We start from the raw sequence: 111,528 nt of genomic DNA, 5'->3' as shown, positions 1-111,528 counted from the left end.
TTGTATTCTCTTCGCCATGCTGGTGGGCTGCAAGAGCACCGGCCAGCATGGCGAAGTACAATACAACATGTTCTACGGCCCGGACGACCACATCGCCGAACTGCTTGCCGAGGGCAAGGTCGACGAGGCATCCACGATTTACAACTCCCACTCCGCCGTCCTCGACCCGGCCAAGGCCAAGGACAAGGCCCTCATCGACGAATTGGCCCGCGCGCTGCGGCAGGATATCGAGCCCAAGATCGCCAGTTTGCTCGATGGCTTTGGGAAGACGTCCTGGCCCGCCCCGCACGAGGACTGGCTGGCCATCCGCGCACTGCTGAACGACGCCGGGCAGACCATTGAGCACGTCCAGGCGCAATCCGTGCTCGCCCTGCCGGACCAAAAACCCGCCGGTTTCGACGCACTCGTTGTAGCGCACAAAACGCTGATCGCGCGGGTCGAGGCGGGCGCAGACGAGGCATTCGCCTCCTACCCCATCTTCGAGGACAGCCACTTTTTCAGCGACTACCCGGTGCCCCTGGACGCGGAAAGCTTTCTGGCCAGGAACCGGGAGTGCATCCAGGAGCGGCTGGCTGCGGCCACCCCGCGCGACATCGCGGCCATGTACGCCACCTACAGGGGCGACCTGGGCGCGGCCTGCCAGGAGAACGTGGCGGAAAACTACTTCTGCAGCCTCGTGGGCGGAGATCCCAAGGCCGCGAGCATCCCCGCGCTGCTCAAGGCGGCGGCCGACGTGCGCAAGGCGGACATGCCCCTTGCCCGCATCGAGCAGATCAAGATCGCGGTCGTCAACGTCACCAGCCCCACCCTGATCCAAGAAAAACAGATCGAATTCCCCTTGCACATCGACGTGGACATGCCCTTCGATGTCGAGGCCGCTCCCCTGGAAAGCGCCTTCGACGGCGCCGGGGCCAAAGCCGCCGACGTGCTCGTGGTCATGAGCGTGGCCATGGCCCGCACCGACCGCGACATGGCCGAGGGCGGAATGATTCCCTCGCGCCTTCTGGCCGGGTACAAGGAGATTCCCAACCCCGAATACGAAAAAACGAGGCTGGAGCTTGAGCAGACTTCGGCCCGCAAGACCGCCGCGGACATCCGGGCCTCGATCCCTCGCTACGGGCTGGCCGCCTTCGCGCAGATAGCCGACGCGATCGCTGCCGCCGCCCTGGGCCAGGAGGTCGAAGACCTGACAGAGAAGCTGGTGAACACGCCCAGAACGCTGAAGGATCCGGTCTATCAGGACTACTCGGTGCGCCGCATCGAAGTCGATTCCGTCAAGCATGCCACGGTCAACTATTACGTCATCGATAAGCGCGCCATGACCATGTTCAGCGACACCTTCGACGCCCGCATCCAGAATTCGTTCTCCGTGGTCTACGACGTCCAGGAAACGGACGTGAACAAGGAGAACCTCTACGCGCAGCACGCATCGGAAAATGCCGTCCTCGACTATGAGAAGGAACCGCTTGTGGTCCCGCTCTCGGCCATTCTGGCCGAGTTCGGCAAGGGTGCGGACCAGGCCGAGCGCATCGCCTCGCTGGGACAGGTCATGGAAACGCTCGTGGCGGACCGCAACCTGGCCCTGGCCTCCGCCGCCGCCCGCACCTTCACCGACGCCCGCAACGACCAGCGCTTCGACCACGTGGTCAAGATCCACAACCTCAAGGGAGGGTCAGGCTCCGGGTTCTACGTGGCCGAGGACATGGTCATGACCAACTATCACGTCGTCGAGGGCACCAAGGTGCCGGTGCTCAAGAACTACGACGGCATCGAGATGACCGGAACGGTCGTGGCTCACGACGTACGTCTCGACTTGGCCCTGATCAAGGTCAGCAAGCGCGGCATTCCCGTGACCTTCTACAGCGCGAACGAACTCGACCTGGGCTCGCAGGTCGATCTTATCGGCCACCCCGAAGGCTTCGACTTTACCATCACCCGGGGGGTCGTCAGCGCCGTGCGCCGCGCCCGTAGCGCTTACGGAGATCTGGGCAGGCCCGTGCTCTACGTGCAGTCCGACGTGGCCGCCAACCCCGGCAATTCCGGCGGACCGGTCTTTCTCAACGACAAAGTCGTGGCCGTCTGCGATTGGACCAAGCGGGGTTCGCAGAATCTCAACTTCTTCATCCATTACTCCGAGGTCCTGGAATTCCTGCATAAACGGGGCGTGCGTCCGCGCACATAGGACACTCTCAAACCAAACGGAGCATGGCATATGATCCGATTCGCACGTTGCCTCACCTTTTCGGCCCTGGCCCTCGTCCTGGCTGCCGGGCTTTTCGCCTGCGCTCCCTCGGGACAGCGCATGGGTATGGTCAAGGACCCGGATACCGGCATCCTCTACGGCTCGGCCATCGCCCGCAACATCGTCATCGACTCCTCGCAGTTCGAGAACAGGAAGATCAAGGTCGTCATTCGCAACACCTCGGGCGACCCGAGCTTCGACCTTTACGATCTCAAGGGACGCCTGGAACAGGCGTATGCGGCCAAGGGCTACGAACCCACGCAGGGCGACGACTTCGGGCTCCGGCTGGACGTGAACGTGACCTATTCCGGACAGATCCGCCAGGACATGGCCGCCGAAGGTGCGCTCATCGGCGGCGCGGCCGGGGGATTGGGCGGCTACAGCTACAGGAACCAGGCTGGGCACACGGTGGCCGGGACCGTGGCCGGAGCCACGGTGGGCGCGATCCTCGGCAGCTACGCCACGGACAACACCTACATCGTCATCGCGGACACGCGGCTTGGTGTCATGCGCCACAAAAGCGCCCACAAGTCCACCACCATCGTTTTCGAGGGCAGCCAGTTCAAGGAACGCAAGACCAATTACCAAAGCTTCGACTCGGTGGTGGACAACAGGATCGCGGCCTATGCGGGCGGCCGCCTGGTCTCGCAAGGCGAAGTGGCTGAGGGCGTGCGCGGCCGCTTTCTGCGCATCCTCTCCGACGTGATCTGACCGCGCCACTTGCCCTGGACGCCGAAACATGTATGCTTACGGCATGGCTCGCATTCCTTTCGCACTCAAGCCATGTCAGGAGGCGTCATGACCAAGCAGATGTCCTACACCAAGATTGAGAACCAGCTTCGTCCCATCTTCCGTGAACGCCTGGATCAGGCCGAATCCGTGGAGGACGTGAAGAAGTTCTTCGTCTATACGATCCAGGAACTGCTCGAGAACGCCATGGGTGAAAACGGCACGGTGCGCTTCGAGGACGTCTGCCTCGATCCAGACAACGAACCCGGATTCGCCCTGGGGCCGGGAATAACCGAACGCCCGGCCTTCCAGGAGGTCTGGACCGATTCGGATATGTCGCGCATCGTGGGCATGTTCGCCGAGACGGCCAGGAACCGCTACCGCCGCCTGGAAAAGAACCCGGCCAAGACGGAAGCCAAGATGTACCACGGCCACGACTAGTCGTGGCCGTTACGCGCTCGAGAGCGACAATCAATCCGGCCGTCTCGCGGCGAGACGCCGCAAAGGAGACCGTATGCGCATCTGGCGCGACCCCACGGCCATGGCGGTGAGTCTGGGCATTTTGCCCGTGGTGGAGACGGCCGCATCCCTCGCCGCCCTCCCCGATCCCGCCAACACACTGGCCACGGCCGCGGAAGTTCTGGGCATGAGCCTGCCCATGCTGCTGGCCCTGTCCCTGCTTTCGCGAGTCGCAGGTTGGATCATGGCCTTGGTCCTGCCACTCGGGCTGCGTTTCATGGTCATCAAGAGGGCGCTGGGCATCCCGGTGGCCCTCGGCCTTGCGGCCGCGAACGCCCTGGCCTACATCGGCGTCACCTCCGCCTTCGGGATGGGGGCCCAGACATTGCACCTGCTGGCCGCGATCGTGCTCGGCTTCCTCGTTCTCAGACATGAGTTCGACAAATCCGCCGATGCGCCTGCCCAGGGCGGGCAAGGATATTGACCGGACGGCTTCGGGAGACGTAGAAAATCCTGGGAGCAGCATTTCAGGGAGGAACGAGATGGCCATTTTGACAACCGGTCCCGGAGCCACCATGGCCGGTCCTCCGGGCATGACCACGGCGGGCCCTCCAGGGCACGTCACGGCCTCGCCGGCCGGACACGTCACGCCCGGCCCTGCCGGCCACGTCATCACGACGCCCGCAACGCAAGGATACGTGCCCGAGCATGCAGCGGGCCACGTCATCATCCGCGTGGCCTGATACGGGCCGCCTTAGGCCGAGCAACCCCCTAGGCCCGGCCGTGCGGCACGTCATTCGAGAATGCGGGCCGCGTGACGACGCAAAAGCGCCCTGAACTGGTCATAGGTCAGCCCGAGCATCACGGCCGCGGCTCGGCGATTGTGCCGTGCGCGGACCAGGGCCTCGCGCGCAAGCGAAATCTTCAGATTCTCCACCTGCTCGGCCAACGGCCTGCTCAAATCCACAGCGGCCAACCGTCCCGTGTCGGCGTCTTGGGCAGAGGGCTCTTCTGCCGCCGAGCCCACTTCGCGCGCTGCAATTGACGGTGCGGGCCGCCAGGGCGATGCAAAGGGATCGAATACCACCTCCTCGACGAGGTCGCCCCTGGCCGAGAAAACCGCACGCTCCACCACGTTCTTCAACTCGCGCACGTTGCCCGGCCAGTCGTGGGCCAGGAGGCGCGCAAGCGCGGACGGCGCGAAATCCGGCTCGTCCCTGCCCATCTCCAGGGCGAAACGGCGGGCGAAGTGCCTCGCCAAAAGCTCGATGTCCTCCCCGCGTGCACGAAGCGGCGGCAATGTCAGAACCACGAAGGCCAGCCGATCCAAGAGATCGCGCTTGAAGCGTCCCTCGTCGGCCAAGCGCGGCAGGTCCACGTTGGCCGCGCCCACCACGCGCACGTCCACCCGCCTCTCGTTGCTCGATCCCAGGCGCTGCAAAAGCCCGTACTCCACCACGCGCAACATCTTTTCCTGCGCCGAAAGGGCCAGCGCGCCGATCTCGTCCAGAAAGAGCGTGCCGCCGTGCGCGGCCTCGAACCTCCCCTGGCGGCGTTTGAGTGCGCCGGTGAAGGCTCCGGGCTCGTGGCCGAACAATTCGTCCTCGATGAGGCTTGGGGCCAGGGCGGCGCAATTGAGCGCCATGAACGGATTTTGCCAGCGCGGCGAGAGATAATGCAGCCGCGCGGCTGCCAACTCCTTGCCCGTGCCACGCTCTCCCACGAACAGCACCGGCCGCTCCACGACCGCAGCCCGCGCCAGGTCGTCCAGAAATGTCTGCACCGGCTCGCTCTCGCCGAGGAATTCGAATCCTGGGGATGACAGCGTCGCTTCCATTGGTCATTTATACCACTTATCAGCTAAAATAGCCATATTTTGGCTAAAATAAACACATCTCGCGTCATGCCTGAAACATTATTTCGAATGGCGCCAGATGGTTGCGACAAACCGATGGACTGGCACAGTCCGTGCTCATCTTGACGGCAAGAACACCGGAGGATCGTCATGGGCATCTTCTCCCGTTTCAAGGATATCATCAGCGCAAACCTGAACTCCATGCTCGACAAGGCCGAGGATCCGGAGAAGATGATCCGGCTCATGGTTCGCGAGATGGAAGAGACGCTCGTCGAACTCAAGGCTTCGTGCGCCTCGGCCATGGCAGCCCGAGCTTCGGTGGCCCGGGATCTGGACGCTCTTTCCGCCAAGGTTGGAACCTGGGAGGAACGCGCTCGGCTCGCCGTGAGCAAGGGCCGGGACGATCTGGCGCGCGAGGCGCTGGCCGAGAAGAAGCGCCTGGCGCGGCGCATCGAAAGTCTGGACGAGGAACTGGGCCAGGCCGACGCCCTGGTGGGCCAGGCCCAGGAAGACATCGCCGCGCTCGAAGCCAAGCTCGCCTCGGCGCGCGAAAAGCAGCGCATGCTCGTGCAGCGGCACGGCAGGGCCGAGCATCGAACCCGTTGCCGTCGCCGAATCCAGGCCGCCGAATCGTCCGACGCCTTCTTGCGCTTCGATCGTTTCGAGCGCGAGATCGAGCGCATGGAAGCCGAAGCCGAGGTGGAGGGGCTGTCTCGGGGAAAACGCTCCGATCTGGAGGACGAATTCCGGCAGCTTGAGCGCGACGAGGACGTGGAGCGTGAACTTTCGAGCATCAAGCGAGATTTGGAGCGGGAGCCGCGCGCGTAGCGCGCGGCGCGAGCCGCCCGGAAGAGTTGGGCTCGCCCTTTACGCCCGGATTCGGGTTTGCCCGTTTCCGCGTTCGTGCGCTATGCTGCGAAGGCCCCAGAACCTCGACCATCACCGCATCCCGGAGTCGCCATGCACGCGGACGCCTTTGTCACCGAACTGTTCACCACCCTGCGCCTGATACTGGTCTTCGCCTTCATCTTCGGCGTCATCTGGCTCTTTCGCGGCCGGACGGGCAAATCCTCACGCGACGAGGAAGCCCGCCTCGCCCAGGAACTGCACCAGGGCATGGAACGCCTGGAAAAACGCGTGGACTCCCTGGAAACCTTGCTCATGGAACGGGAGAAACCTCATGAACGCTGATCGGCCAGGACCTTACCGCGCCCGGAACGGATTTTTGCTTGGCGTGCTCAAGGGTCTTTCCGCCTATTCGGGCCTTTCACTCTTCTGGATACGCGTGGTCTACGTTATGGTGACACTCTTCACGGGCGTGTGGCCGGGCGTGGGTGTATATCTTCTGGCCGCGCTGCTGCTCAAGCCCGAGCCGCCCATGGAGATCGCCGATTCCGAGGCGCGCGACCTTTACGACACCTATGCCGCCTCGCCACGCGCCGCCCTCAAAGGCTTAAAGCGCCGTTTCGAGACGCTGGAGCGGCGCATCCGGCGCATGGAAGACGTGGTCACGAGCCGTGAGTTCGACTGGGAGCGCCGCCTGCGACGCTGAGCGGCTTGCTAGGGTGGAGGGGCGTGTCGGTCCGCATGCAAGGGAAACTCGATTCGCGCGAAGGCCCCGCCCAGATCGCTCTTTCCGAAGACAAAACCGCCCTGTAGCTGGCCGCTCAACCGCTGCACCAGGAGCATGCCCAGGGATTCGGAAAGCTCCGGATCAAATCCCTCCGGAAAACCTGGCCCGTCGTCGTCCAGCCGCATGACGACCATCCCGCCCTCCTCGCACAACCGAAGACGAAGCCGTCCGCCCGTCCGCCCTGCAAAGGCGTGCTTGCAGGCGTTGGTCACGAGTTCGTGCAGGATCAGGGCGCAAGGCACGGCATCGTCGAGCGAGACCCGGACTGGAAGCGTTTCGCGCACGAACTCCACGGAATTTCCGCAAAACGACATGAGAACCTTGCCCATGAGATTGGCCGCGTACACGGAAAGGTCCACGCTGGAGAGATCGTGGGCGTTGTACAACTCCTCGTGCACCTGGGCCATGGCCGCAACCCGCCCCTGGCTCTCCTTGAATATCTCGCTCATCCGCTCGTCCTCGATGCTCGCGGATTGGAGATAGAGCAGGCTTGAGACCACCTGTAGGTTGTTCTTGACCCGGTGATGGACCTCCTTGAGCAGCACTTCCTTTTCGGCCAAAGAAGCCTGAAGGCCTCTCTCGGCCGCGCGCCGCTCGGTGACGTCGGCGAAGATACCCTCAATCTCCACGAGGTTGCCTGCATCGTCCATTATGCCGTGCAGGTGGACCTCGATCCACAGTTCCTCGCCCTGGATGTTGCGAAACGGAGCCATGACCGAGGCCGAGCCCGCGGCGCGCAAAGTCTCGAGCAAATTCTTTCGCAAATTTTCGTCGAGATAGAATCCCGAAATCAGGAGTCCGTCGCGGGACAAAAGGTCTTGTACCGAGTCGCAGCCCATTATGCGCGCGGCAGCCAGGTTCGCGTTCAGTATGCGGCCATCCGCCGTGGTCCTGATGATGCCGTGCGCGGCGTTCTCGAAAATGGAGCGGTACTTGGCCTCGGCCGCGCGCAACTCGCTCATCTGGCGGCGGATGGTTTCGCCCATGCGGGTCAGCATCTCGACCACGGGCCCGAACTCGGCATACGGGATTCGTGGCGCGGGCTCGTCATAGTTTCCCGCCGCGTAGGCTTGCACAAGCCCGTTCACGGCGTCGAAGGACCGATTGAGAAACACGCGGAGCAGCATGCCCGTGGCCAGCCCGATGGCCAACAGCACGGCGATCCCCGCCAAAGCGAACAGGCGCACGAGCCCACGCATCTCCTCCTGGTGCGAGGCCAGGGAAAGATGCAAACGGACGCTCCCGATCACCTGTCCGTCATAGGTCACATCGCCCGCGCGGGTGACCGTGTCGGCCGAGGGCTCGCCCTTGGTCGCGAACAGCGGCCGACCCCAGGCGTCGAATATCTCCAGCCGTTCAACCAGCACGTTCTGGTTGAAGGTCAGGCCGATCTCCATCACCGCGACGTCGTTCATCTCCCACAACGGTATGCGCAGCGTCTCCTGCAGAAAGCGCAGATAGCTGTCGCCCATCTCGGCTAGGTCCCGATCGGCCCGGCGCTCCGCGCCCTGGTAGAGCAAAAAGATGGCGGCCACCGCCGTCACCGCCGCGATGACGATTATGCCGATGGAGAGATCGCGCGCCAGCGAGCGCTTGAGCAAGTGCAACGGTCTGTCGTTCATGGCGCAGGCTCCGCATTCGGGTACAATTCACGAATGGCTCGGTCTATGCGTTTCATGACGCCGACGGAGACGCCCCGGCCGCAGATCAAGTGCCGCGTCGGTCCCGGAGGCACATCGTCCAACGCGACCGTGCCGAACTCGTCGGTCGCGAGACCCGAGCTTTCCAGCAGGGCGACGATCTCCAGGGGCGCGATGAGCATATAGTCCACCCTGCCTTCGGCGAGCATGCGGGCAAGCTGGCGCTGCGAACCGGTCATGCGGTACACGTCGCGCGCCTCGGCCGTGATGCGAGCGTCAATGGGGTCGCCGTAGGAAAACCCGTCTAGCACGCCCAGGCGCAGCCCCGCATCGCCAAAGAGAGCGGACAGGGAAGAATGCTCCCCAAACCGCGCGGCCGTTTCCGCGCGCATGAGGGCCACGTAGGGCGGGTCGCGCCACAGCGGCAGGCTGAAGCGGGCCGCGGCCTCGCGCTCGGGCGTCTTGAACCAGCCCACCGAACAAGCGGCCATGCCCGCAACCATGATCTCGTCGAGGATACGCTTGGCGGGCAGCGCCTTGAAGGACGCCTCGATCCCGGCCCGCGCGAGAACCTCGGCCGTGATGTCGTTCAGGAATCCAGCCGGTCGGCCGTTCTGGGTGTGATAATAGGGCGGACGTTCGAGGTAGGTCACCCGCAACGGCTCTTCGGCCACGCACGGCGACGCCCCCGCAAGGAGAACGAAAAGGCTTGCCGACACGCAAATGAGGCGCCACGTGAAGCATCGCTGCATGATTACCCGCTTGGATTGCACGCTCAAGCCTGAACCAGAACCCAACGCGACTTTACGCCAGGTGGCAGCTTACAGCAAGAATATGAATCTTCAGCGACGGTTGGCCCCTGTTGTGCGGTTGGCCGCGCGGCGGTCAGGATTGGCGCATGCGCGCCTTGCAGGCGCGCGCGGCGGCCACGAATCCAGGAGCCCAATGAGGGGCGCCGAGGGCGTGGATGTGGCTGTATGCGGCGAAAGTGTTACGCGCGAGCAGCCCGTCGCGGCCACCGCCCATGCCCTTCCCGCGCGATAGTTCGAGGCAGAGATCGCCCAGCCCCTCGGCCGGAACCGGGCAGTGGGAATAGTGGAATTCGTGAGCCTTGAGGTTCATACCCTCCGGGTGGAAGGGATTTTGCCGCACGACCTGGGCCGTGACATAGCCAAGCCCCTGGGGTTTCGCGCAAAGCCTGGTCTCCACGGGCAGTGCTCCGGCCATGGGAAATCTGCGTCCACCGGTCTCAAGGGCGCGCGCCAGATACATGAAACCGCCGCACTCGGCGTAGATCGGCATACCATCCTCAGACATGGCCCGCACCCGTGCCCGGACGTCGGCCCGGGCCGCAATGGCTTCCGCCTGGGTCTCGGGGAAACCGCCGCCAAGGTAGAGCCCGTGTATTTCGGGCCAGAAATCAGGGGTCAGGATGCTGACGTACTCGATTCGTGCTCCCGCGCGCTCAAGGGCTTCGATGTTCTCCGGGTAGTAGAACCACAGCGCGGCGTCGCGCACCACGCCGATGGTCACGGGCTCGCCGGGCTCCTCGGAAGCAAAGAGCGGTTCGGGAAAATGACCCAACGCCGGAGCCGAGCGCGCCAGTCGGAAGATGGCGTCCAGATCGCAGTTGTCGGCCACGAAATCGGCCAGAGGGTCGAGCACGGCCGCGCCGTCCATCTCGCGATCCGACCACAGCCCCATGTGTCGCTCGGGGATGGGGTTTTGGCCGATCTTGGGCAGCATGCCCAGAACGGGAACGTCGGTGTAGCGCTCGATGGACTCGCGCAGGATGTCGCGGTGACGTGGTCCGGCTGTCTGATTGAGGATCACGCCGGAGGGCCGAAGACCAGGGTCGAAGATGCAGCAGCCCTGGATCACCGCCGCGGCCGTGCGGGTCATCTTGGTGGCGTCCACGACCAGGATGACCGGGGCTCGCAAGAGCTTGGCGAGCTCGGCCGTGGAATACGTGCCTTGTGCGTCGCCACCGTCGAACAGCCCACGGTTGCCTTCGATGATGGCGATGCCATCGCGGGAGGCGCGACGTGCGAAAAGCCCTCGCACGGCCTCTTCGGGCATGAGAAAGGTGTCGAGATTGGCGCAAGCGCGCCCAGCGGCCAAACCGAGCCAGGCCGCGTCTATGTAGTCCGGGCCCTTCTTGAAAGGAGCCACGACCGTGCCGGCGCGGGCAAAAGCCCTGGCCAGACCGAGCGAAACGATGGTCTTGCCCGAGCCGCCGGAAAGGCCGGAAATGATGAGGCGGGGAAGTTGCTGCACGAAGATGTGTCCGAAAAAAGCGCCGGGCCAGGGGCCTGCGGACGGCCCGGCCCGGCGTCAGATACCGTGCCGCCGGCGGTCCGGTGCATCCTGGCCGGGCCGGAGGCGGAGCGATGCGAACGTGGGGCTATTCCTCGCCTTCGGCGTGCTTGCCCAGGCCCGCAAGGCCGTACATCGTGGTGGAGCCGCTGGACCAGTAGACGACCTTCTCGCCCTTGACCAGCTCGGTCAGCACCTTTTTCACGTCGCGCGACTTCTCGCCGGGGAAGAGGTCGCAAAAATCGTTGAAGTAGAACTTGGTCTTGCTCTTCGACTTGCTCTCAAGGAAATCGAGGATCGTCTTTTTCGCGGATTCCATCTCGATGGCCATTGCGCAACCCCTTTTAGGTTTGAAGGGGCGCGGCATGACGCCGCGCCCCATGAGTGCTCGTCAGGCGTTTACCACTTGAAGTTGGTGGTCTGACGCCAGGTGTAGTAGGCCGGATCGCGGAAGTCGTCGATCAGGTGCTTGGAGAACTCCAGGCCGGTGACATCGAAGAAACGCTCCCAACCAATACGCTCGGCCCAGTCGCCGACGCGCTCGTACTTGTTCGCGCCCTTCTTGTAGGCGTCCACGATCTGGCGGATGGTCTTCACCAGGCTCGGCCAGCGCGGGGGCTCGTTGGGCACGTAGGCCACGACGACCTTGGAGAACTTGGGATTGCTGATGCGGTTGGAGACCTTGCCGCCGACCATGATGGCGCAGCCGTCGCCCTCGGCGTCGGCCAGGGGCAGAGCGGCGCACATGGTGTAGCAGTTGCCGCAGAACATGCAACGCTCTTCCTTGATGGCCACGGTCTTGACTTCCTTGCCCTCGAACTCGGTCTTGGAGGGACGGATGGCGGCCGTGGGGCAGGCAGCGACGGCCAGCGGGATCTCACAGATGTTCTCGAGAACCTCGTGGTCGATGAGGGGCGGCTTGCGGTGGATGCCGACGACCGCGATGTCGGAGCAGTGGCAGGCGCCGCACATGTTCAGGCAGCAGGCCACGGCCAGACGCATGGGAGCGGGCAGTTCCATGGACTGGAACTCCTTGAACAGCTCGTCCATGATGACCTTCACCGGGCCGGAAGCGTCGGTGGCGGGCGTGTGGCAGTGCACCCAGCCCTGGGTGTGGACGATGTTGGGCACGGAGGCGCCGGTTCCGCCGATGGGGAACTTGTAGGAGCCGCCAGCGAACTTGCGGGACATCAGGTCGTCCTTCAGGGGGCCGACCTTGTCCTTGCTGTCCACCATGAACTCGACGTTGTTGCGGGTCGTCCAGCGGACGTGCCCGCCGCAGTGCTTGTCGGCGATGTCGCAGATCTCGCGGATCAGACCCACGGAGACCAAGCGGGCGGAACCGACGCGAACGGTGTACACCTCGTCGCCGGACTCGGCCTTGTGCATCAGCACGCCGGGCTCGATGATCTCATGGTACAGCCACTTGCCGTAGTTCTTTTGGATGACCGGCGGCAGGAAGTCGGTGTAGTGGCGGGGTCCGATGTCGGAAATGCGGCCTTCCATCGGTTTGTCCGGATTGTAACCCGAGGAAACGAAAGCCATGGGGTGTCCTCCCTTGATTTCTGTCGTTGTCGATCAGTTTCAGCCGTTTCGCGATACCGCCTAGCGGGCGTGACGCTTGCGGTATTCCTTGATGTCGCGATCCCAGCCGCCAACTTCATCGGCGGTCCAGAAGATGTAGGGGTTCTCGCGCGGATGCTGCACGTGGCGGGCGTCCGGGGTGATGTTGGTGACTTCGAGGATCTTGCCGAAGCCCAGGCGCTTCAGGGTCTCGCCCAGACGCTCGCGGTTCTTGCCCTCTTCCATCCACCATTCCCAAACGTTCTCGACCACTTCCTTGACCTCGTCGAACGGCTCCTCGACGGGCACGAACGGAGCGAGCAAGGAGGACATCTGGGCGCCGTCAAGGATGGGAGCCTTGGCGCCGGCCAGGATGCACAGGCCCTTCTCGTCGCCCACGCGCAGGGCGGCGGGCATGGTGTTGATGCAGTGCATGCAGCGGTAGCATTCCTTGTCGTCGATCTTCAGGGTCTTGCCATCGTAGCTCATGCACTTCGTGGGACACAGGTCCACGACTTCCTTCATGATGTCGAACTTGCCCCAGTCGCGGCTGGCGTGGGCGCCGGCGTTGGGCTTCAGCTCACCGCCGACATACGCGGCGACGGCCTTCTGGTCGATCTTGATGGCGCCCTTCCAGGTGCCCACGAAGGACAGGTCGGAGCGGGCCAGGGCGGCCACGCAGCCGTTGGGGCAGCCGTCGAACTTGAACTTGAACTTGTAAGGGAAGGCGGGACGGTGCAGTTCGTCCTGGTATTCCTGGGTCATGGCGTAGCACAGGGCCATCGTGTCGTAGCAGGCGTACTCGCAACGGGACATGCCCAGACATTCGGCGGGCGTGCGCAGGTTGGAGCCCGAGCCGCCAAGGTCGGTGTTCATCTTGTGGGTGAGCTCGTAGAATATCTCTTCGAGCTGCTCGGTGAAGGTGCCCAGCCACACCATGTCGCCGGTGGAACCGTGCATGTTGGTCAGGCCGGAGCCGCGCATGTCCCAGATGTCGATCAGGCCGCGCAGGTACTCGGTGGTGTAGTACTTGCCGCCGGGCTGGTTGACGCGGACGGTGTGGAAGTGGGCCACGCCCGGGAACTGCTTGGGAACGTCACAGTAACGGCCGATGACGCCGCCGCCGTACCCGAAGACGCCCACGATGCCGCCGTGCTTCCAGTGGGTCTCCTTGTCCTTGTAGCACAGCTCCAGGATGCCCAGCAGGTCTTCGCAGACGTCCACCGGGATCTGGTACTCGACGCCGTCCTTGTTGGCGGCGCGCCGGGCCGCTTCGGCCTTGACGTCGTCAACAAAGCTCGGCCAGGGCCCCTTGGTCAGCTCGTCGAGCAGTGGGGTCTGATGTTTCGCCATTGTCCTATACCTCCGTCGTTCAAGAGTTAAGGGCGTTAGCCCCTGACGTAAGCCACTCTCGCCGTATGTAGAAAACCGGCACGCGGGCGAACGCCCCCGCGCCGACTAGTCCGCGCACACGTAGCGAAACATCCATGGGAGAAATCCCCCAAGCTCGTCCGGCATCCCGGCCCGGGGAAGTCCCGGGTCGGTCCCTTGGTGGTTAGCTAGATGACAAAAAACCGTTTTGTCAACCGAAGCACGCCTGGCAAGGGTTGCGCAGCGCCATTTGGCGCCGCTGGGCGGCTTTCGCGGGACGGGCCTGCAGCCCGTTCGCGCCCGGGGCCTTGCTCTGCGCCCCGGCAACCTGAACCAACGCCGTCATCCGGTTCGGCAGCCGCTCGTTCCCTTTATCCCAAAAGCAGCCCGAAATTCAATCAAAATCTCATAGGCCAACGCGCCCGCCCGCCAACCCGCCTCACTCTTTTCCCGGAATGCCGTATACAGGCCGTCTTCGCGTCATGCCTCGTCCGTTCGGGGCGCACGCTCCAAGGCGTTCAGCGCCTCCCTGGCCAGCGCAGCGACCGTGGCCTGCTCCAGGCAGTCGTCCCTGTAGACGAGCACCTGGCCCGATTCGTTCCCAATCCCCGCCACCGCGTCCACCGCCCTCTTTGGCAGCCGCACCCCGGCAACCCCGAGGCGAGAGAGCGCCAGGCAGACAAGCCCGCGTGCGGCGGCGTCGTGACAGACAGGGGCTTCGGGCGTCCCCTCCCGGCCCTCCAGGGCGCGCGCGGGGTCGAGCACGGTCAAGAGGTCAGGCACAGCCTTCGCGACCAAATCCGGCCTGGTCTCGGCCAGCCGGGCGATGCCCCAGAGGACGCCGTGGCGCAACAGCGGATTGTCCACGAAAATGCCGTGGCAAATGCCCTCATGCTCATGAATGTAGGACAAAAGAATGGCGTGGTACTCGCGCGCCAGCCCCTCATGCGCGGCCATGCAGCAGGCCATGGCCTCGGGCGCGCCCCAGCCGATGCCGCCCGACTCCTCGTTCATGCGCCACAAGAGGCCGCGCATGACCACGCGGGCGGCTTCCATCTTCTCCTGGGCGAGCGCCGCCGTGACCAGCCCGAAGGTTTCGGCGGCCCGGAAGCGGAGCAGCGCGTCGCCGCCGACAAGAAACGAATGGAGCGCGCCCGTGGCGGTCTTGGCGGGCCAGGCGAAAACCTCGTCCAGATTCCTCCGCCAGCCGTCGTTCACGAGAATCTCGCGCAGGCGTTCCCTGGCTCGGCGCAAACGCGGTGCGGCCATGCTCGCCTCCGGCTAACCGCCCTCGGAATCGGCCGTAGGCGCCGCCGAACTCTGAGCGGGCGAGGCTTCGGCCGGTTTTGGCCTGGGCGTCGCAGGGTCGCGCTGCTCGCGCGGGGAGTGGCCTTCGCCCCAGTAGATGGTGCGGTGGGGGAAGGGAATCTCGATGCCTTCGGTGTCAAAGCGCTTCTTCAGCCGCTTGTTGAACTCGCGGCCCACGGCCCACTGCCGGATGGGCACGGTCTTGGTGCGGGCGCGGATGACCACGGCCGAATCCTCGAAGCGGTCCACGCCGAGTATCTCAATGGGGTCGAGGATGTCGCGGCCGAATTCTGGATCGGCGCGCATGTCCTCGTCCACTTTCTTCACGACCTCGATGACGCGATCCACGTCCTCCTTGTAGGCCACGCCGATGTCGAAGACGTAGCGCGAGTAGTCCTTGGTCATGTTGGTGACCACGCCCACGGTGCCGTTGCGGATGTAGTGGACGTTGCCCGCCATGTCGCGCAGCACGATGAGGCGCAGGGTGATCTTCTCGACCAGCCCGCCCTTGTCACCGATCTGGACCACGTCGCCCACGCGCACCTGGTCTTCCACGAGCAAAAAGAAGCCCGAAATCACGTCCTGCACGAGCGTTTGCGCACCGAAGCCCACGGCCAAGCCGAGGATACCGGCCGCGGCCAGGATCGGGGCTATGTCGATGCCGAGTTGCCCCAGCACCACGAACACGCCGATCGTGGTCAGGCCCGCCTTGAGCGTGAAAGCCACGATGGAATGCAGGGTGTCGATGCGCTTGCAGTACTCCACGTCGCGACCGCGGGAGATGCGGGCGAAAAGCAGCCCCATGAGCCGCGCGCCGACTTTCACGGCGAGGACGATGAGGCAGAGCACGAGCAGGATGCGTAGGCCGTTGCCGATGGCCCACTTGCCCGCGAGATCGATCCATAGGGTGGCGTCGCGCGCCAGGCCGTCGAGGAGGTTTGCTTCGAGGATGTCCATGACGCACGGTAGCCCGAATCAACCGTCGCGGGCAAGTCTTTCCCGCCTGCTGGGCGAACGATCCAAAAGCCTTCTGCGCCACGCCGCGCCCGCGTCTTCTCGGGGCGGGAAGAGATGCGTGCAAGTCCGTCAGCCCACCTCGAAAATACCCGGTATTCGTATTGCGCAATTCCGGGCCACGATTCCATGGCGAACCAAAATGTCACCAAACCGCCTGATTCTCCTGTTTTATTGCAAATTCAAATGACATCGATCCGAAATATCCACGCAATAAAATCCCGCCCCCCCAGTTGACACTATTACCCAGTATGGGTATCAAGGGATCAAGGCTGGATCGCTTCGCGGCCGTGGCACGAGTCAAAGGGGCTTGCCGCACTCGCGGGGCGCACGGAAAACCTTCGACCAAGGAGCATCGCCATGAAGCGCACCACGACCATCGGCGGCTTCGCCGTCCTCGTCCTGGCCGCCACCGTCGGACTGGCCGTCGCGGCCGACACCCTGGGCGGCAACGCCCGCAAGGGCAAGTACCTTTACACCAAGAACTGCCGCACCTGCCACGGCCAGACCGCCTCGGACCTCTCGCCGAGTTCGCTGGTGCAGGCCGAGTGGAAGGCTCACTTCGAGAACGCGGCAGCCCTGCCTTGCCGCGACAAATGGCCCGCCGAGATGACCGAGGCGGACGTCAAGGACACCTTCTCCTACCTCTACGACTTCGCCAAGGACTCGCCCTCCCCGGCGAAGTGCAACTAGACGCTAGCGCCCGGCGGCCTCGGCCGCCGGGCGGCGCGCGACCACGAGGAGGTTGCTCCATGACCACGACCAAGAACCCACGCTCCGCCGGATTCGATCCCGGACGCCGGGCTTTCCTCAAGGCCGCGGGTCTGACCATGGGCGCGGGCGCGGCCGTCGTCTCGGCGGGCCGCATTCCAGGCCCCCTTTCGGCTGCCGATGCCCACGCCGCCGCGGCCAGCGGGCCCTTTGAGTCCCATTATTCCGTCTGCGACATGTGTTTCAACCGTTGCGGCCTCATTGCCCGCGTGAAGAACGGCCGGGTGGTCAAGCTCGACCCCAACCCCCACTTCACCAAGTCGCGCGGCATGCTCTGCGCGCGCGGCCAGGCGGGCATCGCCCAACTCTACGACCCCGACCGCCTGAAGCACCCCCTGCTGCGCCAGGGCGCGCGCGGCGAGGGCAAGTGGAAACGCATCTCCTGGACCGAAGCCATGGATATCCTGGTCGAGCGACTCGGCGAGATCGGCGAGAAATACACCCGCTGCGGCATGCTCTTCTCCGTGGGCGCGGACATGCAGTCGCAGTTCGTGCACCGCTTCGCCGAGGCCTACGGCTCCTTCAACATCACCTCGCACGAATCGCTGTGCCTGATTTCGCTCAACCGCGCCTATCTGGACACCTTCGGCGAGGTGCCCTTCGCCGACGTGCTCAACTCGCGCTACGTGATCATGGCCGGGGCCAACCGCTTCGAGGCCCTGGTCACGCCCGACTCCATGGACATGGTCGAGGCCATGGCCTCGGGCGCCAAGCTCGTGGTGCTGGACCCGCGCTACACCAAGACCGCGGCCATGGCGCACGAGTGGTGGCCCATCCGCCCCGGCACGGACATGGCCTTCATGCTGGCGATGTGCCACGTGATCATCAACGAACGCCTCTACGACGACGCCTGGGTGGCGGAAAAGACCTTCGGCCTCGACGAGTTGCGCGAGCACGTGCGCGACTGCACGCCCCAGTGGGCCGCCGCCGAGACCGGCATCCCGGGACCGGACATCGCCCGCATCGCGCGCGAGTTGGCCGCCGCCGCGCCCGCATCGCTCATCTACCCCGGGCGGCGCACCTCGGACTACGAGAACTCCACCCAGATCCGCCGCTCCACGGCCATCGTCAACGCCCTGCTGGCCAACTGGGACCGGCCGGGCGGGCTCTTGGCCGCGCGCCAGGTGGGGCTCAAGGGCGTGCCCATCCATGCCCCGTGGTACGACGACAACCCCGACGACCGCGTGGACGCCCACATGGCGCCCCTGATGTTCGAGGAGGAAGGCTCCTTCGTGCACACGCGCGACGCGGTCATCGCGGGCGAGCCCTACCCGGTCAAGGGCTGGTTCGTGTTCAAGACCAACCCCATGCAAACCGCTCCGGACCGGGCCAGGACCATGAAGATGATCGAGGCCATGGAGTTCATGGCCGTGGCCGACATCCAGATGAGCGACACCGCCTGGATGGCCGACCTGGTGCTGCCCATGCCCTCCTACCTGGAGCGCAAGGACCCTTGCCAAGCGTTGCAGGGCTCGAGCGCCTGCGCCTGCGTGGTGCAGCGCGACCCGGTGGTGCCCGCCATGTACGAATCCAGGCCCATCTTCGAGGTCATGAAGGAGCTGGCCGGACGCATGGACCTGGGCGAGTACTTCGACTTCACCATCGAGGAGTACCGCGCCAAGCAGCTCGCCGACCTGCCCGGCGCGGCCGAGGTCCTTGAGCGCGACGGGGTCTACTACAACCCATCCAAGGTCTACGGCATCTATGACAACATCGGCTACCGCACGCGTTCGGGCAAGATCGAGCTCATGAACCAGCGCTATCCGCAGGCCGGGCTCGATCCCCTGCCCGTCTACACGCCACCCGCCTCGCCGCCGCAAGGAACCTTCCGCATGGTCGTGGGCAGAAACGCCCTGGTGACCCAAGGCAGCACCACCAACAACGCGCTGCTGCACGAGCTCATGCCCAGCAACTCCTTGTGGATGCACCCGGACGCGGCCGCGCGCCTGGGACTTTCGGACGGCATGGAGGTGCGCGTTAAAAGCGCCGTGGGCGAGGGTACGCTGGCCCTGAAGGTGACCGAGGCCATCCGCGAGGACACGGTCTACACCGACACCGGCTTCGGCTCGATCTCGAAAGGCCTTTCCAACGTCTACGGCAACGGCCTGGCCATCGCGGCGGTCCTTGAAAGCCGCGTGGACGCCGTGACCGGCAACGCGGCCATGCACGAGACCTTCGTCACGGTAACGAAGGCGGGAGGCGTCTCATGAACCCCGCGAAGCACCAACTGGCCATGGTCATAGACTCCTCCAAGTGCATGGACTGCAAGGGTTGCGTGGCCTCGTGCAAGGTCGCAAACAACGCGCCCAGAGGGTACTCGCGCAACTGGATCAAGGCCAAGGCCGTGATCCCGCGTCCGGGCTCGGGCAGTCGGGGTCATTTCCAGCCCGGCGCCTGCATGCACTGCGACAAGCCGCTGTGTGTGGACGCCTGCCCCACGGGCGCGACCTACAAGGACAAGGAAACCGGCGTGGTGGTCATCGACAGGCGGCTGTGCATTGGCTGCGGCAACTGTCTGCCCGCCTGTCCCTACGGCGCGCGCTTCCGCAATCCCGATCTCAAGGTCGCTGACAAGTGCGACTACTGCGCCGAGCGCAGGGCCGCCGGGCTACAGCCCGCCTGCGTGGACACCTGCCCCACCAAGGCCCGCGTCTTTGGCGATCTCGCCGACCCCGATTCCGAGGCCTCGCGCCTGCTCCAGGCCAACCGCGAACGGGTCGTCCGGGTGGTGCGCGCGGATTCGGACACCGAACCCAACATGTTCTATCTGGCGGACACCGCGCCCCTGGACTGGCCCGTGCGGGCCGAGATCCGGTCGCCCATGCGAGCCCTGACGGGCTGGGCTCTGCCCGGCCTCTCCGGCCTTGTGGGGCTTGCGGGCCTGGGCGTGGCGGCCATGGCCGCGCGACGCTTCCTGGTGGAGCGCGATGCCCACGGCGGGCACGGCACGAAGAAGGAGTAGGCCATGAAGAAGTATCAACGCCACTCGCGGCTGGACATCGCCATCCACTGGTTCAACGCCGTCTTGTGGATCCTGCTCATGTTCACGGGTCTGGCCCTGTTCAAGCCCGAGCTGAGCCCCCTCGGCGGCTGGTATCCCCAAGCCGTGCGTTCCCTGACCGGCGGAGGCGGCAACCTGCTCCTGATCCACGAGATCCTCGGCGGTCTTTGGATCATGGGCCTGCTCTTCTACCTGATCCGCAACTTCAGGGGGGCGCGTTTCTTTCTCAGGCGCGTCTTCACGGTCGATCTGCCCCGCGACGTCTCCTGGATGTTCAAGAAGATGGTCCTCATGACCCTGGGCGAGAAGCCCCTGCGCGCGCTGGGCATGAATCCTGAGCTTCCCCCGCAGGGCTTCTACAACATGGGCCAGAAGGCCTTCGCCCAGGCGGCCGTGTTCGGAGGGCTCGGTCTGGCCGTGACCGGCCTGATCATGGTCTGGTCGCAGTTCGGCTTCTCGGCCGAGACCACGATCGTCGTCTCCTGGGCCATTCTGTTGCACTGGATATTCGCCGCTCTGACCTTCGCGGGCCTGCTCGTGCACGTCTACATGGCGGCCATCAGCCCGGAGGAGCGGCCGGGTTTCCGCTCCATGTTCACGGGCTGGGTTCCCGAGGACTACGCCGCGCATCACCACGCCCTGTGGCACGAGGAGATCAGGCATCTCCCGGCCGGAGAGGATGGCGTGGTGCCGCAGCGGCTTGACGACTGAACGAAGCTAAAGGCGCGGCCGGGCATGGGGCCAGGAGCGCCTTGTCAACCGGAGGATGTATGAACACGACCCTGCACAGAAGGCTTTCGCCTCTTCTCGTCGCGCTTTTCCTGGCTGTGGCCCTCATGGCCCAGGGAGCGGCAACGGCCCGGGCGGCGGAAAAAGTCCCGGACTATTTCTTCCACAAAATCGTCGATTTCGATTTCGTCAAAAACTACGTGAAGATGCCCAAGCTCGACGGGGTGATGATCATCGACTCGCGGCCCTACATGACCAAGCATGCCAAGGGCTACATCCCGACATCGGTAAGCATCCCGGACAGCGAATTCGACGCGCGCGTGGCCGAACTGCCCAAGGAGAAGGACGCGCTCCTGATCTTCTACTGCGAGGGCGCGGCCTGCAAGCTCTCGCACAACTCCGCGCGCAAGGCGGAAAAGCTCGGCTACACCAACGTCGTGGTCTATCCCGGCGGCTACCCCGACTGGATCACCCACGCGGGCGTGTACGAATCCGTGGGCATCGAATACGTGCGTGAGAAGATCGAGAAGGGCGAGCCCATGTTCCTGGCCGATTCGCGGCCCATCACCAAGTTCCTCGACGGCTCCATTCCCGGCGCGATGTTCATGCCCGCAAGCCAGTTCGACGCGCGCAAAGGCTACCTGCCCGCAGACAAGGCCTCCGAGGTCGTCTTCTTCTGCGAAGGATTCACCTGCAAGCTCTCGCACGACGCGGCCATCGCGGCCAAGCGCATGGGCTACGAGACGGTCAAGGTCTTCGAGGCCGGCTACCCAGCCTGGAAGGAGAAGTTCGGCGCGGCCCAGTCCGTGGAAATCGCGGGAGGCGAGGACGGCATCATGGACGTGGCCGTCTTCCAGAAGGCCCTGGCCGAGAACCCAGGCAGCATCATGGTCGTGGACGTGCGCGACCCGGACGAATACGCCAAGGGCCACATTCCCCAGGCCGTGAACATCCCCGGCAGCCAGCTCGCGGGACGCCTGGGCGAGCTGCCCCGCGACAAGCCCGTGGTCTTCGTGTGCAACACAGGCGCGCGCTCGGGCGAGGCCTTCTACCTGATCATGGACAAGGCTGCGGACATGAAGAACGCCTACTACATCGAGGGCACCATCGACTACGGTCCGGACAACAGCTACACCATCAAGCCCAACAAGTAGCTGGACGCGGGGGCCGGGATCACCTTCCCGGCCCCCCGGCCGACGCCCCAAGGAGGCCCCGCATGACCCGGCTCTCACCCGCCTCCCCCCTCGTCCTGGCCGCCCTGGTGCTGGCCGCCCTGGTGCTGGCCGCCACACTCGCGCCCGCCGCCTTGCGGGCGCAAGACAACACGCCTTCCCCGAAATCCCCGGAGACACTCTTCCCGCGCGCCGCCTGGCAGGCCGAAAGGGACGGCTACCGTCTCATCGGGGCCGAGGAATTGCGCGCGCTGCTGCTCTCGGACGAGCCGCCACTCCTGGTTGACACCCGACCAGACTACGAGTTCACCCAAGGCCACCCGAAGGGCGCGCTGCACATGCCCTTCGAGCCAGGCGAGGCGCATGGGATCGCACCGGACAAGCAGGCGGCCGTTCTCGCGCTGCTCGGTCCGGACAAGGAACGCACGGTGGTCGTCTACTGCCGCTCGCCGCAATGAGTGCGCAGCGTGATCGGGGCGCGCTGGATTGCGCGCCTGGGATATACGGACGTGCGCCGCTATGTGGAGGGAACCATGGATTGGCCTCTTGGCACAGAATGAACGTTCCTCCCGGCGTACGGCGTACGAGGGTTGCGGGGCGTTTTCCCGGCCGTTCCTTGTGCATCGGGGCTCCCCGCACCCCGGCGGGGTATGTATTTCAGTTGCCCGTGGTCTGAAATTGAGGTAAGGAGCGCAGCGGTGTCGTTGTCAGGGGTTCTCGCCCACAAGGCACGCGCCATACGGCCGATGAAACGGCGGAGCGCGGCGTCCGCCAGGACGAAGAGTGGAAACGGCCACACTTTGCCCCGGACAGTCGATGAGCCGACGTCGGCCCTGCCCCCAAGCCCCAATGACCCGCGTGCATCATCCAATGACGCGGCTTGCAGGAAATGTTCGCCCATGAACGCCAAGCCAGAACTCGACGAAATCCAGAGAAACGTCCTCTCGCGCCTGCGCAAGATCGAAGGCCAGATCCGCGGCATCCAGAACATGGTCAGCGACGGCAAGGAGTGCGAGGACATCCTGATCCAGGTCCGGGCGGTACGCTCGGCCCTGAAGTCCACGACCTCGCTCATCCTCAAACGCTACGTCTCCACCTGCTACGACAAGACCATGGAAGGCGGCGACCCGGCCGAGGCCAAGCGCAAGATGGACAAGACGCTGCAGGTGCTGACGAACTTCATCGACGGCTGATCCCGTCTCTTTCCACGTTTCCCTGCGCTCTGGCCGCCCTGCTCGCCGGGCGGCGACCCCTCGCCCCTGGCCGAGATCACCGACAGGCGGCGACACAAATCGCGCCCCCCTTGTTCCGGACGCGGAAACCCGGTATGGGCAGGATCGGGCCTTATAGCCTGAACGCGGTTCACCGAGGTGCTCCCATGCGACTTGCGGCCATCCTGGCCCTTCCCCTTCTGCTCGCCTTGCTTTTCCCCTTTTCGCTTCTCGCCCAGGACGCCTCGCGCGGACCGGACCTGAAACTTTCCGGCAGCCACATCGGCCGGGCGGAGTTTTCCGACGACCGGGGAAAGGTCGCGGTGACGAGCGGCCGGGCCGACATCTCCTGGCGTTTTCTCCAGCTCTCCTACGAGAACGTCTCCTTTTCCTGGTCAGACAAACACCGCCTGCCCTTCGGGGACCGCCGCACGGATCCATGGGACTCCTTTCACCATCTACGGCTGGCCGCAAACCACCAGGAACGCATCGACGAGCGCTGGGGTTGGTTCGCAGGGGCCGCGCTGACCAGCTCCTTCGAACGCGAGATGTCCGGATCGTTCGGCGCGGCGCTACGCGGCGGCGCGAGCTACGCCCTTGACGAGCAATGGACCATGTCCTTCGGCGCGGCGTTCTTCGCCAACCCCGTGAACCTGAGGTTCTGGCCGTTTCTCGCCTTCGGTTTCGACGGCCGCGATGGCGAGGGGCGAGGCTTCTTCGCCTCGCTCGGCATGCCGCAGGCGTCGCTCGGCTATGGCTTCGACAAGACCCTGAGCCTCACGCTCTCGGGCGGCTGGAACTCGGATTTCGCGCGCCTTCGCGACGGCAGCCCCGTGCGCCCGAAGGGTTACGTGACCGCGCGTGGCATCCACACGGCACTGCTCCTCGAATGGCGGCCGGTGCGCGCTTTCAGTCTGGCGCTGGGTCCTACCTACGACTTCGCGCGCAAGTACACCTTCTACCGCAAGAACGGCGACCGGCAGGATTCGCACTCGCTCGACCCGGCCCTTGGAGGCCGACTGGAGCTTCGCTACCGTTTCTAGGGATCTTTCCCCGGCACCAGGGGTGCGCGGCCTGGCCGCCTTCCCGATGCAGCCGCTACAGGCTGGATCCCTCGGCAATGGGCCGAGCGAAGCCTTTCCCAAAGAGGATGTCGTACTGCAACAGTTCGAGGCCGCGCAGGAATTCGCTATCGCGCCGCGCCTCGAAGCGGTCGATCTCGCCGTCGCCCGTGACCACGAAATTACGATGGATGACTGGGTGCGACCACAATCCCTGGCGCAGGTAGAACATGTGCGGCGGCAGCGGGATGCCCATCTGGTGCAAGAGAATGGCCGGGAGATGGACCGGGCTCAGCTCGCGGGGTATGTCGGCCGCGTCCACCAGCCCAGGCAAGTTGCTCCAGATGAGGCCGGGCACGCTGTACATGGGCAGGCTCTCCTGAGCGGGCAGGCGGGCGGGGTGCGCGGCTCCGGCGGGATTTCTGGCCTTGTGCAGGTCGAGCATGAACCATGGCTGGTGGTCGCCGAAGAACAGGCAGACGACCGGGCCGGGCAGTTCCTCCAGCCGTTCCAACAGTCGTGCCAGGGCGCGATCCGCGTCACGTACGCCGGTCAGAAACGTCGAAATCACCGGCAACAGCGCGTCGGGGGCGTCGGCTTGCACCAGGAGCGCGTCCTCGCCGTAGCGGTTTTCCAGGTAAGGGCCGTGGTTCTGCATGGACACGGCGTGGATGAAGAACGGCGTCTCCGGGTCGGCCTCGACGATCTCAAGAATCCTGTCCACCATGGCCTCGTCCGTGACCAACCCGCCGCGCATCTCTACGCCCTTGAAAGAATCGAGGGAGTGGAACGCCTCGAAACCCAGGTTCGGATAGACGTTCCTCCGGTTCCAAAACCAGTCGTGGTAGGGGTGCACTGCTGCGGTGCGGTAGCCAAGGCTCCTCAGCGCCCAGGCGACGGAGGGCACGGGCCCTCGCAGATAGTTGTCGTACGGGATGGAGCCGTCGGGCAAAAAGGCGTTGCTCAGGCCCGTGAGCGCCTCGAACTCCACGTTGCAGGTGTTGCCACCGAAAGAGGGAGAGACGAGCCTGAAACTCGGGTGCGTGGCGGCCAGACGGCTGAAGTTCTCCAAGGGGTTTTGCGAAGCGTCGTAAGCGACTTCAAGGAGGTCGTGGAACGACTCGCTCATGAGGATGATCAGGCTCGGCCGCTTGCCTTGCGCTCCTCCCCCCGCCTCAGCAATGAGGTATTCGTTGTGCTCCAGCAGGCGGACCACGACCTCGGGGCCGTAGCTCTCGGGCTGACGCACGAGCAGCGGCGAGACGTTGAGCGCGAAGGTGGCCAGATAGCCGTTGACCTCGGCGTTCTCGGCCTGGTTCCAGATGGTGTTGGGCATGCCTGCCAAGCGCGGCAGGGTCTCCTGCGAGGCCACGGCCACGGCCACGGCGCACGCGGCCAGGGTCACCCGGCCGATCAGCCCCACTCCCGGGCAACTCCTTCTGGCGGCCAGCAGGGCAAGCAGGCAAAGCCCTGCCAGACATACGGCGATCCCCACGGCCGCGAGCATGGAGAGCGAGGCCACCATGGCCCAGATTTGCCGGGCGAAAAGAAGGTCCCAGGCCAGGAACGGAGAGCCCAGGATGGAGAGCTTGGCCGCGTTGATGGCGGCCATGGCCAGGAGCACGATGCCCGAAAACACCACGGCGCGGGCCACGCGGCCCGTCAGGGCCAAGCCCATGGCGCCCACGGCCAGAACCAGAGCGAGGTTGCACAGGGCGAACACGGGGCGCTCGACAGCCCAGGCCAGGGCGGCCAGAGGCGTTCCCCTGGCCAGGCTCTCCACGGCCACAAGGCCAAGCAGCCCGAAGGCCACGACCAAGAGAACCGACTTCAGGAAACGGCTAGGCGAACAGACCACGAATCCACCTCGCGGCGCTCCGCTCGCCCTCTTGATACGTTCGATTCCTTCGCGGAGGCCGGATCATCTATCCGAAGGCCCGCCTCCCGGCAAGAGGCCCGGCGATCCATTGCGGACATGGGCTGGCGGGCGAGGGTTTGTCCGGTTCTCGCGCCTTGTCCTCTCGGTTTTTGACGCCGCACCCAAGTCGGCTCGGCCAAAGTGGCTTCGAAGCGAATCGCGGGGTCCAGGGCCGTTGAGCCTACTCTTGAAAATTTATCTGCGCAGGCCGTTCCAAAAGTGCCGGATGCAAGGCGCAAGAAAGCGCCGGGCCCGACGCGTATCAAAGAATACGCGAGGGATCGGCGCTTTCGCGGCAACGCAGCAGACGGTGTTTTTGGGACGGCCTGCTACTTGGCGTATTCCGAGGCGCGCTTCTCGCGGATGACCGTGACCTTGATCTGTCCGGGGTAGGTCAGGTTGTCCTCGATCTGCTTGGCGATGTCCTTGCACAACATGTACGTGCGGTCGTCCGAAACGCGGTCGGGCTCGACCATGACCCGAATCTCGCGGCCCGCCTGAATGGCGTAGGCCTTGGAGACCCCCTCGAAATCCTTGGCGATGTTCTCCAGATCCTCCAGCCGTTTCACGTAGTTCTGCAAAAGCTCCTTGCGCGCGCCGGGCCGTGCGCCGGAAAGTGCGTCCGCGGCCTGCACCAGAATGGCCATGATGGTCTCCGGGGCCTGGTCCTCGTGGTGTGCGGCGATGGCATTCACTATATCGCGGTGCTCGCTGTACTTCTTGGCCAAATCCGCGCCGATGACCGCATGCGGCCCCTCGATCTCGTGGTCCACGGCCTTGCCGATATCGTGCAGAAGACCAGCGCGCTTGGCCCGCTTCTCGTCCAGGCCGAGCTCGGCGGCCATGACGCCACACAGAAAGGCAACCTCGATGGAGTGCTGCAGGACGTTTTGCGAGTAACTGGTGCGGTATTGCAGTTGTCCGAGCAGCCGCACGAGGTCGGGATGGATGCCGTGCACGCCCACGTCGAAGGTGGCCTGCTCGCCGATCTGACGCAGCTTGACTTCCATCTCCTTCTCGACCTTGGCCACGATATCCTCGATGCGCGCCGGGTGGATGCGGCCGTCGGTGATGAGGCGCTCCAGAGACTGCTTGGCGATCTCGCGGCGCAGCGGCGAGTAGGCGGAAAGAATCACGGTCTCGGGGGTGTCGTCGATGATCAGGTCCACGCCGGTGGCGGCCTCCAGGGCGCGGATGTTGCGGCCCTCGCGGCCGATGATGCGCCCCTTCATCTCCTCGGAAGGCAGGGTCACGGCGGTCACGGTCTGCTCGGCCACGAAATCGCCCGCATAGCGGTTGATGGCCAGGGCGATGACCTCCTTGGCCTTCTTGTCGCCGACCTCCTTGGCCTCCATCTCGATAGCCCGGATCATCTTGGCGGCCTCGTGACGGGTGCGCGACTCAATCTCCTGCATCAGACGCTGGCGGGCCTCCTCGGCGGTTAGACCGGCGACCTCTTCGAGGCGGTGCTCGTGCTCCTCCTCGCGTCTGGCCAAGGTCACCTCGCGGTCGTCGAGTTCACGCTCTTGGCGGGCCAGTCTCTTTTCGAGCTCGATAACGCTGGCCTCCTTCTGGGTCGCGGTCTCAAGCTTGGCCTCCAGGCGCTCCTCCTTGGCCATGAGCTTTTGCTCCTTGGCTTTGAGGGCGTTCTCGCGCTCCTTGATTTCGCGCTCTTGCTCTTTCTTCTCCTGCAAAAGCTCCTTTTGACCCTGAACGAGCACGTCTTCCTTGGTGACTTGGGCTTCCTTGCGCGCTTCTTCGAGGATGCGCTGGGCCAGATCCTTGGCCTCGGCAAGACGCTTGGCCTCAATGATCCGATGCAGAACGTAGCCTGCCGCGGCTCCGCCGACGAGGCCGACGGCGAGTACGATGACAATGGTTGCGTCCATGGTGCTCTCCTTTATTTTCTCAGGCGTTCGCCCCGCCTGATGTGGGCTGTGGGCCATCGCGGCCCGTGTGCGTCAAGGCGCTGGAGAGCGTTCCCCCCGTTTGGGCGCGGAAAAATCCGCGTCCGCGCGGCCCGCCAAGGGCCGGGGGCAAGGATGATCGTGCTGCCGGTGGGCGCGTGCGCGCCCGACTGTTCGCCGACATGGGCGTTTCGTTGGGATGGAGACGACGAGAAGCGCGGTGGGTGCGCCGCAGTCGTGTGGCTGCGTCGAAAGTACCCCGGATAGCCGTGTCGCCACGTATTCTGAACCTACGTTCAGAGGGGGCGCGGCTGTGCCGCCGTCAGGCTTCCCGCAAGGCGGGCCTGCGCACGGGCGGCGCTGGAAGCTGCACCGCAATCGATGGTCATTGGCTCAGCAATTCCAGTGGCGATCACGCGCCACCCAGGGAAAATATCGCGTCGCCGCGTTGCACTCGTCTCAATCTATCTTCAAAAGCGAGCCCAATTTCGACTCGATGGACCGCAGTTCGCTTTTTGCCTGCAGCACATCGTCGGCCAAACTCAAGGCCAAAACCGTCAGCAGGATCTCCTTGTTTATGTTCTTCCCGCCCTGACTGATCTGGTTGAACAAGTCCTCCACGAGGGCTTTGGCCGCGTCCACACGGCCCTCGTCCGCGTCGGTCTTGAAACGGATCTCCAGTCCGAGAACGTTCAGCGTGTACTGAGGCATGGGCCTCCCACGTTAGTCCAGCGCTCCCTGAACCTTCCGCAACAGGCCGTCGATACGGTTCATCACCGCGTCCCTGTTCCGCCGGGCCTCCTCCAACTCCGACCTGAGGAGGGAATTCTCCTCCTCAAGTTCCTTGATTCTGTTCAAAAGCGCCGTCATGCGCTGTTCGAGCTGTTCAAGTATTTCCATAGCGAAATTCTAAGTCTCCCCCGGCGCGAAATCAAGCCGGATTATTTGCGCCGCTTCAATTGTCGTTGTTCGGCCCGGCTCACGGCCAGATGTCCCGGCGCGACATCCCTGGTGATGGTCGAGCCCGCGCCGACGAGCGCGCCCGCGCCCACGGTCACCGGGGCAACCAGGGCCGTGTTGCTGCCGATGAACGCCCCATCCTCGATGACCGTGGCGTGTTTCTTCACGCCGTCGTAGTTGCAGGTGATGGTGCCCGCGCCGATGTTCACCCCCTCGCCCACTGTGGCGTCGCCGAGGTAGGTCAGGTGGCTTGCCTTGGAGCCGCGTCCGAGCACTGCCTTCTTCATCTCCACGAAGTTGCCGACCTTGGACTCCCGTTCGAGGATCGCGCCGGGCCGCAGACGCGCGTAAGGGCCGACCACGGCCTCGGGGCCGACCTCCGCGCCTTCCAGGTGCGAGAATTGCCGTATCCGCGCTCCCTCCGAGATCCACGACTCGGTGATGACAGTGAAGGCGTCCACCTGCGCGCCCTCGGCCACCACTGCGTCGCCCATGATCTCGCAGGGGCCGGTGATGCGCGCGCCCGGCTTGATGGTCACGCGCGGGCCAATGCGGCAGGCCGTTGGATTGTGCATGCGTACGCCGTGGTTCAGATGCTCGCGCACGATGTCCGCATTCAACCGCTCCTCGGCCTCGGCCAACTCGAACGGAGTGTTGATGCCCAAAAGCGAAAGATCCTGGCCGCAGTTCACGGCCAAAACGGTGTTCTTGTCGGCGATGGCCAGTTCCACGAGGTCCGTGATGTAGTATTCACGGGCCGCGTTGCGGTTGGAGAGCCAGCCGAGCAACGGCTCCACGAATTTCATGTCAAGGAAATAGAGCCCGGCGTTGACCTCCGTGGGAGCGGGCCCGTGCTTGGCGGGATCGTAATCCTTGGCCTCGATGATCGAGACCACGCGCCCATCCTCGTCGCGCAGCACGCGGCCGAAGGAGTTGGGCTCCGGGGCCTCGATGGAGAGGAAGGCCAGGGCCGCCTTCTCGCGCCGGGCCTCGTCCAGGAGTCGTGTCAACGTCTGAGGCTTCAGAAGCGGCGTGTCGCCGTTGACGACCACCAGATAGCGAAACCCCGCGGCTTTGAGTCGCGGCCAAGCCACCTGCAAGGCGTGGCCGGTGCCGAGCTGCTCCTCTTGCGCCACGAAATTGTCCGAGTGCTCGGGAAAGGCCTTGGTCACGTGCTCGGCGCCGTGCCCTACCACCGTAAACAGCCGCTCACCGAAGACCGGCGTCAGGGCCCGGTGCACGTACCACAGCATGGGCTCGTTCAGAATGCGCATCATGACCTTGGGCATCGCGCCCGCGTGCATCCTGGTGCCCTTGCCCGCGGCCAGGACCAGTGCGCAGGTCGTGTCGTTCATCGTCGCTCCTCGCTCGTCTCGTCCGGAATCCTTGTCCGGCCGCTCTCCCCTAGCATGGGAACGTCGCCTTGCAAAGCACTCCGCCGATCAGGCCGGACAGATTCGCCCCGCGTTGCCGTTCACCAGCTTTCGGCACATACGGCAAGGGGCCGACGCCATCCTGCCATCCCGGCACCCGCTGGGCGCTTCCGAGCACGAAAAAATCCCAGGCCGTCCATGCCGGACGACCTGGGATTTTTCACTGCGGTGCGGGATGCACAGAGCGTCCCGCCTGGGGCATCGATCCGGCCCGCCCCTGAAGGGACGGGCCGGATCGACGCACGTCGCGCAGGCGTCAGGCCGTTTCGGCCTTCACCGCCAGGGCGACCTTGTAGAGGATGGTCACGACGAACGCGCCGGCCGCGTACACGGCGGCGGTGATCATGATCTCGGGCATGGTCGGGGCGTAGAACGAGAAGCCCTCGAACGGGTTCGGCGTGAAGCCGCCCACGAGCAGGCCGATGCCCTTGTCGATGTAGGTGGCGATGACCAGCGCGATCAGCGCCCAGGGCAGCAGTTTCTGGTTCTCACGCAGCTTGGGCGGAATGAGGCAGATCAGCGAGAAGGCCGCCAGCAGCGTGGCGATCCACATCATCACGCTCACGTAGTTGGCGTTCCAGGCGCCGAACAGGAACTCGATGGGATGCTTGTGGCCGGGCACGCCGGAGTAGAAGGCCGTGAAGACTTCGCACAGGAAGAGGAAGATGTTGATGCACATGGCGTAGACGATGATCTTGGCCATGGCCTTCTTGGCCTCTTCGCCCACGCGGAAGTTCGACACCTTCTCCACGACCATGGCCACCAGCAGCAGGATGGCGGGACCGGCGCAGAAGGCCGAGGCCAGGAAGCGCGGCGCCAGGATGGCCGTGAACCACAGATGGCGGCCGGGCAGGCCCTGGTAGAGGAAGGCTGTCACGGTGTGGATCGAGACGGCCCAGACGATGGACAGGTAGACCAGGGGCTTGACCCACTTGGGCGGCAGCATGTTGTTGCGCTGGTGCATCAGGGTAACCCAGCCGATGAGCAGGTTCAGGAACAGGTAGCCGTTGAGCACCACCATGTCCCAGAACAGGACCGAGTTCGGCGTGGGATGCAGGATCACGTTCAGCATGCGCTGCGGCTGACCGAGGTCGACCACGATGGAGCCCATGCAGATGATGATCGCGCCCACGGCCTGGAATTCGGCCAGGATGATCATGTTCTTGAATTCTTTGTAGTGGTGGAAATAGTACGGAAGCACGAGCATCACGGCGGCCGCGGCCACGCCGACCATGTAGGTCAGCTGGGCCACATAGAAACCCCAGGATACGTCGCGGGACAGGCCGGTGATGGTCAGGCCCTCCTGAAGCTGCCAGACCCAGGTCGCTCCGCCGACACCCATGATGATCAGCAGGAGGGCGATCCAGCCCCAGTAGCGGGAGTTGCCTTTCAGCGCGGTCTCAAGCATGGCGCCCTCCTAGATGATGTAATAGACGCTGGGCTGCGTGCCCAGGTTCGGTTTGCGGACGATGGAGTAGTTCTCCTTGAGCGCCTTGCGCACCGGCGACGAGGGGTCGCTCAGGTCGCCGAAAAGCAGCGCCCCGTTGGAGGCCTCCACGCAGGCGGGCAGCATGCCCTTTTCCAGCCGGTCGTTGCAGAAGGTGCACTTCTCCACCACGCCGCGCGTCCTGGCGGGATAGGCGGGGTTCAGATCCTCTTCGGGAATCAGCGGCATGGGGTCCTTGAAGTTGAAGGACCGCGCGCCGTAGGGACAGGCGGCCATGCAGTAGCGGCAGCCGATGCAGCGGTGCATGTCCATCATGGTGATGCCGCTCTTCAGCTTGAAGGTCGCCTTGGTGGGGCAGACCCGCACGCAGGGCGGGTTGTAGCAGTGGTTGCACAGGAGCAGGAAGTTCTTGTGCTCGATCTCCTTGTGCTGGAACTCGCCGTGCTGCTCGGGGAAGACCGCGTGCATGTCGTCGGTCCACAGCCACTTGACCTCCTGCGGCCCCTCGATGGTGGGCACGTTGTGGGTCTTGTGGCAGGCGTCGATGAGCGGCTTGAAGTCGGCCTCGGTGTTGAGCCTGCGAGTGTCGATGACCATGCCCCAGCGTTTGGCCTTGAGCGCGTCGGGGTTGGGCTTCTCGTGCACGGTGTGCGGGATGTAGGCCGCGGCCGCGTTAGCCGCGGGCAATGCGGCCAGCCCGGCCAGGGACAGACCTGCGTACTTGAGGAAGGTGCGTCTCGTCTCGTTCATGACTAGTTCCCCTTGGGCTTCGGCGCGATGTGGCAGTCCCAGCAGTAGGGGGACACCGCCGCTGTCGTGTGGCACCGGTCGCAGAACTTTTCCTTGTCGTCGTGACACTTCATGCAGGTGTTCTGCAGGCTCATGTCGTATTCCTTGTGGTCCAGGCTGCTCACGTAGATGCGGTTTGTATCGCGGACCACGGAGTCGCGCCACGTGTTGAGAAGTTGCATGTGCTTTTCGCGCATGTACTCCTTGGACTCGATGCACTGGGTGGCGACGTCCTTGGGAGGATAGACGAGCTCGGGCTGCTCCCAGGTCTTGGCCCCGAAGTTGTTCCAGAACGGGAAGGTGACCAGGGCCAGGAAGACGATCAGCCCGGCGAGGATTTTTCCGCCGTTGTACATGGGTTAGACCTCCTCGAGCGGTTCGCCGCGAAGGTTCACTTCGCGCTTCTTCTGGCCCTTGACGTTCAGGGCGTTGCCCACCATCTCGTGCACGCCCGTGATGGCCACGCCGGGCGCCCAGTAGTCGGCCACCGGGATCAGGGTGGCGCGGTCCAGGGCGCAGATGCAGGCCATCATGTTCACGTCGTGCTTGTCCTGCACATACTTCAGCGCGTTGCCGCGCGGCAGGCCTCCGCGCAGCCGGATGTCCATGATTTCCTCGGTGTTCAGGCCCGAACCCGCGCCGCAGCAGAAGGTCTGCTCGCGCGTGGTCTGGGGCGGCATCTCGAAGTAGTTGTTGCAGACGTTCTTGATGACGTAGCGCGGCTCATCCAGAAGACCCATGCCACGCGAAGGGTTGCAGGAATCGTGGTAGGTCACGCGCAGGTGGTTGTTGCGTTCGGGCGAGAGATCGAGCTTGCCGTGCTTGATGAGGTCGGCGGTGAACTCGGCGATGTGCACCATCTTGGTCTGCCGGGCGTTCTCGAAGACCGTGCCGGTGATGGGGTTTCTCGGCGTGGTCAGATTCGAGCCTTCCTGCAGGTAGCCGTTCATGGTGTCCATGTACTGGTTCACCACGCGCCACATGTGGCCGCACTCGCCGCCTAAAATCCACTTGGAGCCCAGGCGCTTGGCCTCGGCGTACATCTTGGCGTTGAGCTTCTGCATGGTGTCGGCCCCGGTGAAGAAGCCGAAGTTGCCGCCCTCGGAGGCGTAGGTGGACAGGGTGTAGTCCAGCCCGATGGCCTCGAAGAGCAGGAGGTAGCCCATGAAGGTGTAGATGCCGGGGTCGGCGAAGGCGTCGCCCGAGGGAGTGATGAACAGGACCTCGTGGCCCGGCTCGTTCAGCGGCGGGTTGATCCGCACGCCGGTGTACTCCTCGATGTCGTCGCACATGAACTCGACGATTTCCTTGAAGGCGTGCGGCTGGATGCCCAGGTGGTTGCCGGTGCGGTTACAGTTGCTCACCGGCTCCATGATCCAGTTGATGCCCAGGCCCACCTCGTGCAGCAATTCGCGGGCCATCATCGTCACCTCGGCGGTGTCGATGCCGTAGGGGCAGAACAGCGAGCAGCGGCGGCACTCGGTGCACTGGTAGAAGTAGAGGAACCACTCCTTGAGAACGTCCTCCTCCATGACCCGCGCGCCCGCGAGCTTGCCCATGATCTTGCCCGCCATGGTGAAGTCCTTGCGGTAGACCGAGCGCATCAGCTCGGCGCGCAGCACGGGCATGTTCTTGGGGTCGCCGCCGCCGATGTAGAAGTGGCACTTGTCGGCGCAGGCGCCGCAGCGCACGCAGATGTCCATGAAGACCTTGAAGGAGCGGTACTTGTCCAGCCTCTCCTTGAAGCCCTGGTGGACGATGTCCTTCCAGTTCTCGGGCAGATGCCAGTCTTCCTCGTCGGGCCTCCACTCGTGGGCGTGCTTGAAGCCCATGGCCTTGTGCAGGTCCACCTTGGCCGGATAGGGCCAGCGCCCGGGGCTGAAGTCGTTGGGCGTATCCATCCACTCCGTCTTGGGTGGATTGTCGTAGTCTACGCTTGCGAGCAGTTCTTCGGGTTTCAGACTCATGGCCAACTCCTTCGCTTATTTCTCGGCGCCGGCTTCGTCCGGCTGTTTGACCACGGGAAGCCCGGCCTCGACCATCGCCTCCCTGAAATCGTCCTCGTACGCCTCGTAGGAATGCGGCTTGATCTTCGGGTTCCACGGGTTTTCGTGGTGGTTGATGCGCGTGTCGTTGGGCAGGTTGCGCGTGGGCGAGAGGAAGACGCCGCCCAGGTGCATCAGCTTGGAGAAGGGGAAGTAGATCAGCAGCACGCAGACCAGGAAGAAGTGAACGAAGAAGGCCGGGGAGATGGTCTCGGGAATGGTCGGCGAGAACATCACCAGCGACATGGAGTACTGCTTGATGGCCACGATATCCACATGGGCCACGTAGCGCATGTAGATGCCGGAGATGACGATGCCCAGGATCAGGAACAGGGCGAAGTAGTCGGCCGCGTTGGAAAGGTAGCGGATGCGGGGGTAGAAGATGCGGCGCGCGAGCAGCCACAGCAGGCCGGCCATGATCAGCAGGTCGGTCTGGTAGAGCGCGGGCTGGCCGATCTGCAGCACCGAGTCGGCCCAGTCGAGCTTCTGGAAGAGCCAGGGCACCGGCTCGGTGAAGAATCGCATGTGCCTGATGAGAATCGTCAGGAAGGAGTAGTGGAACAGGATGGCCGCGAGCCACAGCCATTTCTCGGAAAAGTAGGCCACCTGCGGGCCGCCCTGGGGGTTTTTGCCCAGATGCGCCGAGGTATTCCTGAAGAGCGACCGGAAGGTCACGACTTCGAGGATCATACGCACCACGGTGTCGCGGTTGTTGACCGGGTTGTCAAAGCGGTTGTAGGGAATCCAATCCAGCGATTTCTGCTGGCCGGCCGTGGTCGGAATCCTGAACGGCACGGGGGACTTGGCCCAGTCGAATATCTTCATCGCGAAGCCCACGATGAAGACTGCCACGGCCACATAGGGGATGGCGATGCCGAAAAGCCCGGTCAACCCGGCTCCCCCGACCCCCATCAGCGCGACCAGCGCCAGCGCGCAGACGAGAAAAAGCCCATACAATGCGTTCATGTCCACCCTACCTCGCTTGCGGTTTCTTGATCCCGAGGTCTTCGTCCGCGTCGGCCGCCTCATCTGGCCCGCCCCGGACGAGAGAATCCGTCGTTTCGCACATGATGCCGGTTTTCCTGAAAATCATGCGGTGGGTACGCTTGAACTCGTCCACCCGCATTCGAAATATCTTCTCGCGCTCGCGCACATAGACGTCGAAGCCCATGAGGGCCATGTTGTCCACGCGCGCTTCGAGGGCGGCCAGTTCGGCGTCGAGCCCGCCCCCGGCGAGGTCCTTGGCGAAAACCTCGCGCAGCGCTTTCTTGAGCAGAAAGATGAAGGCCATGGCCTTGGCCGGGGTGAAGTCCTGGACCGCGCGGATTTTCACGACCTCGTCCAGGCTCGTGCAGATGGCCTGGGCGTCGCTCCAGACCAGGAGGTGATCCACGAGTTCGGCCAGCGCGCGGTGCGTGGTCTGCCCCACGGGGTTGGTAAAAGGATCGCTGTTCCTGCGCCAGAGCTTGGCGGTCTCGCCCGGATAGGTCGCCAGCACCAGGTCGTACCAGCGGTCGACCAGGGACTCCTTCCCGTTCGCGATGCGTTGCGCCAAGGTCATGCGTCACCCCGTGTAAGCCGGTCGCCCGGCAGCCGAACCAGCGGTCGATGCCGTGGTTCCGCGGCCAGTCATGCGCTGGTCAGGGACCAGGAGTTGCAGAATGTGAAGAACTTGTATCCGTGTGATACGAGGGTACGGCAAAGCCGTCAACCGCTTGTGCAAAAAAGCACCAGGGGAATACGCCACCGCTCGCCACACGACGCCACGCCCGTCGATCGATGGAGGCGTTAGTCCAAAAACGTCATTTCGTCAAGGCGAATCGCCCCGGCGCCTGCCCGGCAATGCTTTCAGGACGCGGCTTTCGATGATACCCTGCCACCGACCCAGGGACGGGATCGGACGCCTCGAAAAAGCGATCGCCGATCCGATTCCGAACCCAAGAGACACGTGGGGCGACACCCCACCAGTGTGAGAAAAAAGGAGCACGTCATGCCCGCACCCGTCCGCTACACCGGCATCAACCACCTCGCCATGGCCACCGGCGACATGGGATCCACCATCCGATTCTGGCGCGATCTCCTTGGCATGCGCCTCGTGGCTGGCCTGGGCCGCCCCGGCTACCGCCACTACTTCTTCGAGATTTCGGCCACGGACATGATCGCCTTCTTCGAATGGGACGGCGTGACGCCCATCCCCGAAAAGGACCACGGCGCGCCCGTGACCGGCCCCGCCGCCTTCGACCACGTCAGCTTCGGCGTGGCCTCCGACGACGACCTGTGGAATCTCAAGGATCGCCTCGAAGCCGCTGGCGTCTGGGTCTCCGAGGTCGTGGACCACGGCTTCATCCACTCCATCTACGCCTTCGACCCCAACGGCATCGCCATCGAATTCTCCGCTCCCGTGCCCCAGGTGGACGTGCGGCGCTACCCGGTCATGGCCGACCAGGACCCGCACCCCGCCGCCCTCGAAGGCAACGACCCCCAGCCCGGCCACTGGCCCGAACCCGCCCAGGCCACGCCGCGCTCCGAACGCGCCGCTTACCCCGGCGAGGGCCGACAGATCGTCGGCGTCATCGGCGGCGACGCCGCGCCCGCGCACCCGGTCTGAGACGGGGCGCTGCCCCGCACCCCGTCGGGGGAGATGATCTCCCCCGAACCCCCTGCGATTCCCGAAACCGTCTGCGACGGTTTCGGGAAAGCATGGTTCCGGGGCGCGCATCGCCGCCGCACTGGCGTCGGCTCGGCCAAAGTGGCTTCGACGCGAATCGCGGGGTCCAGGGGGCTCAGCCCCCCCTGGCGGAGGAGGTCAAGGAGGAGGCAGCGCCTCCTCCTGTCAAATTGAGTTCGATACGCAGGTCGCTCAAAAGGTGGCAGATGCGAGACGCGAAAGCCGGTCAAGACCGACGCGTATAATGACATACGCAAGGGTTTGACCGGCTCGAAGCAACGCCGCAGATGCCGCCTTTTCATCTTCGCAGGCCGCTCAAAAGGTGGCAAATGCAAGGCGCAAGAAAGCGCCGGGGCCGACGCGTATAATGACATACGCGAGGGTCCGGCGCTTTTGCAGCAACGCCGCAGATGCCGCCTTTTCAGCGGCCTGACGCGTTAGATGACCTTGTTCAGGCCGTATTCGATGATGCCCTTGGCCCCGGCCTCGACCAGGTTCGGGATCAGGTCGCGCACCGTGGACTCGGCGACCACGATCTCCACGGAGAGCCAGGGCGACTTGTAGAGATGGGCCACGGTGGGCGCGGTGATGGAGGGCAGAATGCTCATCACGGCCTCCACCTTGTCCTCGGGCACGTTCATCTTCAGGCCCACGAGCTTTTCGGCCTCCAGCGCGCCGGTGAGCAGCATGTTGATCTGCTCGATTTTCTTGCGCTTGACCGGGTTCTCGAAGGCCTTTTTGTTGGCGATGAGGCGGGTGTTGGTGATCAGCACGTCCTCGATGATGCGCAGGCCGTGCGCCTTGATGGTCGTGCCGGTCTCGGTAACCTCGACGATGGCGTCGCAAAGCCCCTGCACCACCTTGGCCTCGGTGGCGCCCCAGGAGTACTCGACTTCCACGGGCACGCCGCGCTCGGCGAACCAGCGCTTGGTGTAGCCCACGAGTTCGGTGGCGATCTTCTTGCCGGCCAGGTCCTCGGGCTTCTTGTAGGGCGAGTCGCCGGCCACGGCCAGCACCCAGCGCGCCGGGCGGTTGGAGACCTTGGAGTAGACCAGGTCGGAGACCACGACCACGTCGGAGTCGTTCTCCATGATCCAGTCCTTGCCGGTCAGGCCCACGTCCAGGGTGCCGTCGGCCACGTAGCGCGACATCTCCTGGGCGCGGCACATGGCGCAGGAGATGGACGGGTCGTTGATCTCGGGGAAATAGTTGCGGTGGCTCGGGTTGATCTTCCATCCGGCCTTGGCGAAGAGCTTGATGGTGGCGTCCTGCAGGGAGCCCTTGGGAATGCCGAGCTTGAGCTGATCGGTGGACATTATTTGTAGACCTCCTTGGGGTCGAAGACTTTTTCGCAGACGATCTCGGGCTCGCCCGAGCCGGTGATTTCACGATAGAAGCACGAGGTGTAGCCCTCGTGGCAGGCCGCGCCGCCCACCTGCTCCACGATGAGCAGCACGGTGTCGGCGTCGCAGTCCAGGCGGATGTTCTCCACCTTCTGCACGTGGCCGCTGGTTCCGCCCTTGTGCCACAGCTTGTTGCGGCTGCGGCTGTAGAAATGGGCCTCGCCCGTCTCCAGGGTCTTGTCCCAGGCTTCCTCGTTCATGTAGGCGAGCATCAGCACCTCGCCGTCCTCGACATTTTGCACGATGGCGGGGACAAGCCCCCCGCATTTGGCGAAATCAGGTTTCATGGCATGCTCCGTACCAAGAGTGAAGCCGTGTTGCATAGCGTTTTTCGAAATCGCCTGCAACCTGGGGAAACGGCGGCCGGTGCGCTAGCTTCCGGCGTCGCGCTCCCGGATCTCGCCGCGCTTGATCTTGCCGGAGATGGTCTTGGGCAGCTCGGCCACGTATTCGATGACGCGCGGATACTTGTAGGGCGCGGTGACGGTCTTGACGTGCGCCTGAAGCTCGCGCGTCAGCTCGTCGGAGGGCGCGAAGCCCGCGGCCAGGACCACCGTGGCCTTGACCGCCTGGCCGCGCTCGGAGTCGGGCACGCCGGTCACGGCCGCCTCGACCACGGCCGGATGGCTGACCAGCGCCGATTCCACCTCGAAGGGGCCAATGCGATAGCCCGAGGACTTGATGAGGTCGTCGTTACGGCCCATGAACCAGTAATAGCCCTCCTCGTCCATCCACGCCTTGTCGCCGGTGCGGTAGAAGGCGTGGTCCATGGCGTTGCGGGTCTTGTCCGGCTCGTCCAGGTAGCCGGTGAAGAGCCCGATGGGCCGTTTCGTGTCGATGCGCACGCAGATATCGCCTTCCTCGCCCGGCGGGCAGGGGCGGCCCGTCTCGTCCAGGAGCACAATGTCCCAGCCGGGCGCGGGCTTGCCGATGGAGCCCGGACGCGGGGTCATGAAGGGGAAGGTGGCGATCTGCAAGACGGTCTCGGTCTGGCCGTAGCCCTCGAAGATGGGCAGGCCCGTGGCCTCTTTCCAGGCGTGGAACACGGAATCGTTGAGCAGCTCGCCTGCCGTGGTGCAGTGGCGAAGCGCCGAGAGGTCATAGCGCGAGAGGTCCTGGCGCACCAGGAAGCGGTAGACCGTGGGCGGCGCGCAAAACGAGGTCACCTCGTGCTCGGCCAGGAGTTCGAGCAACCGCGCTGGCTCGAACTTGCCCCGGAAATCCCAGGTGAACACGGCCGCCCCGGCCATCCACTGGCCGTAGAACTTGCCCCACACGGCCTTGCCCCAGCCCGTGTCGGCCAGGGTCAGGTGCAGGTCGGTCTCGCGCAGGTCGTGCCAATACACGCCGGTCACGAAGTGGCCCAGGGGATAGCGGTGGGTGTGGACCACCATCTTGGGCATGCCCGTGGTGCCGGAGGTGAAGAAGATCAGCAGGGGATCGTCCCCGCCGGGCTTGTCGGCCGGGACAGGGAACGTCTCGGGAGCGGCCGCGGCCAAGGCATGGTAGTCCAGCCAGCCCAAGGGAGCCGCCGCCTGTCCGTCGGCCGCGCAGACGCACAGGGCAAGGGTAGGGCACGCGGCGCGCGCCTCGTTTACGCGCGCGGCCGCTCCCTGGTCCACGATGCAGGCCTTGATCGCGGCGTGGTTGACGCGGAACTGGATGTCCTTGGCCGTGAGCAGCGCGGGCGAGGGCACGGCCACCGCGCCCAGGCGGTGCAGGGCGAGCATGGATACCCAGAACTCCACGCGGCGGTGCAGGACGAGCATCACCCGGTCGCCCCTGGCAAGCCCGCGCGCGGCCAGGGCATTGGCCAGGCGCGCGGACTGCGCGGCGAAGTAGCCGAAGTCGTACTCGCGGCGCGCGCCCTGGTCGTCCACGTGGACCATGGCGATCTTCTCGGGCTCGATGCGGGCCATCGCGTCGAGAAAATCGAAGGCGAAGTTGTAGTTCTCCGGAATCTCCAGGCTGAATTCCGCAAGGAACTCCTCGTGTGAGGCGAAGGAATAACGGGCGGTCACGCTGCTCTCCTAGATGATAACGTCGATGAAGCGGGCGGGCTTGCCGTCCAGGCCGCGCAGGGCGTGGCGGACGTGGGAGTCGAAATAGAGGCTGTCGCCGGGTTCGAGGACGAGCACGGAGTCGCCCAGCGTCAGTTCCAGGCGGCCCTCCATCACATGGATGAACTCCTGGCCCGAATGGGCGTTGAAGTCGAGCTCGCCGGGCTCCTTGGGCGGCACGGTGACGAGGAAGGGCTCCATCTTACGGCCCGCGAAGCGATAGGCCAGGGACTTGTAGTCGTAGGTGGCGCGGCGCTCCACCGCGAGCCCCTCGCCCTTCCTGACCACCGAGTAGGAGCGCAGGTGCGCGCCCGCGCCGGAAATGAGTTCCGTTGTGTCCACGCCGCAGGCCTTGGCGGCCTTGAAGAGGAAGCTGACCGGGATTTCGTGCTGCCCGGACTCGAAGCGGCGCACCTCGTCCGCGTCGATCTCGGCGGCGCGGGCCATTTCCTCCACGCTCATACCCACGGCCTCGCGCAGGGCTCGCAGTCTGGGGGCAATCTCTTTGTATGCCTTGTCCATGGGGACTCCTTTCGATTCCTTGCGCGCCTGCACGGCTTTCCGGGAAAAGCGCGGGACCGCGCGCTCCCGGCCCGTCGGCGCTTGGGGGATATACCCCCCCAGGCGTCCAAGGGCAAGGGGAGCGCGCGGTCCGATAAACGCGGTTCAGACCGCTAGGCTGCGTCCCGTCCGGCCTCGTTCAGGTCGGAGATGACCCGGTTCAGGTCGGCGGCCATCTGGCTGACTTCGTGCACGGCGGCGGACGATTCGCGGATGCTGTCGGCGATCTCGGCGATCATGCGCCTGATCTCGTCCACCGAACCGCTGATCTGCTCCGAGGCAGCGGACTGCTCCTCTGCGGCCGTGGCGATGCCCTGGGCCTGCTGCGTGCTCTCGTCCACCAGGGTGACGATGCGGCCAAGCGCCCCGCCCGACTCGTCGGCCAGCTTCTCGGCGCTCTTGATGGCGTCGAGCGCCTGGCCCATGGAGGCCATGTTCCGCTGGGCCGCGCCCTGGATGGCGTCGATGGTCTCGCCCACCTCGCGGGTCGCGCCCATGGTCTTCTCGGCGAGCTTTCGCACTTCGTCCGCAACCACGGCGAAACCCCGGCCCGCGTCGCCCGCGCGCGCGGCCTCGATGGCGGCGTTGAGCGCCAAAAGGTTCGTCTGGTCCGCGATGTCACTGATCACGGTCATGACCTGATCGATGGACGTGGCGAGGCGTCCGAGCTCGCTCATGTGCCGCTCCAGGTCGGCTGCTGTGGCGCGCACCGCGCCGATGGCGGCGAGGGCTTCGCCCACCACCCGCTCGCCGCCCTTGGCCTCGGAGCGCGCGTTTTCGGCCAGGGTCGAGGAAGCAGCGGCGTTTCGCGCCACTTCGATGACCGAAACGCTCATCTGCTCCATGGCCGTGGCGGTCTCCGCCACCCTGTCGCGCTGCACCGAGGCCGAGGCCTCGATCTGGGACACCTGGGCGGACAGCTCGGCCGAGGCCGAGGAGACCCGCTCGGCGATCCCGGCGGCCTGGTCTGCCGCGCCGCGCATGCGCTCCAGGAGTTCGGCCACGACCTTCTCCTGCCTGCGGCTCTCCTCCAGGGCCGCGTTGGCCTTGGCGCTTTGCGCCTCTGCCTCGCGGCTCTTGGCCTGGGCCTCGTCCATCTTCTCACGCAGGCTCGCGACCATGGTGTCGATGCTGCCGCGCAGGGCGGCGAGTTCGCCGCTGAAGCGTCCCGAGCACTTGGCCGCGAGATCGCCCCCGGCCACGCACCCGGCAAAGCTCATGAGCGCCTCGATGGGCCGCAGCAGTTCGCGGCGCAGGAACACCAGGGTCACAAGCGCGACCACGGCGGCGATCCCCAGTCCCGCGAACACCGTGGAGCGCACGAGCCCGTTCACCGGCGCGAAGGCCTCGGCCTCGTCGATCTCGGCCACGAGCGCCCAGCGCACCGTCCCGACCTCCACCGGCGCATAGGCCGAGAGCACGGGCGTGCCGTTGTAGTCGAGAACGATGCCGCTGCCCGTGCGGCCCGAGAGGGCGGCGCGGGAGGACTCGGTGTCCACGCTGCCGCGCGAGGGATCGGCGAAGGAGGCCGTCACGGTGCGGTTTTGCGGATCGAGGAAGGAATCCGAGCGCATGAGCTTGTCCGGCCCCACGAGGTAGGTCTCGCCGGTCTCGCCCATGCCGCTGCGCTGCGTGAGCAGCACGTTGAGACTCGCAAGCGAGGACTGCAGGGCTACCACGCCCACCACGCGGCGGCCGTCCAGTACCGGCGCGGCCATGAAGGCCGCGGGCTCGCCGTTGGACGGGGCGTAGGGCCGAAAGTCCACGAAGGCGGTGTGGCCCTGCATGGCCTCACGCCAGGCCTGGGCCAGGCCGCTGCCGGCCAGGGAACCGGCGCCGAGGTCCTCGCCGATGTCGTCCTCCCAGGTATTGGTGTAGAGCACCCGCCCGTCCGGGCCGATGAGGAAGACGTCGTAATAGCCGAGTTCGGTGACGTAGTTGTGGAACTGCGCGTCGATCTCGGCGTGCAGCAATTGATAGCTCGTGGCATTCACGTCCATGCGCCTGCCTTTGCCCGGAGATTCGAGAAGGGCATGGAGCGTCAGGCGTTCGAACGCCTTGGGCGCGGCCGCGTCCCCCGCGAGCGTGGCAAGGTCCGAAAACCAGCGACCGGTGATCTCCTGTACGGCGTGTTTCTTCACGTCGCGGATGGCTTCGAGTTGGCTGAAAGCCATGTTATGGATGGTGTCCGAGGCCACGCGCACGGAGTATGCGGTCATGGCCAGAAACGGCGTGATGCCGATGAGCAGACAAAAGACGATCATCTTGATTCGCAAAGAATTTCGCATGATACCCCCTGAAAAGTGAACAGGCCAGAGCAGCCTTGCACGTATCCGGCAGGCGTTACCGATATAATCGTCGGCTGTAAATTGATATAACGTGGGTCGGCACGGCTGTTTCGGAGTAGCTAACTCCGAAATCATTACAAGGTCATGACATGGCGCATGCCGATCACGGCCGCATGATGATAGCCGCGCGGCAGAAAAAGGCGGGAGACCACGCGGCCTCCCGCCCAAGCGCTACTGCATGGTCTCGGGGAACAACTCGACGGCCATTTCCCTGAGCTTGTACTTCTGGACCTTGCCGCTGGCCGTCATGGGGTAGCCCTCCACGAAGGCCACGAATTTGGGAATCTTATGCCAGGCGATGTTGCCGCGGCAGGCGTCGCGCACGTCCTCGGGCGCAAGGTCGACGCCGGGCTTTTGGATGACGAAGGCGGCCACTTCCTCGCCGTACTTGCGGCTTTGCACGCCCACCACCTGCACGTCCGAGACGCCGGGCAGGGTGTAGAGGAACTCTTCCACCTCGCGCGGGTAGATGTTCTCGCCGCCCCGGATGATCATGTCCTTCAGCCGCCCGGTAATGGCCAGATAGCCGTCCTCGTCCATGACGCCGAGGTCGCCGGAGTGCAGCCAGCCATCCTTGTCGATGGCCTCGGCCGTGGCCTCGGGCCGGTTGTAATAGCCCTTCATGACGTTGTAGCCCCGGCAGCAGACCTCGCCCTGCACGCCCGGCGGGCAGACCTCGCCCGTCTCGGGGTCCACGACGCGCACCTCCACGGCGGGCATGGCCCGACCCACGCTCTCGGTGCGACGGCGGATGTCGTCGTCCACGCGCGTCTGGGTCATCACCGGCGAGGACTCGGTGAGCCCGTAGCAGATGGTGATCTCGCGCATGTTCATGACTTCCATGACCTTCTTCATAATCGGCACCGGGCAGGGCGATCCGGCCATGATGCCGGTGCGCAGGCTCGAATAGTCGAAGCGCTCGAAAAGCTTGTGCTCCAGCACCGCGATGAACATGGTCGGCACGCCGTACAGCGCCGTGCACTTCTCCTGGTCCACGGCGGCCATCACGTCCAGCGGCTTGAAGGTCTCCAAGATGACCATGCAGGCCCCGTGGTTCACGCAGGCCAGCACGCCGAGCACGCAGCCGAAACAGTGGAAGAGCGGTACCGGGATGCAGACCCGGTCCTTCTCCGTGAAGCGTTGGTTGGCCCCGATCCAGTAGCCGTTGTTGCCGATGCTCGCGTGCGTCAGCATCACGCCTTTGGGAAAGCCCGTGGTCCCGGAGGTGTACTGCATGTTGACCACGTCGTGCGGGTCGAGATCGGCCTGGCGCGCCGCGTAGTCCTCGTCCGTGGTCATGCAGGCCAGGGAGAGCAGTTCAGGCACGGAGTACATGCCCCGGTGCTTTTCCTGTCCCAGGAAGAAGACGCGCCGCAGGTGCGGGAAGGCCGCGCTCCTCAGCCTGCCGCGCTCGCAGGTGCGAAGCTCGGGCACAAGCTCGTTCACGACCTGCACGTAGTCCGTGTCGCGAAAGCCATCGATCACGAACAGGTTCTCGCACTCGCTTTGCGAAAGCAGGTACTTCAGTTCCTCGCGCTTGTAGCTGGTGTTCACCGTGAGCAGCACCGCGCCGATCCTGGCCGTGGCGAACTGCAGCGCCACCCAGTAGGGCACGTTGGTGGCCCACACGGCGACCTTCTCGCCGCGTTGAACGCCCAGGGCCATCAGGCCCTTGGCCAGACGGTCCACCAGGGCCGCGAATTCGCGCCAGGTCAGGCGGAAGTCGCGGTCCACGTAGACCACGGCCTCGTTGTCGGGGAAGCGGGCCACGGTCTCGTCGAGGAGCTGGCCCAGGGTGATGTCGCGCACTGGCGGACGGGCGTTGTGGTCCATGGCCTACTCCGGGAAGTAGAGCACGGCGTAGATGCTGGCCGGCTTGCCGTCCGCGGCCCCGATATAATGGGGCACGATGGAGTTGAAGTAGAGGCTGTCGCCCGTGTCGAGCACGTGACGCTCGTTGCCGTGCTCCAGCACCACGCGGCCCGAGACCACCACGATGAACTCCTCGCCCTGGTGCGAGGAATGCTCGTGCCTGCCGTCGTCGGGGTTCAACTCGATGAAGAAGGGCTCCATGTGGCGATCGCTCTTGCCCCGGCCCAGGGAATAGAATTTCAGGGCCTCGCGGGCCGCGCCGCCGGTGTGGGTGACGAGTTCGGGCCGCCGCTCGCCGCAGCGCACGATGAGCGGATCAGCGGTCTGCACGTCGTCGAGGAAGGTGCCCATGCGCACGCCAAGCGCCCTGGCGAGCTTCAGGAGGGGCGTCAGGGAAGGATAGATGTCGCGCTCTTCGAGCGCGGTCACGAACGTCTCGGCGAGACCGGCCTTCTCGGCCAGTTCGGCGCGCGAAAGCCCCGCGCGCTCGCGGAACATCTTGACGCGCGGTCCCAGTTTGGACTGATCCACGGTTCGCTCCTTGGCTGTTTGGTGTCGATCCGGCAAACGCCGGGCTCATACACCACCGCGCGACAAAGGCCAAGCCCCGCCGCCCGGCCCAGAAAACCTTATCTGGCAAGGATTGTGCGGCTTTTCCAGCGGCTTGGAACTGAACATCGTTCGCGAAACGAAAACGCACGCGCGCCATTGACACGCGCCCCGGCTGCTGGAACTATGCAGCATGGACGACACCACGCCCGACGACCTGCGCCAGCTCGTGCTGGCCGACATGGCCCGGCATTTTCCCGGCCGCGACGCAGCGAAGACGCGCATCTTCGCGGACACCTCGAACTTCTACGACATCAACGCTGGCGACGTGGTTGTGCTCGGCGAGGGCGAACACCGCCTGCTCATGGGCAACAACACCCGCGAGGGCCGCTTCGGCCTGGACGACGAGGTCAAGTACTGGGTCAAGCGGGCCACGGACCTGGTCACGGGCGAGCGCCGCATCGTCAAGCTGGCCTTTTACGAGACCTTCGACGCCACCGTGGGCGGCATCAAGTTCGAGTGCTTCCGCAGCCCCGGCAAGGAGGCCCGCATCCTTGATCTCGTGCGCGACCATCCCAACTTCATGCACGGCATCTCCCTGCCAGATACGGCGGGCAACGTGGTCAGAATCCTCGAAATAGTGCCCGGCAAGGCCCTGCCCGACCGGGTGCTGGACCTGGACTGCGACCACGAGACCTATTTCCACGACCATTTTCCGGCCTTTTTCGACGGTTTCGTCGAGGCCACGCGGGCCATGGCGCTGCTGCACGAGCACAAAGAGAAGCACGGCGACGTGCGCCGCGACCACATCTTCGTGGATTCAGTCACGGGCCGCTTCCGCTGGATCGACTTCGACTACAACTTCATGCACGGTGAAAACATCTACAGCCTGGACGTCTTCGGTCTGGGCAACACCCTGATCTTCCTGGCTGGCAAGGGCGACGTCATCGTCTCCCGCCTCAAGCGGGACGATCCCGAGGCCTTCGAGCGGCTGTACTGGGAGGACATCTCCCTGGTCTGGCAAAACAGGGTGGCCAATCTGGTCAAGGTCTTCCCCTACATCCCGGATTCGCTGAGCCGCATCCTGGACCAGTTCTCCAACCGCGCCACGCTGACTTACGAACACGCCGGGCAGATGCTCGACGATCTCGAAGCGGCGCGCGCGGACCTTGGGAGGTGACGCATGCGTACGACCTACGAGACCTTCAACCGGCACGTCCTGTGCGCCCTGGACGGCTCGGACAACTCGCGCCGGGCCGTGGGCCACGTGGCGGGCGTGCTCTTTGGCTGCCGCGACTTCACAATCACCCTTTTGCACGTCATCGCGGAGCCCGATCCAGACTACTTCGGCGGCCAGCCAGCCAAGCGCCTGGGCTGGATGGCCGAGCAGCGCAAGGAGGCCCAGACATACCTCGACGAATACCGGGACTTCCTGGTGGAGACCGGCCATCCGGCCGAAAACGTCACCGTGCTGGTCAAGGAGATGGACTGCCCGTCCATCTCGGCCTGCATCCTGGCCGAGCGCGAGCGCCTGGGCGCGAGCATCCTGGTGCTCGGCCGCCAGGGCAAGAACGCGCGCGAGGAGCTTCTTTTGGGCAGCGTGTCCAAGCGGGTGGTCCACCATGCCAAGGATTGTGCTGTCTGGGTCGTAACCTGAGTGGGCAGGCCGCTGAAAAGACGCCGTCTGCTGCGTTGCCGCGAAAGCGCCGACCCCTCGCGTATATCATTATACGCGTCGGGCCCGGCGCTTTCTTGCGTCTTGCATCCAACGCCTTTTGAGCGGCCTGCTGGGTGGGATTCTGTTTCAGGAGGCTGAAAAAAACGTCTCCACTGCGTGCGGCAAAGGGTGTTTTTCGAAACAGTCTGGGCCTGTCAAAAAAATGCTGTCAACGACTGCGCTGCAGACTGTTCAAAAAGCACCAGATGCAAGGCGCAAGAGAAATTCAGGCCCGACGCGTATTGCCAATACGCGAGGGACTGAATTTTTCGCGGCAACGCAGCAGATGGTGATTTTTCAACAGTCTGCTAGGGTTCGGCCAGTGAACCTTCCAACTCACGGTTCAGCCGTTCGAGGAGCTTGGTGGAGGCCTTGAGCAATTCCTCCAGGTTCTTCAGGGCGCTCTCCCGCGCCTGCCTGCCGATCCGCTCGGCGTCGCCCTTGGCCTCGGCCGTGAAGCCCTCCAGGGCCTTGCGCAGCAGCCCGGCCAACTCGGCCATCTGTTCGCGCAGCGCCTCCACCTCGGCCGCGATGCGCGCCTCGGAGCGGGCGGAGCGCTCGTCCAGCCCGGCCAGTTGCGCGGCCATGGTCTCCTGCGCGGCCCGAAGCTCCTCGATCTCGCGCTCCACGTCCTGATCCTGCCTGTGCGCCGCGCAACCCAAAAGCGCGAACGCAAGCAGCGTCGAAAGGATGGTTCTCGCCAGCATGCGGTTTGTCCCCTGCCGTTTGGCTGTCGTCGTTGCGGCGTCGCGCGCCCCATGGCGCACGGACCGTGGATACCCCATAGCACGGCTTTGACGTCGGCGCGAGACACCATAATGGCGACGATGGGCTTGCTGCCTTTTTTCGGCAGCCTGTACGTCGCCAATTTTATCCTCCCGTCCTGCTGCGCGGCCAACATTGCCTCGCCTCTAGAGAATGCATTGCACCATATGCCCTGCTGCCGTATGGTCGATTGAATCGCCACGCCCGACCACGCGCGCAGACGTCCGAGGCCAGACCGCAAACCGCCCCAGACCAGGGAGAACACGCATGGCCCGCATCCTCGTGGTAGACGACGACCCCTACGTCCGCTCGATCTGCCAACGCAACTTGACCCGGAAGGGCCACGAAGTCATCGAGGCCCAGGACTGCCGCGACGCCCTGGAGGCGGTGCGCGGCAACCCTCCCGACATCGTGCTCCTGGACTACATGCTACCCGGACAAAGCGGCCTGGAGTGCTTCGCGGCCATGCGAGCGACCCTCGGCGACGCCTGCCCCCCGACGGTGATGATCACCGGCCAGGGCAGCACGCATCTGGCCGTGGAGTTCATGAAAGTCGGAGGCGCCGATTTCGTGGAGAAACCGGTCACGGATTTCGACATCCTGCACCTGCGCATCGAGCGCGCCATGGCCACGCGGCGCATCGAGGACAGCAGCCGCGCGGAGGCCGTGCGGCGCGAGGCCGCCGAGGAGTCGGACCGACTCAAGGACGTCTTCCTTTCGTTCATGGCCCGCGAACTCGGCGACCCCATGCAGGCCGCCGTGAATGGGGCGACCCGGCTGGCCGAGGCGGCGCGACGCGGCGTCCCGCCCGATCCCGACGCCGTGGGCAGCCTGTGCGTGCGTATCATGGACGTGGCCAAGGTGGTGGACGACCTGATAGAACTCGCCGCCCAGGATGGTCTGCCGCCCCTGCCGCTCTTTCGGGTCAACCTGCGCGAGGCGCTGGCCGCCGTGCGTCCCGAAGCCGAAGCCAAGGCCCTGGCCAAGGGCCTGGAGCTTCGCTGGCTCGTACCCGACCTTCTGCCCGAGGTCATGGCCGAGCCCATGAAACTGGCCGACATCCTGCGCAAGCTCGTGGACAACGCGGTGGCCTTCACTCCTTCGGGGCTGGTGGAGGTCCGCGCGGCCAGCGAAGAGGGGGAGGTCGTGGTCTCGGTGCGCGACCAGGGGCCGGGCATCGACCCCAGGGACCAAGAGCGCGTTTTTGGCCGCTTCGAAAAGCTCTCCCCGGCGGACGCGACGCCCGGCGCGGGCGTGGGGTTGTTCATCGCCCGCAGCTTGGCCGCCCGCATGAACGCCCGGCTGAGCCTGGAGTCCTCGCCCGGCCGGGGCAGCGTCTTCTTCCTCGGCCTTCGCGCCGCGTCCGGCCAGACCGCCGCCGACTCCGATACGGCGCGATGAGCGCCCTGCGGTTGGCCGTGTCCTGACCAAGGCCCGGCCAAGGCTTGGCTGACGCACCGTTTCCCTGTAGGAGCCTTGGGCATGCAGAAAAAGCCGTACGCCTTCACCTACTCCATCTGGTGGAACCTGCTGCTGATGGTCGTGGGGGCCAGCCTTTGGGCCTGGGCCTTCAAGGCCATCGTCATCCCGCACCAATTCTTCTCCGGAGGCGTGGCGGGCCTTTCACTGCTCGTCTCCTACTGGCTCGGCATCTTTCCGGTCAGCGTGTGGCTTTTGATCATCAACGCCCCGATCTTCGTCATGGCCTGGCTCATGGTCAGCCGCCGCTTCTTCCTCTACAGCCTCTTCGGCATGCTCTGCCTCTCGCTGCTCATCGAGATCATGCCCTGGACCGTGGCCGTAGAGAACAAGGGGCTGGCCGTGCTCGCGGCGGGCTCCATCATGGGCGCGGGCACGGGCATCGCCCTGCGCTCGCTGGGCAGCCTCGGCGGCACGGACATCCTGGCCATCATCCTCTCCCAGCGCTACAACGTCCGCCCCGGCCAGACCAATTTCGCTTTCAACTTCACGGTCTTCTGCCTGGGCCTGGCCCTCTTCAGCCTGGACGAGGTGCTCTATTCCCTGGCCATGGTCTTCGTGGCAGCCTGGGTCATGGAATACTTCCTGGGCATGTTCAACCAACGCAGGCTCGTGCTCATCATCTCGGACAAGCCCGAGGATATCGCGCGCCGCATCCTGAACGAGATGCGCCGGGGCTGCACATTCCTGCACGGTCGGGGAGCTTACACCGGCAAGGAGCGCGAAGTGGTCATGACCGTGGTCAACAACGTCCAGGTCAAACGCCTCGAAGAGTTGGTTTTCACCACGGACCCGAACGCCTTCACCATCGTGGAGAGCACCCTGAACGTCCTCGACCAGGGTTTCTCCGAGCGCAAGAAATACTAGCCATGGCGACCATACTACGTATCCCGGCCTTGACGGCGTACGCCGCGTCCGGCCGCGACACCTTCTGGAGATCCGCCCCGTGAGCGCCCAGCACGCCGGCCGGGGTCTCGTCGTCCTGCTCACGGACTTCGGCCTGGCCGACCAGTATGTGGGCCAGATGAAGGGGGCGCTCGCGCGCGTCTCGCCGGACCTCTGCGTAATCGACCTGAGCCACGAGGTCGCGCCCTACAACATCGTGCAGGGAGCATACTTCCTGGCCGCAAGCTGGCGGCATTTCCCGGAGCGCAGCGTGTTTATGGGTATCGTGGACCCAGGCGTGGGCACGCCGCGCCGCGCCGTGGCCGTGCGCGCGGAAAAGCGCTGGTTCGTGGGGCCGGACAACGGCCTGTTGACCCTCGTTCTGGCCCACGACGCGCCGGACACCGAGGCATATCTCATCACCGGCAAGGCCCAGGGCTCCTCACAGACCTTCCACGGCCGCGACGTTTTCGCCCCGGTGGCCGCGCGTCTCGCCCTGGGCGAGGCTCCCGAAACCCTGGCCGACCACATACGCCACGAGGGGCTTTTGCGCGCCCAATGGTCCGTTCCGCGCGAGGCCCCCGGCGGCATCGTGGCCCACGTGCTGCACGCCGACCGTTTCGGCAATTGCACCCTGAACCTGGACATCGATACATGGTGGCCCAAGCTTCGCGGCCGCGACGGTCTGGCCCTGGCCCATCCGCGCCACGAACCCTTGATCGCCTGCGAAACCTACGGCGTTCTGCCGGGGGGATGCGTCGGCCTTCTGCCAGGCAGCCAAGGCTTTCTGGAACTGGCCGTCAACCGCGGCTCGGCCAGGGCCCGGCTGGGGCTTTCCCCTGGCAGCCTCGCGCGTATCGTCCAGGCCGAGTCCCAAGGCCTGCCTACGGCCCGAAAAATTCCTGGAGACACGATATGATAGCCCTCAAAGCCGCGATTTTCTGGTGCCTGCTCTTCGTCCTGGCCGTCCTCAACGGCGTGGCCAGGCAGATGGTGACCGCCGAGATGTTCGGCGAGGCCACGGCCCTTTTGGCCCACACAGTCTTCCTGGCCGCGCTCTTTTTCGTGCTTGCACGCGGCTTCACCCGCATGCTGGGTCTGGCCGACTTCGGCTCGCGCCTGGCGCTCGGTCTTTGCCTGTGCGTGGCCACGGTGCTGGCCGAATTCGCCCTGGGGCGCGCCCTGGGCATGACCTGGGAGCAACTCATGGCCGATTGGAACCTGAGCGAGGGCAGGCTCTGGCCGCTCGTGCCCCTGGCGCTGCTCTTCGGCCCGCTCTTCGCCGGGCCCGTGGCCGCGCCCGCCAAACCCGCCGCGCGCCGCGCGCCACGCAAGAAGAAGGCCTCGGGCCGCAAATGAGCCTTGTCCGCGACCTGCGCGTCGCCCTGTCCTTCCTCTCGCGTCTGAGCCCGGCCCGGACCGAGACGCCCGAGGTCATGGCCAGGAGCCTTCGCGCCTATCCCCTGGCCGGGTTGGTCATCGGCCTTGCGGCCACAGTCCCGGTCTGGCTCGGACTGTTGCACGGCCGCCCCCTGCCGCAGGGGATCGCGGTCGTGATCCTCTCCGCCGTGCTCACGCGCGGGCTGCACTGGGACGGATTGATGGACCTCGCCGACGCCTGGGGCTCGGGCGCACGCGGCGAGCGCTTTTTCGCGATCATGAAGGACAGCCGGGTCGGGGCCTTCGGGGTTCTTGGCTGCGTGGCCGCCTTTGCCACCCAGAGCGCTCTTCTGGCCGAGGTGCTGGCGGAAAACGCCTTCGGGGTCGCGGTCTTCGGCTTCGTGCTCGGCCGTTTCGCGGCCGTGGCCCTGGCCTGGCGGGGAAAAGCCCTGGCGCGGCCGGGACTGGGCGCGCTGGCTTTGTCAGGCGCGACCCCTGGGGCGCTGTGGTTTGCGGGGCTTTGCACCCTGGCTGCCGGGCTCGTCCTTTGCCCCGCGCCCGCGCTGTTCGCCGGGATCGCGCTTGCGGCCGTCTGCACGGCCGGGCTTTACGCCCTGGCGCGCGTTCAAGGCGCGCTGAACGGGGATTTCCTGGGCGCGGCCATCATCCTTTCGGAAACCGCGCTCTGGCTCGGCTACTGCCTCACAACCTGATCACAGCCGCGCGCGCAAGGCCTTCAGGCTCTTGCGCAAAAGGTCCGCAAGCGCTCCGGTCTCGCCTGCGGCGGGAACGTTCCCGGCCCGCGCCGCGCACTCCAACTCGCAGCACCGCCGCCACAAGGCACGCGCCCCGACAACGGCCGCCCCACCGGCCAGAAGATGCAGGGATGTGGCGGCCCCCCGTCCGAGGCCGCTGCCGAACCGGGAGACATGCCCGCCAAGTGCGCGCGCGCGTCGCTCTCGAAGGCGTCGAGCAATTCCGCGAAGGACTCCCGCCCATAATGGAGGTGATCGGCCACGAGCCGCTCATCCAGGAACTCCTGGCCCTGGCCGTTCTCGTCCTGCGCCTCCACGTCGCCCTCTGTCACGCTTTGCCCGGCGAAAAGATCGCGCATGACAGCCAAAAGCCGTTCCATGCGCAGCGGCTTGGCCAGGCAGGCGTTCACCCCGGCGGCCAGAAATCGCTGCCGGTCCTCGCTCGCCGCGTAGGCGGTCAGCCCGATGATCGGCACCTGGGCCATGGAGCGCACCGCGCCGCCACGGATGGCCCGGGTGGCCGTGATACCGTCCATGACCGGCATCTGCATGTCCAAAAGGACCATGTCCACGCCGCCCTGGCGCAACTTTTCAAGCGCCGCGAGACCGTTTCCAGCCTCAATCACGCCGTGGCCGTGGCGTTGCAGCAACTGGCAGGTGAAACGGCGATTGACCCAGTCGTCGTCCACCACGAGCACTGTCATGGACGGCATGTCGGCCGGAAAAGGGCCGATTGACGAACCGTTCTCCACGGCGCTGACGCCCTCCACCGGCACGGCGAAGCAGAATATCGACCCCTGCCCCGGTTCGCTCTCAAGCCAGATATCCCCGCCGAGCATGGCCGTGAGCCGCTTGCAGATGGCAAGCCCGAGTCCAGTGCCCGCGTGCCTTTTGCGCAGGCCCGAATCCACTTGGCGAAAGCTCTCGAAGACGGCGTCCTGCTTGTCCTTGGGAATGCCGATGCCCGAGTCGGCCACGGCGAAGAGCAGCCGCGCCGCGCTGCCATCCCGCTCCTGGACTTTGGCAATGACCTCCACGAATCCCTCGTCCGTGAACTTGATGGCGTTGCCCACCAGATTCAGCAGTATCTGGCGCACCTTGCCACCGTCGCCCACGACCTCGCGGGGCAACCGGGGGTCGATGCTCAGGCGAAGCTCCACGTCCTTCTCGTCGGCCAGCACCCGCTGCTCGGCACACAACCCCGAGACAAGCGCGACCGGATCGAACCGTTCCAGCTCGAGGACTACGTTTCCGGCTTCGATCTTTGAGAAGTCGAGAATCTCGTTGATGATGCCAAGCAGGGTGGAGCCGGAATTCTTGAGCAGCGTGGCCCGCTCGCGCTGGGCTGCGGAAAGGTCGTCGAGCAGCATGAGATCGGCTAGGCCGAGCACGGCGTTGAGCGGGTTCCTGATCTCGTGGCTCATGTTCGCCAAAAACTCGTCCTTGGCGCGGCTTGCGGCCTCGGCCTGCTCTTTGGCGGCAAGCAGAGTCGCCTCCATGACTTTTTTTTCCGTCACGTCGCGGCCCACGCCGATGATCGCACTTACCTGGCCCGACTCGTCGAGCACGGCCGTGTCCGTCCAGGAGAACCAACGCCAGCCATCGACCGTGTTGCAGCGCTGCTCCATGACGGCGGAATGTGGCGGTTCGTATAGAGCCTCCATGGCAGCCAGCGTTTCCGGAAGGTCTTCGGGGTGCACCTGCGGCATGAAGGTGCCTTGCAGCAACTCCTCTTCGCTCTTGCCGAAGGCACGGCAGTACGACGGACTGACGTAGAGAAAGCGGCCTTTTGTATCCACCTTGACCACGAGGTCGGTCTGGTTCTCGACCAGCAGGCGGTACTTGGCCTCCTCGCGGGCCAGGGCTTCCTGGGCCTCCTTGCGCTTGCCGATGTCGCGCGCCACGACCAGCACGCCCTTGAGCCTGCCCTGTTCGTCGCGAAGCGGGGTGGTCACGCACTCGGTCCAGACCGTGCTCCCCGCCTTGGTTCTAAAGAGCATCTCGTTGCGCTGCGATCCAACAAGAGGCGTGCCCGCGCGCTCCATGGCCATGCGGCGGCCGAAACCCTCCCTGGCGACCTGAAGGGCCTGATCGGTCATGAAGTCCTCGAAGCGCATGGCCAGGAGCGTTTCCGGCGGCCAACCCATCAGCCGCTCCACCGACGGGCTGGCATAAGTCAGCCGCATATCGAGGTCGAAGATGGCTATGGCGTCCTCGGAGTTGGCCGCCAACAGACGATAGCGCTGCTCGGACTCACGCAGCGCGGCCTCGGCCTCGCGCTGGCGGGTGATGTCCACCACCGTGCCCACCACAGCCGTCACATGACCGAAGTCGTCGAAGAAATACGTGGCGTGGTCGCTGCACCAGCGCCAGCGCCCTTGGGAGTCGCGCACCCGGTATTCGTGCGCCACAGGCACGCGGCCGGGCCCCTTGGGGGCGACCTGCTCCACGGCCTGCATCAGGCCCGCAAAGTCCTGGGGATGAAAGAGTTCGACCACTTCCTCCATGCGCATGCGCAAAAAGCGCTCGCGGGAGATGCCCGTCAATTCCGTGATCGAGGGGCTGACGTAATCGTAGCGGTCCTGGGCCACGTTCAGGCGGTAGTGCACGGTCGACGAGTGGGTGAGCATCTCGTGGAAATGCTCGCTCACCGCCCGCGCCTCGGCCCCGACCTCGACCAGCGCGGCCAGATCGTCGAGCGCGGCCGCCGCTTCCCCATGCACGGGGCCGAGAAGCTCCCGCAGCCGGTCGAGCGTCTTGCGTGCGTCGCTGTTCGTGCCTGATTGCTCCATGAATATTCCCTGCACGACTTCCTACACGGCAAGCGTCGCCCCGGCAACGGTCTTCCGCGGCGCTCTCGGCATGGTTGTTGCTAAACCGAGACCCAGCGAGGAAGGCACGACGATGACGCCGTTTCGGTTCAAGCTCGAAAAGGTCCTGGATTTCCGCAGGCAGGCCGAGGACCAGGCCAAGATGGCCCTGGCCTCTGCCAGGCGCAGACTGACTGAGAGCCGCGAGCGTCTGGCCGCGCTCGAACGCGAGCGCGACGAGCGGGAAGCGGCCTATGCCCGGCTTGGCGACATGAACGCAGCCGACCTGTGGCTGTGGCAACGCTACCGCGAACGGCTGGCGCTTGACATCGGCCAGGCCGTGGCCAGAATCAGACTTGACGAAACGGACGTCGAACGAGCCCGGCTCGACCTCGTGGCCCGGGCGACGGACCGAAAACTCCTGGAAAAACTCAAGCAACAACAGGCGGCACGCCATGTCAGGGATGCCCATGCACAGGAACAGAAGGACTACGACGAACTCAGCACCATCCGCCATGGCCGCGAAGCCGTCTAGGCATCCGGCCCCGGCCGCGACGCGCATCTCACGGCTTCTGAAGGCCGTGGCCGCGCTGGCCGTGGTCAAGACGACCGTTCTCGTCGCCCTGCTCGCGGGCTTCGATCCCCTGGCCCTGCCACAGGCGGGCTTTCAGAGCGTGGCCCGGGTGGCTGGCGTGAGCGGCCAGAATACCGACATTTCGGGCGAGGCCATGGCGGCGGCCCCGGCCCAGGCCCAGCAACCCGCCCAGGCCCAGCAACCCGCCCAGGAACAACAGGCCACGGCTCAAACGCCGCCGCCGAGTTGGGACATCCTGATGCGCAAGCAAGAGGAGTTGAACCGACGCGAGCAGTCACTGAACATCCTCGAAGCCGAAGTCAACGCCAAGCTCGAACAACTCGCGACACTTGAGAAGAACCTGCAACAGATGCTCGAAGAAGCCAGGGCCATGCGCGACGAAAAATTCCGCCACCTAGTGGACGTGTACGCGAACATGAAGGCCAAGAACGCGGCCGAGACCCTGGACAAGCTCGATGAGCAAACCGCCGTCAAGATTCTGGCGGGCATGCGCGGTCGTCAGGCCGGCGAAATCCTGAATTTTGTGCCCGCGGCCAAGGCCGCGCGTCTCTCCCAGGCCCTGACGCGCATGCAAATGCCCTTCGGCAGCTAGCAGGCCGTTCCAAAGGCACCGTCTGCGGCGTTTGCGGGGCTTTCCGCCCGGCCCGCTTTGGTCTATTGCTTGCCCCATGCCGCGCATCAAGCTGACCCTGGCCTATGTGGGCACGTCCCTCGCGGGCTGGCAGAGCCAGCCCGGCGGAAACACCGTGCAGGACCGGCTTGAAGCCGCGCTCTCGAAGATCGCGGACGAGCCGGTGCGCTGCCACGGCGCGGGCCGCACCGACGCGGGGGTGCACGCCATCGGGCAGACGGCCCATGCCGACGTGCCCGAGCGGCGGCGCGGCATCGACTGGCGCAAGGCGCTCAACGCCCTCCTCCCGCCGACCATCAACGTCCTCGACGTGCGCGAGGCCCCGGAGCGCTTCCACGCCCAACTGTGCGCCCTGAACAAGACTTATTCCTACACCTTGTGGCCCGAGCGCGCCTTCTGCCTGCCGCAGCGCAGCCCTTTCGTCTGGAAATGCGGGCCGCTCGACATCGACGCGCTGCGCGAAGCCGCAGCGCTCGTCACCGGCCGTCACGACTTCGCGGCTTTCATGAACCAGGGCACGCCCGTGAAAAACACCATGCGCCACCTCATGCGTCTGGAGGTGGTGGAATTGCCGCCCGTCGCTCCCAACGTGCCGGGCGAGATCGTGCTCTCCTTCACGGCCGACGGCTTCCTCAAGCAGATGGTGCGCAACCTCGTCGGCTGCCTGGTGCAGACCGCCAAGGGTAAACTTTCCCTGGCCGACGTCCGATCCGTACTGAAAGCGCGAAATCGCGAGCAGGCGCCCGAGACCGCGCCGCCGCAAGGGCTTTGCCTGATGCGCGTGGACTACGGGGAGGACGGCTTTGGTCATCATCGACGGCACCCGGCTGGCCCTGCCCCGGACGACGGCTGACGAGCCCCCTGGCACGCCCAGCATCCGCTCCCCAGGCGAGCGGTTCGGCTTCGACCCCGGTCAGGGCCGGGGCGAGGCGGCGCGGCTGGCCCGTCTTCGCTCCCTCCTCGTCTCGGGCCTGGTCTCGCGCCTGAACGCCTTCGCCGAAACCCTGAACAATTTCCAGTTGTCCGAAAGCGCCGTCAGGACGGGCCTGGCCGTGGAACTCGACCCCGCGCTTACGGGGCGGGTGAGGGGCGAGATCAGGAGCGGCGGCGAGGCCAGGGACTACTACCGCGCCTTCTCGCGCGGCCTCGACCCCCTTGCCCGCTACGCCGGAAGGCCGGGCACGCACGTCGTGACCCTGCATGCGGGCTGCCGGTCCGAGAAGCTCGAAATCGTCGTGGAGCAGGGCGCGGCCAACCGCGACGTGCTCGACGCCCTGGCCCGGGCCGTGAACGAAAGCTCCCTGCCCGTGCAGGCCGAACTCATCCGCCAGTCCTCGCCGGGACAGAAGGTCGAGGGTCTCGTGACCACGGGCCTGACTCTGGCCCTGGCCGCGAACGGAGCCTACAACGACTTGGAGGTGCGCCTCGACGACTCGCCGGGCCGTCTGCTGCGCCCCCTCGATCTGCGCGCAACGGATCAGCCCGTCGCGGCCCCCGTGGCGCGGCGCTACGACCTCGCGCAGCCGCGCCCGGCGATTCCCACGACCTACAGCGGCCGGGGACTGGACCCGAATGCCCCGGCCGGACTGCCCGCAGGGCTCTATACCCTGCGCGCGGAGCTTGGCGGCCGCACCGCCGACGTTTCCGTGAACGTGGGCGCGGCCGACACCGTGGGCGACGTGGCCAAACGGGTCGCCGCGCGCCTCGATTCCTCGGCCGATTTCCTGCGCGCCGCGACCCGCGTCGTGAACGAGCCCTTCTACGACCCGCGCCTTGCGGGCGGCATGACCAGCGTGGCCCGGCTCGTGACCGAGGTGACGGCCAAGGACGCCAAGCCCGGCGACCGGCTGCGCCTGAGCGAGGATGTCGCGGCCTCGCCCGACGGTGCGTCGAGCCTTCTGGCCCGGCTCGGGCTGAACGTCACTGCGACGCCGGGCGCGGACGCGGAACTCGGCGTGAACGGCAGGCAACGGGTGCGAAACCCCGGCCTCTTCCTGGAGGATAAGGGACGGCTGGCCATCGAAACCGTGGAGCAGTTCGGCGGGCGCGGGGCGCTTCGCACCACGCCGCTGGAGGATTTCGCCGCGCGCCGCATGGCCGAGGCGGCCCTGGCCTACAACGACCTGAACTCCTTTTTGCGCGTCGAGGCGGACCTGTGGAAGCCCGCTTTGGCCGCGTCCTTCGAGGAGCCGCTGCGTGAAAACGAGACCGGGCTTGCGGGCATGGGCCTGCGCCTTTCGCGGCGCGGCGATCTGGTCATCGACGACGAAGCCTTTGAGCGCGCCCTGCGCGAGAACCCCGAGCGCGGCCGCAAACTCCTGGCGGAGGAGGATTCGGGCCTCGTGACCCGGTGGCGTTCGCGTCTCGACAAGGCGCTTACCGGCGATCCCGGCCGGTTCCTCGTCGATCCCCTGCCCGCGCGCCTCGCCTCCCGCGCATCCGCCCTGGACAACGACCTGCGAAGCTGCCTGTGGGACGCCCTGGGCTGAACGGCCCATATCCCACCGCCCCTTTACACCCGCGCGCCCATCTCCTATTGCTCTGCGTGAACAACGAGAAGGAAGCCATGCGCACCATCACCGATCCCGCAGAATTCCAGAGTCTTTGCCTGGACTGGCGCGCCAAGGGCGTGCGTCTGGGTTTCGTGCCCACCATGGGCTACTTCCACGACGGGCACCTGAGCCTCATGGACGCGGCCCGCGCCGAAACGGACAGACTGGCCGTTTCCATATTCGTCAACCCTACGCAATTCGGGCCGAGCGAAGATCTGGCCGCCTACCCCCGCGACATGGAGCGCGACACGGCCCTGGCCCGCGAGCGCGGGGCGGACGTGCTCTTCACTCCCTCACCCGAGGCCATGTACCAGGGCCCCGAGGTCTGGGTGGACGTGCCCGAGGTCTCCAGGCACCTGTGCGGCGCGAGCAGACCCGGCCATTTCCGAGGCGTGGCCACGGTGGTCGCCAAGCTCCTGCTCCTGGCCATGCCGCATCTGGCCGTGTTCGGCGAAAAGGACCGCCAGCAACTCGCCGTGATCCGGACCATGGCGCGTCAGCTCTTCATCCCCACAATCATCAAGGGGCACTCCATCGTGCGCGAGGCCGACGGCCTTGCCATGAGTTCGCGAAACGTTTATCTCTCCGCTGACGAACGCGCCATGGCGCCCATGATCCACCGGGGCCTTACGGCCCTGCGCGACGATCTGGCGGCTGGCGAACGCGACGTGAAAACCCTTCTCGCACGCCTTCGCGAGCGCTACGGCCGGACACTTCCCTTGGGCGAGGTGGATTACGTCGAGATCGTGCATCCCGAAACCATGACGCCGCTTTCCATGGTCACCGGCCCTGCCGTGGCCGCGGTGGCCGTGCGCCTGGGCAGAGCCCGGCTGATCGACAACATCGAGTTGACGCCGTCATAGTCAAAACGAACCGACGCGAGTTGAAAAGCGACACCGTGCCCGACACCATCAACCATTTCCGCGCGCAACGCGCGCACGCCTGAAACGGCCATACGACATGCCCCAACGCTGCTTTCTCCGCTCCAAACTGCACCTAGCCACGCTCACCGGCTGCGAGGCCGACTACCAGGGTTCCATCTCCATCGATCCCGCGCTTCTGGCCGCCGTGGACATCCTGCCCAACGAACAGGTGGAAGTGTACAACCGCGACAACGGGAACCGGCTCACCACCTACGCCATCCCGGGCGAGCCCGGCCAAGTGCGCCTGAACGGCGCGGCCGCGCTCCTGGCCGAGCCGGGACAACGAGTCATCATCTGCAGCTACGTCTGGCTCTCCGAGGACGAGATCGCATCCCACGCCCCGCGCGTGGCCATCCTCGGCCCCGATAACGTCATCCTCCAGGTCGGCTGACCCGGAGCCCATATCGCGCCATCCCAAGGAGGCTTTTTCATGATCCAATGCAAGGGTAAGTACCTGTTCACATCCGAGTCCGTCACCGAGGGCCACCCGGACAAAGTGGCCGACGCCATCTCCGACAACATCCTCGACGCCATCATGGCTCAGGACCCCGATTGCCGCGTGGCCTGCGAGACGCTCGTGACCACCGGCCTCGCGGTCATCGCGGGCGAGATCACCACCAGCGCCTACGCCCATTTCCCGGATATCGTGCGTTCGACCATCAAGGAGATCGGCTACAACTCCTCGGACATGGGCTTCGACTGGGAGACCTGCGGCGTCATGTCCTCCATCGACAAGCAGTCGCCCGACATCGCCCAGGGCGTGAACCGCACCAAGCCCGAGGAGCAGGGCGCGGGCGACCAGGGCATGATGTTCGGCTTCGCCACCAGGGAGACCGAGACGCTCATGCCCTCGGCCATCTACTGGGCCCACAAGCTTTCCCGCCGCCTGACCTTCGTGCGCAAGGAAGGCATCCTCGACTTCCTCCGGCCCGACGGCAAGACCCAGGTGGCCATCGAGTACATCGACGGCAAGCCCGTGCGCATCGACAACGTGGTCGTCTCCTCGCAGCACAGCCCCAAGTTGGACTACCAGGATCTGTGCGACGCCATCAAAAAGGAAGTCATCCTCGAAACCCTGCCCGCCGATCTGCTGGACAAGGACACCAAGATCTACATCAACACCACGGGACGTTTCGTCATCGGCGGCCCCATGGGCGACTGCGGCCTCACGGGCCGCAAGATCATTCAGGACACCTACGGCGGCGCAGGCGCGCACGGCGGTGGCGCGTTCTCGGGCAAGGATCCCTCCAAGGTGGATCGCTCCGGCGCGTACATGGCCCGCTACGTGGCCAAGAACATCGTGGCCGCCGGGCTGGCCGAGAAGTGCGAGGTCCAGATCGCGTACTGCATCGGCGTGGCCGAGCCCGTCTCCGTGTTGGCCACCTCCTACGGCACCGGCCCGGTCTGCGACGAAACCCTGACCCGTGCCGTGCGCGAAGTCTTCGACCTGCGCCCCTACTTCATCAGCAAGCGGCTCGACCTGCGCCGCCCCATCTTCGGCAAGACCACCAACTACGGCCACTTCGGCCGCGAGCTTCCCGAGTTCACCTGGGAAAAGACCGACGCTGCGGACGACCTGCGCACGGCCTGCAAGATCTAAATTCCCCGCCGTCATGACGCGAAAAGCGGGAGCCCCGACCGGGACTCCCGCTTTTTCTGCTCCAAACTCCCGTCCGGGCCGACGGCACTACTTCTTTTTCATGACGTGGCAGGCGGCCACGCGAAAATCCTTGCCCGGCTCCACGACGCACAGTTCCATCTCGTCGCCGTGCATGGTCGCGAAAAAGGTGCTGTCCTCGTCAGCCATGAGCAGCATGCCGTCCCGGCGCACCACGCCGACCAGTTCCTCGCACTTTCTGGCGCTGCACCATTCGCCGTGAAAGCCGGACCCTTCCTGGCTGGAGACTTTCAGGACCCAGGACAGGTCTCCGGCGTTGAAATGCTTTCCGGCAGGGCGGGTGCCGTGCTGCGGAGCACCGGAGAGCGCCCCGGAACCCTTGCCCGGCTGCGATACCCATTCGCCGACGAGATCGGCGGAAAAGGCGGGAACGGCTGAGAACATCGTGACCAACAACGCACCGGCGAAAAGAAGACCCTTCATCACACGCCTCCAGACAAGTTACGGGTTCACACCAACCTCAAAGCCGTTTGACATTCCCAAGAGACGCGCGCATCCGCAACGTGCCGTGCGGACCAAGACACGCCCCACCCCGAAAACCGAAAAAACCATCTACAGAAACGGCCCCGAGATCACACGGGGCGGCTATCTTCCCTATCCGTGTTTCATATCCACGTCCATGTGCGCGGGGTACGCCGCTGACCGCAAAACGCCGCCATCTTCCCCTGCTACATGAATATTTTACGCGAAAAACCGCGAAAGGCTCCTTGACCGACGCCCTTGCCTGTGGAATGTCATGAAGTTGTGTTCATTCCTGGGTATGAAATCCAGGAGCCGCGCTCTTGCAATATCCGGAATTCCAGCTAGTTGTGCCGTGTCCGGCGTGGGATGGCCAAAGGCGGAATCCGGGGCGGACGAGTCGCAGCGCGAGGGGGGAAACAGCTTGAGAACGGAATGGTATCAGATTGCGCCGCAGTTCGAGATCCTGGTCTGGATCCTCGGGATCATCCTGCTGCTTTTCGTCCTGTACATGATCGCCCGCATGATCCTGGGCCGCCGCGGAACCGATGACGACCCCTTGGTGGTCAGCGATCCGAAGGCGATACGCGAAATCCTCGATCAAGCCGCCGACCGCCAAAGCCGCTTCGAAATCCGCATCCAGCACGGCATGCTCATCGACAAACTGCTCTCCTCGCAGGTAGTCGCGGTGAATCGCACACGGCTGACCATCGAACTGCCCGCCAACATCCGCCCCGGCAAGGCCCTCGTGGGTCTCGGAGTGGAGGCCTATGTCACGGGTTCAGGCACACAGGGAAAGACGTTCTACAGCTTTCCCGCCACCATCCTTTCGGTCGAAAAGACCGAACACAAGGCCGCACGGCTGGACCTCTCCATGCCCTCGCTCCTGCAACGCTTCTCGCGCCGCTCGGCCCTGCGCACCGAAGTGCCGGACGGATTCTTCGTGGGGCTCATGGTCTGGGTGCCCGAGGACTCCACCCTGCCCGAGAGCTTCACGCCAGAGGCGCTCGGCACCCCGGCCCAGGCCTGGCGGGCCGAGGACGCCCTGCCCGGCAAGCCTCCAGTCAGATTGCTCGACCTCTCGGGCAACGGGCTTCGCCTCGGTGGCCTCTCCATTCCAACGGCCGGGCGGGATCTGGTGGCTGAAAAGCAGATGCTCATCGTGCACCTGGATCTGAAAGACCCCTCGGGCGGCGAGCCGACCTCGCACTGGCTGACCTGCGAGGTACGCAACGAGAACCGCCTGCAGCAGGGCCTTCTGGACGTGGGACTGCGCATCGTGGCCTACGGCGAGGAAGAAATCGACGGGTTCCAATGGCGCAGGCTTCCCACAGGCGAGGAAGTGCCAGTGCTCGGCGAATGGGTCTTCCGCTACCACCTCATCGCCCACCGCCAAGCCAAGGCCGAGGAACAGAAACGGGAAACCTAGCGCTCGCAGGCCGTTCCCGATAGCGCCATCCTCGTGATTCCCCGTCCGGTTTCGCGCCGCCACGTTTCCGCCCGGCGCGGGGACGTGATTTTTTTGCGCCTCGACGCGGCCGTGCGTTCATTGTGCTGCCGCGTTTCCCCCGATTTTCTCACGAAATTGCCGTCTTACGGGGATCGTTCTCGCAACCCAGGAACACGCCGTCGATTCAATGGCATATTGATTGTTTGCACGGACAGCGTTAGAGCACGGCGAGACTTTTCCTGATCAAGCCAAGGAGATTGCCATGATCGTCGGAGTGCCCAGGGAGATCAAGAGTTGGGAGAACCGCGTGGCCATGACGCCCGGCGGCGTCGAGGCGCTGACCCGGCGCGGCCACACCGTGCTGGTCGAGCGGGGCGCGGGCCTCGGCTCGGGCCTGACGGACGAGGAATACGAGGCCGCGGGAGCGACCCTGACCGACGCCGCAGGCGCCTGGGGCGCGCAGCTCGTCATCAAGGTCAAGGAACCGCTGCCCGAGGAGTACAAATACCTGCGCGAAGACCTGCTGCTCTTCACCTACCTGCACCTCGCGGCCGCCCGCGACCTGACCGACGCCATGCTCGCGAGCAAGGTCACGGGCGTGGCCTACGAGACCGTGCAACTGCCCGACGGCAGCCTGCCGCTGCTCTCGCCCATGAGCGAGGTGGCCGGCCGCCTCGCGCCGCAGGTCGGTGCGCACCATCTGGAAAAGCGCCAGGGTGGGCGCGGCATGCTGCTTGGCGGCGTGCCCGGCGTGCCCCCGGCCGAGGTCGTCATCCTGGGCGGCGGCGTGGTGGGCATCAACTCCATCAAGATCGCCGTGGGCCTGGGCGCGCGAGTCACAGTCCTGGACATCAACCACGCGCGCATGCAGTACCTCGACGACGTCTTCGGCGGCCGCATCGTGACCATGAACTCGACCGAGGCCAACGTGCGCGAGATGGTCATGAAGGCCGACCTCGTCATCGGCGCGGTGCTCATCCCCGGCGCCAAGGCCCCGCACCTGGTGACGCGCGGCATGATCGCCCAGATGAAGGAAGGTTCGGTCGTCGTGGACGTGGCCGTGGACCAGGGTGGCTGCGTGGAAACCATCTACGCCACCACCCACGACAAGCCGACCTACGTCATCGACGGCGTGGTGCACTACGGTGTGGCCAACATGCCCGGCGCGGTGCCCCGCACCTCGACCTTCGCCCTGGTCAACCAGACCCTGCCCTACGCGCTCAAGCTCGCGGACAAGGGGCTGGACGCGCTGCGCGAGAGCGCGCCGCTGCGCCTGGGCCTGAACACCTTCGGCGGAACGCTGACCTGCCAGGCCGTGGCCGAGGCATTCGATCTGCCCTGCTGCGATGCGGCCGAGGCGCTGGCCTAGCAGGCCGTCCCTAAGGCATCGTCTGCTGCGTTACCGCGAAAGCGCCGGATCCTCGTGTATCAGAAATACACGGCGGGCCCGGCGCTTTCTTGCGCCTTGCGTCCAACGCCTTTTGAACGGCCTGCGCAAGGACACCTACTTACGAGAAAGCCGTCCCTAAGCCGCCGTCTGTTGCGCTGCCGCGCCTACCAGCATTCTTCGCGCCCGGTTCCGGGACTGTTTCTCGAGGCCGGAGCCGCTCCCCCCACCCCTCTGTTTTCAAAATTGAGAAATAGAGCAGAAAAACATGGTCTTCCAATGACAAATTTTGCAGAATGGTAAATCTTTCGCAAAGGTAACATCCGCCCCGATGTCCTGTGCCCTCTTGCTTTCGATTTTCAAGCCAAATCATTCCAGGGCATTAGATCAAAGACCAGCAGCTCCCGCCCTGCCCGTCGGAGCGAGGCACGCTCCTTGCTTCTCCACCGGCCGGAGAACTCATGAAATCACAGGTCGGCGCTCTCGAACTCAATGTCCTGCGCGAGATATCCCAGATCATCGGACAGGCCCACGACCTGAACGGCACTCTGGAGCGCGTGCTGCTCATCCTCTCCGATACGCTTTCCATGAAGCGGGCCACCGTGACCCTGCTCGACGACTCCGGCCAGCTCGCCATCCGCGCCTCGCACGGCCTCTCCAAGGAGGAGCGCGAGCGCGGCGTCTATCGCATGAACGAGGGTGTCACCGGCCACATCTTCCAGACCGGCAAGCCCTTCATCGTGCCCGACGTGGCCAAGGAGCCGCTGTTCCTGGACAAAACCAGGTCCAGGGGGCTTGAGCGCGGCCGCATCTCCTTCATCGGCGTGCCCATCCTGGTGGGGCAACAGCCCGTGGGCGTGCTCAACGTGGATCGCCTCTTCGAGGACGAGGTGCACTTCGAGGAGGACGTGAGCTTCCTGTGCGTGGTGGCCACCCTGTTCGGCCAGTTCATCCAGCTCAACCGCCATTTCCAGGAGCGCGAGCTGACGCTCAGGAAGGAAATCTCACAGCTTCGCTCCAAGCTTTCCAGCAGCTACCAGCGCTTTTTCATCGTGGGCAAGAGCCAGCCCATGGAGCGTGTGCGCCAGATGATCGAGAAGGTCGCGCCCACGCGGGCCACGGTGCTCCTGCTCGGCGAGTCGGGCACCGGCAAGACGCTGACCGCGCGAATCATCCACGAACTCTCCGAGCGCCACGCCCAGCCCTTCATCAAGGTCAACTGTGCGGCCCTGCCCGAGACGCTGCTCGAATCCGAGTTGTTCGGCCACGAGAAGGGGGCCTTCACCGGCGCGGTCGCGCCCAAGGCGGGCCGCTTCGAGGAGGCCGACGGCGGCACGATCTTTCTCGACGAGATCGGCGAACTCACCCTGGCTGTGCAGTCCAAGCTGTTGCGCGTCATCCAGGAGAAGGAATTCGAACGCCTGGGATCGGCCAAGACCCGCAAGGTGGACGTGCGCATCATCACCGCGACCAACAAGGATCTGGCCGAGGAAGTACGGAGGGGGCGCTTCCGCGAGGATCTGTTCTACCGCCTGAACGTCTTCCCCATCCGTGTTCCGGCCCTGCGCGAGCGGCCCGACGACATCCCCGCGCTTTTGAACCACTTCCTGGACACCATGGAGAAGGAGTATTCGCGGCGGCTGGTCTTCACGCCGCAGGCTTTGGAGGCGCTGATGCGCCACGACTGGCCGGGCAACGTGCGCGAGATGGAGAACCTGGTGGAGCGCCTCGCGATCATGGTCGAGGGCGAGACCATCGACGTGAGCGACGTGCCGCTGCTCGCGCAGGGCAGCGCGGCCCGGGCGGACGAGGGCGAGGAGCATGCCTCGCTTTTGGACATCGAGAAGCGCGAGGTGGTCTCGGCCCTGGAGCGGCACCGCTTCATCCAGTCGCGCGCGGCGCGCGAGCTTGGCATCACCCTGCGCCAGATGGGCTACCGCATCAAGAAATTCAACCTTGAATCCATGGTCCAGGAGCGCCGCAGCCGCCTGCGGGGGAAGTGAGCCTTACGAAACGGCTTGAACCATGAGCGTCTGGGCGAGGAGCGCGGCGGCGAAGTTCGAGCCGTGGTCGCCCGCGCGCGGGGCAAGCTCCACCACGTCGCAGCCCACGAGGCGTCGGCCCGCGCAGACGCGCTCGATGGCCGTCACGGCCTCGCGCCAGGTCAGGCCGCCGGGAACCGGCGTGCCCGTGGCCCCGATCACGCTCGGGTCCAGGCCGTCCACGTCGAAGGTCACGTAGATGTCGTTGGGGAAATCCGGCGGCAGGATCGGGTCCGGAAGGCCCGACTCCCAGATCGCCCGAGCGTCCAGATGCGGGATGGCGTGGGCCTGGCGGTAGTCCAACTCCTCGATCGAGGGCGCGCGCACGCCTATCTGGTAGATGGAAAGACCAAGCTCGTGCGCCCGGCGCATGACGCAGGCGTGCGAATGCTTCGTGCCCTCGTACTCGTCGCGCAGATCCGCGTGAGCGTCGAACTGCACCACGCCCACGGGCTTGCCAAGCCGCGCCAGGGCGCGAAACGCCCCCACCGAGACCGTATGCTCGCCGCCCAGAAGCACGGGAATCCTGTTTCCAGCCAAAACCCGGCTGACCGCCGCCTCGATGCGCGCCAAAACAGCCTCGGGCTCGCCCTCGCAGTCCACCGGCGCGGTGGTGTGGATGCCGCGCGCGGACGGCACGAGCCGTCCGACGTTGGCTTCGAGCTGGCCGCTGGCCGTGAGGATGGCCGCGGGGCCGTCGCCCGTGCCGCCGCCGTAAGACACGCTGGCCTCGAAGGGCACGGGAATGACGTGAAAGAGCGCGGCCGCGGGCGGCGCGTTCAGCGTCTCCGTGGACAGGAAATGGGGCATGGGGCTCATGACAGCCGTCCCTTGAAGTCTTCGTAGCCGAACGTCTTGACCACGCGCGGCGTCTCCTCGCCCGGTTCGAGCAGGCAGATGGCGGGCAGGTTCACGCCGTTGAAGGTGTTGGTCTTGACCATGGAGTAGATGGCCATGTCGCAAAAGACCAGCCTGTCGCCCGGCGAAAGCGGCTCGTCAAAGGAGTAGTCGCCCGCCACGTCGCCCGCGAGGCACGAGAGCCCGCCCAGGCGGTAGGTGTGGGCCTTCTCGCCCGGCGCGCCCGCGCCGATGATCTCGGGCCGGTAGGGCATCTCGATGACGTCTGGCATGTGACAGGGCACGGCCGTGTCCAGGATGGCCAACGGCATGCCGCGCGTGACCACATCCATGACCTCGGCGACCAGAAAGCCCGCGTTCAGGGCCACGGCCTCGCCCGGCTCCAGATAGACCTGCACCCCGTGCCTCGCCTTGAAATCCTCGATCAGGCGGCAAAGAAGCTCCACGTCGTAGTCGGGCCGGGTGATGTGGTGCCCGCCGCCGAAGTTGACGTAGGCAAGCCCGCCGATCAGATCGCCGAACCTGGCCTCGAAGGCTTCGAGCGTGCGCTTGAGCGCGTCGGCGTTGTGCTGGCACAGGGTGTGGAAGTGCAGGCCCGTGACGCCAGCAAGGCTCTTGCCCGCGAACTCGGCGCGGTGGATGCCGAGCCTGGAGCACGGGCCGCAGGGGTCGTAGATGGGCGTGTGGCCCTCGGAATGCTCGGGGTTCACGCGCAGGGCGAAGTGGACCTCGCGGCCCTTCTCATGGGCCGCCTCGCGGGCGATGTCCCGGAATTTCTCGAACTGACGAAAGGAGTTGAAAACGATGTGGTCCGCAAGCGCCGCGAACTCGCGCACGTGCGCCTCGTTCATGCCCGCGGCGAAGGCGTGCACCTCGCCGCCGAACTCCTCGCGGCCGAGCCTGGCCTCGTGCGGGGAGCTGGCGCAGGTGCCATCGAGGGCGAAGCGCAGGTGATCGAAGGCGCTCCACATGGCGAAGCCCTTGAGCGCGAGGAGAATCCTGCACCCCGTGCGGCCGCGCACGGCGTTCAGGATCTCGGCGTTGCGCCTGAGCAGGGCCGCGTCCACCACGTAGCACGGGGTGGGAACGCGGCCCGGATCGAAGCGCAGGCCCTCGCGCAGCGCGGGCCTAGTCAATGAAGGTCTCCTGCCAGGGCAGGCCGCGCTTGGCCAGCTCGGCCAGGAACGGATCGGGATCGAACTGCTCCATGTTCCACACGCCGGGCTTCTTCCAGATGCCCTGCAGCATCATGGCCGCGCCGACCATGGCGGGCACGCCCGTGGTGTAGGAGATGGCCTGGGAGTTGGTCTCCTTGTAGGCCTCCTCGTGGTCGCAGATCTGGTAGATGTAGTACTTCCTGGGCGCGCCGTCCGTGCCAAGGCCCTGGACGACGTTGCCGATGCAGGTCTTGCCCTTGGTCAGGGGGCCAAGGCTCCCCGGATCGGGCAGCACGGCCTTCAGGAACTGGATGGGCACGATCTGCTGGCCCTGGAAATCCACGGGGTCGATGCGCGTCATGCCCACGTTCTCCAGAACCTTCAGGTGCCTCAGATAGCTCTCGCCAAAGGTCATCCAGAACCGGGCCCGCTTGATCTCGGGGAAGTGCTTGACCAGCGACTCCAACTCCTCGTGGTACATGAGGAAGCACTTCTTCTGCCCGATGCCGGCGGGAAAATCGAAGTCCATGGACCACGACAGGGGATCGGTCTCCACCCACTCGCCGTGCTCGTAGTAGCGGCCGCGCGCCGTGACCTCGCGGATGTTGATCTCGGGATTGAAGTTGGTGGCGAAGGGCTGGCCGTGGTCGCCCGCGTTGCAGTCGATGATGTCCAAAACGTCGATGCGCGAAAAGTGATGCTTGCGCGCGTAGGCCGTGAAGACGTTGGTCACGCCCGGATCGAAGCCCGAGCCCAGCAGGGCCATGATCCCGGCCTTCTCGAAACGCTCCTGGTAGGCCCACTGCCACTTGTACTCGAACTTGGCCACGTCGGGCGGCTCGTAGTTGGCCGTGTCCAGGTAGTCCACGCCGGTCTCGAGGCAGGCGTCCATGATCGTCAGGTCCTGGTAGGGCAGGGCCACGTTGATCACGAGCTTGGGCTTAAAGTCCTTGATCAGGGCCACCAGCTCGGGGACGTTGTCCGCGTCCACCTTGGCCGTGGCGACCTTCCTGGGCAGCTCGGCCGCGATGGCGTCGCACTTGGCCTTGGTGCGCGAGGCGAGCATGATCTCGGAGAAAATCTCCGGGGCCTGGGCGCACTTGTGGGCCACCACGCGGCCCACGCCGCCGGCTCCGATGATGAGTGTCCTGGACATCGTGCGTCCTCCTTTTTCTCCCGCGCGGGGGATGCGTCTAGCGTTCGAAGTAGGTATAGCCGCGCATGCCGTCCTCGAAAGCGCGCATGATCTCGCGCCGTTCGCGCGCAGTGATGCGGCCCTCGCGCACGGCCTTCTCGGCGGTTTCGCGGAACTTGGTGTGCAGCTTTTTGGGGTTGTACTCCACGTAAGCCAGCACGTCGGCCACGGTGTCGCCCTCCACCTCGCGCACAAAGTCGTAGCTGCCGTCCTCGCGGATGCGCAGGGACACGACGTTGGTGTCGCCAAGGAGGTTGTGCAGGTCGCCAAGCGTCTCCTGGTAGGCGCCCACCAAAAAGGCGCCCAGGAAATACTCCTCGTTGTCCTTCAGGTCGTGCACGGGCAGGACCTTGGCCACGCCGTGGGGATCGATGAAACGGTCGATCTTGCCGTCGCAGTCGCAGGTGATGTCGGCCAGGATGGCGCGGCGGCTGGGCATCTCGTCCAGGCGGTGGACCGGCATGATGGGGAAGACCTGGCCGATGGCCCAGGAGTCGGGCACGGACTGGAAGACGCTCATGTTGGCGTAGTAGATGTCGGCGATGGCCTCTTCGAGGTCTTCGAGCTCGGGCGGCACCTGCTTGAGCTGGCGCAGGAGCACGGCGGCCTGGTTGACCATGTGCCAGAAGACGTTCTCGGCCAGGGCGCGCTGGCGCAGCGTCACGTGGCCGTGGCGGAACAACCCCCTGATCTCGTCGCGGTAGTAGACCGCGTCGTTCAGGCTCTCCTGCACGTTGCGCACGGACATGGACTTGGCCGCGATGTAAAGGTTCTCGATGAGCGTCGGGGTGTCCTCGGGCAGCTTCTTGGGCAGGGGCGCGGCCTCGAAGCGCGAGGTGTCCAGGATGTTGAAGAGCAGCACCGAGTAGTAGGCCACGAGCGCGCGGCCCGACTCGGTGATGATCACCGGGTGCTCCACACCCTTTTCGTCGAGGGATTCCATGACCGCCTCGACCACGTCGGCGCAGTACTCGTCCAGGGTGTAGTTGCGGGAGTTGACGTAGTTGGTGTGCGAGCCGTCGTAGTCCACGGCCAGGCCACCGCCCAGGTCCAGGTAGCCCATGGGCGCGCCTTCGTCCACCAGGCCGCAGTAGACGCGGCAGGCTTCGAGCACGGCGGTGCGGATGTCGCGGATGTTGGGGATCTGCGAGCCCAGGTGGTAGTGCAGGAGACGAAGGCACGAGAGCATGTTCTCGGACTTGAGCTTGTCCACCACCTGCACGAGCTGCGCCGTGTCCAGGCCGAAGATGGAGCGGTCGCCGCCCGATTCGGTCCAGTGCCCGCCCGCCTTGGCCGCGAGCTTCATGCGCGCGCCGAGCAGGGGCTCGATGCCCAGGGCCTTGGCGCGTTCGAGGATCAGTTCGAGCTCGGAGGGCATCTCCAGGACGAAGAAGATGTTGTAGCCCATCTTGCGGGCGAAGAGGCCCAGGTCGATGAACTCCTCGTCCTTGTAGCCGTTGCAGATCAGGCAGGCCTCGGGGTCGCGCAGCATGGCCAGGGCCGCGATGAGCTCGGCCTTGGAGCCGGCCTCCAGGCCGTGGTGGTATTTGCCGCCGTGGCGCGTGATCTCCTCAATGACCTGTTCCTGCTGGTTGACCTTGATGGGGTACACGCCGCGAAAGACGTTCTTGTAGCCCACCTTGTCCATGGCCGCGCGGAAGGAGTGGTGCAGAAGCGAAATCTGGGAGTCGAGGATGTTCTCGACGCGCAACAGCACGGGCATATCCAGGCCGCGCTCGCGCAGGCCCTTGATGATCTTGGGGATGGAGACGCGCACCTTCTTGTTGTCGAGAAAGGGCGTGATGACCACGTGGCCCTCGCGCGAGACGTCGAAATAGCCCGCGCCCCAGTTGCGGATGCCGTAGACCTCCGCCGACTGCTCGACAGTCCAGCGCTCCAGCGCGTCCTTCTTGACCATGCGACCCTCCGTGAACCCTGCGGCTTTCAAGACTATACACGACCACCCGGGGTTTTCAAACGCCGGGGTCAAGCGGATAGGGCTTCATGACCAAATTGTAAAGGGGAATCTGGATGGCCCGCCCCGCGCGCCTTGCCGGGCGGGAATCAACGAACTCTTGCAGGGGAAATGGCGAGCTTTCGCAACGCGCCCGGGCACGGCGGCCGCGCCACAGACATCGCCGCGGCCCGCAACAGCGCTTCGCCATTGGGTTTGCAGGTGGACACGGACGGCCGAGGCGTGCTAAACGGTGTTTTCTGGACAACCAGCAACCCCAAGCGCCATGTCCGCACAATTGAAGGAACTCCTGCACGAAGTCACCCTCGCGGTGCTGCCCATAAGCCTCGTGATCTGCCTCTTGCAGTTCACGCTGCTGCACATGCCGTGGGACGTCTTCGCCCGCTTCGCTTTGGGCGCGCTGTTCGTCTTCTCGGGCCTCCTGCTCTTCCTGATCGGGGTCAAGTCCGGCCTCTTGCCCATGGGCGAGACCATCGGCGCGGAATTGCCCAAGAGCGGCTCCGTGGCCTATCTGCTGGCCATGGCTTTCGTGCTGGGCACGGTCATCACCCTGGCCGAGCCGGACGTGCGCGTCCTGGCGCACCAAGTGGACTTCGTCTCCGAGGGGCTGGTCTCGCGCGGCCTGCTCATCTGGGTGGTGGCCCTGAGCGTGGGCATCTGCGTGGCTGGCGCGGTGCTGCGCATCCTCGTGGGGGTGCCCATCGCCCGCATCCTCATCGCGGGCTACGCCTTGATCCTGATCCTGTCCTTCCTCACGCCCGAAGACTTTCTGCCCATCGCCTTCGACGCGGGCGGCGTGACCACGGGGCCGGTCACGGTGCCCTTCATCCTGGCCCTGGGACTCGGCACGGTCAGCGTGCTCGGCGGCAAAAGCTCGTTCAGCGACGGCTTCGGCCTCATCGGCCTGGCCTCCATCGGCCCGGTGATCGGGGTCATGTTTCTGGGGATGTTCTACGGATGAACGTGCTGCTCGATTTCCTCGACATGCGCCACGTGGTCATGGAGCTTCTCCTGGCCTTCACGCCGCTAGTCGGCTTCTTCGCCTGGATGCAGTACAAGAGCCTGCGCCTGCCCCGGTCCTACGTGCTCAAGCTCTTGAAGGGCGTGCTGCTCTCCTTCCTCGGGCTCGTGCTCTTCCTGCAGGGCGTGACCAAGGGCTTTTTGCCCGCAGGCACGGAGATCGGCCGGATCATCGGCGAAGCCCCCTGGCGCATGGCCCTCGTCCCGCTGGGCTTTCTCTTCGGCTTCGCGGCCACCGCGGCCGAGCCCGCCGTGCGCGTGCTGGCCATCGAGATGGAAAAGGCCTCGGGCGGATCGGTGGGCCAGCGGCCCGTGCTCGTGACGCTTTCCGTCGGCGTGGGGCTGTTCGTGGCCTTGGGCATGGTCAAACTCCTGCTCGGCCTGTCCATCCTTTATTTCGTGGTTCCGGGCTACGCCCTGGCCCTGCTCATGACCCGCTTCTCCACCCCCGAGTTCATCGCCGCCGCCTTCGACGCGGGCGGCGTGGCCACAGGCCCCATGACCGTGACCTTCGTCATGGCCGTGGTGCTCGGCGCGGCCGGGGCCCTGGAAGGCCGAAACCCGGTGCTGGACGGCTTCGGGCTCATCGCCCTGGTGGCCCTGGCCCCGATCCTGTCCATCATGATCCTTGGAATGTTTCTCTCCCGCAAAAGGAGCACGACCCCATGAATTTGCTCGAAGGTTTCGACTGCATCGTGACCATCGTCAACAAGGGCCTCTCCGAGCCCATTCTCACGGCCTCGCGCAAGGCCGGGGCCGAGGGGGGAACCATCATCTTCGGCCGGGGCGCGGGCATCCGGGAAATGAAATCCATCTTCGGCATCTCCATCGAACCGGAAAAGGAGATCCTCCTGACCCTGGTACACGAAAGCATCAGCAGGCAGGTGCTGGAAGCCATCGTGGAGGCGGGCAGGCTTGAGACGCCAGGCACGGGCATCGCCTTCATGCTGCCGGTCAAGGGCGTGGCGGGCATTTGCCACCTGAACTGCCCCTTGCCCGAGCGCGAAAGAAAATCGTGACCGCGCGGCAGGCGGTCAACCCGACAGGGCCCGCTCGCGCAAGAACCTGAGCAATTCTCCCGAGGCCGCCCCCCTGCCCCGCTCGCGCGCGGGCAGCCGCACGGCCAGCACGGCCGCCTTGTCCGCGCGCGCCCGTCCGGCCTCAAAGCCCAAAACGAGTGTTTGGGCCACGGCCACGGCCTGATCGAAAAGCTCCAGCACGTGCAGGCGTGGCAGGAGCTCGGCCTTCTCGCGCGCCGAAAGCTCCGCGTATCGCATGAGAAGCGGCAACTCCTCGCTGGCCGCGCGGGCCGCCTTGCGCCAGACGATGGGCAGCATCAGACGCTCGCCCAGGGCCTCGGCCTGGGCCGGGGCCAGGACGTGACACATGGCCATCCACACGGTCAGGGGGTCGCCCGACGCCTCATGAGCAACGGCCTCGGCCGCGCGGGCCGCGTCATGCGCGCGTGGCGATTCCTCGAACTCCACGAACCAGGGCGCGAGGCACCCGGCCTCGGCCAACAGATCGAAAAAACGGTGCGGCGCGGGGCAGGCGCAGGCCTTGCGCAACTCCACGCCCGCGCGCTCGGCAGCAGGCTCGCCAAGCAGGGGCGCGGCCGCGCGCATGGCCGAGACGAGTTCCGGCGTGGAAGAAAAATCCGGCAGGCAGGCCGCGAAGCGCGCAGCGCGCAGCACGCGCAGGGGGTCGGCGAGAAAATTTTCGCGCGACACGGGCCGAAGCGCGCGCCTCTCAAGGTCGTCCAGTGCGGACGGCAGCGCATGCAGCCGCCCCCCAGAGTCGCGCGCCAGGGCGTTCACGGTCAGGTCGCGGCAGGCCAGATCCGCCTCGATGTCCGGGGCCTCGGAGAGGGTGTACTCCTCGCCGCGCCAGATGAAGGTCACGCCCTTGCGACCGACGATCCTGGCCCCTTCGTGGGCGGCCGCGAACTCCTCGGCCGTGGCGTGCAGCACCACGAAATCGCGGTCTCCCCTGGGCCGCCCCATGAGTTCGTCGCGCACCGCGCCGCCAACGAGATAGATTTCCATGCCATGGTCCAGTAATATTGACTGACCTTTGCCAAACGCCACATAGGCGCACCCTACGGCAAAGACGGGAGAAACGCCATGAACGCCGCTTCCATGCGCGAGGCCGTGAAGGCCTTTTACGACGACCTTTCCCGCGAGCCGAGGCTTCGGGCCGCCTTCGAGGCCCTGGACCCTTCGCGGGGTCGCACCGCGTGGCTGCGCGACGTGGTGGGGCTCGGCCGCGAGTTCGGCCACGTTTTCGACGAGCGCACCTTCGCCGCCGTTTCGGAGGAATTGGCGGGCGGCGCAAAGCCCGCCCGGCCGTGGTGGCGATTCTGGTAGCCTGACAAATCGCTGAAATCCGTATCGCAGACCGTTCCAAAGGCGTCAGATGCAAGGCGTGTTGAACTTTCCGCAGCAACGCGGCAGAGGCGCTTTGGGGACGGTCTGCTACACCCCGCAGGAGGCGCGGCGCACGGGCGCGAGCAGGAAGAATGTGGAGCCCTCGCCCGGCGCGCTTTCGCACCACAGGCGGCCGCCCATGTTCTCGGACAGGCGGCGGGCCAGGGAAAGACCGAGGCCAAGGCCGGAGCCGCTCTTGGTCAGCACGTCCTCGCCGAGCACGAAGGGTTCGAATATCTGCTCCACGCGCCCGGAGTCTATGCCCGGCCCCGTGTCGGAGACGACGACCAGGAGGTTCGCGGCCTCGTCCCCTCCATGGCCGTGCATGGAGACTTCGAGCCTGACGCCTCCCGCGCTGGTGAAGCGCTCGGCGTTGTCCAGCAGGTGGCGCACGATTCTGTCAATGCCGTGAGCGTCGCCCGCGAGCACCGGCGGCAGCGATTCGTCCAGCCGCACGTCGAAGGAAAGCCCCTTGGCCGCGCACCGCTCGGCCACGTTCCGGGCGATGTCCGAAAGCAGGCTCGCCGGAGAGAACTCGATACACTGGCCCGACGGCGGCCTGGCTTGCACCTGCGCCAGGTCGAGCAGACGGCTCACGATCTGCTGCATCTGCCGTGCCGCCTGCTGCGCAAGCCCCACGAGCTCGCGCGCCTCGTCGAGCGACCTGGCGTCCTGGGACATCTGGAGCATGCCGACGATGCCGTGCAGGGGCGTGCGCAGCTCGTGACTGGCGTTGGCCAAAAACTCGTCGCGCGCCTTCTCGGCCCTCGCAGCCGCCTCCCGCGCCTCGCGCAGCGCGGACTCGGCCCGTACCCGACTGTCCATGTCCACGCAGGTTCCCGAAAAAGCGAGCACGCGGCTGTCCGCGACGGCGGGCGAGCCGGAGAAGGCCACGTGGCGCGGCTCTTCCCCTCCGCGAAGAATCCGGAACACAGCCTCGAAGCGCGGCGTCGCACCTCGCAGGGCATCTTCCAGTTCGGCCATGACCGGACTGCGGTCGGCCGGATGGATGAGCGCAGCGAACTCATTGAGATCAAGGGACTTGGCGTCGGGAGGAAGATCGAGGACCAAGGTCATGCCCGCCCCGAGGATGACCCGCCCAAGCGCTGCGTCGTATTCCCAGAGTCCGAGCCGCCCGGCTCGGGCAGCCTCGTCGAGCTGGCGCACCTGACGCGGACACCCCGGACACGTCGCGCAATCCGCCCCGCTTGGGCAGTCCAATTTCGCCGGAGTCCCCAGGCGCTCAAGCTCGCTCACAAAACCTCCGCACGCCGCACCCTCTCACGCCACGAGCGGGTCCACGGCTTCTGGAATGACGATCATGCATTTCTTATCGTTACCGGCGCAACCTGACAAGGAGGGGGGTATCTTTTCTCGCCCCTTCTTTCCGCGCCTTGCCCCCAAACCCGTGCGCATGTAGAGAGAAACGATGGAGCGCCAACTGGCTGCCGAGAGAGCCCCATCCACCGCATGGCCGCAAAAGCTTCGACCCTTCGCGCATGTGAGGCGCGCGTCGGGTCCGGGCCTTTCGCGCGCCTTGCGCCTGCCCCATGCTCTCGGAGGGTCGTGATGGGCGGGCCTTCCCCCTCCTTCCTTCTGACGCCCGGCGATCGTCCTCACGCCGAGGCGCGCCTCGTCCTCGCGGGCGACTGGACCGTGGCCCGCCTGGGAGCCCTGGAGCGTGAACTCGCCGCGCTCGCCGCGCCGAGCGCTGAACAGGTGGTGTTCGACCTTACGGGCGTTTCGCGCCTGGACTCCGCCGGGGCCTGGCTTGCGGTGCGCCTGCGCGACGAATGGATGTCCAGGGGCAAGGACGTGCGCATGCTCACGGCCAGTCCCGAACACGACCTCGTGCTCGCGCGCGTGGCTCATGCCTCGCCAGGGCCGCCGCCCGCGCCAACGCCTCGCCTGTACATCCTCGAAATGCTCGACCGCTCCGGCCGGGAACTCACCGCCGGGGTGCGCCACACCTTGCGCCAAGTGGGCTTCTTCGGCCTGCTGCTCAAGACCCTGGGCCGCACCCTGGCGCGCCCCGCACGGCTCAGGCTGACCTCGGCCGTGCACCACATGGAGACCACCGGAATCAACGCCGTGCCCATCGTGGCCCTGCTCTCGTTTCTCATCGGCACGGTCATGGTCTTCGTGGGCGCGCAGCAGCTCGAACGCTTCGGAGCCCAGGTCTTCGCGGTGAACCTTCTGGAAATCGCGGTCTTCCGCGAGATGGGCGTGCTGCTCACGGCGATCATCGTGGCCGGACGCTCGGGCAGCGCCTTCACGGCCCAGATCGGCTCCATGAAGGTCAACCAAGAGGTGGACGCCATGCGCGCCATGGGCCTCGACCCCATGGAAATGCTCGTTCTGCCGCGCTGTCTGGCCCTGCTCGTGACCCTGCCGCTGCTGACCTTCCTCGCGGACATGATGGGCATCGTCGGCGGCGGACTGATGTGCTGGCTGTACCTGGACATAAGCCCGGCGGAATTCCTGGAGCGCTTCCGGGCCCTGACCTGGCCCTGGCACTTCTGGGTGGGCCTCATCAAGGCTCCCTTCTACGCCCTGGTCATCGCGGTCATCGGCTGTTTCGAAGGCTTCGAGGTCAGCGGCTCCTCGGCCTCGGTTGGCGAGCGCACCACCCAGTCCGTGGTCGAGTCTATCTTCTGGATAATCGTGTTCAACGCCTTCTTCGCCTCGTTCTTCAGCATGGTGGGAGTCTAGATGGACGCCGTGCGGCCGGTCATCGAGGTGCGCGGGGTCACGAACCGCTTCGGTCGCCAAATCGTGCACGAGAACCTGGATCTCGCCGTGCGGCCAGGCGAGATTCTCGGGGTCATCGGCGGTTCGGGCTCGGGCAAGTCCGTGCTCCTGCAGACCATCATCGGGCTTCGCCGCCCGCATCGCGGCACGGTGCGGGTGCTCGGCACGGACGTGCTGGCCGCGGACGCGGAGGAACGCATGGCCCTGACGCGGCGCTTCGGGGTGCTTTTTCAGGACGGCGCGCTCTTCTCCTCGCTGACCGTGACCCAGAACATCCAGGCTCCCATGCGCGAGCATCTGCGCCTCTCCAAAAATCTGATGGACGAACTCGCGGCCATAAAACTGGCCATGGTCGGCCTGCCGCCCGAGGCCGGGGCCAAGTACCCCTCCGAGCTTTCGGGCGGCATGCGCAAGCGCGCCGGACTAGCCCGCGCCCTGGCCCTGGACCCGGAAATCCTGTTCCTGGACGAGCCCACCTCGGGCCTGGACCCCATCGGCGCGGCGGCTTTCGACGACCTGGTCCGCGATCTTCACGGATCGCTCAATCCCACGGTGTTCATGGTCACCCACGACCTCGACTCGCTGCACGCGGTCTGCGACAGGGTCGCGGTGCTTGCCGAACGCCGCATCTATGCTATTGGAACCCTTCAGGAGATACTTGACGTGGACGAGCCCTGGATCAAGGAATACTTCCATGGGCCGCGCGGCCGCGCGGCCTCGCGGACAAAGGAGGCACGCTGATGGAGATCAGCGCGCGCTACGTGGCCGTGGGCCTCTTCACCGTGCTCGTGGTCATGGCGGGCTTCGGATACGTTTTCTGGAAGACCAAGGCCGGGTTCGACCGCTCCACGGCGCTGTACGACATCTACTTCGACGCGCCCGTCTCCGGGCTGACCATGGCGGGCGAGGTGCAGTTCAACGGCATCAAGGTCGGCCAGATCAAGGAGATCGCCGTCGTCTCGGACCGCCCGGACAAGGTCCGGGTCCGCGTGGAGATCGACGAGAACACCCCGGTGCGCCAGGACTCGGTGGCCAAGCTCGAACCCAAGGGCATCACTGGTGTGACCTTCGTGCAGATTCTCGGCGGCAGCGTGGACAGTCCGTCCCTCGCGGCCACGAACGAGCGCCCCGTGCCCGTCATTCCCTCCATGCGCTCGGAGTTGGCCGAACTCTTCTCGTCCGCCCCGCGCCTTTTTGAGCGGGCCATTGAGGTCATGGAGAACCTGAACGAGGTGCTCGGCCCGGACAATCGGCAAGCCTTGAGCGAAACCCTGGCCAACGTGCGCGACCTGAGCGCCAGCCTGGCCGCGCAACGCGGGGCCATCGCCGACACGATCGACGATGCCTCGGTCGCGGCCAGAAATTTCGCCGCCGCGTCCGGACGGCTGGACGAAATCTTCACCCGCGCCGAATCGACCTTCGAGAAGGCCGACAGCGCCATGGCCTCGGCCCGGGAAACCTTCGATCGCGCGGGCGTCTTCATCGACCATGACTTGGCCCAGGCCGCCCAATCATTCCGCGAGTTGGCCGAGAACATCAACAACGCCGTGGACGAGGCGAGCCCCGGTCTGGCCGCCTTCTCCAACGAGGGCTTGGCCAACCTGAATCGCCTGCTGCGCGATGCCTCGCAGCTGGCCGCATCTCTGGAACGTCTGGCCTGGCGCATCGAATCAGATCCCCAGTCGCTGTTCTTCGGCGTTCGCGTGCCCGAGGAGGAACTCAGATGACGCGCCTGCTCAAGCTCGTTCTCGTTCTCGCGCTCGGTTTCGTCCTCTCCGCCTGCGCCCTGCCCAAGCCCGGCGATCCCCCGCGCCTGTTCTCACTCACTCCCAAAACGAACTTCAATCACCCCACAGAGAAACTCGACCTGCAACTCGCCATTGCCGAACCCCACGCCGGGCGGGCGTTGCAGACCGACCGCATCGCGCTTCGGCCCGCTCCTCTGGAGTTCCGCTACGTCAAGGACGCACGCTGGGCGGGCACGGCCCCGGACATGATCCAGACCCTGCTCATGGAGTCCTTCGAGAACTCCAGGGCGCTTCGGGCCGTGGATCGGGAGACCAACATCCCCCGCTCGGACTATCTGCTGCTCGTGGACCTGCGCGAATTCCAGGCCGACGACTTCGGGGAGAACGCGCCACGGGCCAACGTGCGCCTGACACTCAAGCTCGTACGCCTCCCCGAGGCCCGCATCGTGGCATCCGAGGGCTTCGGGGCCGAGGTCGCGGCCACACGGCGCGGCTCCCTGCTCGATCTGGTCGAGGCCTTCGATACGGCCTTGGGCAAGGTGCTCAAACGCGGCGTGACTTGGGCCATCGAGCGCATGGCCGCGGACGACGCGAACTAGCGGTTTCGCGCGGGACCGCATGGAGCTTTGCCTCGTCCACGCCAACTGCCAAGGCGAGCCCCTGATCGGCCTGCTCATGGCCCATCCCGACTTTCACGCCCGCTGGCGCTGCCTGCTGGTGACCAACTACACCCGCGAGGCGGTGCCCGAGGGCGCGCTGGCAGCCTGTACGCTTTTTCTGCACCAGCATCTGGGGCCGCAGTGGGGCGAGTTGTCCTCGCACGCGCTTCGCGCCCGCCTGAATCCCTCGGCCAGGGCCGTGGCCATCCCCAACATGTTCTTCAAGGGATACTGGCCGCTTTGGACCTCGGCCCCGGATTTCGACTACTCCGACATGCTGCTCGACGCGCTGCTCGCGCGCGGCCTGAGCGCGGCCGAGACACTGCACCTCTTCCTGCGCACCGATCCGGCCAGATACTTCGACCTCGACTCGCTCGCGACCGCCTCGCTTGACCACGAACGGTCCAAGGAGATGCAATCGGACGTGCCGTACTTGGATTACCTCCTGGCACGCCAAAAGGAGTCGCAGCTCTTCTTCACCGTCAACCACCCGCGCAAGGAGTTGCTGGCCCACGCGGCCAACGGCGTTCTTTCCCTGCTCGGCCTGACCCCGCTCACTCCCGAGCAGATCGCGAATGTCCCGGAGGAACTGGACGAGATCAGCCTGCCCATCCATCCGGCCATCGCCGCACGCCGAGGGCTGGCGTTCGCCGGCACAGACACCCGCTACCGCGTCTACGGTCAGGATATGACATTCGCCGAATACGCGACCCACTATGTACGTTGCAAACTCCTGGGAGAAAAGGACTTCATCGGCTACCTGCGGCTCATGGCCGGGCAGGGTGGCAAAATCGTTGCAGACGTCACGAAATGATGCGACTTCCGTTCCTGGACATCTGGATATCGTCACGAGAATCCTGTAGATGTGAATGCAAATAGCCCTGCCGTCAGGCCAGGGAACGGGAACCATGCAGGGAAAAAGCCCCGTCGCCACATGTCCGTACTGCGGCAGCCGCGAGTTCTGGCCGTCACGAAAGCGCCTGCCCGAGTCGCTTATGGGCCCTCTTCTTCCCTATCGCCCGTTCCGTTGCCGCACCTGCCTCAAGCGATACGTCCGTTTCAAGGCTTGGCTCGCTCCTGCCCTCGCAGTGGTCATCCTGATCGCCATCGGCGGCGCGGCGCTCCTGTATTTCGATCCCCTCGCGCTTGGTGATCGGTTTTTCACGGACTTTCGCCCCGAAACAAAGACAGAATCCGTAATTCCGCCTCCCGCAGCCGAGACCCCCGTGCCCGAGGCCGAGGCCACGCCGTCCGAGGCGGTTCAGGAACCGGCACCGCCTGCTCCTCCCGCCGAGATGCGAGAGGCGCCCGTTTCGCAGCGCCCGGCCACGGCGTTCACGCGCCTGCATCTGAACATCCCCCCCTCGGCCGGAGAACGCCCATGAGCCTGCGTCTCACCCGCTCCATATTCCTCCTGGCTTGGCTGCTGGCGCCTGCCGCCCTTTGGGCCGCACGGATCGACAACGTGGTCGCGCAGCAGGACGACGCGAGGGTAATCGTAGAATTCGACCTCGCGGGAGCCACGGAGAAAAGCTTCGTCAGCCTGCTGCCGCGTTTTGGCGAACGCGCTCTCGCCCCGAACCGCCTTTCTCTTTCCGGCGACGTCGGCCTCGTCGAGCCCGGGCCGGGCAAGCGCATCGTCTGGGACGCCGGGGCGGACTACCCAGCGGGACTTGCAGGCCCCGTGGATTTCGAGATCACGGCTGTGGACGTCTCACGCGAACCAGTAAGCGGCCTTTTGTTCGCGAGCCTTGCGGGCGAGTGCTTCGAGATGGGCTGCGGCGAGTGGAACGAATACTGCGAACCGGACGAACTGCCCGTATTCGTGGCCTGCCCCGGTCCCTTCGCCCTGAGCGTGAGCCCAGTTCACAACTCCGCCTTCGCCGCGTTCATGAACGACACGGGCCATACGGCCGCGCCGCCAGGCGTCGTCTTCGCAAACGGCCGTCATACGGCCAGTCCGGGTCTGGAGGAAGAACCCGTCAGCGCGGTCAGTCGCGAAGACGCCGAGGCGTTCGCCGCTTGGCTTTCGCGCAGGACCGGTGAGCGGTTCGCCCTGCCCGACGAGGCGCAGTGGGAGTACGCCTGTCGCTCGGGCGGGCGGCTTTTCCCCTTCGGCTCGGTCACGGGCCGCATGGGTGGCGATCTGAACTCCCCGCAGCAGGAGAACTCGGGAACCAATCTGCTCGGCTGCGAGGACATGTCCGGAGGCCTGTGGGAATGGATGGCCGACGACTACCTGCCCTACCCCCTGTACACGGCAAACGCCCGGCCGGGACAGGAGGGGCTCGCGGGCGTCCTGCGCGGCGGCCGCATCGGCAGCCCGTTGCGCAACTCTCGCTGCGCCAACCGCTACGAGCGCGCCCCGGACATGCGCGACGCTACCTCGACCTTCAGGCTCGTCCGCCTGGAGGAATGAAACGCCGCCAGTATCCTTCCAAAAGTCTCCAAAGCCCCCACACGGCCAACGCGGCCACAAGGCCGATGATCCACCCCGCCAGCACGTCCGTGGGATAATGCTTGCCCAGATAGACCCGGGACCAGCCCGTGAGCAACGGCAGGAGCAGGAGGCAAAAGGTGGCCCTGCGCGGCCACAAAAGGACGATGGAAAGGGCCACGGCCATGGTGTTGGAAGCGTGGGCCGAGGCGAAGGACGAGCCGCAGCCCCCCTTGGGCTCGTAGTCGGCCGGGCGCTGCGACCAGCCGCCCGACTCGTGCAGCCAGGTGCCGGGCACGGTGTTCAGGGGGCGCTGACGGCAGATCTCCTTCTTGAGCACGGCGGTCATGCCATCGGCCGCGCCCACGGCCAGGATCACGCACAGGGCGGGCAGCATGCGCCGAAAGCCCACGGCGCGCACGCCCAGGACGAGCCCGACGCCGCCCAGCACCCAGATGAGCCAAGTGGCGGAGAGCACGGGCGCGATGAGGTCGAAAAACCCCGTGCGCCACTGCTGGTTGAGAAGCACAAGCAGGGCGTGGTCCCAGGCGGGTGTGAGGAACGTCATCTAGAGTCCCAGATCCTGATTGACAAGGATCACGCTGATGCGGGCCTTGGGGAAACTTTTCTCGGTGATCGTCCAGATATTGCAGATGCGCTCCGGGCTTTTGCAGTCCATACAGCGCCCGGTGGTCACGCAAGGCGTCTTCTTGTCCAGCCGCATGGCGTTGGCCGGGGCGGTGTAGCTCTTGATGTGCAGCATGGCCGAGTCGAGGTCCGGGAAGATTTTATTGCGCCCCGCGACCACGACCACCTTGCGCGGCCCGAAATTCAAGCCGCCCACGCGGTTGCCGATCATGTCCAGGTTCACCAGCCAGCCGTCCTCGGTCACGGCGTTGGTCCCGGTCAGGAAAAGGTCACACAGCAAAGCCTGGCGGCGGCGCTCGTAGGCATCCTCCAGGGAGATGGAACGGTCGAAGGTGTCGAGCACGGTGATGCCCTCGGCCGCCTTGACAAGACCGTGGATGCCAGAAAGACCGATGGTCATGGAGCCGCCGAAGGAAATTACCCCTCCCTGGAACTGGGGCAGGAACTCGTCGCGCACCAGGCCCAGTGCGGCCGCCTTGTCGGACACCACACGCGCATCGAAATTGTTGGCCTCCAATGCCTCCTTGACGTCGTCCAGCCGTTTGGTCCAGTAGTTCTCGATGAAGTTATCCATGTCTCGCTCCTGTTCGCGGATCGTGGGAGCATATCCGGGCGGGCGGGCGGCTTCAAGGCCGAAGACGAATGAAAATGGCCTTGACGGTTCCGGGGAAGGTGGATAATGAGTTGCGTTCCACTTTTCATTGAGGAGCGATTTGAACAATGAAACGCACATATCAGCCGAGCAAGATCAGGCGCAAAAGGACCCTCGGATTCCGTGCCCGCATGAGCACCAAGGCCGGACGCCAGGTGATCGCCCGTCGCCGCGCCAAGGGCCGCAAAAGGCTTTCGGCCTAGGGTTTTCACGACGCAACAGGTTGCTCCGGCGGTCTGAATTCCAGTCCTGCTTCGAGACTGGCCGCCGGTATTTTACGAAACATTTTGTCGTCTTCGCCCTGCCGCGCGATCCGCGCGAGCCGTGGCGCCTGGGGCTCACGGTGACCCGCAAGACCGGGTCGGCCCCGCTGCGAAACCGGGTGAAGCGGGTTTTGCGGGAATTTTTCAGGCTGCATCAGAACGAATGTGACCCGCCGCACGATTACGTGCTGGTCCCCAAAAAGATTCTGGACCCGCGGCAGGTCGGACTGGACATGGTGACGGAACAACTCCTGCCGGTGCTCACCCGCATTCGGCGCGAGACCCTGGCCGAAAGGGCGAAACGAGCCGTTTCGGCCGAGAATGCCCGAAGCCGGCACTGCACGCCCGCTTCGGACCATGGGTCATGAAGCGGCTCCTCACCTTCCTCATTCGCTGCTACCAGCTTGGAATTTCTCCCCTTTTCCCGCCTCGTTGCCGTTTCCTGCCAACCTGCTCCGAATATGCGCTGGAGGCCATCCGGACGCACGGAGCACTCAAGGGTTGTTGGTTGACGGCCAAGCGGATCGCTAGGTGCCACCCGTTGTGCGAAGGCGGCTTCGACCCCGTGCCCGGGACCGGACCCGCGCCCGAGAACGACCGGGTGCATACGCGCCCCGAAGCAAAGTGAGCCGCACGTGGAAAAGAACAGAGTCATCCTGGCCACGGTCCTTTCGTTCATCGTCATCATTGGATGGACCTATCTCTTTCCGCCGCCGCCCCCCCAGCAGGCCCCTGCAACAGCACCCGCCACGACGCAGACCGTCCAGCCCATCGAGGGCGCGGCCCAACCCCTGATTCCCGGCGTTCCAGTGCCCGGCGCGCCCGAGTTCACGGGCACCATCGCCACGGGCGAGCGCATAACCGTGACCACGCCGCTGTTCACGGCCCGCCTGAACGCGCAAGGCGGCCTGCTCGAAAACTTCACGCTGTCCGAATTCCGCGAGACCATTCAACCCGGCTCCGCGAACATCAACCTTGTCTCCTCCGCCGCCATGCAAAAGGCCCCCATGGGCCTGATCTGGTCCGGCCAGCCCACCTGGATGGCCGAAGGCTGGTCCTTCGAAGGTTCGGACCTGAACCTCGCCTCCGGCGAGGAAGGTATGCTGCGCTTCGCCCTCGAGTTCGCCGGGCTCAGGCTCCTGCGTGAGTTAACCTTCTCGGGCGACAGCTATCTGGTGCGCGAGACCGTGCGCGTGCAAAGCCTGGGTGACCAGGCCGCCGTGGGCCGCCTGGCCTTCACCATGGCCTCCACCGGACTTTCCAGCAAGGGAGACTCCTACAACCCCACGCGCATGGAGTGGTTCTCCCTGGGCAAGCTCCACGAGGAAGGCGACATCTCCGACCTGGCCCAGGGCATAGTCGCCTCCGAGGCGCTTTCCTGGGGCGGCCTGTCCAGCAACTACTTCTTGGTGGCCCTGGCCCCGACCTTCGAGGGCGCGGTCTTCAAGGGCAAGTACGAGGAGGACATCTACCGCATGGCCGTCGAGAAGGACGGCATTGTGGCCGCTCCCGGCGTGGACGGCGTGGCGGAGGTGGCCTATTACTTCGGCCCCAAGTCTCCGAAGCTGCTCGCCCCGGCGGGCTTCGAACTGGACAAGTCCGTGAACTATGGCATGTTCAGCTTCATCGCCGAGCCGCTGCTGTGGCTGCTCGACTTCTTCCACGGCATGGTCGGCAACTGGGGCGTGGCCATCATTCTGCTGACCGTGGTCATCAAGATCGTCTTCTGGCCGCTTTCGCACAAGAGCTACAAGTCCATGCTGCAGATGAAAAAACTGCAGCCCATGATGATGAAGATCCGCGAGAAGCACGCGGACGACCGCCAGAAGATGAACCAGGAAATCATGCAGCTCTACAAGACCTACAAGGTCAACCCCCTGGGCGGCTGTCTGCCCATGCTGCTGCAGATCCCCGTCTTCTTCGGATTGTATCAGGCGTTGTTGTTGTCCACTGAACTGCGTCACGCGGCGTTCATCTCGCACATCCCCTTCACCGACATCATCTGGCTGGCCGACCTTTCGGCCAAGGACCCCTTCTACATCACGCCGCTGATCATGGGCGCGAGCATGTTCCTGCAGCAAAAGATGGCCCCCGCGCCGGGCGATCCCGTCCAGGCGAAGATCATGCTCTTCATGCCCATCATCTTCACCGCGCTCTTCCTTTCGTTCCCCTCGGGACTGGTCATCTACTGGCTGGTGAACAACGTCCTTTCCATCTTCCAGCAGTGGTTGATGATGCGCAAGGCGTGAGCAGTTCGGACTCCACCGGAATCGCACTAAGGAGCCGACCACATGAGCGACTACAAGGAATTCACGGGCAAGACACTCGATGAGGCCATCGAGGCGGCCTGTTCGCACTTCAGCCTCGAACGGGGCAAGCTCGAAATCGAGATCGTCAGCGGCGGCTCGTCGGGTATCTTCGGCCTGGTGGGCAAGAAGAAGGCCATGGTCAAGGCCAGGCCCCGCACCGCGCCCGCCATGGGCGGCCAGGGCCGCGCCGAGCCCCAGGGACGGCAGGGCGGCAAGCCGAAGACCGACAAGCCCGAACCGAAGAAAGCCGAGCAGGCGCAGGTCGAAAGATCTCCGGCTCCAGCGGAGCCCGAACGCCCCAAGGCTCAGGCCGAAAAGCCCGTTCCCCAGCAGGCTGCTCCCTCGGACGACGTCGAGGATTACGACGAGTTCGACGAGGAGGCCGACGAGATCAACTACAACCGCGCCCCGGACGACGAGGAGCGGCCCCTGGACGACAAGGCCCTGGAGGCTTTGATCACCGAGGCCGTGCAGCGCCTGATCGAACCCATAGTCGGACCGCAGGAGTTGGAGATCATCCAGACCCGCGACCGCATCAAGGTCATCATCCTGGGCGAGGAATCGGCCGGGCTGCTCATCGGCCGCGAGGGCCAGACCATCAACGCGCTGCAGTACCTCGTCAGCCGCATCGTGGCCAAGCAGCGCCCCGACGAACAGATCAAGATCCAGCTCGACGCGGGGCAGTATCGCGAGCGCCAGGACGACAAGCTGCGCCAGATGGCCCTGTACCTGGCCGACAAGGCCCGCCAGCTCGGCCGCGCGCAGAGCACCAAGCCCCTGTCCTCTTACCACCGCCGGGTGGTGCACCTGGCCTTGCAGAGCGACGCGGGCATCAGCACCCGCTCCAAGGGCGAAGGTCCGCTCAAGCGCGTGCTCATCATGCCGCGCCGCGAGCGCGGCCAGCCGCGCCAGTAGGCGTTTTGAGCGTCCGGAGCGCCGCCATGTGCGCTCCGGACGCCCGCCGCCTTGCAACGCGGGAGGACGCTTTCATGTCCCGCACCACAATCCCCGAACTTCTCCCAGACGACGCTTGCGGCACCGACTGTCCTGGCAGGCACGAGCACGCGCCCGTGTCCGGATCGTCATCCGAGGACACCATCGCGGCCATCGCCACCGCGCCCGGCAGCGCGGCCATCGGCATCGTGCGCCTCGCTGGCCCCGGCTGCGCAGCCATCCTTTCGGCCGTGTTCCGACCGCTCTCCCCAAGCTTCTCGGGCTTTTCGCCCTTCAGGCTGCACCACGGCGAACTGCTCGATGTCTCGGGCAGGCCGCTGGACGATGTGCTGGCCGTGTTCATGCCCGGACCGGGCACTTTCTGTGGCCAGGACATGGCCGAACTGCACTGCCACGGGAGCCCGGCCGTGCTGGCCGAGGCCCTGACTGCCTGCTGCGCGCACGGAGCGCGGCCTGCCGAGCCGGGCGAATTCAGCAAGCGCGCCTTCCTGGCCGGTCGCCTCGACCTCTCCCAGGCCGAGGCCGTGGCCGAGCTCGCGGCCGCGCCCACGGCCGACGCGGCCCGGCTGGCGCGCGAAAAACTCTCTGGCGCGCTCTCCACGGCCGTTTCGGCCCTGCGCGAACGGCTGGCCGATCTGCGGGCCAGGGCCTGCCTGGCCATCGACTTTCCCGACGAGGACGTGGAATGCCTGCCGCCCGGCGAATTCCGAGCCGAGGCGCTGGCCGTGAAGGACGAATTGGCGAGTCTTGCGGCCAACTTCGCGCGCGGCCGCCTGGCGCGCGAAGGCGCGCTGGCCGTCCTGGCGGGCCCTGTCAACGCGGGCAAATCGAGCCTCATGAATGCCCTGCTCGGCCGCGAGCGGGCCATCGTCTCGGATGCTCCGGGCACAACCCGCGACTACCTTGAGGAGCCGCTGTCGCTGGATGGTCTTCTGGTGCGCCTTGTGGACACGGCCGGGCTACGCGAGACCGAGGACCACGTGGAGCTCGTGGGCGTGCGCAAAAGCCGCGAGTTGCTGCAACGCGCCGATCTCGTGCTGCTGGTGGTGGACGGCTCACGGCCGCTTGGCGCGGCCGAGGTCGCGCTGTGTCGCGAGGTGCCGCGCGAGCGGCTTTTGGCCTGCGTGAACAAGGCCGATCTTTCGCCCTGCGCGGACGATCCATTGCCCCGTCTGACGGAGTCGGGCGTTTTGGCCGTGCGCGTGGCCGCGTCCACGGGCCTTGGGCTTGACGAGCTTTCGCGGTCTGCGCGCGAGCGGCTGTTGGCCGCGCTGCCGCCCGACGAGGGACGTCCCGCGCCCAACCTGCGCCAGCAGCGCTGCCTGACGCGCGCGGCCGCCGAACTCGACGAGCTGGTCCGGGCCGTGGACCAGGGGCTGCCCTACGACCTTCTGGGCCTGCACCTGGAGCATGCCTGCGACGCTCTGGACGAGATCACCGGCCGCCTGACGGCCGAGGACGTCCTGAACCGCGTCTTCGCGGACTTTTGCATCGGCAAGTAGCCGCACGCACAGCGCCGCGCCACAGGCCGTTCAAAACGCGCCGTATGCAACGCCGCAGATGGGGCTTTCGGGACGGTCCGTCAGATCACCTTGAATTCGCGCCAGCGGCCCGACGTCCAACGCCGCCTGAAGACTGTGCCCAGGACCAGCACGTAGACCGCCAATATCCCCCACAGGGTGTACGCGCCAAGTCCCAGAACCTCCACGGCCAGGAGTCCCGGCAGGATCATCACGCAGACCGCGGCCACGGCAATGACCGTCATGACGTAGAAGACGTCGCCCGCGCCCTTGAGCGCGCCGAAGGAGACGATGGCCACGGCGTCCACGAGCGAATAGAAGGCCACGAAGAGCAGCATGTTCCTGGCGAGCGCCGCCGTGGCCGGGTCCGCGCCCGGCTCGCCGAACAAGGAGAGAAGCGGCCCCGGCACGAGCACGTAGAGCGCCGCCATGCCCCCCATCCATATGAGCGCGAGATGAGTCGCGCTGTCCGTGGCGTAGGCCCCCTCGTCGGGCCTGCCCGCGCCGATGGCCTGGCCGACCATGGTGCTCACGGCGATGGATATGCCGATCATGGGCAGGAAGGCGAGTTGGTTGAGCGCCAGGGCGAGGTTGCTCGCGGCCAGTTCCACCGCGCCCACGCGGCCGAGCATCAGGCTGAAGAAGGTGATGGCGAAGAGATCCAGGAAGAACTGCACGCCGCCGGGCGTGCCATAGCGCAGAAGATTCGCCATGAGTTTCGGCTTGAGCGCGAAACCCGAGCGCACGCGCCACTGCCGTTCGTTGGCAGCTCGAAAGATGAGCGCAACGTAAACCGCGCCGATGGCTCCCCAGGAGAGCACCGTGGCCAGCCCCGCACCCGCGATGCCCATCTCCGGGAAGGGCCCCAGGCCGAAGATGAGGCAGGCATTGAGCGGCACGTTCAGACTCATGCCGCAGAAATTGACGACCATCACCGTGCGCGTCAGCCCCCGGCCAGTGAAGAACGAGGCCAGGCAGCTCTCCAGCGCGAAAACACCGCCGCCCCACATCAGGATCGCGAAGTAGGTCTCCTCCAGGGCGCGCACCTCGGGCGGGTGATCCGCCAACCCGAACAGCCACGGCCCGATGAAGGACAGTCCGATGAGCGCGGCCCAGGCGAAAAGGGCAAGCCAGATGCCCTGCCACAGCGCTGGGCCGACCTCCTCGTGCCTGCCCGCGCCGGTGTACTGGGCCACGAAGACGTTGACGTAGGACACGAGCCCGATGAAGAAGCAGGTGAAGAGGAAGGCAGCGATGCCCGCGGGCATGGATGCGGCCAGGGCGTCCAGCGAATGGTGGGCCAGGAAAACCCGGTCCGTGAAATGCATAACGGTCACGGAACCGAGGCTGGCGACGAGGGGTAGGCCGATGCGCAGGACATCGCGGTAACCGCCCGGGGCGGCGTATCTGGCAAGCATGAGATTCTCCGGCCGTGTAAACGGCGTTCATGATCGAAGGAGGGAGTCTATGCACGACATCGCGGGCAATGGCAAGCATGTCTATCTCCACTGACAAAAAAACACCGACCCCGGAATGCATTGCCCAGGCTATTCGTAAGCGGAGGGCGATCGCCCATCCGCTTTCTTGATCGCGCCAGAACGCGTGATGCTGATGTGCGAGCTGAGCTTTGCCTTTGCAACGCATTTAATGATAAGATATATTATTTCATGAAGGAGTTTGCCCATGAGCATGAAGGACGCATACATAAAGAAGCTTGAGGCCCAGTTGCGCGAGTGGAGCGCCGAGATCGACAAGCTCAAGGCCAAGGCAGACAAGGCGACCGCCGAAGCGCAGATCAAGCATCACAAGCAGATCCAGGAGCTTCGCTCGATGCAGGCGCAGGCGCTGGAAAAGATGGAGGAGATCAAGAAGGCGCGCGGCGACGCCTGGGAGGATTTGAAAGATGGAGCCGAGAAAGCGTGGAGCACGCTGGGAACGGCCCTGAAGTCTGCGGCATCACGATTCAAGTGAGTGATTTCTGTTCAACTCGCCACCAGTGCGTCAGCCAGATTCCCACGCCTCGCGCAACAGATCGTTTGAAAGGCGTCTTCGAGGCAATGCAGCGAACGGCGTCTTTTCAGCGACCTGCTAAAAGACGACGGCTTCGAACCAGTATATGCGGGTAGCGGGGTCGCGCCAGCAATCCGGCGGCAGGCCCGCCTTGCGGCAGGTCTGAGCCAGGAAGGTCTCGCGGTCCCAGCCGTATTCCGTGGCCACCTGGGGCAAAAGCAGGCCCGAACAATTGCCGCGCGAGATCAGAAGACCGTGGCGGCCGGGCTCGATGCGCGCGGGGTCCGGGCAGGGCGTGAGCGGCGAGAGGATGGAGATGTCGATGTCCAACTCCTCGGCCTCGGCGGCCGTGAGCGGCATGAAACGCGGATCGTGGAACGCCGCCTGGCGGGCCATGGCGTAGACCGTCTCGTAGACCGGCCTGTCGCCCACGACGTGGCCGATGCAGCCACGCAGGCAACCCTTGATCTTCAGGGTCACGAAGGCCCCGAGGTGCGCCTGAAGCGTCTGGCTGGACGGCGGCGGGGGCCCCTCGCCGACCACGTCGTCCCCGCCACAAAGGCAACGCAGGATGGAGAGTCGTGCGAGGTCCAGGAGGTAGGTCTTCTCCTCGTCCGAGAGCGAAAAGCGAAAGCCCGAGTCGTCGTGTCCGGTCATGCGGCCGCCTTTTGATCCGGGCGCGCGGGCGGCCCCCCCCTCGATCTCCCGTCGTCAGAAGCCCGGTTCCAGGGGGGGGTTTACCATGGCCCCTGAGGGCAGGGCAACGGTCGGGGCCTGACCCTCGTTTGCGAGCAGCACCTTGCGACCGCTCACCGTGAGTCGGCCCTGGGCCAGCCATTGCAGCGCCTGGGGGTAGATGCGGTGTTCGAGTTCGAGGATGCGCGCGCCCAGGCTCTTGCCGTCGTCGCCGGGGTAGGCGGGCACCACGGCCTGGATGATGATCGGCCCGTTGTCCATCTTCTCGTCCACGAAGTGCACGGTGCAGCCGGAGAAGCGCACCCCGTAGTCGGCCGCGTCGCGCTGCCCGTGCACGCCGGGAAAGGACGGCAGGAGCGCGGGGTGGATGTTCACCACCCGGCCGGGGAACGCGGACAGAAAGCGTGGCGTGACCATGCGCATGAAGCCCGCCATGGCCACGGTGTCCGCGCCGTGTTCGCGGATCAGGCGCACCATCTCCGCGTCGAATGCCTCGCGGTCGGGAAAGCTTCCGTGCTCCAGGCACAGGGCTGGGACGCCGTGTTTTCTCGCCCGCTCAAGGCCGTAGGCCTGGGGCTTGTTCGAGAGGACGAGGCGCAGGCGCGCATCGAGCGCGCCGGACTCGATCCGATCGATGACGGCCTGCAGGTTCGAACCCGAGCCGGAGACGAGAACCGCGAGATCGAGCGTCATGCGCGCCGCCTACGACACAGAGGCCATGAGGGCCTCGATCAGGCCGGGGATGGTGTATTCCTCGGCCTCCACGTCCGGCGTGTAGCCGAAGCGCGAGAGTGTCTTCGCGGTCACCGGGCCGATACAGGCCAGTTTGACCCGTTCCCGGTAGGGCGCGAAGGTTTCGGGCGGGATGCGCGCAAAAAAGTTCTCCACCGTGGAGGACGAGGTGAAGGTCACGAACTGGATTTCGCCCTTGTCCAACCCTTTCAGGACCGGCTCGGGATCGGCCTTTGTCAGGCGCGTCTCGTAGACCGGGGCGATTGTGACCTCGGCTCCGGCCTCGGCCAGCTTCTCGGGCAGCACCTCGCGCGCCACCTGGGCGCGGGGGATGAGCACGCGCGCGCCGGAAACGCCCATGGCGAGCAGCCCCTCCACCACGTCCTCGGCCACGTAGCGCTCGGGCACGAAATCGGGGCGGATGCCCCGCGCGCACAGGGCCTGGGCCGTGGCCGGGCCGATGGCCGCGACCTTGGCCGTGGCCAGGGCGCGCGCGTCAAGGCCCGCCTCGTCGAGGATGTCCCAAAAGCGCAGCACGCCGTTGACCGAGGTGAAGACCAGCCAGTCGTAGTCGGCCAGACGGCCCACGGCCTCGCGGGCCAGACTGTCGTCCTCGACCGGCGCGATCTCGATGGTCGGAAATTCGATGCAGCAGGCGCCGAGTTCGCGCAGCCCGGCCGAAAGGTCCGAAGCCTGTTCGCGGGCGCGGGTCACGACCACGCCGACGCCCAGAAGCGGCTTCATCTCGTACCAGTCCAGGCTGTCCTTGAGCGAGCAGACCTCGCCCACGATGATCAGGGAGGGGGCCTTGTAGCCCAGGGCCTCGGCGTCGCTGGCCACGTTGGCGAGCGTGGAGACGAAGCTCTTCTGACGGCAGGTGGTGCCCCAGTGCACCAAGGCGCAGGGCATGTCGGACCGCATGCCGTGGGCGACGAGTTGGCTGGCGATGGTCGGCAGGTTCTTCACGCCCATGAAGAAGATCAGGGTCGCGCCCGAGGAGGCGTGCGCGGCCCAGTTGATGGCCGAATCCTCCTTGGTGGGATCCTCGTGGCCGGTGATGAAGGATACGGACGAGGCGAAACGGCGGTGCGTGATGGGAATGCCCGCATAGGCCGGGGCGGCCACGGCGCTGGTCACGCCGGGCACGACCTCGAAGGCCACGCCCGCCTCGACGAGTTCCTCGGCCTCTTCCGCGCCGCGCCCGAAGACATAAGGGTCGCCGCCCTTGAGGCGGACGATGATCCGTCCCTCCTCCTCCAGGGCCTTCTCCACGAGCAGGGCGTTGATGCCTTCCTGCGGCAGCGTGTGGTCGCCGCCCTTCTTGCCCACATAGATGATCTCGCAATCGGGGCTTGCGTAGTCGAGAAATTCCTTGTTCGCCAGATAGTCGTAGACCAGGATGTCGGCCCGTTCGATCAGTTCCTTGGCGCGCAGGGTGATGAGGCCGGGATCGCCGGGCCCCGCGCCCACGAGATAGACGATGCTCATGCGTGGCTTCCTTCGGTAATGATGCGCCTTTCGCGGCGTGCGTGAAAGTGCCATGGCCTTACAGGGTTCGGGCGAAATGTGCAACGCCGCACGGCGCGCGCCGCCGTTGACGCCAGGCGCGGGGTGCTTATGATCCCTGGATGAAAACGATATGCATGGCCCTTGTCCTGGCGCTGTTGGTACCCTTTTGGCCGGGCTCGGTCTCGGCGTCTGTCGAGGACGCCCAGCGCGAACGCTGGTTCCAGCCCGGCGAGCGTTTCGAATACAACGTGCGCTGGGGCATCTTCAACGTCGGCCGGGCGGTCATCGAGGTTCTCGAACCGCGCGAGTTGGACGGCAGGCCCGCGCGCGGCTTTCGCATGACCGCGCGCACCAACTCCTTCGCCGACGCCTTCTACAAGGTCCGCGACGTGAACGAGTCCTGGACCGATCCGGACGTGGAAGGCTCCTACCTCTACATCACGGACATCAGCGAAGGCTCGTACCGCCGCGACTTCGAGCTTCGCTTCTTCGCGCACAACGGAACGGCCGAACTGTGGAGCCGCGAGACCGGCCTGCACAAGAACACGGTGCGCATCTACCCCGGCACCCTGGACCCGCTCTCGGTGCTCTTCGCCTTCCGCGCGCATCCCGCGCCACTTACGGTGGGCACGGTCATCCGCCAAGCCGTGACGGACGGCAAGAAGTACGTCCTGGGGCAGGCCACGGTGGTTGCGCGCGAGACGGTCAAGACGCCCGCTGGCGAGTTCGACGCCTTCTGCGTGGTGCCCGACATCCGCGACCTGGGCGGAGTCTTCGCCAAGAGCCCGGATGCGGCGTTGCTCATCTGGGTGACGGCCGACGAACGCCGCCTGCCGGTGATGGTCAAATCGAAGGTGCTGGTGGGCTACTTCACGGCCGAACTAGTCGATTACCGGGAATAGCCGCGCCGGGCCCGAACGCGGCCAGGGCGCGGGCGAGGTCGTCTTCTTCCACAGGCTTGACCACGTGGTCGTTCATGCCCGCAGCCAAAAAGCGCTCCCTGTCGCCGCTCGCGGCATGGGCCGTCAGCGCCAGGATGGGAACGTCCGCCCGTCCGGCCTTTCCGGCCCGAATGGCCTGGGTGGCCTGGATGCCGTCCATGCCGGGCATCTGCACGTCCATGAGCACCACATCCACGTCTTCGACCGCAAGCGCGTCGAGCGCCTCCTGTCCCGACCAGACGGGCAAAACCTCGTGCCCGCGCTTCTCCAGAAGCCTTCGCAGCGCCAAATTGTTCACCCGGCTATCGTCGGCAAGGAGAAGACGCATGGGCGGCAGATCGGCCAGACTCGACGACTCTTTGTGCTGTCCGGCATGGTCGGGGGAACGCGCTGCACTTTCGGCCGGAAACTCCTCTGCCCGAACGTCTGCCTGAAGCTCACTCCCTTCCCGGAGCGGCAGGCGGACCGTGAACGTCGTCCCGGTCCCAGGCTCGCTTTCAAGCTCGATGTCGCCCCCCATGGCGTCGCACAGGCGACGCACGATGGCCAGCCCAAGCCCAGTACCCCCGTGCTTTCTGCCCGGCCCGCCATCCGCCTGTACGAACGGCTCGAAGATGCTCTCTTGCTGGGCCTTGGGGATGCCCGGCCCGGTGTCGGAGACCGTCAGGCGCAGGATGATCCGCCCATCGTCGGCGATCCCGTCCTTCTCCGCCCGGATCGCTATCCGACCCTGTTCGGTGAACTTCGCTGAGTTGCCCGCGAGATTGAAGATGATCTGCCGGATGCGTAGCGGATCGCCGTGCAGCGTCTCCGGCAGGGTGGGGTCGATTTCAAGCGAGAAGTCGATGCCGCGCTGTCTGGCTTGGTGCGCGAAGACGTCCCGTATCTCCCCGAGGAAGGGCTTGAGCGCGAAGTCGGACTCCTCGATGGGCATGCGCCCGGACTCGATGCGGGAAAGATCGAGGATGTCGTTGAGAATGTGTAGGAGCCCCCGGCTGGAGGCGGTCGCCAAGCGGACGTACTCGCGCTGCTCCGGATCGAGGCGCGTGGCGTCGAGCAGCTTGAGCAGGTTCATGACGCCGGAGAGCGGCGTGCGGACCTCGTGGCTGACGTTGGCCAGAAACATGCCTTTGGCTTGGTTGGCCCGTTCAGCCGCGTCCCTGGCCGAGGTCAGTTCCTCCTCGCGTTGCTTGAGTTCCCGGAAAAGCAGCGCGAAGGGCTTGGTCAGGCCGGTTTCGATGAGCGCCCTGTAGACCAGATAGACGGCCGCGACCTTGAGCAGGTGCCCGGCGATGTTGGATATGCCGTACACGCTGACGTAGAAGGTAAAGAACAGCTCCGAGGCGGCCGTAAGCAGGATGGAGGCCGCGAGAAGCTCGAAGACCTGCTGGTCGAAGGAGAAACGCACCCGCCACAAAAGCCCCGCCGACAGCAGCATGGCCGATAAAAGCAGATATTCCATGTTCTTCTTGAACGGCGTGAGCCCTTGCCCTTCCACAAAACAGTCCGGGAAGACGCCGGTGAAGATGACCCCAAGGAGCGCCACGGTCACGACCGCGAAGGCCAGGAAGGTGCTTTTCGCGTGGACCCGCCGGGTCACGGCGAACGGCAGGGCCAAAAGACCCAGGGTCTGGACGATTCGGCCCGCGATCCAAAGCTGCGTGGGCAGGTTGGATCCGCCCCAGGTCATGTACCCCATACCCTTGTAGGCGAGGGTGTGCAGCACGTCCACGAAGCCGGCGAAAGCCAGTGAAATGCCAATGACCAGCAATCCGCCGTTGGACATCATGCCCCGGGTGTTCCAAGCAAGCAGAAAGACGGCCAGGCAGACGGCGGCGGAGAAGAGCTCGGTCAGGGCGTGGAAGAGGAGGAAGTCGAAATGGCCCAGCGCCACCAGCACGCCCATGACGACGAGGCCCGCCGTGGCCAGAAACGCGGGCTGCGCAGCCCAACGGCCATGATGTTCGGAGGTCTTCTCGAAATGCTCCAAAAGACGCCGCATGTTCCCGCCCGATCTGCTTTTACGAAAAAGTGGACAAACCGTATCTGGAAACGAACACACAGGGCAACCCCATTTTTTCGGGGTAATCCCCCAACTGCAGAGAGTTTCAGCGTGGTCCGAGGTTGCTGGCAGATTCCGTTTCCCAGGCCGCTGAAAAGACATCGGATGCAAGGCGCAAAAAAGCGCCGGGCCCGACGTGCATCAAAAAATACACGAGGGATCGGCGCTTTCTCAGCAACGCCGCAGACGGCGTCTTTTCAGCGGCCTGGGCCGTTTAGTCGAACAGCTTCAGATACTCGCCGTAACCCTCGCGCTCCATCTCCTCGCGCGGCACGAAGCGTAGCGCGGCCGAGTTGATGCAGTAGCGAAGCCCGGTGGGCGCGGGGCCGTCGTCGAAGACGTGGCCCAGATGCGAATCCGCGCGGCGGCTGCGCACTTCGGTGCGGATCATGAACAGCCTCCTGTCCGTGCGCTCGACCACATTGTCCTTGTCCAGCGGTTGCCAGAAGCTCGGCCAGCCCGTGCCGGAATCGAACTTGTGCACCGAGGCGAAGAGAGGCTCGCCCGAGACCACGTCCACGTAGATGCCCTCACGGTGATTGTCGAAATATTCGTTGCGGAACGGCGGTTCCGTGCCGTCCTCCTGCGTGACCTTGTACTGCATGGGCGTAAGGCGCTTTTTCAGTTCGTCCTTGTCGGGCTTCACGAAATCCCTCCACGATCCCTTCTTTTTGCCTTCGGCCGGGCTCATGACGACCGGCGCGCCGAGATCCGCGAAGGGTTTATCGCCCCAATGGCCGCGCATGAACCGGTCGCGGCCCGAAAAATCGCGGTACTGCGAGTAACGGCCCGGATTGGTCTTGTAGAAGTTCTGGTGATAGTCCTCGGCGGGATAGAAAGTTTCGAGCTTGCGGATGGCCGTGGCGATGGGCTTCCTGAACTTGCCCGAGGCTTCGAGCCGCTTGCGCGAGGCCTCGGCCACGGCCAGTTCCTCGGCGTCGGCGTAGAAGATGGCCGTGGTGTACTGCTCGCCCCGGTCCGGGAACTGCCCGCCCGCGTCCGTGGGATCGATCATGCGCCAAAACGCCTCCACCAATTCCGCGTAGGAGATGCGCTGCGGATCGTAGAACACGCGCACGCTCTCCAGGTGCCCGGTCTCGCCAGTGCCCACCTGTTCGTAAGTGGGATAGGGAGTGGCGCCGCCCGCGTAGCCCGACTCGACCTCGTACACGCCCGGCAGCTTTTCGAAGTCCGCCTCGGTGCACCAGAAGCAGCCACCCGCGAAAACCGCGCTCTTGGCGTCCTGTGGAACCTTGCCTTCCGCCGCCAGGGCCGCTCCCGCCAGCCCCAGGCAGACCGCCGCGCAGACCGCGCCGAAAATGGAAACACTCATGCCCCACCTCGCTTGCAGGATTCTCGTTTCCGCAATACCACACTTCGGGCCGCGCTGGCGAGACGTGCGCGAGATTTTCTCGCCTTGCCCGCGATTGCAAACCAGGATAGTCGGAAATACCGGGCGGGGCCGTGGCAGGCCCGGTCCGGATCATGCCGCACCGCCCCAGGCCGCGCGGCGGCAACACCCCATATCGTCCAGGAGCTTTCCCATGCGCTACAGACTGAAACGCGAATCCACGGCCGCGGGCGTCGGCTTCTTCTCCGCCGTTCCGGGCGGCGTCACCAATCCCGGCCAGGCCATCGCCTACGTCAAGAAGCACCCCGACGACGAGTTCATGCGCCGCTTCCTCCTGAAGATGCTCGGCCACGTGGGGCCGGAAGAATTTTACGGCTTGTGCGAGCGGGCCGTGCGCGAGGACCCGCCCGAGTTCCAGGCGCTGCTCTACGAGGCCTGCCTCATGCACCCCGACTACGCGCAGTTCCGGCCGCTCTTCGAGAGCGTGGACCTTGCCGCCCTGGCCCGGCTCACGCCGCTTCCGCTCATCGCCGCGAGCCTTCTGCCCGACCGCGACGACCACCGCTGCTGGCTCAGGCTGGTGGAGGACAACGTCACCTCGCACGAGCCCTTCCCCCGCGCCATCGCCGCCGATCTGCCGCAGGTGGTGGACGACGAGGCCCTGGCCAGGGCGCTTTCTCCGGCCGCGACCGTGGCCCAGGTCTTTGCCGAGCGCTACGGCGCGGGCCTGCCCCAGGCGGCCTCGCTGCCCTCGGCCGAGGAGGTGCACCGCATGGCCTTAGAGCGGCTCACGCGGCTCGACGTGTACGCCGACGTGGAGCAGCGGCACACGGCCTCGCTCTCGCCCATCGCGCTCATGCGGCGCTGGAACATGGACGTGCACGTGCAAAACGGCCGCCTGGACTACCATATGGAGGGCGTGCAGATCAGCTACGGCAAGGGTCTGAGCCTGGACGTGGCCCGCGCCTCGCTGAACATGGAGATCGCCGAGCGCGTGAGCAGCTACGCGAGCTTCGGCGCTGACGGCGTGCTCGGCCGCACGCGGCCCTATCCGCTGGAAATCGGCGGCCGCGAGGAGTTGGCCGCAGAGGGCTTGGAGACGCTCGACCTGAGCGCCATGAGCCCGGACGCGCCCTATGCGGGCCAGATGCTCTACTGGATGCAGGGCCAGGCCCCGGACGGCCGCGCCGTGTACGTGCCGCCGCAACTCGTCTTCCTCTTCTGCAACCTGGACGAGCCCACGCTCTACGCCTCGCTCGACTCCACGGGCCTGGCCTCGGGCGTGACCATGCCGCAGGCGCGCGCCGCCGCCCTGTGCGAGGTCTTGGAGCGCGACGCGGAATCCTTGGGCCTGTACGACCCCGCGCGCTGTTTTCGGCTCACGGCCCGCGACCCGGCCCTGGCCAAGCTTCTGGCCGACCACGAGGCCCAGGGCGCGCACGTCGTATTCCAGGACATCGCCACGGAGTTCGGCGTGCCCTGCTACAAGGCCTTCGTGGTCCTGGAGGACGGCAGCGTGACGCGCGGCACGGCCTGTTCCCTGAACGGACAAAAGGCCGCGCTCTCGGCGCTTCTGGAGACCATGCACCCCTACCCCGGCGGCCCGGCCACCAAGCCCTGGCCCGAGGGCCTGCCCGAAATCGCCTGGGAGGACCTGCCCAACTACGCCACGGGCCACCCGGACCACGACCTCGCCCTGCTCGAAGAGACCCTGGCGCGCAGCGGCTACGAGCCCATCTACGTGGACCTCACGCGCGCGGACCTGGAGATTCCCGTGGCCAAGTGCTTCGTGCCGGGGCTCGAACTGGCCCCGGACTTCAGCTCCGCGCGGCGCGTGAGCCCGCGCCTGATGTCCCGCATCAAGGGGCTCGTGGGGATTTGAACGAGAGACGGGCGGGGGCGCGCAAAGTGCCCCCGCTCACGAATATCGCGGTGGAATCAAAAAATAATTGGCACTACAAAAAATTTTATACAAGCTTACATGTTCGCCACAAAGTGAATCCTAAACAAAGACATGATGCGAGCAATGAAAAAATATGATAAAAATAAAAAAAACCACACCTTTGACAACAGATACAATCTCGCTTTTAGCTAAAGTAACGGTCTCACTCGGCCTCGCAGTTGTTGTTATATATCTTTTTCGCATTAAACACTTTCCTACATCGATTGCCATTGGTGACTCTTTTATTTTTGCTACCAGTTCTTTTTCATTTGCAATTATCTACTTACTTCTCTCTATCCCGATAGTCGTAACGGCACATTTTGCGGCCAGGTTTTTCCTTGGAATCTTCAACAGGATAGCAAACAAAGAACTATTTCTACGCAAAACAATATCAACATTCGCTTCTCATTCCCTTGCTTTCTCCCCCTATTTTCTTCTCCTTCTCACAAATTCCTATTTTCTATATGATTATATAGGCGATATATCGACAATATTTTTAGTCATGTTTATATTGTTCATTATTTTATTGCACAAAACAAATACAAACATGGAAAATAAGCATATATTTTGTGTTTTAATACTTCTTCTCCCCGCCCTAGTTTCATTGAGGCTGACAGGATATATTATTGATAGATCAATGGAGTTGACGGGCATCCGAAAAGATAATGTCACATTCCATCTAGATGAACGAACAAGAGAAAGTATTTGCAAAATAGATAGCAATATTTCATGCAATGAAAATACATTTTTTGGAAAAATTCTATTCAAAATGGGAAATGAATACGTTATCGAACTTTCAGGGAAAAAATTTGTGATCTACCCAGACTCTATCGCATTCCTTTATGAATAATAAAAAATACTTAATAAATCATGATGAGAAGAAAGAATTGAAATATTATTTACAAACTTACCGAATATAAACCCTAGAAAGACTCACGTCACAAGAATATCGTCAGCAGTTCGCGATGTTCACGGCCAGGCCGCCGCGCGAGGTCTCCTTGTACTTGGCGCACATGTCCCGCCCGGTCTCCAGCATCGTCTTCAGCGCCTCGTCCAGCCCCACCTTGTGGTGCGCGGGCAACGCCACCGAGGCGATGACGTAGGCCGCATACGCCTTCACCGCGCCCATGGCGTTACGCTCGATGCATGGGATCTGCACGTAGCCGCCCACCGGGTCGCAGGTCATGCCCAGATGATGCTCAAGCGCGATCTCGGCCGCGTTCTCCACGGCCCGCGCGCCAAGCCCCATGCCCTGCGCGAGCATGGCCGCGGCCATGGCCGAGGCCACGCCGATCTCCGCCTGACACCCGGCCTCCGCGCCCGCGATGGTGGCGTTGGAAATGGCCAGAAAGCCCACCGCGGCCGCCGCCAGCAATCCCTCGCGAATGGACTGCTCGGACAACCCGAGACGGCCGCGCATGACGTGGGCCACGGCCGGAACCACCCCGGCCGCGCCGCAGGTGGGCGCTGTGACGACGACGTGCCCGGCCGCGTTCTCCTCGGCCGTGGCGAAGGCGCAGGCGCACAACTCGGCGATGAAACGGTCGGCCTCGCGCTGCTTGCTCCCTGAACGGGTGAGCAGCGTCCTGGCCTTGCGATGCAGCCCAAGCGCGCCCGGCAAGACGCCCTCGGCCGCGAGGCCGTTTCGCACCGAGGCCTCCATGACCCCGAGCACCGTGTCCAGCCCGGCCATGACCTCCACCTCGGACGCGCCGGTCACGGCGCTCTCGTTCTCCAGCATCAGCCGGGCCAGCCCTGGGCCGTAAGTGTCGAGTTGCTCGCGCAGGCCGCGCATGGTCGCGTAGGGGTATTGCGGCTCGCCGCGCGCGGGCGGCTCAAACCCCTTCCATTGCACGAACCCGCCGCCCACGGAATAATACTCCTTCTCGAAGAGGCCGTGGCCTCCGGCGTCGAGAAGGCGAAAGGCCAGCGTGTTCGGGTGGGGGATGTCGCGGCGCTCGGTGTCGAAGATCACGGACGTAGGGGAAAACGTGAGTCGGGCCGGGCCGATGGCGATCTCGCGCACCCGGTCGGGATCGGCGGCCAGATCGTCCAGGAACTCGGGCGGGCAGTTCTCCGGCTCCATGCCCAAGAGCCCCGCGAGCACCGCCCTGACCGTGCCGTGCCCCCGGCCCGTGGCGGCCAGGCTGCCGAAGAGGCTGACCTCGATCCGCGCCGCGCGGGAAAGCGTCTCGTCACCGAGGCGCGCGGCCTCGGCGCTGAAGTCGCGCGCCGCGCGCATGGGGCCGATGGTGTGCGAGCTGGACGGCCCAGGGCCGATCTTGAAGAGGTCGAAGATGCTGAGCCTGATGCCGTTCATGCGCGCCTCCGCGTGTGGGGCAATGGGACATGCCTTGCCGAAAGCCCGTGCGATGTCAACGTGTCCATCAGGCCGTGAGCAGCAGCCGGGCCAGTTCTTCCAGGGGGCCTTGCAGGCGCGCGTGCAGCCCGCCGCCCGCCTGCCTGATGCCCTGGGGCGGGCCGAAGAGCGCGGCGCGGCGGTCTGAAAGGCCGGTCACGGCGGGCGCGCCGGGCGAATGCGAGAGCGTCATGTCCAGCCGTTCGGCCAGAAGGTAGCCGGTCACGGCGCGGCCGTAGAGATCGAGGTCGCGGGCGAAATCATCGGCCCTTGCGGCCCAAAAGCGCCGCGCCTCGTGGCCGGGTTCGCGGGCCTGGACCGCGCGCACCAGGGTGCGCAGGGCGTTCAGTTGCAGGCCCGGCAACCCTCGCCGCCAGCCGATGAGCCAGGGCGTGCGCTCGAAGAGCAGGAAGTGCTCCTGACCGAGCCGGACCAGTTCCTCCACGACGCGCCACGCCCGGGCCAGCACCGGATCGTCCCAAAGCACGGGCTCGGCGGCCACGTCCCAGGCCGGGACAGCCAGGGACGACGCCTGGAGCGACGCGTCATCGCGGCCAAGCAGGCGCGAGAGGATGTGCGCGAGCCAGCGGTTGGCCTCGGGCGCGCCTGGCGTCTCCAGATGGGCGTAGGAGAGCACATAGCTGCCCTCGCCCACTTGGCCGCGCACCAGGCACGGCTGGCCTTGCATGAAGCTCGGCCAGAGCGTGAGGCCGTATTCCGCCTGCCAGTCGTCGAAGGCCGAGACCGGCAGGTTGTCCAGGCGGATGTCCGCCACCCACAGTTCGGAACCGGGACCGCCGTAGCGGGCCAGGACGGTCACGCCGTCGTCCTCGCGGGGCGCGAAGCGGCCCGGCCACCAGACCGGAAACTCGGGCTCGGGAGCGCCCTCGCCAGCCGGGGTCGGCGCGAAGGCGTCCGGCTCGCCCGGCAGGACGCGCATGAAGCCCGAGACGAGGTGCTGCATGCGCGAGGTGAAGGGCTTGCGGCACCAGGGGCACAAGGAAAGGCTCGACTCGCCGTCCGTGAGCCCAAGCCCCGCGCCTCCGCAAAAACCGAGGTAGCCGCCGCCCCCCGCAACGAAGGATCGCACCTCGCCAAGGCCCCGTTGCCCAAGGGCACGCGCCTTGGCCCTGGCGTTGCCGCCGGGAACGATGAGAACCCTGGGCGGTTGCTCGCGCAACAGCCCCTCGCCGATTTCGGCCCCGGTGACGAGGCGCGCGGGCAGCTCGAAGGCCGAAAGCGCCCGCCGCAGCATCAGGCCCCACAGATGGACGTCGTCCCACAACACGCAGATATCGGCCATGCCCGTCTTGGTAGCACCGGGCGGGCGGGCTGATCAAGACAAAGCCAAACATGACGCGTTTTCGCGGCCCCTGGGGCTTTGTTGCGCGCCGTGCGGCCCTGGTGTACAAGCAGGCCCTCCATCGCCAGACCCCCCAAGGAGTTCAGATCACATGGCCGAATCCACCCTGCCCAAGGGCTACGAGCCCGCCGATGTCGAAGCCCGCTGGGGCGCGCACTGGGAACAGGAGAAGACCTTCACGCCCGATCCCGACGGACCGGGCGAGCCGTTCTCCGTCGTCATCCCGCCGCCCAACGTCACCGGCGCGCTGCACATGGGCCATGCCCTGAACGAGACCGTGCAGGACATGATCTGCCGCCACCAACGCCAAAAGGGCAAAAAGGTGCTCTGGCTGCCCGGCACGGACCACGCGGGCATCGCCACGCAAAACGTGGTCGAGCGCAAGCTCAAGGCCGAGGGCAAGAGCCGTCACGACCTGGGCCGCGAAAAATTTCTCGAAGAAGTCTGGAAGTGGAAAGAGGAGTACGGCGGCCGCATCACCAACCAGATTCGCCGCCTGGGCAGTTCCGTGGACTGGACGCGCGAGCGCTTCACCATGGACGAGGGGCTGTCGCGCGCCGTGCGCGAGGTCTTCGTCTCGCTCTACGAGCAGGGGCTCATCTATCGCGGCGAGTACATCATCAACTGGTGCACCCGCTGCCACACCGCCCTGGCCGACGACGAGGTGGAATACGCGCCGCACAAGGGACGCCTCTACAAGATCCGCTACCCCCTGGCCGACGGCTCGGGCGAGGTCGTGGTGGCCACGGTCCGGCCCGAAACCATGCTCGGCGACACGGCCGTGGCCGTGCATCCAGAGGATGAACGCTACCAGGCGCTGATCGGCAAGGAAGTCATCCTGCCGCTCACGGGCCGCCGCATCCCGATCATTGCCGACGCCTACGTGGAACGCGAATTCGGCACCGGCTGCCTGAAGGTCACGCCCGCGCACGACATGAACGACTGGGACCTGGGCAAAAAGCACGGGCTGGCCGTGATCAAGGTCATCGACGACCGCGGCGACATGACCGCCGAGGCCGGGTCTGCCTATCAGGGCATGTCCGCGGCCGCCTGCCGCGAGAAGGTCGCGGCCGACCTCGACGCCCAGGGGCTTTTGGCCGCGATCGAGGATTACGAACACAAGATCAGCCAGTGCTACCGCTGCGCCACGACCATCGAGCCGCACGTCTCCATGCAGTGGTTCGTGGCCGTGAAGACCCTGGCCGAGCGGGCGCGCAAGGCCGTGGAGATGGGCGAGACGAAAATCCATCCGCCCTCCTGGGAAAAGACGTATTTCAACTGGCTGGACAACATCCGCGACTGGTGCATCTCGCGCCAGCTCTGGTGGGGGCACCGCATCCCGGTCTGGTACTGCGCCGACTGCGGCGCGACCATTTGTTCGCGCGCTAACCCGGACCACTGTGCCTGCGGAGGCGCGCTGCGCCAGGACGAGGACGTGCTCGACACATGGTTCTCCTCAGCCCTGTGGCCCTTCTCGACCATGGGCTGGCCCGAGAAAACGCGCGATCTGGCCGTGTTCTACCCCACCTCGGTGCTGGTCACGGCCTTCGACATCCTCTTCTTCTGGGTCGCCCGGATGATGATGATGGGCCTGCACTTCATGGACAAGGCGCCGTTTCGCGACGTGTACATCCATGCCCTGGTGCGCGACGAGGACGGCAAGAAGATGTCCAAGTCCACGGGCAACGTCATCGACCCCCTGCTGATGATCGACAAGTACGGCTGCGACGCGCTGCGCTTCACCCTGGCCGCGTTCGCGGCCATGGGCCGCGACATACGCATGTCCGAGGCGCGCATCGAGGGCTACCGCCACTTCGTGAACAAACTGTGGAACGCGGCCCGCTTCGCGCTCATGAACCTCGACGGCGAGCCGAAGGAGGCCTCCCCCGCCGCGGCCACGGGCCTGCACCACCGCTACATCCTCTCGCGCCTGGAGACGGTCAAGGCCGAGGTGGACCAGGCCATGACCACATACCACTTCAACGACGCCGCCCAGACGCTCTACGGCTTCGTCTGGCGCGAGTTCTGCGACTGGTATCTGGAGATGATCAAGCTGGACATGCAGACCGGCTCGGACCAGGAGAAGGAGGCCGCGCGCCGCGTGCTCCTGACCGTGCTGGCCGAGACGCTGACGCTTCTGCACCCCATCATGCCCTTCGTGACCCAGGAGATATGGTCGCACCTGCCCGGCGCGGCCCCCTCCAACCTGGCCACCGCGCCCTTCCCGGCCGCGCGGCCCGAGTGCGCCGATCCCGCGGCCGAGGCCCGCATGAAGCTCGTGCAGGAGATCATCGTGGGCATCCGCAACATCCGGGGCGAGCTCAACATCGCGCCGTCCCTGGAGCTTTCCGCGCTCATGCGCTGCGAGGACGAATCCGCCCTGGCCGTGATCCGCGACAACGCCGAGCATATCCGGCGATTGGCGCGCGTGGGCGCGATCGAGGCCGGGCCGGACGTTCGCGCGCCCAAGGCCTCGGCCGCCGTGGTGGCGGGCGGGGTCGAGATCCGGGTGCCGCTCGAAGGCGCGGTGAACTTCGCGGACGAGCTTGCCCGCCTGGACAAGGAGCTGGGCAAGATCGAAAAGGACTACACCGTGGTCCAGAAGAAGCTGAACAACGACGGCTTCTTGGCCAACGCCCCGGCCGACGTGGTGCAAAAGGAACGCGAAAAGCTGACCGCCATGGACGAGAAGCGCGACAAGCTCAATGCGCTGCGCGAGCGCCTCGTGAGCGTGATGGGGTGAAGCGCAAGTCGCTCTGAACGCAAAAAAGGCGCGACGGTTGCCGTCGCGCCTTTTTTCGCGCCCAAATCCAGGCTGGCCGCCAGTAGGCACCTGAAGAATACCGCTTCGCAGACTGTTCGAAAAGCGCCAGATGCAAGGCGCACAAAAGCGCCGGGGCCGACGTGTATTCGCATACACGAAGGTCCGGCGCTTTTGCGACAGTGCCGAGATGGTGCTTTCGGGACAGTCTACTAGTCTTTCAGCGCATCATGTACCCAGTCCAGCGCAGCGGCCACGTTGGGGAAGCCGATGGTCGAGGTCAGGCTGATGATGGCATGCTCGATCTCCTCGCGCGTGGCCCCGGCCTCCAGCGCCCTGCGGGCGTGGCTTTGCACCGAGCCCGTGGAATAGGCGGCGGCCGCGCCCGCGAGTTGCACCAAGCGCACGGTCTTGGAGTCCAGCGGGCCCATCTCCTGCACGGTCTTGCCCAGGGCCTGCACGGCCTCCATCAGAGCCGGATGGCGTTCGTTGAGACGACGGTAATGCTTGGGAAGCTTTTCGCTGTGTTTGGCTGCCATGGCATGCTCCTTTTTCTTTCACATGTAGACCAAAAGTCGCAAAGCAGCTAGAGAGATCGTAAAAACGATTTTCGAGGGAATCCATGGACGAAGGACGCCCGGTGTCCGCCTCGCGCTTCACGCTCTCGCGCGTCATGGAACCGCAGGACGCAAACCCCTTCGGCAGCGTGCACGGCGGCGTGCTGATGAAGTATATGGACGTGGCTGCGGGAGTGGCTGCCATGCGTCACTGCCGCATGAACGCGGTCACGGCCTCCATCGACCGCATGGATTTCCACCAGCCTGTGTCCGTGGGCGAACTGGTGACGTTTCGGGCCAGCGTCAACGGCGTGGGCAAGACCTCGCTTGAATGCGGCGTGCGGGCCGAGGCCGAGGACCTGCTCACGGGCGAGACGCGCCACGTGGCCACGGCCTTCCTGACCTTCGTGGCCCTCGACTCCGAGGGCCGCCCCACAATCGTGCCGCCGCTCATCCCCGAGACGGCCGAGGACGAACGGCGCTCACGCGAGGCGGCCTGGCGGCGCGACGCCCGCACCCGGCGCGCCAAGATCTGAGCGATCATGCCGCAAAGTGCGGGATAGCCCGAAGGAGGCTCCGCCTCCCCCAGACCTCCACCGCCAGGGAACGATGTTCCCTGGACCCTGGATTCGCAATGAAACCATCGTTGGCAAAGCCGACGCCGGTGCGGCGATGACAGGCCCCTGCCCCCGACGACTGTACCCGACGGAAATCAGGCCAGGCCGACGCTTTGCAGATTCAAGACGCCGCTGAAGGTGATCTCGGCCTTGCCGCGCAGGAACAGCGCGCCCTCGACCACGCCGATGCCCAAACGCTCGCCCCCCGAGGTCGTGACCTGCACGTCAGGCCCGGTCAGCTTCAGGTGGTGGGCCAGATAGACCGCCGCGCTCGCGCCGGTGCCGCACGCGTAGGTCTCACCTTCCACGCCGCGCTCGTAGGTGCGCAGCGAGATAGCTTCGGCCGAGACGATCTGGGCGAAATTGACGTTGGTTCCAGCCGGGGCGAAACGGGCATGATACCGGATCGCCCGGCCCAGGCGGTCCACGTCCACATTCTCGACGTTCTCGACGAAGATCACGGCGTGCGGCACGCCCGTGTTCACGAAGTGGCCGGTGAAGGCCTCGCCGCCGCCCAGATCCAGGGCGATGCCGGTCTCAAGGCCGCACGGCGGCGTGAGCTGCACCCGCACCTCACGCTCGTCTTCGAAAACCTCGGCGCGCACCACGCCCGCGTCCGTGCCGATGGAAAGCCCCGGTCCGGCCATGCCCAGCATGTGCGCGAGCCGCGCGGCGCAACGAGAGGCGTTGCCGCACATCTCGGCCCGGGAGCCGTCAGCGTTGAAGAAATGCCAGATTACGTCAACGTCAGTACGTTCCTTGGGCAGATCGAGGAAGAAGATGCCGTCCGCGCCGATGCCGAAGGCCCGACGGCACGCGGCCACGGCGAAACGCTGCATCTCCAGTTCGGGAATCCTCGCCGCGCGGTTGTCGATGACCACGAAATCGTTGCCGCTGCCCTGCATCTTGTAAAACGGCACACTGGCCGGGAAAGTCACGCTCATTACCTGCTCCTTCGCTCGTAGTGCGCGGCATCCTAGCACGCGACGGCCAAGGCCGTCGAGAGGCCTTGCACCGCGCGCCTCCACGCTTCTGGCATCGTTCCTGCTTTCTTCCTGGCCGAAGGCAGTTTTTTCCTGGAGGAGAACATGGCGCGACGCATGGGAACGGTGGTCATCGCCAGCGCGAATGATGGACACGCACGCACGGACAAAACCATGGCCAAACAGGCCGGGGCCGCGTTGACCGTGTGCTTCGAGCGGGGCGACGAGGCGTTGGCTTATCTGGAGGCCCAAGAGGCGGACCTTTTGATCTGCGACGAACGGCTCGCCGACATGGACGGCCTGACCCTGCTCGAACGCGTGCGCCTTGCGCCGCGCCTGCAGCAATTGCCTGTGCTCATGGCGGCCACGGCCCGCGACGAGAGGGCCATTCTTTCCGCCATCGCGGCGGGCTGCCATGGCTACGTGGTGCGGCCCTACTCCCTGGCCGCTCTGGAGCGGCAGATGCGCCAGGCCAGGCGCAACACGACCCTGCCCGGCGCGACGGCCGTGATGCTGGCCAAGGCCAGGGCGCTCAAGAACGCCTTCGCAAGCCTTCCGGAAATCGAAGCGGCGGACGAGGCGACCAGCCGCACCCACGCCGTCAGTCCGGCCAGGGGCGCGGTGGAACGCGGCATGGGGCTTCTGCTCAAGGGGCGCTTCCCGGCCGCCATCTCCGCCTTCCATCAGGCCCTGAACCTGAACGCGGCCTACGCCGAAGCCCACGAGGGACTGGCCCGTGCCTACAAAGGCATCGGCGACCTCGGAAAATACTTCAAGCACATGCGCAAGGCCGTGCACTGCCTGGCCGAACAGGACAGGTTCTTCGAGGTCCGGGTGCTCTTCGCCGAGTTGCGCGCCGCCGGCGCCGAGACGGACAACCCCTTCTACGCCCTGGGCAAGCGGCTGTGGCTCAACGAGGACTACGCCGAGGCGCTGCTCGCCTGGCGAAAGGCCCTCAAGCTGACCCCGGAGAGCGCGGCCGTGGCGCATTGCCTAGCGCGCGCCTACTGCATCGTGGGCCAGGACGAGCGCGCCCGCGAGGTGCTGGACACGGCGCGCGAGCACAACACCGAGGTGGCGGAACTCGAAACGCTACTGGCCTCTTTGCATAGCCGCAAAAACAGCGAGGCCGCCACGGGCTGGCTCGAAACGATGCTCAGCCCCGTCAAGCGCGCCATGCGCCGCCTGACGACCGCAGCCTAATACCTTTGCCGGGGGAGATGATCTCCCCCGGGGATGATCCCCCCGGCCCCCCTGCGATTCCCGAAACCGTCTGCGACGGTTTCGGGAAAGCATGGTTCAGAGGCGTATCACCGCCGCCGCACCGAAGTCGGCTTTGCCAACGATGGTTTCGATGCGAATCGCGGGGTCCAGGGGGCTGAGCCCCCTGGCGGAGGTGGTCCGGAGGAGGCGGAGCCTCCTCCGGGCGATCCAGTAAATCCCGGTTCACTCGGCTGCGGCGTACAGCGTGACGCTGCCCGCGCCGCTCTCGGCCAGGCTCACGGCGCGCAGGGCGTGGTTGCTGGTGTC

Annotated in this window: 106 protein-coding genes, 1 other RNA gene and 1 pseudogene (2 of these 108 only partly in view); 58 read left to right on the top strand and 50 right to left on the bottom strand. The window is 65.4% G+C overall.

The genetic code is table 11. From position 1 onward, the window contains the following. From DSAT_RS14865 to DSAT_RS08280, 5 genes are all read left to right on the top strand, one after another. Positions 1 to 2,182 carry the 3' portion of a S1C family serine protease gene (locus DSAT_RS14865; protein ID WP_020887047.1) on the top strand. It extends 35 nt beyond the left edge of the window, so the window shows 2,182 of its 2,217 coding nt (coding positions 36–2,217); its start codon lies beyond the left edge, outside the window; it ends in the stop codon at positions 2,180 to 2,182. 30 nt (positions 2,183 to 2,212) lie between these two features. Further along, positions 2,213 to 2,953, top strand: a complete 741-nt coding sequence (gene traT / locus DSAT_RS08295; protein ID WP_020887046.1) for a complement resistance protein TraT — start codon at positions 2,213 to 2,215, stop codon at positions 2,951 to 2,953. A gap of 87 nt (positions 2,954 to 3,040) precedes the next feature. Then, the gene (locus DSAT_RS08290; RefSeq protein WP_020887045.1) at positions 3,041 to 3,412 is read left to right on the top strand and encodes a hypothetical protein; all 372 of its coding nucleotides are present in this window, start codon (positions 3,041 to 3,043) and stop codon (positions 3,410 to 3,412) included. A 73-nt stretch (positions 3,413 to 3,485) separates the two neighbouring features. Continuing rightward, a complete protein-coding gene (locus DSAT_RS08285; protein WP_020887044.1) occupies positions 3,486 to 3,914 on the top strand; it encodes a hypothetical protein in 429 nt (142 codons plus the stop codon). Between the two features lie 58 nt (positions 3,915 to 3,972). Next, the gene (locus DSAT_RS08280) at positions 3,973 to 4,173 is read left to right on the top strand and encodes a hypothetical protein (RefSeq protein ID WP_020887043.1); all 201 of its coding nucleotides are present in this window, start codon (positions 3,973 to 3,975) and stop codon (positions 4,171 to 4,173) included. 50 nt (positions 4,174 to 4,223) lie between these two features. Here DSAT_RS08280 and DSAT_RS08275 read toward each other — a convergent pair whose 3' ends face one another. Then, entirely contained in the window at positions 4,224 to 5,267 is a 1,044-nt protein-coding gene (locus DSAT_RS08275; protein WP_020887042.1) for a sigma 54-interacting transcriptional regulator, read from the bottom strand. Between the two features lie 168 nt (positions 5,268 to 5,435). On the opposite strand from DSAT_RS08275, the gene pspA reads away from it, so the two are divergent. The 3 genes from pspA (at position 5,436) to DSAT_RS08260 (ending at position 6,837) form a co-directional block, all read left to right on the top strand. Next, the gene (pspA, locus tag DSAT_RS08270) at positions 5,436 to 6,113 is read left to right on the top strand and encodes a phage shock protein PspA (protein ID WP_020887041.1); all 678 of its coding nucleotides are present in this window, start codon (positions 5,436 to 5,438) and stop codon (positions 6,111 to 6,113) included. A gap of 132 nt (positions 6,114 to 6,245) precedes the next feature. After that, positions 6,246 to 6,476, top strand: coding sequence for a hypothetical protein (locus tag DSAT_RS08265; protein WP_020887040.1), 231 nt, complete (start codon positions 6,246 to 6,248; stop codon positions 6,474 to 6,476). Continuing rightward, positions 6,466 to 6,837, top strand: coding sequence for a PspC domain-containing protein (locus DSAT_RS08260; RefSeq protein ID WP_020887039.1), 372 nt, complete (start codon positions 6,466 to 6,468; stop codon positions 6,835 to 6,837). Before DSAT_RS08265 ends, DSAT_RS08260 begins: the two co-directional genes overlap by 11 nt. Before the next feature lie 8 nt (positions 6,838 to 6,845). Here DSAT_RS08260 and DSAT_RS14860 read toward each other — a convergent pair whose 3' ends face one another. The 8 genes from DSAT_RS14860 to DSAT_RS08220 form a co-directional block, all read right to left on the bottom strand. Continuing rightward, positions 6,846 to 8,540: a sensor histidine kinase gene (locus tag DSAT_RS14860; RefSeq protein ID WP_020887038.1), complete on the bottom strand. Its 1,695-nt coding sequence runs from the start codon at positions 8,538 to 8,540 to the stop codon at positions 6,846 to 6,848. Then, positions 8,537 to 9,232: a substrate-binding periplasmic protein gene (locus tag DSAT_RS08250; protein WP_161656098.1), complete on the bottom strand. Its 696-nt coding sequence runs from the start codon at positions 9,230 to 9,232 to the stop codon at positions 8,537 to 8,539. The genes DSAT_RS14860 and DSAT_RS08250 overlap by 4 nt, the downstream gene beginning before the upstream one ends. A 211-nt stretch (positions 9,233 to 9,443) precedes the next feature. Next, the gene (locus DSAT_RS08245) at positions 9,444 to 10,835 is read right to left on the bottom strand and encodes a cobyrinic acid a,c-diamide synthase CobB (protein WP_020887036.1); all 1,392 of its coding nucleotides are present in this window, start codon (positions 10,833 to 10,835) and stop codon (positions 9,444 to 9,446) included. A gap of 127 nt (positions 10,836 to 10,962) precedes the next feature. Beyond that, positions 10,963 to 11,193, bottom strand: a complete 231-nt coding sequence (locus tag DSAT_RS08240) for a dissimilatory sulfite reductase D family protein (protein ID WP_174375662.1) — start codon at positions 11,191 to 11,193, stop codon at positions 10,963 to 10,965. 80 nt (positions 11,194 to 11,273) lie between these two features. Continuing rightward, positions 11,274 to 12,419 carry a dissimilatory-type sulfite reductase subunit beta gene (gene dsrB, locus DSAT_RS08235; protein ID WP_020887034.1) on the bottom strand — a complete coding sequence of 382 codons (1,146 nt, stop codon included), beginning with the start codon at positions 12,417 to 12,419 and terminating at the stop codon, positions 11,274 to 11,276. A gap of 60 nt (positions 12,420 to 12,479) precedes the next feature. Then, a complete protein-coding gene (dsrA, locus tag DSAT_RS08230; protein WP_020887033.1) occupies positions 12,480 to 13,790 on the bottom strand; it encodes a dissimilatory-type sulfite reductase subunit alpha in 1,311 nt (436 codons plus the stop codon). Between the two features lie 498 nt (positions 13,791 to 14,288). Continuing rightward, positions 14,289 to 15,077, bottom strand: a complete 789-nt coding sequence (locus DSAT_RS08225) for a DVU0298 family protein (protein WP_020887032.1) — start codon at positions 15,075 to 15,077, stop codon at positions 14,289 to 14,291. Positions 15,078 to 15,089: 12 nt separating this feature from the next. Further along, on the bottom strand, positions 15,090 to 16,073 hold the full coding sequence (locus tag DSAT_RS08220; protein ID WP_020887031.1) for a mechanosensitive ion channel family protein: 984 nt from the start codon (positions 16,071 to 16,073) through the stop codon (positions 15,090 to 15,092). A 417-nt stretch (positions 16,074 to 16,490) separates the two neighbouring features. Between DSAT_RS08220 and DSAT_RS08215 the strand changes: the two genes are divergently transcribed. The 8 genes from DSAT_RS08215 (at position 16,491) to DSAT_RS08180 (ending at position 24,057) form a co-directional block, all read left to right on the top strand. After that, complete coding sequence (locus DSAT_RS08215) at positions 16,491 to 16,823, top strand: c-type cytochrome (protein WP_020887030.1); 333 nt, start codon at positions 16,491 to 16,493, stop codon at positions 16,821 to 16,823. A gap of 59 nt (positions 16,824 to 16,882) precedes the next feature. Then, positions 16,883 to 19,111 carry a molybdopterin-dependent oxidoreductase gene (locus DSAT_RS08210; RefSeq protein ID WP_020887029.1) on the top strand — a complete coding sequence of 743 codons (2,229 nt, stop codon included), beginning with the start codon at positions 16,883 to 16,885 and terminating at the stop codon, positions 19,109 to 19,111. Then, complete coding sequence (locus DSAT_RS08205) at positions 19,108 to 19,863, top strand: 4Fe-4S dicluster domain-containing protein (protein ID WP_020887028.1); 756 nt, start codon at positions 19,108 to 19,110, stop codon at positions 19,861 to 19,863. The genes DSAT_RS08210 and DSAT_RS08205 overlap by 4 nt, the downstream gene beginning before the upstream one ends. A 3-nt stretch (positions 19,864 to 19,866) precedes the next feature. Further along, positions 19,867 to 20,613 carry a formate dehydrogenase subunit gamma gene (locus DSAT_RS08200; protein WP_020887027.1) on the top strand — a complete coding sequence of 249 codons (747 nt, stop codon included), beginning with the start codon at positions 19,867 to 19,869 and terminating at the stop codon, positions 20,611 to 20,613. A gap of 59 nt (positions 20,614 to 20,672) precedes the next feature. Next, on the top strand, positions 20,673 to 21,785 hold the full coding sequence (locus DSAT_RS08195) for a rhodanese-like domain-containing protein (RefSeq protein ID WP_020887026.1): 1,113 nt from the start codon (positions 20,673 to 20,675) through the stop codon (positions 21,783 to 21,785). Between the two features lie 62 nt (positions 21,786 to 21,847). Then, entirely contained in the window at positions 21,848 to 22,261 is a 414-nt protein-coding gene (locus DSAT_RS14855; protein WP_020887025.1) for a rhodanese-like domain-containing protein, read from the top strand. 441 nt (positions 22,262 to 22,702) lie between these two features. Further along, positions 22,703 to 22,996: a metal-sensitive transcriptional regulator gene (locus tag DSAT_RS08185; protein WP_020887024.1), complete on the top strand. Its 294-nt coding sequence runs from the start codon at positions 22,703 to 22,705 to the stop codon at positions 22,994 to 22,996. A gap of 185 nt (positions 22,997 to 23,181) precedes the next feature. Beyond that, positions 23,182 to 24,057 carry a hypothetical protein gene (locus DSAT_RS08180; RefSeq protein WP_020887023.1) on the top strand — a complete coding sequence of 292 codons (876 nt, stop codon included), beginning with the start codon at positions 23,182 to 23,184 and terminating at the stop codon, positions 24,055 to 24,057. Between the two features lie 55 nt (positions 24,058 to 24,112). On the opposite strand, the gene DSAT_RS08175 is transcribed toward DSAT_RS08180, so the two are convergent. From DSAT_RS08175 to DSAT_RS08130, 12 genes are all read right to left on the bottom strand, one after another. After that, the gene (locus tag DSAT_RS08175; RefSeq protein ID WP_020887022.1) at positions 24,113 to 25,933 is read right to left on the bottom strand and encodes an LTA synthase family protein; all 1,821 of its coding nucleotides are present in this window, start codon (positions 25,931 to 25,933) and stop codon (positions 24,113 to 24,115) included. A gap of 389 nt (positions 25,934 to 26,322) precedes the next feature. Then, on the bottom strand, positions 26,323 to 27,882 hold the full coding sequence (gene rny / locus DSAT_RS08170) for a ribonuclease Y (RefSeq protein WP_020887021.1): 1,560 nt from the start codon (positions 27,880 to 27,882) through the stop codon (positions 26,323 to 26,325). Positions 27,883 to 28,152: 270 nt separating this feature from the next. Beyond that, positions 28,153 to 28,333: non-coding RNA, 6S RNA (gene ssrS / locus DSAT_RS15170), on the bottom strand. A 26-nt stretch (positions 28,334 to 28,359) separates the two neighbouring features. Next, positions 28,360 to 28,611, bottom strand: coding sequence for a cell division protein ZapA (gene zapA, locus DSAT_RS08165; protein ID WP_020887020.1), 252 nt, complete (start codon positions 28,609 to 28,611; stop codon positions 28,360 to 28,362). A gap of 12 nt (positions 28,612 to 28,623) precedes the next feature. Then, positions 28,624 to 28,800 carry a mediator of RNA polymerase II transcription subunit 21 gene (locus DSAT_RS15580; protein WP_020887019.1) on the bottom strand — a complete coding sequence of 59 codons (177 nt, stop codon included), beginning with the start codon at positions 28,798 to 28,800 and terminating at the stop codon, positions 28,624 to 28,626. Between the two features lie 41 nt (positions 28,801 to 28,841). Then, positions 28,842 to 30,215, bottom strand: coding sequence for a bifunctional UDP-N-acetylglucosamine diphosphorylase/glucosamine-1-phosphate N-acetyltransferase GlmU (gene glmU, locus DSAT_RS08160; RefSeq protein WP_020887018.1), 1,374 nt, complete (start codon positions 30,213 to 30,215; stop codon positions 28,842 to 28,844). A 334-nt stretch (positions 30,216 to 30,549) separates the two neighbouring features. Further along, the gene (dsrP, locus tag DSAT_RS08155) at positions 30,550 to 31,701 is read right to left on the bottom strand and encodes a sulfate reduction electron transfer complex DsrMKJOP subunit DsrP (protein WP_020887017.1); all 1,152 of its coding nucleotides are present in this window, start codon (positions 31,699 to 31,701) and stop codon (positions 30,550 to 30,552) included. Positions 31,702 to 31,710: 9 nt separating this feature from the next. Beyond that, a complete protein-coding gene (dsrO, locus tag DSAT_RS08150; protein ID WP_020887016.1) occupies positions 31,711 to 32,490 on the bottom strand; it encodes a sulfate reduction electron transfer complex DsrMKJOP subunit DsrO in 780 nt (259 codons plus the stop codon). 2 nt (positions 32,491 to 32,492) lie between these two features. Further along, a complete protein-coding gene (gene dsrJ, locus DSAT_RS08145; RefSeq protein ID WP_020887015.1) occupies positions 32,493 to 32,885 on the bottom strand; it encodes a sulfate reduction electron transfer complex DsrMKJOP subunit DsrJ in 393 nt (130 codons plus the stop codon). Positions 32,886 to 32,888: 3 nt separating this feature from the next. Beyond that, positions 32,889 to 34,496, bottom strand: coding sequence for a sulfate reduction electron transfer complex DsrMKJOP subunit DsrK (gene dsrK, locus DSAT_RS08140; RefSeq protein ID WP_020887014.1), 1,608 nt, complete (start codon positions 34,494 to 34,496; stop codon positions 32,889 to 32,891). A 15-nt stretch (positions 34,497 to 34,511) separates the two neighbouring features. After that, positions 34,512 to 35,540 (bottom strand): sulfate reduction electron transfer complex DsrMKJOP subunit DsrM, encoded by a 1,029-nt coding sequence (gene dsrM / locus DSAT_RS08135; RefSeq protein WP_020887013.1) that lies wholly within the window; start codon positions 35,538 to 35,540, stop codon positions 34,512 to 34,514. A gap of 7 nt (positions 35,541 to 35,547) precedes the next feature. Continuing rightward, positions 35,548 to 36,135 carry an RsbRD N-terminal domain-containing protein gene (locus DSAT_RS08130; protein WP_020887012.1) on the bottom strand — a complete coding sequence of 196 codons (588 nt, stop codon included), beginning with the start codon at positions 36,133 to 36,135 and terminating at the stop codon, positions 35,548 to 35,550. Between the two features lie 429 nt (positions 36,136 to 36,564). Here DSAT_RS08130 and DSAT_RS08125 point away from each other — a divergent pair, with 429 nt between their 5' ends. After that, positions 36,565 to 37,182: a VOC family protein gene (locus DSAT_RS08125; RefSeq protein ID WP_020887011.1), complete on the top strand. Its 618-nt coding sequence runs from the start codon at positions 36,565 to 36,567 to the stop codon at positions 37,180 to 37,182. A gap of 497 nt (positions 37,183 to 37,679) precedes the next feature. Here DSAT_RS08125 and hisG read toward each other — a convergent pair whose 3' ends face one another. From hisG to DSAT_RS08090, 7 genes are all read right to left on the bottom strand, one after another. Beyond that, complete coding sequence (gene hisG, locus DSAT_RS08120) at positions 37,680 to 38,558, bottom strand: ATP phosphoribosyltransferase (RefSeq protein WP_020887010.1); 879 nt, start codon at positions 38,556 to 38,558, stop codon at positions 37,680 to 37,682. Continuing rightward, positions 38,558 to 38,932: a phosphoribosyl-AMP cyclohydrolase gene (gene hisI, locus DSAT_RS08115; RefSeq protein ID WP_020887009.1), complete on the bottom strand. Its 375-nt coding sequence runs from the start codon at positions 38,930 to 38,932 to the stop codon at positions 38,558 to 38,560. Before hisI ends, hisG begins: the two co-directional genes overlap by 1 nt. Positions 38,933 to 39,016: 84 nt before the next feature. Further along, positions 39,017 to 40,666: an AMP-binding protein gene (locus DSAT_RS08110; RefSeq protein WP_020887008.1), complete on the bottom strand. Its 1,650-nt coding sequence runs from the start codon at positions 40,664 to 40,666 to the stop codon at positions 39,017 to 39,019. 9 nt (positions 40,667 to 40,675) lie between these two features. Then, the gene (locus tag DSAT_RS08105) at positions 40,676 to 41,227 is read right to left on the bottom strand and encodes a helix-turn-helix domain-containing protein (RefSeq protein WP_020887007.1); all 552 of its coding nucleotides are present in this window, start codon (positions 41,225 to 41,227) and stop codon (positions 40,676 to 40,678) included. Positions 41,228 to 41,379: 152 nt separating this feature from the next. Further along, positions 41,380 to 43,554 (bottom strand): methyl-accepting chemotaxis protein, encoded by a 2,175-nt coding sequence (locus DSAT_RS08100; RefSeq protein WP_020887006.1) that lies wholly within the window; start codon positions 43,552 to 43,554, stop codon positions 41,380 to 41,382. Between the two features lie 231 nt (positions 43,555 to 43,785). Next, positions 43,786 to 45,447 carry an AMP-binding protein gene (locus DSAT_RS08095; RefSeq protein ID WP_020887005.1) on the bottom strand — a complete coding sequence of 554 codons (1,662 nt, stop codon included), beginning with the start codon at positions 45,445 to 45,447 and terminating at the stop codon, positions 43,786 to 43,788. Between the two features lie 3 nt (positions 45,448 to 45,450). Next, positions 45,451 to 46,017 (bottom strand): helix-turn-helix domain-containing protein, encoded by a 567-nt coding sequence (locus tag DSAT_RS08090; protein WP_020887004.1) that lies wholly within the window; start codon positions 46,015 to 46,017, stop codon positions 45,451 to 45,453. 211 nt (positions 46,018 to 46,228) lie between these two features. Here DSAT_RS08090 and DSAT_RS08085 point away from each other — a divergent pair, with 211 nt between their 5' ends. Together DSAT_RS08085 and DSAT_RS08080 are read left to right on the top strand one after the other, a co-directional pair. After that, on the top strand, positions 46,229 to 47,215 hold the full coding sequence (locus DSAT_RS08085) for a protein kinase family protein (protein ID WP_020887003.1): 987 nt from the start codon (positions 46,229 to 46,231) through the stop codon (positions 47,213 to 47,215). A 3-nt stretch (positions 47,216 to 47,218) separates the two neighbouring features. Beyond that, a complete protein-coding gene (locus DSAT_RS08080) occupies positions 47,219 to 47,692 on the top strand; it encodes a universal stress protein (RefSeq protein WP_020887002.1) in 474 nt (157 codons plus the stop codon). A gap of 368 nt (positions 47,693 to 48,060) precedes the next feature. Here the strand turns inward: DSAT_RS08080 and DSAT_RS08075 are convergent, their stop codons facing one another. After that, positions 48,061 to 48,459, bottom strand: coding sequence for a hypothetical protein (locus DSAT_RS08075; protein ID WP_020887001.1), 399 nt, complete (start codon positions 48,457 to 48,459; stop codon positions 48,061 to 48,063). 325 nt (positions 48,460 to 48,784) lie between these two features. On the opposite strand from DSAT_RS08075, the gene DSAT_RS08070 reads away from it, so the two are divergent. From DSAT_RS08070 to DSAT_RS08050, 5 genes are all read left to right on the top strand, one after another. Beyond that, positions 48,785 to 49,918, top strand: a complete 1,134-nt coding sequence (locus DSAT_RS08070) for a hybrid sensor histidine kinase/response regulator (RefSeq protein ID WP_020887000.1) — start codon at positions 48,785 to 48,787, stop codon at positions 49,916 to 49,918. Positions 49,919 to 49,999: 81 nt separating this feature from the next. After that, complete coding sequence (locus DSAT_RS08065; RefSeq protein WP_020886999.1) at positions 50,000 to 50,863, top strand: YitT family protein; 864 nt, start codon at positions 50,000 to 50,002, stop codon at positions 50,861 to 50,863. A gap of 79 nt (positions 50,864 to 50,942) precedes the next feature. Beyond that, on the top strand, positions 50,943 to 51,800 hold the full coding sequence (locus DSAT_RS08060; protein ID WP_020886998.1) for an SAM hydrolase/SAM-dependent halogenase family protein: 858 nt from the start codon (positions 50,943 to 50,945) through the stop codon (positions 51,798 to 51,800). After that, positions 51,797 to 52,240, top strand: coding sequence for a hypothetical protein (locus DSAT_RS08055; RefSeq protein ID WP_020886997.1), 444 nt, complete (start codon positions 51,797 to 51,799; stop codon positions 52,238 to 52,240). The genes DSAT_RS08060 and DSAT_RS08055 overlap by 4 nt, the downstream gene beginning before the upstream one ends. Continuing rightward, on the top strand, positions 52,237 to 52,974 hold the full coding sequence (locus DSAT_RS08050; RefSeq protein ID WP_020886996.1) for an adenosylcobinamide-GDP ribazoletransferase: 738 nt from the start codon (positions 52,237 to 52,239) through the stop codon (positions 52,972 to 52,974). The genes DSAT_RS08055 and DSAT_RS08050 overlap by 4 nt, the downstream gene beginning before the upstream one ends. Positions 52,975 to 52,997: 23 nt before the next feature. Here the strand turns inward: DSAT_RS08050 and DSAT_RS14850 are convergent, their stop codons facing one another. Further along, the gene (locus DSAT_RS14850) at positions 52,998 to 55,808 is read right to left on the bottom strand and encodes a PAS domain-containing sensor histidine kinase (protein WP_020886995.1); all 2,811 of its coding nucleotides are present in this window, start codon (positions 55,806 to 55,808) and stop codon (positions 52,998 to 53,000) included. A 112-nt stretch (positions 55,809 to 55,920) separates the two neighbouring features. Here DSAT_RS14850 and fliJ point away from each other — a divergent pair, with 112 nt between their 5' ends. From fliJ to metK, 7 genes are all read left to right on the top strand, one after another. After that, positions 55,921 to 56,361 carry a flagellar export protein FliJ gene (fliJ, locus tag DSAT_RS08040; RefSeq protein WP_020886994.1) on the top strand — a complete coding sequence of 147 codons (441 nt, stop codon included), beginning with the start codon at positions 55,921 to 55,923 and terminating at the stop codon, positions 56,359 to 56,361. After that, positions 56,342 to 57,013: a MotE family protein gene (locus DSAT_RS08035; protein WP_020886993.1), complete on the top strand. Its 672-nt coding sequence runs from the start codon at positions 56,342 to 56,344 to the stop codon at positions 57,011 to 57,013. The genes fliJ and DSAT_RS08035 overlap by 20 nt, the downstream gene beginning before the upstream one ends. Positions 57,014 to 57,089: 76 nt before the next feature. Continuing rightward, entirely contained in the window at positions 57,090 to 57,905 is an 816-nt protein-coding gene (truA, locus tag DSAT_RS08030; RefSeq protein ID WP_020886992.1) for a tRNA pseudouridine(38-40) synthase TruA, read from the top strand. Next, positions 57,856 to 59,541, top strand: a complete 1,686-nt coding sequence (locus DSAT_RS08025) for a hypothetical protein (protein ID WP_020886991.1) — start codon at positions 57,856 to 57,858, stop codon at positions 59,539 to 59,541. The genes truA and DSAT_RS08025 overlap by 50 nt, the downstream gene beginning before the upstream one ends. A 77-nt stretch (positions 59,542 to 59,618) precedes the next feature. Further along, positions 59,619 to 60,467 (top strand): pantoate--beta-alanine ligase, encoded by an 849-nt coding sequence (gene panC, locus DSAT_RS08020; protein WP_020886990.1) that lies wholly within the window; start codon positions 59,619 to 59,621, stop codon positions 60,465 to 60,467. A 97-nt stretch (positions 60,468 to 60,564) separates the two neighbouring features. Beyond that, a complete protein-coding gene (gene panD, locus DSAT_RS08015; RefSeq protein ID WP_020886989.1) occupies positions 60,565 to 60,918 on the top strand; it encodes an aspartate 1-decarboxylase in 354 nt (117 codons plus the stop codon). Positions 60,919 to 60,957: 39 nt separating this feature from the next. Beyond that, positions 60,958 to 62,127, top strand: a complete 1,170-nt coding sequence (gene metK / locus DSAT_RS08010) for a methionine adenosyltransferase (protein WP_020886988.1) — start codon at positions 60,958 to 60,960, stop codon at positions 62,125 to 62,127. A gap of 87 nt (positions 62,128 to 62,214) precedes the next feature. Here metK and DSAT_RS08005 read toward each other — a convergent pair whose 3' ends face one another. Beyond that, the gene (locus DSAT_RS08005) at positions 62,215 to 62,628 is read right to left on the bottom strand and encodes a hypothetical protein (protein WP_020886987.1); all 414 of its coding nucleotides are present in this window, start codon (positions 62,626 to 62,628) and stop codon (positions 62,215 to 62,217) included. Between the two features lie 460 nt (positions 62,629 to 63,088). On the opposite strand from DSAT_RS08005, the gene DSAT_RS08000 reads away from it, so the two are divergent. From DSAT_RS08000 to nifA, 3 genes are all read left to right on the top strand, one after another. After that, positions 63,089 to 64,093, top strand: a complete 1,005-nt coding sequence (locus tag DSAT_RS08000) for a PilZ domain-containing protein (protein ID WP_161656097.1) — start codon at positions 63,089 to 63,091, stop codon at positions 64,091 to 64,093. A 283-nt stretch (positions 64,094 to 64,376) separates the two neighbouring features. Then, positions 64,377 to 65,483: an alanine dehydrogenase gene (gene ald / locus DSAT_RS07995; protein ID WP_020886985.1), complete on the top strand. Its 1,107-nt coding sequence runs from the start codon at positions 64,377 to 64,379 to the stop codon at positions 65,481 to 65,483. A 479-nt stretch (positions 65,484 to 65,962) separates the two neighbouring features. Then, positions 65,963 to 67,504, top strand: a complete 1,542-nt coding sequence (gene nifA / locus DSAT_RS07990; RefSeq protein WP_020886984.1) for a nif-specific transcriptional activator NifA — start codon at positions 65,963 to 65,965, stop codon at positions 67,502 to 67,504. Between the two features lie 3 nt (positions 67,505 to 67,507). Here nifA and speB read toward each other — a convergent pair whose 3' ends face one another. Genes speB through speA form a run of 4 tightly spaced genes read right to left on the bottom strand, consistent with a single transcriptional unit; the run spans position 67,508 to position 72,671 of the window. Next, positions 67,508 to 68,362 (bottom strand): agmatinase, encoded by an 855-nt coding sequence (gene speB / locus DSAT_RS07985; RefSeq protein WP_020886983.1) that lies wholly within the window; start codon positions 68,360 to 68,362, stop codon positions 67,508 to 67,510. Next, the gene (nspC, locus tag DSAT_RS07980; RefSeq protein ID WP_020886982.1) at positions 68,359 to 69,537 is read right to left on the bottom strand and encodes a carboxynorspermidine decarboxylase; all 1,179 of its coding nucleotides are present in this window, start codon (positions 69,535 to 69,537) and stop codon (positions 68,359 to 68,361) included. The genes speB and nspC overlap by 4 nt, the downstream gene beginning before the upstream one ends. Beyond that, positions 69,530 to 70,714, bottom strand: a complete 1,185-nt coding sequence (locus DSAT_RS07975) for a saccharopine dehydrogenase family protein (protein ID WP_020886981.1) — start codon at positions 70,712 to 70,714, stop codon at positions 69,530 to 69,532. Before DSAT_RS07975 ends, nspC begins: the two co-directional genes overlap by 8 nt. A 37-nt stretch (positions 70,715 to 70,751) precedes the next feature. After that, positions 70,752 to 72,671 carry a biosynthetic arginine decarboxylase gene (gene speA, locus DSAT_RS07970; RefSeq protein WP_020886980.1) on the bottom strand — a complete coding sequence of 640 codons (1,920 nt, stop codon included), beginning with the start codon at positions 72,669 to 72,671 and terminating at the stop codon, positions 70,752 to 70,754. 322 nt (positions 72,672 to 72,993) lie between these two features. On the opposite strand from speA, the gene DSAT_RS07965 reads away from it, so the two are divergent. Genes DSAT_RS07965 through DSAT_RS07955 form a run of 3 tightly spaced genes read left to right on the top strand, consistent with a single transcriptional unit; the run spans position 72,994 to position 74,767 of the window. Further along, positions 72,994 to 73,689: a DUF1538 domain-containing protein gene (locus tag DSAT_RS07965; RefSeq protein ID WP_020886979.1), complete on the top strand. Its 696-nt coding sequence runs from the start codon at positions 72,994 to 72,996 to the stop codon at positions 73,687 to 73,689. After that, positions 73,686 to 74,417 (top strand): DUF1538 domain-containing protein, encoded by a 732-nt coding sequence (locus tag DSAT_RS07960; RefSeq protein ID WP_020886978.1) that lies wholly within the window; start codon positions 73,686 to 73,688, stop codon positions 74,415 to 74,417. The genes DSAT_RS07965 and DSAT_RS07960 overlap by 4 nt, the downstream gene beginning before the upstream one ends. Further along, a complete protein-coding gene (locus DSAT_RS07955; RefSeq protein ID WP_020886977.1) occupies positions 74,414 to 74,767 on the top strand; it encodes a P-II family nitrogen regulator in 354 nt (117 codons plus the stop codon). Before DSAT_RS07960 ends, DSAT_RS07955 begins: the two co-directional genes overlap by 4 nt. Before the next feature lie 15 nt (positions 74,768 to 74,782). On the opposite strand, the gene DSAT_RS07950 is transcribed toward DSAT_RS07955, so the two are convergent. Continuing rightward, positions 74,783 to 75,793 (bottom strand): tRNA nucleotidyltransferase/poly(A) polymerase-related protein, encoded by a 1,011-nt coding sequence (locus tag DSAT_RS07950; protein WP_020886976.1) that lies wholly within the window; start codon positions 75,791 to 75,793, stop codon positions 74,783 to 74,785. A gap of 78 nt (positions 75,794 to 75,871) precedes the next feature. Here DSAT_RS07950 and DSAT_RS07945 point away from each other — a divergent pair, with 78 nt between their 5' ends. Then, the gene (locus DSAT_RS07945; RefSeq protein ID WP_020886975.1) at positions 75,872 to 76,114 is read left to right on the top strand and encodes a hypothetical protein; all 243 of its coding nucleotides are present in this window, start codon (positions 75,872 to 75,874) and stop codon (positions 76,112 to 76,114) included. Between the two features lie 108 nt (positions 76,115 to 76,222). Here the strand turns inward: DSAT_RS07945 and DSAT_RS07940 are convergent, their stop codons facing one another. Then, the gene (locus DSAT_RS07940; protein WP_020886974.1) at positions 76,223 to 77,431 is read right to left on the bottom strand and encodes a sensor histidine kinase; all 1,209 of its coding nucleotides are present in this window, start codon (positions 77,429 to 77,431) and stop codon (positions 76,223 to 76,225) included. 312 nt (positions 77,432 to 77,743) lie between these two features. Between DSAT_RS07940 and DSAT_RS07935 the strand changes: the two genes are divergently transcribed. The 7 genes from DSAT_RS07935 (at position 77,744) to DSAT_RS07905 (ending at position 83,751) form a co-directional block, all read left to right on the top strand. Continuing rightward, positions 77,744 to 78,886: an ABC transporter permease gene (locus DSAT_RS07935; protein WP_020886973.1), complete on the top strand. Its 1,143-nt coding sequence runs from the start codon at positions 77,744 to 77,746 to the stop codon at positions 78,884 to 78,886. After that, positions 78,887 to 79,666, top strand: coding sequence for an ABC transporter ATP-binding protein (locus DSAT_RS07930; protein ID WP_020886972.1), 780 nt, complete (start codon positions 78,887 to 78,889; stop codon positions 79,664 to 79,666). It abuts the gene before it with no gap. Beyond that, entirely contained in the window at positions 79,666 to 80,652 is a 987-nt protein-coding gene (locus tag DSAT_RS07925; protein ID WP_020886971.1) for an MlaD family protein, read from the top strand. The genes DSAT_RS07930 and DSAT_RS07925 overlap by 1 nt, the downstream gene beginning before the upstream one ends. Beyond that, on the top strand, positions 80,649 to 81,272 hold the full coding sequence (locus tag DSAT_RS07920) for an ABC-type transport auxiliary lipoprotein family protein (protein WP_020886970.1): 624 nt from the start codon (positions 80,649 to 80,651) through the stop codon (positions 81,270 to 81,272). Before DSAT_RS07925 ends, DSAT_RS07920 begins: the two co-directional genes overlap by 4 nt. Positions 81,273 to 81,291: 19 nt before the next feature. After that, positions 81,292 to 82,146 carry a WcbI family polysaccharide biosynthesis putative acetyltransferase gene (locus DSAT_RS07915; RefSeq protein WP_020886969.1) on the top strand — a complete coding sequence of 285 codons (855 nt, stop codon included), beginning with the start codon at positions 81,292 to 81,294 and terminating at the stop codon, positions 82,144 to 82,146. Between the two features lie 94 nt (positions 82,147 to 82,240). Further along, positions 82,241 to 82,717 (top strand): hypothetical protein, encoded by a 477-nt coding sequence (locus DSAT_RS07910; protein ID WP_020886968.1) that lies wholly within the window; start codon positions 82,241 to 82,243, stop codon positions 82,715 to 82,717. Further along, positions 82,714 to 83,751 (top strand): formylglycine-generating enzyme family protein, encoded by a 1,038-nt coding sequence (locus DSAT_RS07905; RefSeq protein WP_020886967.1) that lies wholly within the window; start codon positions 82,714 to 82,716, stop codon positions 83,749 to 83,751. Before DSAT_RS07910 ends, DSAT_RS07905 begins: the two co-directional genes overlap by 4 nt. On the opposite strand, the gene DSAT_RS07900 is transcribed toward DSAT_RS07905, so the two are convergent. Then, on the bottom strand, positions 83,726 to 84,337 hold the full coding sequence (locus DSAT_RS07900; RefSeq protein WP_020886966.1) for a phosphatase PAP2 family protein: 612 nt from the start codon (positions 84,335 to 84,337) through the stop codon (positions 83,726 to 83,728). The two genes, DSAT_RS07905 and DSAT_RS07900, sit on opposite strands and share 26 nt — an antisense overlap. Then, positions 84,338 to 84,991 (bottom strand): lactate utilization protein, encoded by a 654-nt coding sequence (locus DSAT_RS07895; protein ID WP_020886965.1) that lies wholly within the window; start codon positions 84,989 to 84,991, stop codon positions 84,338 to 84,340. It abuts the gene before it with no gap. 146 nt (positions 84,992 to 85,137) lie between these two features. On the opposite strand from DSAT_RS07895, the gene rpmH reads away from it, so the two are divergent. The 6 genes and pseudogenes from rpmH (at position 85,138) to mnmE (ending at position 90,097) form a co-directional block, all read left to right on the top strand. Further along, positions 85,138 to 85,272: a 50S ribosomal protein L34 gene (gene rpmH / locus DSAT_RS07890; protein WP_020886964.1), complete on the top strand. Its 135-nt coding sequence runs from the start codon at positions 85,138 to 85,140 to the stop codon at positions 85,270 to 85,272. Between the two features lie 14 nt (positions 85,273 to 85,286). Continuing rightward, positions 85,287 to 85,700 (top strand): annotated as a pseudogene (rnpA, locus tag DSAT_RS15625) (ribonuclease P protein component); the annotation flags it as partial. Further along, positions 85,697 to 85,960 (top strand): membrane protein insertion efficiency factor YidD, encoded by a 264-nt coding sequence (gene yidD / locus DSAT_RS15165; RefSeq protein WP_020886963.1) that lies wholly within the window; start codon positions 85,697 to 85,699, stop codon positions 85,958 to 85,960. The pseudogene rnpA and the gene yidD, both read left to right, overlap by 4 nt. Before the next feature lie 7 nt (positions 85,961 to 85,967). Continuing rightward, positions 85,968 to 87,581 (top strand): membrane protein insertase YidC, encoded by a 1,614-nt coding sequence (yidC, locus tag DSAT_RS07880; protein ID WP_020886962.1) that lies wholly within the window; start codon positions 85,968 to 85,970, stop codon positions 87,579 to 87,581. A 42-nt stretch (positions 87,582 to 87,623) separates the two neighbouring features. Beyond that, positions 87,624 to 88,556 carry an RNA-binding cell elongation regulator Jag/EloR gene (gene jag / locus DSAT_RS07875; protein ID WP_020886961.1) on the top strand — a complete coding sequence of 311 codons (933 nt, stop codon included), beginning with the start codon at positions 87,624 to 87,626 and terminating at the stop codon, positions 88,554 to 88,556. Between the two features lie 74 nt (positions 88,557 to 88,630). Beyond that, complete coding sequence (gene mnmE / locus DSAT_RS07870; protein WP_020886960.1) at positions 88,631 to 90,097, top strand: tRNA uridine-5-carboxymethylaminomethyl(34) synthesis GTPase MnmE; 1,467 nt, start codon at positions 88,631 to 88,633, stop codon at positions 90,095 to 90,097. An 80-nt stretch (positions 90,098 to 90,177) separates the two neighbouring features. Here mnmE and DSAT_RS07865 read toward each other — a convergent pair whose 3' ends face one another. After that, the gene (locus DSAT_RS07865; protein WP_020886959.1) at positions 90,178 to 91,533 is read right to left on the bottom strand and encodes an MATE family efflux transporter; all 1,356 of its coding nucleotides are present in this window, start codon (positions 91,531 to 91,533) and stop codon (positions 90,178 to 90,180) included. Positions 91,534 to 91,798: 265 nt separating this feature from the next. On the opposite strand from DSAT_RS07865, the gene DSAT_RS07860 reads away from it, so the two are divergent. Further along, positions 91,799 to 92,086 (top strand): sll1863 family stress response protein, encoded by a 288-nt coding sequence (locus tag DSAT_RS07860; protein WP_020886958.1) that lies wholly within the window; start codon positions 91,799 to 91,801, stop codon positions 92,084 to 92,086. A 117-nt stretch (positions 92,087 to 92,203) separates the two neighbouring features. Here DSAT_RS07860 and amrA read toward each other — a convergent pair whose 3' ends face one another. The 3 genes from amrA to cobA are packed head-to-tail and all read right to left on the bottom strand — an operon-like array spanning position 92,204 to position 95,041. Then, entirely contained in the window at positions 92,204 to 92,782 is a 579-nt protein-coding gene (amrA, locus tag DSAT_RS07855) for an AmmeMemoRadiSam system protein A (protein WP_020886957.1), read from the bottom strand. 54 nt (positions 92,783 to 92,836) lie between these two features. Continuing rightward, complete coding sequence (gene purN, locus DSAT_RS07850; protein ID WP_020886956.1) at positions 92,837 to 93,514, bottom strand: phosphoribosylglycinamide formyltransferase; 678 nt, start codon at positions 93,512 to 93,514, stop codon at positions 92,837 to 92,839. A gap of 9 nt (positions 93,515 to 93,523) precedes the next feature. Beyond that, positions 93,524 to 95,041 carry a uroporphyrinogen-III C-methyltransferase gene (gene cobA, locus DSAT_RS07845; protein WP_020886955.1) on the bottom strand — a complete coding sequence of 506 codons (1,518 nt, stop codon included), beginning with the start codon at positions 95,039 to 95,041 and terminating at the stop codon, positions 93,524 to 93,526. A 140-nt stretch (positions 95,042 to 95,181) separates the two neighbouring features. Between cobA and DSAT_RS07840 the strand changes: the two genes are divergently transcribed. Next, positions 95,182 to 95,964, top strand: coding sequence for a DUF3108 domain-containing protein (locus DSAT_RS07840; RefSeq protein WP_152490268.1), 783 nt, complete (start codon positions 95,182 to 95,184; stop codon positions 95,962 to 95,964). Here DSAT_RS07840 and DSAT_RS14845 read toward each other — a convergent pair. Then, entirely contained in the window at positions 95,933 to 98,005 is a 2,073-nt protein-coding gene (locus DSAT_RS14845; protein ID WP_020886953.1) for an MASE3 domain-containing protein, read from the bottom strand. The genes DSAT_RS07840 and DSAT_RS14845 overlap by 32 nt on opposite strands. A gap of 274 nt (positions 98,006 to 98,279) precedes the next feature. Beyond that, complete coding sequence (gene msrB, locus DSAT_RS07830) at positions 98,280 to 99,398, bottom strand: peptide-methionine (R)-S-oxide reductase MsrB (protein ID WP_020886952.1); 1,119 nt, start codon at positions 99,396 to 99,398, stop codon at positions 98,280 to 98,282. A 211-nt stretch (positions 99,399 to 99,609) separates the two neighbouring features. On the opposite strand from msrB, the gene DSAT_RS07825 reads away from it, so the two are divergent. After that, on the top strand, positions 99,610 to 101,298 hold the full coding sequence (locus tag DSAT_RS07825) for a YcaO-like family protein (protein WP_020886951.1): 1,689 nt from the start codon (positions 99,610 to 99,612) through the stop codon (positions 101,296 to 101,298). 154 nt (positions 101,299 to 101,452) lie between these two features. Further along, complete coding sequence (locus DSAT_RS15380) at positions 101,453 to 102,208, top strand: hypothetical protein (protein ID WP_020886950.1); 756 nt, start codon at positions 101,453 to 101,455, stop codon at positions 102,206 to 102,208. A 102-nt stretch (positions 102,209 to 102,310) separates the two neighbouring features. On the opposite strand, the gene DSAT_RS07820 is transcribed toward DSAT_RS15380, so the two are convergent. Continuing rightward, positions 102,311 to 103,678 carry an L-serine ammonia-lyase gene (locus tag DSAT_RS07820; RefSeq protein ID WP_020886949.1) on the bottom strand — a complete coding sequence of 456 codons (1,368 nt, stop codon included), beginning with the start codon at positions 103,676 to 103,678 and terminating at the stop codon, positions 102,311 to 102,313. Positions 103,679 to 103,745: 67 nt separating this feature from the next. After that, the gene (locus DSAT_RS07815; RefSeq protein ID WP_020886948.1) at positions 103,746 to 105,020 is read right to left on the bottom strand and encodes a hypothetical protein; all 1,275 of its coding nucleotides are present in this window, start codon (positions 105,018 to 105,020) and stop codon (positions 103,746 to 103,748) included. Positions 105,021 to 105,171: 151 nt separating this feature from the next. Here DSAT_RS07815 and DSAT_RS07810 point away from each other — a divergent pair, with 151 nt between their 5' ends. Then, positions 105,172 to 107,823: a valine--tRNA ligase gene (locus DSAT_RS07810; protein WP_020886947.1), complete on the top strand. Its 2,652-nt coding sequence runs from the start codon at positions 105,172 to 105,174 to the stop codon at positions 107,821 to 107,823. Positions 107,824 to 108,053: 230 nt separating this feature from the next. On the opposite strand, the gene DSAT_RS07805 is transcribed toward DSAT_RS07810, so the two are convergent. Then, entirely contained in the window at positions 108,054 to 108,380 is a 327-nt protein-coding gene (locus tag DSAT_RS07805; protein ID WP_020886946.1) for a carboxymuconolactone decarboxylase family protein, read from the bottom strand. Positions 108,381 to 108,463: 83 nt separating this feature from the next. On the opposite strand from DSAT_RS07805, the gene DSAT_RS07800 reads away from it, so the two are divergent. Continuing rightward, on the top strand, positions 108,464 to 108,934 hold the full coding sequence (locus DSAT_RS07800) for an acyl-CoA thioesterase (RefSeq protein WP_020886945.1): 471 nt from the start codon (positions 108,464 to 108,466) through the stop codon (positions 108,932 to 108,934). Between the two features lie 176 nt (positions 108,935 to 109,110). Here the strand turns inward: DSAT_RS07800 and dapF are convergent, their stop codons facing one another. Further along, positions 109,111 to 109,959 (bottom strand): diaminopimelate epimerase, encoded by an 849-nt coding sequence (dapF, locus tag DSAT_RS07795; protein WP_020886944.1) that lies wholly within the window; start codon positions 109,957 to 109,959, stop codon positions 109,111 to 109,113. Positions 109,960 to 110,103: 144 nt separating this feature from the next. Here dapF and DSAT_RS07790 point away from each other — a divergent pair, with 144 nt between their 5' ends. After that, entirely contained in the window at positions 110,104 to 111,201 is a 1,098-nt protein-coding gene (locus tag DSAT_RS07790; protein ID WP_020886943.1) for a response regulator, read from the top strand. A gap of 243 nt (positions 111,202 to 111,444) precedes the next feature. Here the strand turns inward: DSAT_RS07790 and DSAT_RS07785 are convergent, their stop codons facing one another. Next, on the bottom strand, positions 111,445 to 111,528 hold the end of the coding sequence (locus tag DSAT_RS07785) for a hypothetical protein (RefSeq protein ID WP_040371017.1). 1,227 nt of this gene lie beyond the right edge of the window; 84 of the gene's 1,311 nt are visible here — the last part of the coding sequence; its start codon lies beyond the right edge, outside the window; the stop codon is at positions 111,445 to 111,447.

It is taken from the genome of Alkalidesulfovibrio alkalitolerans DSM 16529 (genome assembly GCF_000422245.1).
Taxonomy (GTDB): domain Bacteria; phylum Desulfobacterota; class Desulfovibrionia; order Desulfovibrionales; family Desulfovibrionaceae; genus Alkalidesulfovibrio; species Alkalidesulfovibrio alkalitolerans.
This window is presented reverse-complemented; position numbering and strand designations above follow the sequence as displayed.

Bases quoted from the DNA above. Each gene is read 5' to 3' on its own strand.
- traT (WP_020887046.1), top strand. From the start codon at position 2,213: ATGATCCGATTCGCACGTTGCCTCACCTTTTCGGCCCTGGCCCTCGTC.
- DSAT_RS08290 (WP_020887045.1), top strand. From the start codon at position 3,041: ATGACCAAGCAGATGTCCTACACCAAGATTGAGAACCAGCTTCGTCCC.
- DSAT_RS08285 (WP_020887044.1), top strand. From the start codon at position 3,486: ATGCGCATCTGGCGCGACCCCACGGCCATGGCGGTGAGTCTGGGCATT.
- DSAT_RS08280 (WP_020887043.1), top strand. From the start codon at position 3,973: ATGGCCATTTTGACAACCGGTCCCGGAGCCACCATGGCCGGTCCTCCG.
- DSAT_RS08275 (WP_020887042.1), bottom strand. From the start codon at position 5,267: ATGGAAGCGACGCTGTCATCCCCAGGATTCGAATTCCTCGGCGAGAGC.
- pspA (WP_020887041.1), top strand. From the start codon at position 5,436: ATGGGCATCTTCTCCCGTTTCAAGGATATCATCAGCGCAAACCTGAAC.
- DSAT_RS08265 (WP_020887040.1), top strand. From the start codon at position 6,246: ATGCACGCGGACGCCTTTGTCACCGAACTGTTCACCACCCTGCGCCTG.
- DSAT_RS08260 (WP_020887039.1), top strand. From the start codon at position 6,466: ATGAACGCTGATCGGCCAGGACCTTACCGCGCCCGGAACGGATTTTTG.
- DSAT_RS14860 (WP_020887038.1), bottom strand. From the start codon at position 8,540: ATGAACGACAGACCGTTGCACTTGCTCAAGCGCTCGCTGGCGCGCGAT.
- DSAT_RS08240 (WP_174375662.1), bottom strand. From the start codon at position 11,193: ATGGAATCCGCGAAAAAGACGATCCTCGATTTCCTTGAGAGCAAGTCG.
- dsrB (WP_020887034.1), bottom strand. From the start codon at position 12,419: ATGGCTTTCGTTTCCTCGGGTTACAATCCGGACAAACCGATGGAAGGC.
- dsrA (WP_020887033.1), bottom strand. From the start codon at position 13,790: ATGGCGAAACATCAGACCCCACTGCTCGACGAGCTGACCAAGGGGCCC.
- DSAT_RS08225 (WP_020887032.1), bottom strand. From the start codon at position 15,077: ATGGCCGCACCGCGTTTGCGCCGAGCCAGGGAACGCCTGCGCGAGATT.
- DSAT_RS08220 (WP_020887031.1), bottom strand. From the start codon at position 16,073: ATGGACATCCTCGAAGCAAACCTCCTCGACGGCCTGGCGCGCGACGCC.
- DSAT_RS08215 (WP_020887030.1), top strand. From the start codon at position 16,491: ATGAAGCGCACCACGACCATCGGCGGCTTCGCCGTCCTCGTCCTGGCC.
- DSAT_RS08210 (WP_020887029.1), top strand. From the start codon at position 16,883: ATGACCACGACCAAGAACCCACGCTCCGCCGGATTCGATCCCGGACGC.
- DSAT_RS08205 (WP_020887028.1), top strand. From the start codon at position 19,108: ATGAACCCCGCGAAGCACCAACTGGCCATGGTCATAGACTCCTCCAAG.
- DSAT_RS08200 (WP_020887027.1), top strand. From the start codon at position 19,867: ATGAAGAAGTATCAACGCCACTCGCGGCTGGACATCGCCATCCACTGG.
- DSAT_RS08195 (WP_020887026.1), top strand. From the start codon at position 20,673: ATGAACACGACCCTGCACAGAAGGCTTTCGCCTCTTCTCGTCGCGCTT.
- DSAT_RS14855 (WP_020887025.1), top strand. From the start codon at position 21,848: ATGACCCGGCTCTCACCCGCCTCCCCCCTCGTCCTGGCCGCCCTGGTG.
- DSAT_RS08185 (WP_020887024.1), top strand. From the start codon at position 22,703: ATGAACGCCAAGCCAGAACTCGACGAAATCCAGAGAAACGTCCTCTCG.
- DSAT_RS08180 (WP_020887023.1), top strand. From the start codon at position 23,182: ATGCGACTTGCGGCCATCCTGGCCCTTCCCCTTCTGCTCGCCTTGCTT.
- rny (WP_020887021.1), bottom strand. From the start codon at position 27,882: ATGGACGCAACCATTGTCATCGTACTCGCCGTCGGCCTCGTCGGCGGA.
- zapA (WP_020887020.1), bottom strand. From the start codon at position 28,611: ATGCCTCAGTACACGCTGAACGTTCTCGGACTGGAGATCCGTTTCAAG.
- DSAT_RS15580 (WP_020887019.1), bottom strand. From the start codon at position 28,800: ATGGAAATACTTGAACAGCTCGAACAGCGCATGACGGCGCTTTTGAAC.
- glmU (WP_020887018.1), bottom strand. From the start codon at position 30,215: ATGAACGACACGACCTGCGCACTGGTCCTGGCCGCGGGCAAGGGCACC.
- dsrP (WP_020887017.1), bottom strand. From the start codon at position 31,701: ATGCTTGAGACCGCGCTGAAAGGCAACTCCCGCTACTGGGGCTGGATC.
- dsrO (WP_020887016.1), bottom strand. From the start codon at position 32,490: ATGAACGAGACGAGACGCACCTTCCTCAAGTACGCAGGTCTGTCCCTG.
- dsrJ (WP_020887015.1), bottom strand. From the start codon at position 32,885: ATGTACAACGGCGGAAAAATCCTCGCCGGGCTGATCGTCTTCCTGGCC.
- dsrK (WP_020887014.1), bottom strand. From the start codon at position 34,496: ATGAGTCTGAAACCCGAAGAACTGCTCGCAAGCGTAGACTACGACAAT.
- dsrM (WP_020887013.1), bottom strand. From the start codon at position 35,540: ATGAACGCATTGTATGGGCTTTTTCTCGTCTGCGCGCTGGCGCTGGTC.
- DSAT_RS08130 (WP_020887012.1), bottom strand. From the start codon at position 36,135: ATGACCTTGGCGCAACGCATCGCGAACGGGAAGGAGTCCCTGGTCGAC.
- DSAT_RS08125 (WP_020887011.1), top strand. From the start codon at position 36,565: ATGCCCGCACCCGTCCGCTACACCGGCATCAACCACCTCGCCATGGCC.
- hisG (WP_020887010.1), bottom strand. From the start codon at position 38,558: ATGTCCACCGATCAGCTCAAGCTCGGCATTCCCAAGGGCTCCCTGCAG.
- hisI (WP_020887009.1), bottom strand. From the start codon at position 38,932: ATGAAACCTGATTTCGCCAAATGCGGGGGGCTTGTCCCCGCCATCGTG.
- DSAT_RS08105 (WP_020887007.1), bottom strand. From the start codon at position 41,227: ATGGACAAGGCATACAAAGAGATTGCCCCCAGACTGCGAGCCCTGCGC.
- DSAT_RS08100 (WP_020887006.1), bottom strand. From the start codon at position 43,554: ATGCGAAATTCTTTGCGAATCAAGATGATCGTCTTTTGTCTGCTCATC.
- DSAT_RS08095 (WP_020887005.1), bottom strand. From the start codon at position 45,447: ATGGACCACAACGCCCGTCCGCCAGTGCGCGACATCACCCTGGGCCAG.
- DSAT_RS08085 (WP_020887003.1), top strand. From the start codon at position 46,229: ATGGACGACACCACGCCCGACGACCTGCGCCAGCTCGTGCTGGCCGAC.
- DSAT_RS08080 (WP_020887002.1), top strand. From the start codon at position 47,219: ATGCGTACGACCTACGAGACCTTCAACCGGCACGTCCTGTGCGCCCTG.
- DSAT_RS08075 (WP_020887001.1), bottom strand. From the start codon at position 48,459: ATGCTGGCGAGAACCATCCTTTCGACGCTGCTTGCGTTCGCGCTTTTG.
- DSAT_RS08070 (WP_020887000.1), top strand. From the start codon at position 48,785: ATGGCCCGCATCCTCGTGGTAGACGACGACCCCTACGTCCGCTCGATC.
- DSAT_RS08065 (WP_020886999.1), top strand. From the start codon at position 50,000: ATGCAGAAAAAGCCGTACGCCTTCACCTACTCCATCTGGTGGAACCTG.
- DSAT_RS08055 (WP_020886997.1), top strand. From the start codon at position 51,797: ATGATAGCCCTCAAAGCCGCGATTTTCTGGTGCCTGCTCTTCGTCCTG.
- DSAT_RS08050 (WP_020886996.1), top strand. From the start codon at position 52,237: ATGAGCCTTGTCCGCGACCTGCGCGTCGCCCTGTCCTTCCTCTCGCGT.
- DSAT_RS14850 (WP_020886995.1), bottom strand. From the start codon at position 55,808: ATGGAGCAATCAGGCACGAACAGCGACGCACGCAAGACGCTCGACCGG.
- fliJ (WP_020886994.1), top strand. From the start codon at position 55,921: ATGACGCCGTTTCGGTTCAAGCTCGAAAAGGTCCTGGATTTCCGCAGG.
- DSAT_RS08035 (WP_020886993.1), top strand. From the start codon at position 56,342: ATGGCCGCGAAGCCGTCTAGGCATCCGGCCCCGGCCGCGACGCGCATC.
- truA (WP_020886992.1), top strand. From the start codon at position 57,090: ATGCCGCGCATCAAGCTGACCCTGGCCTATGTGGGCACGTCCCTCGCG.
- panC (WP_020886990.1), top strand. From the start codon at position 59,619: ATGCGCACCATCACCGATCCCGCAGAATTCCAGAGTCTTTGCCTGGAC.
- panD (WP_020886989.1), top strand. From the start codon at position 60,565: ATGCCCCAACGCTGCTTTCTCCGCTCCAAACTGCACCTAGCCACGCTC.
- metK (WP_020886988.1), top strand. From the start codon at position 60,958: ATGATCCAATGCAAGGGTAAGTACCTGTTCACATCCGAGTCCGTCACC.
- DSAT_RS08005 (WP_020886987.1), bottom strand. From the start codon at position 62,628: ATGAAGGGTCTTCTTTTCGCCGGTGCGTTGTTGGTCACGATGTTCTCA.
- ald (WP_020886985.1), top strand. From the start codon at position 64,377: ATGATCGTCGGAGTGCCCAGGGAGATCAAGAGTTGGGAGAACCGCGTG.
- nifA (WP_020886984.1), top strand. From the start codon at position 65,963: ATGAAATCACAGGTCGGCGCTCTCGAACTCAATGTCCTGCGCGAGATA.
- speB (WP_020886983.1), bottom strand. From the start codon at position 68,362: ATGAGCCCCATGCCCCATTTCCTGTCCACGGAGACGCTGAACGCGCCG.
- DSAT_RS07975 (WP_020886981.1), bottom strand. From the start codon at position 70,714: ATGTCCAGGACACTCATCATCGGAGCCGGCGGCGTGGGCCGCGTGGTG.
- speA (WP_020886980.1), bottom strand. From the start codon at position 72,671: ATGGTCAAGAAGGACGCGCTGGAGCGCTGGACTGTCGAGCAGTCGGCG.
- DSAT_RS07965 (WP_020886979.1), top strand. From the start codon at position 72,994: ATGTCCGCACAATTGAAGGAACTCCTGCACGAAGTCACCCTCGCGGTG.
- DSAT_RS07960 (WP_020886978.1), top strand. From the start codon at position 73,686: ATGAACGTGCTGCTCGATTTCCTCGACATGCGCCACGTGGTCATGGAG.
- DSAT_RS07955 (WP_020886977.1), top strand. From the start codon at position 74,414: ATGAATTTGCTCGAAGGTTTCGACTGCATCGTGACCATCGTCAACAAG.
- DSAT_RS07950 (WP_020886976.1), bottom strand. From the start codon at position 75,793: ATGGAAATCTATCTCGTTGGCGGCGCGGTGCGCGACGAACTCATGGGG.
- DSAT_RS07945 (WP_020886975.1), top strand. From the start codon at position 75,872: ATGAACGCCGCTTCCATGCGCGAGGCCGTGAAGGCCTTTTACGACGAC.
- DSAT_RS07935 (WP_020886973.1), top strand. From the start codon at position 77,744: ATGGGCGGGCCTTCCCCCTCCTTCCTTCTGACGCCCGGCGATCGTCCT.
- DSAT_RS07930 (WP_020886972.1), top strand. From the start codon at position 78,887: ATGGACGCCGTGCGGCCGGTCATCGAGGTGCGCGGGGTCACGAACCGC.
- DSAT_RS07925 (WP_020886971.1), top strand. From the start codon at position 79,666: ATGGAGATCAGCGCGCGCTACGTGGCCGTGGGCCTCTTCACCGTGCTC.
- DSAT_RS07920 (WP_020886970.1), top strand. From the start codon at position 80,649: ATGACGCGCCTGCTCAAGCTCGTTCTCGTTCTCGCGCTCGGTTTCGTC.
- DSAT_RS07915 (WP_020886969.1), top strand. From the start codon at position 81,292: ATGGAGCTTTGCCTCGTCCACGCCAACTGCCAAGGCGAGCCCCTGATC.
- DSAT_RS07910 (WP_020886968.1), top strand. From the start codon at position 82,241: ATGCAGGGAAAAAGCCCCGTCGCCACATGTCCGTACTGCGGCAGCCGC.
- DSAT_RS07905 (WP_020886967.1), top strand. From the start codon at position 82,714: ATGAGCCTGCGTCTCACCCGCTCCATATTCCTCCTGGCTTGGCTGCTG.
- DSAT_RS07900 (WP_020886966.1), bottom strand. From the start codon at position 84,337: ATGACGTTCCTCACACCCGCCTGGGACCACGCCCTGCTTGTGCTTCTC.
- DSAT_RS07895 (WP_020886965.1), bottom strand. From the start codon at position 84,991: ATGGATAACTTCATCGAGAACTACTGGACCAAACGGCTGGACGACGTC.
- rpmH (WP_020886964.1), top strand. From the start codon at position 85,138: ATGAAACGCACATATCAGCCGAGCAAGATCAGGCGCAAAAGGACCCTC.
- yidD (WP_020886963.1), top strand. From the start codon at position 85,697: ATGAAGCGGCTCCTCACCTTCCTCATTCGCTGCTACCAGCTTGGAATT.
- jag (WP_020886961.1), top strand. From the start codon at position 87,624: ATGAGCGACTACAAGGAATTCACGGGCAAGACACTCGATGAGGCCATC.
- mnmE (WP_020886960.1), top strand. From the start codon at position 88,631: ATGTCCCGCACCACAATCCCCGAACTTCTCCCAGACGACGCTTGCGGC.
- DSAT_RS07865 (WP_020886959.1), bottom strand. From the start codon at position 91,533: ATGCTTGCCAGATACGCCGCCCCGGGCGGTTACCGCGATGTCCTGCGC.
- DSAT_RS07860 (WP_020886958.1), top strand. From the start codon at position 91,799: ATGAGCATGAAGGACGCATACATAAAGAAGCTTGAGGCCCAGTTGCGC.
- amrA (WP_020886957.1), bottom strand. From the start codon at position 92,782: ATGACCGGACACGACGACTCGGGCTTTCGCTTTTCGCTCTCGGACGAG.
- purN (WP_020886956.1), bottom strand. From the start codon at position 93,514: ATGACGCTCGATCTCGCGGTTCTCGTCTCCGGCTCGGGTTCGAACCTG.
- cobA (WP_020886955.1), bottom strand. From the start codon at position 95,041: ATGAGCATCGTCTATCTCGTGGGCGCGGGGCCCGGCGATCCCGGCCTC.
- DSAT_RS07840 (WP_152490268.1), top strand. From the start codon at position 95,182: ATGAAAACGATATGCATGGCCCTTGTCCTGGCGCTGTTGGTACCCTTT.
- DSAT_RS14845 (WP_020886953.1), bottom strand. From the start codon at position 98,005: ATGCGGCGTCTTTTGGAGCATTTCGAGAAGACCTCCGAACATCATGGC.
- msrB (WP_020886952.1), bottom strand. From the start codon at position 99,398: ATGAGTGTTTCCATTTTCGGCGCGGTCTGCGCGGCGGTCTGCCTGGGG.
- DSAT_RS07825 (WP_020886951.1), top strand. From the start codon at position 99,610: ATGCGCTACAGACTGAAACGCGAATCCACGGCCGCGGGCGTCGGCTTC.
- DSAT_RS15380 (WP_020886950.1), top strand. From the start codon at position 101,453: ATGATAAAAATAAAAAAAACCACACCTTTGACAACAGATACAATCTCG.
- DSAT_RS07820 (WP_020886949.1), bottom strand. From the start codon at position 103,678: ATGAACGGCATCAGGCTCAGCATCTTCGACCTCTTCAAGATCGGCCCT.
- DSAT_RS07815 (WP_020886948.1), bottom strand. From the start codon at position 105,020: ATGGCCGATATCTGCGTGTTGTGGGACGACGTCCATCTGTGGGGCCTG.
- DSAT_RS07810 (WP_020886947.1), top strand. From the start codon at position 105,172: ATGGCCGAATCCACCCTGCCCAAGGGCTACGAGCCCGCCGATGTCGAA.
- DSAT_RS07805 (WP_020886946.1), bottom strand. From the start codon at position 108,380: ATGGCAGCCAAACACAGCGAAAAGCTTCCCAAGCATTACCGTCGTCTC.
- DSAT_RS07800 (WP_020886945.1), top strand. From the start codon at position 108,464: ATGGACGAAGGACGCCCGGTGTCCGCCTCGCGCTTCACGCTCTCGCGC.
- dapF (WP_020886944.1), bottom strand. From the start codon at position 109,959: ATGAGCGTGACTTTCCCGGCCAGTGTGCCGTTTTACAAGATGCAGGGC.
- DSAT_RS07790 (WP_020886943.1), top strand. From the start codon at position 110,104: ATGGCGCGACGCATGGGAACGGTGGTCATCGCCAGCGCGAATGATGGA.